Here is a 111,043-nt window from a genome sequence, read left to right on the forward strand (position 1 = left end):
GCGACGGCGATGGAGAAGGCGCGCGCGCATGACGGCCGCAGCGCCATCATCTTCGGGCCGGAACGCGCCGGGCTGGAGAACGATGACGTGGCCCGCGCCAATGCCATCGTGACCGTGCCGGTGAACCCCGATTTCCCCTCGCTGAACCTTGCCCAGGCCGTGTTGGTGATGGGTTACGAATGGGGACGCGAGCATCTGCCGCCCGAGCCCGCGCCGCAAGGGCGCCGTCCGGCGGGCGAAGTGCCGGCCGACCGCATCGAGATCGAGAAGCTGGGCGATCATTACGAGGAAAGGCTGGAAACCGCCGGCTTCTTCTTCCCCGAAACCAAGGCCCCGGCCATGCGCTTGAACCTGCGCAACATGTGGTCGCGGCTGAACCTGACCCGGGGCGATGTGCAGATCCTTCACGGGATGCTGCGCCAATTGACCCGCCGCTAGGCCCGTCCTAGGGTCCGCGCGACTATCCAAGGAGCCACGAGAATGGCCAAACGTCCCATCTTCGAAGAGGTCTCTGACCCCACAGCCGTCACAAGGCCGGTTGCCACCAAGGGCGTGATCGACGCCGCGCCGAAGGGTGCGCGCCGCGCCATCCGGGCCTGGCTGGTGGTGCTGTTCGTCATGGTCGCCGCGATGATCGCGCTTGGTGGTGCGACCCGGCTGACCGGCTCGGGCCTGTCGATCACCGAATGGGCGCCAGTCACCGGCACGCTGCCGCCGATGGACGAGGCCAAGTGGCAGGCGGAATTCGAGGCCTATCAGCAGATCCCGCAATTCACCGAGGTCAATCCCGACATGGATCTGGCCGGGTTCAAGCAGATCTACTGGTGGGAATGGTCGCACCGCTTCCTCGGCCGCGCCGTCGGGCTGGTCTGGGCGCTCGGCTTCCTGGTCTTCCTCGCCACGAAGCGCATCCCGACCGGCTGGACGCCGCGGCTTCTGGGCATCGGCGCGCTTGGCGGGCTGCAGGGCGCGATCGGCTGGTGGATGGTGCATTCGGGATTGCAGGAGGGGATGGTGCGCGTCGCCTCCTATCGGCTCGCCACGCATCTGGGTCTGGCCTTCGCCATCCTCGGGCTGATCGCCTGGTATGCGCTGCTGCTGACGCGCTCCGAGGCTGATCTGATGCGGGCGCGCCGCGCGGGCGAGGGCAAGCTCTTCTCCATGTCCACCGGTCTGATGCATCTGACCTTCCTGCAGATCCTGATCGGCGCACTGGTCGCGGGCATCGATGCGGGGCGGCAATATACCGGCTGGCCCACGATGGGCGGCGAGTGGATTCCGGCGGCGATCTGGGACGGGGCGCTTGGCTGGCGGAATTTCTTCGAGAACCCGGCGCTGGTGCAGTTCATCCACCGCATGACCGGCTATCTGCTGGCGATCTTTGCCGTGGTCGTCTGGCTGCGCGCCCGCCGCTCGCCCCATCCGGTGACGCGCGGGGCCTTCACCGTGATGATCGTCATGGTTGCGGTTCAGGTCGGATTGGGCATCATGAACGTGCTGAATGCCTCGCCGCTGCCCTTGGCGCTGGCGCACCAGATCGGCGCCATCGCCCTCTTCGCGCTGATCATCCGCGCCCGCTTCAACGCCCGCTATCCTTACGAAACCTCTGTCCGGGGAACCATCCGATGAGCGCCTTCGACGACCTTCTCGCCTTCCAGCGCCAGACCGAGGCCCTGTCTTCGGTGGCCGAACGCCTTGGCTGGGACCAGGAAACCGTCATGCCGCGCGGCGCGACCGAGCAGCGGGCCGAGGAAATGGGCGCGATGGAATCGGTGCTGCACGAACGCCGCACCGACCCGCGCATCGGCGAATGGCTGGAGGTCGCGGAACCCCGGACCGAGGCCGAGGCCCGCGCGGTCGAGCTGATCGCCCGCGACTTCACCCGCAAGAACCGCGTGCCTGCCCGGCTGGCATCCGAGATCGCCCGCGTCACCTCGCTGGCGCAGGGCATCTGGGCCGAGGCGCGCGCCAATGACGCGCCCGAGGAGTTCCTGCCGACGCTCGACAACGTTCTGATGCTGAAGCGCGAAGAGGCGGCGGCGCTGGCCGATGGCGGTGATCTTTACGACGCGCTCTTGGATGATTACGAACCCGGCGCGACCGGGGCAGGGGTGGCGGCGCTGTTCGACCAGATGCGCCCGCGACTGGTGTCGCTGCGCGAGGACATTCTGGGCGCCGACAATCCGCCCGCCGCACTGACCGGCCATTTCCCCCATGACACGCAGCTGCGCCTTGCCCGTGCCTGCGCCAGCGCCTTCGGCTATGACTGGTCGCGCGGGCGGATGGACATTGCCGTCCATCCCTTCAGCTCGGGCCGCTGGCAGGACAGTCGCATCACCACCCGCGTGGTCGAGACCGATCCGTTCAACTGCTTCTATTCGACCATCCACGAGGTCGGTCATTCGAGCTACGAGCTGGGCATCGACGAGGATTACGCCTTCACGCCGCTCGGCCGGGGCGTCTCGCTTGGCGTGCATGAAAGCCAGAGCCGCATCTATGAGAACCAGATGGGCCGCTCGCGCGCCTTCTCGGGCTGGCTGTTCGCGCGCATGCATGACGCCTTCGACGGGCTGAACGTGGCCAATGCGGACGAGTTCTATCGCACCGTCAACCGGGTGACGCCGGGCTATATCCGCACCGAATCCGACGAGGTGCAGTATAACCTTCACATCATGCTGCGCTTCGATCTCGAGCGTGACCTGATCGCCGGGCGGCTGGACGTGGCCGATCTGACCGAGGCCTGGAACGCGCGCTTCCTCAAGGATTTCGGCGTGGCGGTGGATCGCCCGGCCAATGGCGTGTTGCAGGATGTTCACTGGTCGGTGGGCCTTTTCGGCTATTTCCCGACCTATGCGCTTGGCAATGTCTATGCCGGCTGCCTGAACGCCGCCATGCGCGCGGCCGTGCCGGAACTGCCCGAGGCGCTGGCCCGTGGCGATGCGGCGCCCGGCGTCGAATGGCTGCGCGAGAACGTGCAGCGCCATGGCGGCCTCTTGCCGCCGCGCCGTCTGATCGAGGAAGCGACCGGCGGCGAGGTCGGGCCCGAGGCGCTGCTGGACTATCTCGAGGAGAAATTCGGGCGGATCTACGCCTTGTAAGCGCCGCCGGATATTTGGACGAGAAAGAAACCCGCGCGGATGCGATCATCCGGGCGGGTTTTGCTTTTCCGCTTGGGTTTCGGGAAACTCTGCTATCGTGGCCGGTGACGAACCGGGGAGGGGTCGATGCGGCGAGGGATTTGGGGTGTGGCAGTCTGCCTGCTGATCCCCGCTGGCATGGGTCTTGCGGATGATGCCGCGACCCTCGCGCAGCAATGCGTCACCTGCCACGGGGCAGAGGGCGAGGCGATCCCGCCCCTGGCCGGACTGCCCGAGGCCGATGTGACGGCGGCGCTCTTGGCCTATCGGGCGGGTGAACGGCCCGATGCGCTGATGCAGGTGGTGGCCAAGCGGCTCAGCGATGATGAGATCGCGGCGCTGGCAGCCTATTTTGAGGGCCTCGGTCCATGAGGGAAAGCATCTCCCTGAGCCGCCGGCAGTTGCTGGCCCTGTCCGGTGCGGCGCTGCTGCCCGCGCCGATGGTCATGGCGCAGGGGCGGCCGCGCGTGGTGGTCATCGGCGGCGGTGCGGGCGGGGCGACAGTGGCGCGCTATCTGGCGAAGGACAGCGGTGGCGCGATCGAGGTGGTGCTGGTCGAGCCGGCGCATCGCTATGACAGCTGCTTTTTCTCCAATATCGCGCTTGGCGGTTTCTGGGAGTTCTCGGCGCTGGGGCATGGCTATGACGGGCTGGCCGGGGTGCAACTGGTGCAGGACTGGGCGACCGGCGTCGACCGCGACGCGCGGCGGGTCGCGCTGGGGGGCGGCGGCAGCGTGAGCTATGACCGGCTGGTCATCGCGCCGGGGATCGATTTCGTCGAGGGTGCGGTGCCGGGCTGGGATGTGGCGAGCCAGCAGGCGATGCCCCATGCCTACAAGGGCGGCAGCCAGATCCGGGTGCTCAAAGCGCAGATCGAGGCCATGCGTGAGGGCGGCACTTTTGCCCTGATCGCCCCGCCCAATCCTTATCGCTGCCCGCCGGGGCCTTACGAGCGCGCGTCGATGGTGGCGCATCTTCTGACGCAATCGAACCCGACCGCAAAGATCCTGATCGTCGATCCCAAGGAGAGCTTTGCCAAGCAGGCGCTGTTCGAGGAGGGCTGGCAGAACCACTATCCCGGCATGATCACCCGCATCGGCCCGGATTTCGGTGCCGACACGGTCGAGGTGCGCCCCGAGACCATGGAGCTCGTCATCGACGGCGAGGTCGAGGCGGTGGATGTCTGCAACGTCATCCCGGCGCAGCAGGCGGGGATGATCGCGGCTCAGGCCGGGCTGACCGACGAGACGGGCTGGGCGCCGGTGCGGCCCGAGGATATGCGTTCGCGGCTGGATGAGGCTGTGACCGTGCTGGGCGATGCGGCGGCACAGGGCGACATGCCGAAATCGGCCTTCGCGGCGAACAGTCAGGCCAAGGTCGTGGCCCATGCGCTGCGCGCCGAACTGACCGGCGGCACCGCCCCCGCACCGCGCTATCTGAACACCTGCTGGTCGCTGATCGCCGCGCATGACGGGGTGCGCGTTGGCGCGACCTATGCCCCTGCCGAGGGCAAGATCACCGCGCTGGACAGCTTTGTCTCGCAGCCGGGCGAAAGCGCCGAGCGGCGGCGGCAGACATGGCTGGAAAGCGTCGACTGGTACCGGGCGATCTCGGCCGACATCTTCGGGTCATCTTCGAGCTAGCCGCGCTTCTGTGGCATCCCTGCCGACAGCCGTCGCAACATGGTTAACGCCATCTGGAAACCGCCCCTTGCCTCGTCTAGGCTGGCGGGAAGATTGACACTTTCGGCCGCCGTCCGCCGCCGATCCCGCAAGGAGAGCGCGCCATGGCGACAGAAGGTCTGGGTCCGATCATGGCGCCTGCGGTGGCGCTGCTGGGCGCCTCGGTGCTGGCGATCCCACTGTTCCGGCGCCTCGGGCTTGGTTCGGTTCTCGGCTATTTCGCCGCCGGCGTGGCGGTCGGACCCTTCGGCCTGAGGCTCTTCAGCGATCCCGAGGCGATGCTGCACGTGGCGGAACTGGGGGTCGTCCTGTTCCTCTTCATCATAGGGCTCGAGCTTCGACCGGCGCGGCTCTGGGCGATGCGGCAGCAGATCTTCGGGGTCGGGCTGTTGCAGGTGCTGGCCTGTATCGCGCTGCTGACCCTGACCGGCCACCTGGCCTTCGGCTATCCGCTGGTCGTGTCCTTCGTCGGTTCGGCCGGCTTCGTGCTGTCCTCGACCGCCGTCATCATGTCGGTGATGCAGGAACAGGGCGAAATCGCCACGCCCGAGGGGCAGAAATCGGTGGCGATCCTGCTGTTCGAGGATCTGCTGATCGTGCCCCTGCTGGCGATCATCGCGATCCTCGCCCCGGTGCAGAGCGAGGAGGGTGGCAATATCTGGGCCAGCATCGGCATCGGCCTGGCCGCCATCGCCTTCCTGCTGGCGGCGGGCCGCTGGCTGATGGACCCGATGTTCGCGCTTCTGGCCCGCGCCCGCTCGCGCGAGGCGATGAGCGCCGGGGCGCTGCTCGTGGTGCTGGGCGCGGCGCTGCTGATGGATCAGGCGGGGCTGTCGACCGCCATGGGCGCCTTCCTCGCCGGGGTGATGCTGTCGGGATCGGATTATCGCCACCAGATCGAGGCCGATATCGAACCCTTCCGGGGCATCCTGATGGGTCTCTTCTTCCTCTCGGTCGGCATGTCGTTGGATCTGGGCATCGTCGCCAGTCAGTGGCTTCTTGCGATCAGCCTTGTCATCGCGGCAATGGCCGTGAAGGCGGTCGGTGTCTATGTCATCGCCCGCATGACCGGCAGCAATTCCCGCGCCGCGATCCGGCGGATGGTGCTGTTCGCGCAGGGCGGCGAGTTCGCCTTTGTCCTCTACGGCGCTGCTGGCGGTGCCGGTATCCTGAGCGAGGAGACCGAGGCACTGTTTTCCGCCGTGGTCATCCTGTCGATGGCGCTGACCCCGGTGCTTCTGGTGGTGATGAACCGGCTGTTGCCCGCCGAGCGCGAGGATTTCGACGGCATCGAGGGGGCCGAGGACCTGCATGGCCGGGCGCTGATGATCGGCTTTGGCCGCTTTGGCCAGATGGCCAGCCAGGGCCTCTTGGCGCGCGGGCTGGACGTGTCGATCATCGACACCGATACCGAGATGATCCGCGCCGCCGAAAGCCTTGGCTTCAAGGTCTATTACGGCGATGGCGCGCGGCTCGACATCCTCCACGCCTCCGGTGCCGAGGAGGCCGAGCTGATCCTGGTCTGCGTCGATGACGCCGATGTCGCCAATCGCATCGTCGAGCTGGTGCAATCGGAATTCCCGCAGGCCAAATTGCTCGTGCGCGCCATCGACCGGCGTCACAGCATCCACCTGCGCGCCGAGGGGGTCGAGTTCGAGATCCGCGAAACGGTGGAATCGGCGCTGGCCATGGCGCGGGAATCGCTCTTGGAACTGGGCGTCGACGAATCCGAGGCGAATGACATCATCGAGGACCTGCGCGCCCGTGACCGCCGGCGCATGGCGATCCAGCTGTCCGAGGGGATGCTGGGCGGGCGCGACCTCTTGCATCGCAACATTGCTGACAGCTTCGCACCCACCGGCACCAACAGCAGCTAGGGCGCGAACCGTTACCGGCCCGCGCCCTGCCGGGGAGAACTCGTCTATTCCGCGGCCCGCGCCATCGGGTTGTTCGGATGCGTGGTCCAGTTGGCATAGTCACCGCGCGGCTGGCCGGTGCGCTTGTCGGTCTCGCCCGGCGCCAGCTCGCGCATGGTGATGCAATTCTCGACCGGGCAGACATCGAGGCAGAGGTTGCAAGCCACGCATTCCTCCTCGATCACCTCGAAGACCCGACCGGGCTTCATGGCGATGGCCTGATGGGACGTATCCTCGCAGGCGGCATAGCAGCGGCCGCACTTGATGCAGGCATCCTGATCGATCACCGCCTTGGTGACATAGTTCAGATTGAGCTGGTTCCAGTCGGTGACATTCGGCACGGCGCGGCCGATCAGGTCCGACAGTTCCATCTCGTGGCTGTCGAGATAATCGCGCAGACCCGAGATCATCTCTTGCACCACCTTGAAACCATAGGTCATGGCGGCGGTGCAGACCTGCACATTGCCGGCCCCCAGCGCCATGAACTCGGCCGCGTCGCGCCAGGTCGTCACCCCGCCGATGCCGCTGATCGGCAGGCCGCGCGTCTCGGCCGAGCGGGCGATCTCGGCCACCATGTTCAGTGCGATGGGCTTCACCGCCGGCCCACAATAGCCGCCATGCGCGCCCTTGCCGTCGATGGTCGGCTCGGGGGCGAACAGGTCCAGATCGACCGAGGTGATCGAGTTGATGGTATTGATCAGGCTGACCGCATCGGCCCCGCCGCGCTTGGCCGCCTCGGCAGGTTTCCTGACATCGGTGATATTGGGCGTCAGCTTCACGATGCAGGGCATCCGCGAATACTGCTTCACCCAACGTGTAACCATCTCGATATATTCCGGCACTTGACCGACCGCCGAACCCATGCCGCGCTCGCTCATGCCGTGGGGGCAGCCGAAATTCAGTTCCACCCCGTCGGCCTCGGTATCCTCGATCTGTTTCAGGATGGTGCGCCAGCTGTCCTCGTCGCAGGGCACCATCAGCGAGATGACCAGCGCCCGGTCGGGATAGTCGCGCTTGACCTGCTTGATCTCGCGCAGGTTCACCTCCAGCGGGCGGTCGGTGATCAACTCGATATTGTTGATGCCCAGCACCCGGCGGTCGGCGCCATAGACCACGCCATAGCGCGGGCCGTTGACGTTGACGACGGGCGGACCCTCGGCCCCGAGCGTCTTCCAGACAACACCGCCCCAGCCGGCCTGAAAGGCGCGGCGGACATTGTATTCCTTGTCCGTCGGCGGGGCCGAGGCCAGCCAGAAGGGGTTCGGGGATTTGATCCCGACGAAGTTCGAGCGCAGGTCAGCCATGGTCTCATTCCCTTCTGAGGTGACGTCAGGGTCACACTCGCTTCTTGGTCAGGTCTGCCGGGGTTTCGGACGCATCCAGCAGATGCAGCAGATGATCCCGTCGCAGCGCAAACTCGGTTGCAAAATCATGTTTCCGGGCGAAGTCCAGCGCCGCCCGGCTGGCCGCGCCGATACCGGCAGGATCGGTCGCACGCGCGGCGATCAGGTCGGCCAAGGCTGCGGTATCGGCCAGAGGAACCGTCCAGCCGGCAGTGGAGTCCGATGCCAGCCGCGACAGCATTGCATTGTCATAGCCCACGACCGGCAACCCGCAGCCGATCGCCTCGAGATAGGTGCAGGAGGGGTCGGATTGCCGATGACAGCTGAGAAACAGGTCGGCATCGCGGCGCGAGATCGGCACCAGCTCGGTCACGAAATCGACCGGGGCATGAAGCCGGACCCTGTCCGCCAGCTGATAAGTCTGGATATCGGCCCGGATCTGATCCTGAAGGCTGCCGGTGCCATAGATGTCGAGGGTGAAATTCACCCCTCGATCGTTCAGAGCCCGCGCAACCGGAACCAGATCCTGCGCGCCCTTCAGCGGTTCAAGACGCCCCGAGTTGATCAGCCGCAGCGGCCCTCCCGCCGTCAGCACCGCCGCCTTGCGGGCAAGCTCGCCCTGGTCCGCGAACATGGTGCCCTGCATCCGGTTGTCCAGATACATCACCGTATTGCCGTTCAGCGCGCGATAGGCGTCATAGGCGGGAAAACCGTTCACCTGAACGCCATCCGCCCGTCGCAGCGCCCGCCGCCGCCGGCGTTCCTGACCAAGCAGCCAGAGCGCGCTTTTCGCCTTTTGAACTGTCGATCTGTCGCGGTCCAGACCGAGGATCTGCAACCGGGTCCCCAGCGTGTATTCGATCACGAAGACGCATCTGGTCCGTTGCCCTGCAGTTCTGTCGGCCAGATCCAGATCAAGATGCAGATCGCCCGAGGCTTCAACGATATCACTGGCGTCAAGGATTTCCTGCGGCACGGCTTGCCCCTCGGCCAGCAGCGTCAGGTCGAAGGGCAGCTGCGCCGGATCATAGTTATCTCCAAAGGGAATGGCTGCGTCGCTTCCGCGCAAGACGCAGCCGACCTCGCCGGGCCAGTTCGCGCAGATATGCCGCATCCCCTCGACGAACTTGCCGTCCAGCCTGACCTCATGCGGCCCGACCCGGCTTGCCGGCGCAGGGGGAAGCATCAGCAGCCTTGGCATGATCCTGTCGCCCTCCGAGCGTCAGCTCTTCTCAACCCTTGTCCTCCATGATCTTCCCGGCGTGCCTTACGGGCCCGAGGCCTCCGCTGCGGTCCGAGTCATCAGCACCGCATGAATATCTTCTGCCGCGTCGCGGCCCTCGGCCACGGCAGTCACTGTAAGATCATCGCCGCCTGCCGCGCAATCGCCGCCGGCCCAGACCCCGGCGAGGCTGGTGCGTCCCGGCCCGGTGACGGCGATTTTGCCGCCGTCGAGCGCGATGCCGTCGGGCGCACCGTCCAGCCGCTGGCCAATGGCGCGGAACAGCTGGTCAGCCTTCAGGCGGAAATGCTCTGTCGTGTTCAGCGAACCGTCCGGCATGTCCTCGGTATAGGCGAACTCGACCTCGCGCACCGCGCCATTGCCATGCACCGCGATGGGCATGGCGTTGCAGAGGATGCGCACGCCGGAGGAGGTGGCGTGATGCTGTTCGTGATCGCTGGCGCCCATGCGTTCCTGCCCGCGACGATAGACGATGGTGACGTTCTCGGCGCCCAGCAGTTTCGATTGTACCGCCGCATCCACCGCCGTCATGCCGCCGCCGATCACCACCACGTCGCGTCCCACGGGCAGGGTTGCCAGATCTTCGGCCTGTCGCAGCTCGCGGATGAAATCCACCGCGTCGCGGACATGTTCGCGGTTCTCGCCGTCAGTGCGCAGCGCGTTCACGCCGCCGAGCCCCATGCCGAGGAAGACCGCGTCGAAGTCCGCCTGCAGCGCGGGCAGGGTGATCTGGTCCCCCAGCCGCTGTTCGTTGCGCAGCTCGATCCCGCCGATGGACAGAAGCCAGTCGACCTCGTCCTGCGCGAAACCGTCCACGGTCTTGTAGCTGGCGATGCCATATTCGTTCAGTCCGCCGGCCTTGGCGCGGGCCTCGAAGATCACCACGTCATGGCCCTTGGCCGCCAGCCGATGCGCCGCCGAGAGGCCCGCCGGACCGGCACCGACCACGGCGACCCGCTTGCCGGTGGGGGCGCCACGGGTGAAGGGGTGGGACTGGTCGATCATGCCATCGGTGGCAAAGCGTTGCAGCGCGCCGATCTCGACCGGCATCCCCTCGGCCTCCATCCGCACGCAGGCGCCTTCGCAGAGGTTTTCGGTCGGGCAGACGCGGGCGCACATGCCGCCAAGGATGTTCTGATGAAAGATCGTCAGCGCCGCCGCATCGGGCGTGCCGGTGGCGATCTGGCGGATGAACAGCGGAATGTCGATCGAGGTGGGGCAGGCCGTCACGCAGGGCGCGTCATGGCAGAAATAGCAGCGATCGGCGGCGACCCGCGCCTCGTGCGGGATCAGCGCCGGGGCGACATCGGCGAAATTATCGGCATAATCCGCCGGGGAGAGGCGGCCCGGCACGACGCCGGGGGTCAGCTTGGCTTGGGTCATTCAGGCATCCCATGGCTGGCTTGATCTTTTCAGGCTGCCACAGGTCAGATTTTTTATCAAATGGTAAAATACAGGGCCGCGCGGTGAAACATCCTTGCGCGTTGGTGCTGCCTAACCCGGCAGCACCAGCACCGCCGCCAGCCCGCCCAGATCCGAGCGTTCCAGCCGAAGCTCGCCCCCGTTCAGCGTCGCCAGATCGGCGACGATGGCAAGCCCGAGCCCGGTCCCCGGCGGGCCGCTTTCGTCCAGTCTTGCGCCGCGGATCAGGGCGCGGGGGGCGTCGGTTTCGGCCATGCCCGGACCGTCATCCTCGATGCGGATGGTGACGCCCGGCACCACCACGACCCGCAGCCGCCCGCGCCCCCATTTCACCGCATTCTCGGCCAGGTTGCCGATCATCTCTTCAAGGTCCTGCCGCTCGCCGGCAAAGCCCGCCTCGGGCGGGCAGATCACCTCCGCCTGCATGGCCTTGTCCTCCATCGGGCGGCGCAGGACCATCAGGATGTCGTCGATCACCGGGCCGACCGGGGTGTGCTGGCCCAGCATCCGGGGCTGGGCCGAGCGTGCGCGGCGCAGGTGCCAGCCGATCAGCCGGTCCATGCGGGTGATCAGCGTCTGGCCGGGATGATCGGCAGGCAAATCGTTTTGCAGCGCCGCCAGCGGGGTTTTCAGCGAATGTGCCAGGTTGCCCAGATGCTGGCGCGAGCGGGCCAGAAGGCTGGCATTCTGATCCAGCGCGGCATTGATCTCGGACACCAGCGGGTCAAGCTCGCTGACGCCGGGGCGGGGCAGGCGGTCCAGTTCGCCGGCGCGGACCCGGCGCAGATCATCGCCCAAGCGCCGCGTGCTGCCGAGCCCCGCAAAGACCTGCACGGATACGGCCACGGCCAACCCGAGGCCCAGGAGCGCCAGCGAGATCGCCAGCGGCCGGCGCACCTCGTTCAGGCTGTCCCAGACTTCGCGCGCGGGGGCGGTGACAATAAGCGTGATCTCGGCCTCGCTGCCCGGCACGGTGAATCGGTCGTTCAGCACCCTCAGCGGCTCGCCCTGCGGCCCGCGCCCGCGCCCGATGCGCGGCGGGCCGGGGCGATTGGCCGCTGGCGATGACAGGCTCGCCTCGAACAGCGAGGGTGACTTGGCGATCACCTTGCCCTCGGCGCTGATCTGCCAGTACCAGCCGGAAAGCGGCAGCGAGAAATTCGGATCGGCCGGCGGGTTGTCCAGCTCGATCCCGTCATCCTCGACCTCGACGCCGGCGATCAGCGTGTCGGCGATGGCGCGCATCTCGGCGTCATAGCGTTCGGTGACAAAGCGGTCCAGCACCGCGCCGATGCCCAGGAAGGCCGCCAGCAGCGCCGCGACGATCCAGACCGCCGCCAGAACCAGCATCCGGGCCCGGATCGAGCGGATCACAGCGCCGACCTGAGCACATAGCCCTCGCCTCGCCGGGTCTCGATCACGCCTTCGCCGACCTTCTTGCGCAGCCGCCCGATGACCACCTCGATCGATTTGAAATCCCGGTCGGCCTCGGCCTCGTAAAGATGGTCCGACAGTTCGGTGCGGCTGACGATGCGGTCCTGATGGTGGATGAGATAGGTCAGGATGCGGGTTTCAAACGCCGTCAGCTTCAGCGGCGAGCCGTCCAGCGTGATGACGCCAAGCTGCCCATCCAGCAGCAGCTTGCCGGCGCGGATCACCGGGCGGGCATGGCCGGCGGCGCGGCGGATCAGGGTCTGGGCGCGCAGCACCACCTCGTCCAGCCGGAAGGGTTTGACCGCGTAGTCATCGGCTCCGGCGCGAAAGCCCGCCACCTTGTCGGTCCAGTCGCCGCGCGCCGTCAGGATCAGCACCGGCATCCCGATCCCCTGGTCGCGCCAGCGGGTCAGCACCTCGATCCCCGGCAGGCCGGGCAGGCCCAGATCCAGCACCGCGACATCATAGGTCTCGGTCGCGCCCAGATATTCACCCTCGGCGCCGTCATGGGCCATGTCGGTGACGAAACCGGCATCCTGCAACGCGCGCGACAATTGCTCGGCCAGGGTCCGGTCGTCCTCGACGATCAGTGCTCTCATTTCTTCAATGCCTCGATCTGTCCCCTTCCTGCCACCTCGAGAAAGCGCCCGTCGCGCGCGTCCAGCCGGATCTTCAGCAGGTTGCGCGCCGGGGTCAGCAGGCGCAACTCCTCGACCAGTTCCACGCCCAGGCCGCGCTCATGCGCATTGGGTTGCGCCAGCCGCGCGGCGATCAGCCGGCCGTGATAGCGTTCGCCCACGAGCCGCATCGCCTCGTGCAGCGGCAGGGGGCTGAAATCCGTTTCGGTCAGCCTCTGGGCAAGGGCTGACGGGGCGGAGACCAGGAACAGGGCAAGAAGGAACGCGCGCATGGGGCCCTTGTGGCAGGTGAAAGCCAAACGAAACCCAAACGGGCGGTTGGCCTTTGGTTCGATCTCGTTGGGGTAGATGTGATTCGTCAACCGGGGGCAAGGTGTCCCCGGCGCTACCAGAAGAAGGTAAACATCATGAGCAGCATGTTCCGCAATTCCGCCGCGATCCTGGCCCTTGTCGCCGGGCTTGGCGGTGCCGCCTTTGCCCAGACCGCAACCCCGCCGGCCACCGAAACCGCGCCCGCCGCGCCCGAGGCGACCAGCCCTGCACCGGCCGCACCGGCTGCACCGGTCGAGATCACCGAAGACAACCTGCCCGACCTGCTGAAATCGCTGAACCTGCAGAATATCGACATCGATCGTGACCGCCGCTCGGTCGAGGTCGAGGGCAATCTGGCCGATGGCACCCAGATCGAGGCGAAGCTGGACCGGCAGGGTGAATTGCGCAAGATCGAGGCCGATGACGACGCGGCGCTGCCCGCCGCCGTGATCGAGGCGCTGATCCCCGAGGCTGTGCGCAATGCCGAGATCTATGGCCAGTTCGCCAGCATCAACGAGATCGGCCTGCCGCCCGCCGATGCGCCGATGAAGGGCGTGATGATCGAGGGTGCGGATGCCAATGGCGAGGAATTGCGCGCGCTTTTCGCCGAGGATGGCACGCTGACCCGCTTTGGTCGCGGCGATGACGATCGCGGGCCGCGCGGTGAGCGCCATGGCGAGCGTCACGGCAAGCGTGGCGACCATGGCCCGCGCGGCCATGACATGCGCGGCGGGCCGGATGGCGGACGCGATGGAGGTCCTGACCGCGCCGGCATGGGTGGCCAGCCGCCCGCACCGCTTGACGAGGCCGCTGTCAACACGGTGCTGACCGAGGCCGGCTATGCCGATCTCGGCGCCATCACCCGCGACGGCCCGCGCACACTGGTCGAGGCGGTGAATGCCGCCGGTGAAAACGTGACGGTGGAACTGAGCCCGCGTGGCGATGTGGTGCGCGAAACCGCGCGCTGATCGCCCCCGGTCAGACCGAACGGACGGCGCCCCTCGGGGCGCCGTTTCGCGTTCAGACGATGTAACGGTCGCGGCGGTGGTTGATGGCGATGACCATGTTCAGCACCAGCGCGCCCAGAAAGCTGTAGCCCACGGCCTGCCAGTCGACGAGGCACAGCGCCAGCGTGAAGAGCACGGCGTCAAAGATCAGCTGCGCCCATCCGGCACGGAAGCCGGTCGCATCCTGCAGATACAGCGCGACGATCCCGACCCCGCCCAGTGACGCCCCGTGGCGAAACAGCGCCAGGAGCCCGGTGCCGGTGATCGCGCCGACCAGCACAGCGCCGAAGACCGGGTTGATCGTCTCGAAGCTGATCCATCCCGGCATCACTGCGCTGAGTAGCGAGGTCAGCGCCACGGCCAGAAAGGTCTTCAGCGTGAAAACCGGCCCGAACCGCTTCCATCCGAGCCAGTAGAACGGGATGTTGATCAGAAAGAAGACCGGCGCGAAGGACCAGCCGGTCGCATAGGAAATCAGGATCGCCAGCCCGGCGGTCTGCCCGGTCACAAGGCCCAGATGGGTCAGGATGGTGACGCCAAGGGCGGCCATCATCGCGCCAAAGCTGATGCCCTGGGCGTCCTCGATCAGGCTGTGTCGGTGGGGTGCGTCGCTCATGCCGACCAGATGCCCAAAGGCCGGGGCAAAGGCAAGATCAGCCCGGTGCGGCGTGGCAATCCGCCGCAAAAACTATGCCCGGATTTCAGTCCTTTGCCGGGACCGGTTGCGATGCCCGCGCATCCCGGCTTTTCGCCACCTGTTTCCGCCGCTAGACATAAGCAAAACGTGAGCAAAACGTGAGGAGACAGGTATGAGCAGCATCGACATCAGCGGCAAGGGCACGGGCTTCCAGGCAAGCAGACGGGCGGTGGCCTTCGGACTTCTGGCCGCGGGGCTGGCCTCCTGCGGGCCGCGGATGCCCGGCGGCAGCACGGGGTCCTCGGGCGGCATGGCACCGCCGCCGCGACCGGTGCCGAATGCCGATTATGACCGCTGGGTCGCCGGCTTCCGGGGCCGCGCGCTGTCGCAGGGCATTTCGGCGGGCACCTTCGATAATGCCTTCGCGCAGGGTGGCGGCTATCTGCCCGACGTGATCGAGAAGGACCAGAACCAGACCGAGTTCACCCGCACGTTGCAGGATTACCTGGCCATTGCCGCCTCGGATGAACGGGTCAGCAAAGGCCGGGCGAACCTCGCCCGCTATGGCTCTGTGCTGAACGCCGTCGAGGCGCGTTACGGGGTCGAACCTGCAGTGGTGGTCGCCGTCTGGGGTCTGGAAAGCATGTATGGCGAGCGGCGCGGCAATATCCCGGTCATCGCCGCCTGCTCGACGCTGGCCTGGCATGGCCGCCGCGCCTCGTTCTTCGAACAGCAGCTGGTTGCGGCGCTGAAGATCCTGCAGAACGGCGATGTCGCCCCCGCCGGCATGACCGGCAGCTGGGCCGGCGCCATGGGGCATACCCAGTTCATCCCGACCTCCTACCTGCTTTACGCCGTCGATTTCACCGGCGATGGCCGGCGCGACATCTGGTCGAACGACCCGACCGACTCGCTGGCTTCGACCGCCGCCTATCTGCAACGCTCGGGCTGGCAGCGGGGCGTGCCCTGGGGCGTCGAGGTGCGGCTGCCCTCGGGCTTCTCGGGCCCGATGGGTCGCGGCTCGACCCGCAGCCCCTCGGCCTGGGCGGCGATGGGCGTGCGCAGCATGAGCGGCGGCACCGTGCCCGATTACGGCCCGGCCTCGATCATCACCCCGCAGGGGCGCGGCGGCCCGGCCTTCATGACCTTCCGCAACTTCACCGCCATCAGCCGCTACAACAACTCGGAAAACTACGTCATCGGCGTCGGCCACCTGTCCGACCGGTTGCGCGGTGGCGGGGCGATCCAGGGCAGCTTCCCGCCCGACAAGTACGGCCTGACCATCGATGACCGCAAGCGGATGCAGCAGCGGCTGACGGCCATGGGCTATGACACCAAGGGCAGCGACGGCGTCGTCGGCCCGGCCACGCGCGAGGCGATCTCGGCCTTCCAGGCGGCGCGCGGCATGGCGGTGACGGGCGAGCCCTCGGTGCAATTGCTGCAAATGCTGGGCTGACGCCGCCGAAGGTGATTTGCCGCATACGGGTGCGCGGGCCTATGCTTTCCCACGGGAAAGGAGGCCCGCCATGCTGTCGCGTCGAACCCTTGCATCGGCCCTGCTGCTGTCGCTTCTCGGCGTCCGCGCCGTCACTGCCCATCACGGCTGGCGCTGGACCAGCGGCGCCGATATCCGCCTGACCGGGCTGATCCGCTCGGCTCGGCTTGGCAATCCCCATGGCATTCTCGAGGTGGATGCCGAGGGCGAGATCTGGCAGGTCGAGATCGGCCAGCCCTGGCGCAATGAACAGGCCGGGCTGACGGATGCCGATTTTGCCCCCGGCCGCGAGGTGGCGATCGAGGGCGAGCCCTCGGCCGATCCCGCGCAGCGTCTGCTGAAAGCCGAGCGGCTGTGGTTCGAGGATGGCGTAAGCCACGATCTTTACCCCGAACGCAGCTAGGGCCGTGGAGGCGCTGGCCGAGATCCTTGCCGGAACCGGTCTGGCTGATTGGATGCGCAATGGCCGCTGGATCTATGCGGCGGTCAGCGGGCTGCATGTGCTTGGCATCGCGCTTTTGATTGGCGCCATCGCCAGCCTCGATCTGCGGCTGATCGGGCTCTGGCCGATGATCCCGGTCGAGCCGCTTGGCCGGGTGCTGGTTCCCGTGGCCATCACCGGGTTGGCGCTGGCGATGGGCGCCGGGGTGCTGTTGTTCCTCGCCGCGCCGGGGGATTACCTGCGGATGCGGCTGTTCCTGCTGAAACTGATGCTGATCGCGCTTGGCGCAGGGCACGCGCTCTGGTTCCATGCCGGCAAGGGGTTTGAGCGCCCGCCTGCGGCGCTGCGACGAGTCGGCCTGACCTCGCTGGTGATCTGGCTTGGCGTGTTGGCCTGCGGGCGGATGCTGGCCTTCGTCGACTGAGGCCGGCTTCTTCTTCACGAAAATATCCCGCCGGGGGTGTGGGGGCCGCGCAGGCCCCCACGCTTGACGCCTATTGCAGCGCCGCGTCAGTGATGGCGTGGGTCCAGGCCCCCTCGGGCGCCTTGGAGATCACCGGGTCCGAACCGCCCGACAGCAGGGTGTCCACGGTCCGCTGGTAATCCGCCTCGTCCAGCGCGCCGTTCGAGCCGGCGGTCAGCTTGGCCACCTCGGTCATCATCCGGGTCTGGTGCTCGATGGTCTGGGCGCCGGTCTCGTCGTTTTCCAGCACGATCTCGGCGGCTTCCTCGGGATTCTCCTCGGCATATTTCCAGCCCTTCATGCTGGCGCGCACGAAGCGGGTCAGCTTGTCCACCATCTCGGGATTGTCGAGGTTTTCCTGCAGCGTATAAAGCCCGTCCTCCAGCGTGGCGACGCCCTGATCCTCGTATTTGAACGTGACCAGGTCGGCCTCGGCAATGCCCGCATCCAGCACCTGGCCGTATTCGTTATAGGTCATGGTCGAGATGCAGGCGGCCTGCTTCTGCAACAGCGGATCGACGTTGAAACCCTGTTTCAGCACTGTCACCCCGTCCGGCCCTCCCTCGGTCGGCAGTTCCAGGTGGTTCATCCACGACAGGAACGGATATTCATTGCCGAAAAACCAGACGCCCAGGGTCTTGCCCTTGAAATCGGTCTTGGGATCGGTGATGCCGCTTTCCTTCAGGCAGGTGAGCATCATGCCCGAGCTTTTGAAAGGCTGGGCGATATTGACCAGCGGCAGGCCCTTCTCGCGCGCGGCCAGCGCGGCCGGCATCCATTCCACCGTCACATCGGCACCGCCCCCGGCCAGCACCTGCGTCGGCGCGATGTCGGGACCGCCCGGCTTGATGGTGACGTTCAGGTCCTCTTCCTCGTAGAACCCCTTGTCCTTGGCGACGTAATAACCCGCGAATTGCGCCTGCGTGACCCATTTCAGCTGCAGGGTCAGGTCATCGGCGGCATAGGCGCCCGTCGCCATCAGGGCGAAGGTGGCGGCACCGAGCATCAGTTTCTTCATGGCTTCCTCTCCTGTTGTTGCCGGTCGACCGGCTTATCTGCGCTGCGACGGGTGCCAGAAGGTCACCCGGCTTTCGATCAGCGACACGATTCCATAGAACAGCGAACCCGCGATTGCGGCCACAAGAATTTCGGCCCAGACCAGCGGCAGGTCCAATTGCCCCACCGCGGTCGAGATGCGAAAGCCCATGCCGCGGGTCGGGCTGCCGAAAAACTCGGCAACGATGGCACCGATCAGCGCCAGCGTGGTGGTGATCTTCAGCCCGTTGAACAGGAAGGGCATGGCGGCGGGCAGGCGCATCTTGAAAAGCGACTGCCAGTAACCCGCGCTCCATGTCGCCATCAGATCGCGCTGCAGCGCATCGGTGGCGGCAAGGCCCGCGACCATGTTCACGAGGATCGGGAAGAAGACCATGACCACGACGACAGCGGCCTTGGACTGCCAGTCGAAGCCGAACCACATGACCAGAATGGGCGCGATGCCGATGATCGGCAGGGCGGCGACGAAATTGCCGATGGGCAGAAGGCCCCGCTGCAGGAAGGGGCTGCGGTCGATGGCGATGGCGGTGACGATGGCGGCCAGCGCCCCCATCACCCAGCCCGACAGCGCGCCCTTCAGGATGGTCTGGACGAAATCGCCCCAGAGCAGCGGGATATTGCCGGCAAAGCTGGCCCAGATCTGGCTGGGCGCCGGCAAGATGACCGAGGGCACGGCATAGGCGCGCACGATCATTTCCCAGAGCACAAGCAGCGTTGCGCCGAAGATCAGCGGCACCAGAATCCGGGTGAGGCGGGTGTTCAGCCGCGCGAGGACGGCGTTGAGGCCCCAGGCCCCCAGCCAGACGGCAAGGATCGGCAGCGCGCTCATCGGGCCAGCCCCATGCGTTTCAGGGTGATCCGCTCGATCAGCCCGATCAGCACGACGAGACCGGCGGCAAGGGCGGCGGCCATGAACAGCGCCGACCAGATCTGCACCGTCTGCCCGTAATAGCTGCCTGACAGAAGCCGCGCGCCCAGACCCGAGGTCGCCCCGGCGGGCAATTCGCCGACAATGGTGCCGACCAGCGCGGCGGCGACCGCGACCTTCAGGCTGGCGAAGAGATATGGCATCGACGAGGGCAGTCGCAGCCGCCAGAAGCTTTGCGACCGCGAGGCATTCCACGATCGCATAAGGTCCAGCTGCATCGCATCGGGCTGCCTCAGCCCCGCGACCATGCCGACCAGCACCGGAAAGAAGCTGAGCCAGGCCGAGATGACCGCCTTGGGCAGAAGCCCGGTGACGCCGATGCTGGCCAGCACCACGATCACCATCGGCGCGATGGCGAGGATCGGCACCGTCTGGCTGGCCACGGCCCAGGGCATGACCGACTGGTCCATGGTCCGGTCATGCACGATGCCGACCGCCAGCAGTATGCCGGCGAGGCTGCCGATGGCAAAGCCCGCCATGGTGGCGCTGAGCGTGACCATGGCGTGATAGACCAGCGAGCGTTTCGAGGTGATGGCCTGGCCGAAGACCCCGTCCCACAGCCCCGCCGCCACCTGATGCGGCGCGGGCAGAACCGGGCGGTCCTGCGACAGCGTGTCGGCGATCAGCTGGCCGGTGGTCAGCTCGGTTCCGGCCCGCGCCGCCTGATCCTCGGCCCACTGCGCATTCATGCCGATGGCGGCGAGATACCAGATCAGGATGATGGCGGCGAGAACGGTCAGGACGGGCAGGGCGCGGGTCATGCGGCACCTGCCACAGGTGAGGCAGAGGGCGAGCGCCGGCCCGTGGGGTGGCGCTGCAACGGCACGCCTGCGCGCTTCATGGTGCCAAGCCCCTCGCGTCCCTGAACGCAGGACCAGCGGCACCACAGCGCCAGCCCGCCGGGACGGGCAGGCGCTCGCCCGGCGGGCTTCGCCTTTGCTCCGGGCGGGGGCGCGTAATCCAGCCGTGGGCACGTATCAGTCATAACTATGCCCCTCGCGCAGCCCCTCACGCACCTCGTGGGACAGCGCGATGAATTCGGGCGTGTCGCGGATCTCCAGCGGGCGCTCGGCCGGCAGGGTGCTTTCGATCACCTTGGTAATACGGCCCGGGCGCGGCGACATGACCACGATCCGGGTCGAGAGATAGACCGCCTCGGGGATGGAATGGGTCACGAAACCGATGGTCTTTTGGGTCTTTCTCCACAGCTCCAGCAGCGCCTCATTCAGCCGGTCACGGACGATCTCGTCCAGCGCGCCGAAGGGTTCGTCCATCAACAGGATGTCGGCGTCAAAGGCCAGCGCGCGCGCAATGCTGGCGCGCTGCTGCATCCCACCCGACAGCTGCCAGGGAAACTTGCCGCCAAAGCCCGCGAGATCGACGAGGTCCAGCACCCGGGCGATCCGCTCGGCCCGGTCCGCCTTGGAAAAGCCCATGATCTCAAGCGGCAGCGAGATATTGCCGGAAATCGTCCGCCATGGATAAAGCCCCGGTGCCTGAAACACATAGCCATAGGCGCGCGCCTTCCGCGCCTCGTCCGCCGGCATCCCGTTCACCGTCAGGCTGCCGCCGGTCGGGGTCTCCAGCGCGGCGATGGTGCGCAGGAAGGTGGTCTTGCCGCAGCCCGAAGGGCCGATGAAGCTGACGAAATCGCCGCGATTGATGGTCAGGTCCACGCCCTTCAGCGCATGGACCGGGCCATCGGCGGTCGGAAAGGTCAGGTCGACGCCCCGGGCGGTGATGACGGGATCGGCTCCGCTGCTCATGTGCTGGCCCTTGTCATGATGGCGGATGGTCCCGGTTGAGGTCGTCCCAAGTCGTGCTCCGATAGGTGATGAGGAAGTAGATGATGCTGATGATGCAGGGGATCAGCCCCAGCATCACCATGACGCCGATGGTCCGCGAGGTCGAGCCGCCGCCGATCCGGAGGGCGGCAGGCAGCATCATCGCGACACTGGCCAGCCCGCCCGAGAGGGTGGCCGAGGCGCGCGGTCCAAGCCCCATGCGGCGTAGAAGGGCGAAAACCCCGATCCAGCAGAGGGCGGCGAGCGGCAGGCCGATGACCGCCATGTAAAGCAGCGCCAGCCCGGCGCCGATGAGAAACGCGACCATGGAATAGCCGATGGTCTGGCTGGGGTCGCCGCTCTGCACATCCAGCGGCGAGAATATCATCACTGCCAGCAGGATGGGAAAGAGCGCCAGCAGGATCACCAGCCAGATCAAAGGCCTGCGGTCGATCCCGTGACGGCTGAGCCAATCCCTCACACCCCCGTTGCCGGGATGCCCGACCGCTGCACCGGCCTCGGCGCCGTCAGGTCCTTCCACGCGCTCAAGGCCCGGTTCACCGTCCCGCGCGGCTCGCGCGCCACGAATTCGCCGTGACCCTCGTGGCTGTCCACCTTGCCCTCGCGCACCGCCACGACCCCGCGCGTCAGCGTATAGCGCGGCAGGCCCTTGACCGTCTGGCCCTCGAAGACGTTGTAATCGATCGCGCTTTGCTGACTGCCCGCCGAGATGGTCTTTTCCGCCTCGGGATCCCAGACCACCAGATCGGCGTCGCTTCCCACCAGAACCGCGCCCTTCTTCGGATACATGTTCAGGATCTTGGCGATATTGGTCGAGGTGACGGCGACGAATTCGTTCGGCGTCAGCCGGCCGGTATTCACCCCATGCGTCCAGAGCATCGGCATCCGGTCCTCGAGGCCCCCGGTCCCGTTCGGAATCTTGGTGAAATCGCCCACCCCGGTGCGCTTCTGGTCGGTCGTGAAGGCGCAGTGATCGGTGGCCACCACCGAGAGCGAACCCGATTGCAGCCCGGCCCAGAGACTGTCCTGATGCAGCTTGTTGCGGAAGGGCGGCGACATGACGCGGCGCGCGGCATGGTCCCAATCGGGGTTGAAATACTCGCTTTCATCCAGCGTCAGGTGCTGGATCAGCGGCTCGCCCCAGACGCGTTTGCCCTGTGCCCGCGCCCGGCGGATCGCCTCGTGGCTGTCCTCGCAAGAGGTATGGACGACATAGAGCGGCACGCCCGCCATGTCGGCCACCATGATCGCGCGGTTGGTCGCCTCGCCCTCGACCTGCGGCGGGCGGCTGTATGCATGGGCCTCGGGGCCGGTATTGCCCTCGGCAAGAAGCCGCGCCGATAGTTCCGCCACGACATCGCCGTTCTCGGCATGAACCAGCGCGATGCCGCCCAGATCGCCCACCCGGCGGAAGCTGGCGAAGAGTTCGTCATCGTTCACCATCAGCGCGCCCTTGTAGGCCATGAAATGCTTGAAGCTGGTGATGCCCCGCTTGACCACCGCCTCCATCTCGTCAAAGACCTGCTGCCCCCACCAGGTGATCGCCATGTGATAGGAAAAATCGCAATGCGCGCGGCCAACCTTGTTGTCCCACATCTGCAAGGCATCAAGCAGCCCCTGACCGGGCGAGGGCAGGGCGAAATCGACCACCATGGTCGTCCCGCCCGCCAGCGCCGCGCGGGTGCCGCTTTCGAAATCATCGGCGGAATAGGTGCCCATGAAGGGCATTTCCAGATGGGTATGCGGATCGATCCCGCCCGGCATGATCAGGCAGCCGGTCGCGTCCAGTTGCTCATCGCCCGAGAGGTTTTCGCCGATGGCCGCGATCCTGCCGCCCTCGACCAGCACATCGGCCTTGTAGGTCAGATCGGCGGTGACGATGGTTCCGTTCTTGATGACAATGGTCATGTGGCCTCCTTTGCGCAGCGGCGCGTCAGGGCGGACAGTTCGTCGAACAGGACCGGGTCCACCTTGGTGAAATTGAAGCAGGTCTTGCCCTGCTGGCGCTTTTTCAGCGCAGGCGACAGCCCGTCCGCCAGTGACGGCAGGTGATAGAGCGGGGGCAGGTGATAGGACACGGCCCGCGCGCCGATCTTGACCATCCCGAACCATGCCGGCTCGCCGGTCTTCGGATCCGTCGCCGGTCCCTTGAGATCGATATGCCCCGGACCGTCGAGCGTGGCCGTCGCCCCCGGTGCTGCGGTCAGCATCAGCGCGCGAAGCTCGTCAAAGACCGGGGACAGGTCGGGCATCAGGGGGTTGCCGCCTTGGGTTTGAGGGTTGGGGCGGTGGTGGTGATGGGTCTGTTACGAATGACTGAAGTCATGACCATCCCTTTCATCTTGGCTCAAATATCCCGGGGGTCCGGGGGCAGCGCCCCCGGTTCACCGCACCACCTCCGCCACCTCGAGCACCGAATGCAGCAGCACATCCGCCCCCGCCGCTGCCCATTCCGGCGAAATTTCCTCGGCCTCGTTGTGGCTCAGCCCGTCCACGCAGGGGCACATGATCATCACCGTGGGCGCGACGCGGTTGATCCAGCAGGCGTCGTGGCCGGCGCCCGAGACGATATTCATATGCGAATAGCCCAGATGCTCGGCGGCGCCCCGCACCACCTTGACCAGATCGGGGTCGAAGGTCACGGGATCGAAATGGCCGACCGGCTCGATCTCGATGCCGAGGCCCAGATCGGCGGCGATCTGCGGCGCCTCGGCCTCCAGCCGGGCGCGCATGGCGGTCAGTTTCTCGAGATCGGGGGAACGGAAATCGATTGTGAAGACGGCCTTGCCGGGGATCACGTTGCGCGAATTCGGCCAGACATTGGCCTGACCGACCGCACCCACGGCATTCGGCTGGTGATCCATGGCGATGCGGTGCACCGCCTCGATGATCCGCGCCATGCCAAGGCCCGCGTTCACCCGCATGTTCATCGGCGTCGAGCCGGTATGCGCATCCTTGCCGGTCAGCGTGACCTGCAGCCACCAGAGGCCCTGGCCATGGGTGACGACTCCGATCTGTTTCTCCTCGGCTTCCAGAATTGGCCCCTGCTCGATGTGATATTCGAACATCGCGTGCATGGGTCGCCCGCCGACATCCTCGGTGCCACGCCAGCCGATGCGGTCCAGTTCCTCACCAAACCGCTTGCCCTCGGCATCCTGCCGGGAGTTGGCGTAATCCTCGTCATGGACCCCGGCATAGACGCCCGAGGCCAGCATCGCGGGCGCAAAGCGCGCGCCTTCCTCATTGGTCCAGTTCACCACCACGATGGGGCGGCGGGTGGTCAGGCCCAGATCGCGGATCGAGCGGATGACCTCGAGCCCCGACAGGACGCCCAGCACGCCGTCATATTTGCCGCCGGTGGGCTGGGTATCCAGGTGGCTGCCGATATAGACCGGATCGAGCGACGGGTCCGCGCCCTCGTGGCGCATGAACATGTTGCCCATGCGGTCGACGCCCATTGTCATGCCGGCATTCTCGCACCAGCGCTGGAACAGGCGGCGGCCCTCGCCATCGGCATCGGTCAGGGTCTGGCGGTTGTTGCCGCCGGCGATGCCCGGGCCGATCTTGGCCATCTCCATCAGGCTGTCCCACAGCCGGTCCGGGTCGACCTTCATATTCGCGGCCGGGGCCGTCTCGCTGGCGTCGCTCATGCGCGCTCCTTCCTGTCGGGCCGCCGGGTCTTGGTGCCGGGTCGGCGGATGGGGTTCAGTCGATGGCTTTCAGCACCTCGGCCAGCTTGCCGATCAGCTCGTCGATCTGTGCCTTCGAGATGATCAGCGGCGGCGACATGGCGATGGTGTCGCCGGTGACGCGGATCAGGATGCCGGCCTCGTAGGCCTTGAGGAAGGCGTCGAAGGCGCGCTTGCCGGGCTGGCCGTCGATGCCCTTCAGCTCGACCGCGCCGATCAGGCCCATGTTGCGGATGTCGATGACATGGGGCAGGTCCCTGAGCCCGTGCAGCGCCTCCTGCCAGTGCTGGTCCAGATCGGCGGCGCGGCTCAAGAGCCCCTCGTCGGCATAGGTGTCCAGCGTGGCGATGCCGGCGGCGCAGGCGACCGGGTTGCCGGAATAGGTATAGCCGTGGAAGAGCTCGATCACATGTTCCGGCCCGGTCATGAAGGCGTCATGGATCGCGCCCGAGGTCAGGACCGCGCCCATCGGGATGACGCCATTGGTCAGGCCCTTGGCGCAGGTGATCATGTCCGGCGTCACGCCGAAATGCTGGGCGGCGAAGGGGCTGCCCAAGCGGCCAAAGCCGGTGATCACCTCGTCGAAGATCAAGAGGATGCCGTGCTTGCGGGTGATCTCGCGCAGGCGCTCGAGATAGCCCTTGGGCGGCATCAGCACGCCGGTCGAGCCGGCCATCGGCTCGACGATCACCGCAGCGATGGTCTCGGCCCCGTGCAGCGCCACGATCCGCTCCAGATCATCGGCCAAGTTCGCGCCGTGCTCGGGCTGGCCCTTGGTAAAGACGTTCTCGGGCAGGTGGGTGTGGGGCAGGTGGTCGACACCCGCCAGAAGGCTGCCGAAGAAGCGACGGTTGTTGACGATGCCGCCGACCGAGATACCGCCAAAGCCGACACCATGATAACCGCGCTCGCGCCCGATCAGTCGCGTGCGCGTGCCATCACCCCGCGCGCGGTGATAGGCCAGCGCGATTTTCAGCGCCGTATCAACCGCTTCGGAACCGGAGTTGCAGTAGAATGCATGGTCGATCCCGTCCGGTGCGATATCGACCAGCCGGTTGGCCAGTTCGAAGGCAAGGGGATGACCCATCTGGAAGGCGGGCGCATAATCAAGTTCGGCCACCTGATTCTGCACGGCTTCGGTGATCTTCGGGCGGCAATGGCCGGCATTGCAGCACCACAGGCCCGCCGTGCCATCAAGGATCTCGCGGCCATCGGCGGCGGTGTAATGCATGTCCTTGGCCGAAACCAACATGCGCGGCGCTGCCTTGAATTGCCGGTTCGAGGTGAAGGGCATCCAGAACGCGCGCAGGTCGTTCGGGGCGGGTTTGCGGTCTAGTGCCATCGGTTCCTCGCAAATATTGACCAAGAGGTCAGGATCAGGCTAGCACGGGGCCATGGGCAGTCAAGCGCCATCCAGACCGATCCGGTTCGCTGTCGTTTATAGGGGGTTTCCGCGTCATGAGCGATGAGTCGCAGGCCCGACCGACCCGGATTCAGCAGAAGAACCGGGCGACGATCCTTGAAGGCGCGCTGACGGTATTTTCCTCACAGGGCTTTCGCGGCGCGACCATCGACCAGATCGCCGAAGAGGCCGGGCTGTCGAAGCCGAACGTGCTCTATTACTTCGCCAGCAAGGAAGAGATTTACCGCAACCTCTTGACCGGGTTGCTGGATATGTGGCTGGACCCGTTGCGCTCGATCAATCCCGAGGGCGATCCGCTCAGTGAAGTGCATCGCTATGTCGCCACCAAGCTGCAGATGTCGCGCGACTATCCACGAGAGAGCCGCCTCTTCGCCAACGAGGTGCTGCAGGGCGCGCCGCTCTTGACCGAGATCCTGGGCGGGCTTTTGCGCGAGATGGTGGATGAACAGGCGGCGGTGTTCCAGGGCTGGATGGATCAGGGCCGGCTGGCCCGGGTGGATCCGCATCACCTGATCTTCTCGATCTGGGCGCTGACCCAGCATTACGCCGATTTCGAGGCGCAGGTCCGTGCCGTGCTGGGGCCGGGCCACGACCCCTATGCCGAGGCCGGGGTGTTCCTTGACCGGCTCTACAGCAACCTGCTGACCGTCCATCCCGACGAACAGGGTTAATGCGACTTCACGATCCCTTGAATTTCCCCGGCAAACGGCGCATGACACCCGTCTGATTAACTTTTCGGGGCGCCCATGTCGGCCGAACCGCATCGCCAGGACAGGCTGACCGCCGCGCTGGTTCTGTCCTGCCTCGGTGTCGTCTATGGCGACATCGGCACCTCACCGCTTTACGCCCTTCGTGAATCGCTTATCCATGCTCACGAGGAGGGCATGGCCGAAACGGCGGTCATCGGCATCGTCTCGCTGCTGGTGTGGACGGTCGTGCTGATCGTGTCGGTGAAATACGTCCTTCTGATCCTGCGCGCCGACAACAATGGCGAGGGCGGCACGCTGTCGCTGGTCGCCAAGGCGCATGGCGCGATCGGCGGCAAGCCGAAATGGTGGCTTTACGGCACCGGCATCGTGGGCGTCTCGCTGTTCTTCGGCGATTCCATGATCACCCCGGCGATCTCGGTCCTGTCGGCAGTCGAGGGGCTGGAACTGGTTATTCCCGGCTTCGACCGCTGGGTGGTGCCGATCACGCTTGGCATCGTCATCACCCTCTTCGCGGTGCAGCGCAGCGGCACGGCGGCGGTGTCGCGGCTGTTCGGGCCGATCATGCTGGTCTGGTTCGCGACGCTGGCGATCCTCGGCCTCAGCCACATCATGGATGACGCGCGCATCATCCAGGCGCTGAACCCGCTGAACGCGCTGAATTTCCTGCTGAAAAACGGCTTTGGCGCGCTGCCGGTCCTGGGCTCGGTCTTTCTTGCCGTCACCGGGGCCGAGGCGCTTTACGCCGATATGGGCCATTTCGGTCGCAAGGCCATCCGCACCGCCTGGACCGCGCTGGTCTGGCCGGCGCTGACCCTGTCCTACCTGGGGCAGGGGGCGATGGTGCTGGCGCGGCCCGAGACCGCCGCCAACCCGTTCTTCCTGATGGCGCCAAGCTGGTTCACCCTGCCGCTGGTGCTGCTGGCGACGGTGGCCACGGTCATCGCCTCGCAGGCGGTGATCTCGGGCGCCTTCTCGGTCGCGGCGCAGGCAGTGCAACTGGGACTGCTGCCACGGCTGACGATCAACCACACCTCGGCCACCCATTCCGGCCAGATCTACCTGCCGCGCGTCAACACCATCCTGATGATCGGGGTGGTGGCGCTGGTCATCGGCTTTGGCTCCTCCGAGCGGCTGGCCAACGCATACGGCCTCGCGGTGACGGGCGACATGGTTATCACCTCGCTTCTGGCCATCGTGGTCTTCCGTTTCGCGTGGAAATGGAGCTGGCCGATGGTGGCCTTGATCATGACGCCGATCCTCGCGGTCGAGTTGGTCTTCCTCTCGGCGCAGGTGCTGAAATTCTTCGATGGCGGCTGGATCCCGCTGGTCTTTGCCGCGCTGACCGTGACCATGATGGTGGTCTGGATCCGCGGCAGCCAGGTGGTGCAGGCCAAGCTGTCGAACGAGGCCATCGCGCTGACCACGCTGGTCGAGCAGATGGAGAAATCGGAAAGCGTGACCCGGGTGCCGGGAACGGCGGTGTTCCTGACCGCCGATCCGATGATCGCGCCGGCGGCGCTGATGCACAATCTCAAGCACAACCGCGTCCTGCACGAACGCAATTACGTGCTGAAGGTCATCCCCGCGACCACGCCCCGGGTCGATCCCGAGTCGCGGGTGCAGATCGAGGAGGTTGGCCCGGGCTTCTGGCGGGTGGCCGTCCGATTTGGCTATATGGAACAGCCAGCTGTGGCCAAGGCCCTGGGCGAGGTGCGGCTGCCCGGGCACAAGTTCGACATCATGAAGACCAGTTATTTCTTGAACCATCGCAATTTGCGTGTGGGCAAGGCGAACCTGATGCCGCTCTGGGCCGCGCGGGTCTATGCCAGCCTCTTCCGCAGTTCCTCCGATCCGACCGAATTCTACCGCCTGCCCTCGAACCGGGTGATCGAGCTGGGCCAGCAGATCAACATCTAACGCTTCAGCAGCCCGGCGCCCTGGTAATAGGCCTCGGCGCCCGGATGCAGCGGGATGCTGATCCCGGCCAATGCGCTCTCGGCGCTGATCGCATGGGCGACGGGATGGCCGAGACGCAACATCCGCTGCGTATAGTCGTTCCACAGGACGCGGGTGATGTCATGGATCAGCGCCTCTGGCTGGTCCTCTGTGGTCAGCCACAGCGCGGCGACCGACAGGGTTTCGACCGGCTCGGCCTGCCCGGCATAGGTGCCGGCGGGGATGGTCTCGCGGCGGAAGAAGGGATGACGCGCGATCAGCCGGTCGGCCAGCGGACCGGCAATGGGCAAGAGCACCACATCGGTCTGGCTGGCCAGCGCGGTCAGGCCCGAGACGGGCCAGCCGCCGACCATGAAGAAGGCATCCAGCTCGCCCGCGCGCAGCTGCCGTGCGGCCTCGTCGGTGGAAAGCTCGCTCAGCTGCAACCGGGCATCGGGAATACCGGCGGCCTGCAGCACCAGTTGCGCGTCGATCCGCGTGCCCGAGCCGGCCTGGCTGATCGAGACGCGCTTGCCCGCAAGGTCGCTGATGCTGCCGATCCCGGAATCGGCGCGGGCAATGAGGTGGATCGCCTCGGGATAAAGCGCGGCGATGGCCCGCAGCTTGTCCGCCCGGTTCCTGCCCTGCCAGCCGGGGCCGCCCGATTGCGCCGCATGGGCGATGTCGGCCTGGACCATCGCCGATTCCAGCTTGCCGTCACGCAGCGCCTGGATGTTCTGGACCGATCCTTCCGAGGACAGCGCCGAAGCCAGCAGCCCCGGAACGCCGCAGGCCCCGCCCTCGTCGCAGCGCACCCCGCCCGGCGGGTTCGAGATCGCCGCCGCGATCACCCCGGCCACCGCGTAGTAGGTGCCCGAGGTCTCGCCGCTGCCGATGCGGAAGAAGCGCAGTTCCGGCTCGCCCGGATCGGCCCCTTGGGCCTGCGCCCGCGCGACCCCTGCGGGCAGAAGCGAGATCAGGCTGAGAAGGATGAGGACGAGTAGTCGCATCGGCTTTACGGCACAGGCGCTAGCTGCTGCGCCTGGGGTCCAGAACCTCGCCCAGGCCCGCGATCAGGCGGATGTTCTCGATCGCCTTGCCGACCAGATCGTCCGTATGGCCTTCGATCCAGTCGAGCACCGCCTGCCGCGTGGCCGAGATGATCGCCGAGGCGAGGATGGGCGCCAGCCGCGGGTCCTGTTCGATCAGGCGGCGGCGCAGCATCTGTTCCATCTGCGAATGCCGTTCGAGCAGCGCGGATTGTTGCAGCGCCGCAAGCTTGGCATCGGTATCGGCCAGCCGGATGATGGCGCTGACCATGTCGCGCTGCGCGGTGAAGCGCGACAGATGCGCCTGCATCAGCGCCGACAGGTCCTCGATCAGCGGCTTGGTGCCCTGCATGAAACTGTCCGAGGCATCGCGCGGATAGTCCTTGGGCGGGCCATAGATGGCCGCTTCCTTGTAGGGGTAATAGTTGAAGAAGGTGCGGGGGCTGACTCCGGCCTCGCGGGCAATTGCCTCGGTGGTCAGATTGATCATCCCATCTCGCAGCGCCAGTTTGATCGCGGCGGCTTGGATCCGGATCGCCGTCTCGCGACGACGCTTGCTGGGTCCAGTCATGTGATGGTGGTCCTGATTGGGATCTTGATCGCGCGAAACTGACCTCAAGCCGGAAAAGGCACAAGCGAATGTTACAGGCTCAGCACGAACTCGATCGGTTTTGCCGTCAGTCAGAGGGGCGGGCGGGTGCGCAGGGCGCTCGGAAATTCTTTTGCAATCATATCGTTACCTGATCCATTTGACAAGGCGGACCTGCGACCATTTGACCGTGTTGCCGGTGCAGTAGGCGGGCAGAACACCGGCTCACTGGGCCGGGTAGTCAGGCGAGGACGGCGTGGCGAAGGTCCGTCGGGCGATAAAACAGAAATGACCGGCCCTGCGAAAGGGCCAGCCCAGTCAGAACAGGATATCACGGCTTGTCAGGGCCGGGAAAGATGTGTCTCAGCCGCCCCAGGTGCGGATCGGGCCGCAATCCATGTGGACGAAGTTCGAGCGCGAGTACCGGCCGACGCCGCCGGCGCGGCAGGCCGCTGCTGCCTGGTACATCTGCCCGACCGAGCGCGATTTCAGCCGCAGGTCGGCGGCCTTGCCGACCATGTGCAGCGAGTTCCGCGCCACGCCGCTGGAGCGCGAGCGGAGCATCGCATTGGTCTTGGGCGAGCGATAGCCCGACAGCATCATGTAGGGTTCGTTGGTCTGCAGCATCCGGTGGCTCGCCGCCGCAATGTCGATGGTGCGCGGGTCGATGCCAACGGCCTCGCCGGTGCGCCAGTCGCGCATGAAAATGTTGATCTCGTTCAGCGCCTCGCGGATGTACTTGCCATCGACCCAGTAGACGGTGTCGAGGCTTTCGCCGGTACGTCCCGAGTACATGCGGATCCGGCGCATGTCGCCGGCCCCGCGCAGAAATCCGAAAGCGTTCGCCATTACCGGCGCAGCCGCAACGGTCGTCGCCGCGAAAACACCCAGAATCCCGCGACGGTTGATAAGGTTCATGGTCATGTCAGATCGCCTGTCCCGCTTCGTTTTTGTCGCTGCTTATGGTGCAGCACATCCGAGGTTATTCCCGAACTTGTTAACAATATGTCAAAGCCGCGTTGACTCAGGAACTGTTTAGTTCCGGATGCGGCGGCTTTTTGCGAGTATGCGCGAAAACTTGCCGATTGGGTTGGTTTTGAGGTAAATTTTAGAGGCTTGTTGCAGCTGGGTGACGGGTGGGTGGCGAAATTGCCGCGGGCCGGTCCCCGCGCTGGACCGGCGGCGTTGTCGGTGAGAAGACACAGGAAACGGCAGGCGAAGAACATGTTGTCAAGATTTAACGCTTTCGTGATCGCTTTCGGTCTGACGCTGTCGGCCCCGATGGCTGTTGTTTCCGGGGCACAGGCCCAGGGCATCGGTCAGACGGTCGGCGCGGCCACGGCCATCGCCCCGCGGCTGGAATTCAGCGCACCCGAGATGGATCTGGCCCGCGCCGTGGCCGCCTGGCCGGGTGTCGCGGCCTTCTATGGCGAGAACGGGCTGCGCCCGGTTTTCGGGGGAATCGAGGGGCAGGCGCGGCGCGATGCGGTCATCGCGGCCGTCGAATCGGCGCATCTCCATGGACTGCCGGCCGCTCGCTATGACCTGCCGGGGCTGCGCCGGGTCGATCCTGACAGCATCGCCGGCGAGGCGTTGTTTGCCCGGGTTGCGGCGCAGTACCTGCGCGACGTGATCAGCGGGGCGATCGATCCGGCCCGCGCCGATGCCCAGATCCACCGCACGATCAACCGGCCGAACGTGGCTGCGCTGCTGGACGAGCTGGTGAAAAGCCCTGATCCGAAGGGATTCATGCTGTCGCAAGGCCCGAAGGACCCGCGCTATCTGGCGCTGCAGGATGCGCTGGCGTCGCGCGCCGGGCTGATGGCCCCGCCGGGCGCACCGCTGGCGCCCCAGGGTCTCTGGCGCATAGGGATGCGCGATCCGGCGATTCCCGATCTGCGCGCCCGGCTGGCCAGCATCGGCTTCAACGCGGCACAGCCACTGGACCCCTCCGAATATGACGCGGCACTCTCGGATGCGGTGCTGCAGTTCCAGGAGGCCGCAGGACTGCCCGCCGATGGCGTGGCCGGCCCCATGACCATCAACCGCCTTAACGGTGGCCCGGACGGCCAGACCCGCGCGATCCTGGTGGCGATGGAGCGGATGCGCTGGATGAACGGGCATGACCTGAACGCCCGGCATGTCTGGGTAAACATCCCCGAATTCACCGCCCGCATCTATGATGGCGGGCAGCAGGTGTTCCAGACCCGCGTGGTGGTGGGCAAGACCGACAGCGACATGCGCACGCCGGAATTCTCGGACCAGATGGAATATGTCGTGGTCAATCCGCGCTGGAACGTCCCGCGCTCGATCACCGTCAAGGAATACCTGCCGCGGCTGCAGAAGAACCGCTATGCTGTGTCACATCTGGATATCGTCGACGGGCGCGGCAATGTCGTCTCGCGCGACAGCATCGATTTCGGCCGCTACACGGCCTCGAGCTTTCCCTACCGGATGCGGCAGAAACCCAGCGAGGACAATGCGCTGGGGCTGGTGAAATTCATCTTCCCGAACCCGTGGAACATCTATCTGCACGACACGCCCAGCAAGCACCTGTTCGGCGAATCGAGCCGCGCCTATTCGCATGGCTGCATCCGCATCGGTGATCCCTTCGACCTGGCCTATGCGCTTCTGTCGCAGCAGACCGACAACCCGCAGCGCATGTTCCAGCGCGCGCTGGACAGCGGCAACGAGCAATGGCTGGCGCTGAAGCCCAATTTGCCGGTGCACCTGGTCTATTTCACCGCCATGGCCGAACCCTCTGGCGAGATCCGCTTCTACCGCGACATTTATGGCCGTGACGCACGGGTCTGGGACGCGCTCGAGAAGGCCGGACTGGAACTGGCCGGTCAAAGCGATTAAGTCCGCCCCGAAAGGGGATTACGCATGGCATTGACGGTTGGAAAGCTGGCAGAGGCGCTGCAGGCGCGGGCCTGGGGCGACCTGACCCTGCCGGTCAGCGGCGCGGCCGAGCCGGGTGCGACGGGCAGCGGTGTCATCGCGCTGGCCATGGCCCCGAAATATGCCGCGAACCTGCGTGCGGGCGACATGGCGATCCTGGCCGAGGGCATGGACCCCGAGGCCTATGACCTCAGCGCCGCGATCTTCGCGCCGCGGCCGCGTCTGGTCATGGCCGGGCTGACCCGCGCCTTCGATCCCGGTCCCGATCTTGCGCCGGGCATCCACCCGACCGCGATCATCCACGAGACGGCCGTGATTGGTGAGGGTGCCGCAATCGGCCCCTTCGTCACCATCGGCCGCGATGTGCGGATCGGGCCGAAGGCCCGCATCGCCGAACATGTCAGCATCGGGCGCGGCACGGTGATCGGGGCCGAGGCGCTGATCCTGCCCGGCGCCCGCATCGCCCATGGCGTGATCGCCGGTGCCCGGCTGATCGTGCAGCCCGGCGCCATCATCGGCAGCGACGGCTTTTCCTTCGTCACCCCCGAGGAATCGGGCATCGAGGAGATGCGCCGCAACCTGGGCCAGATCGACGAGGCGAAACAGCAGCACTGGACCCGCATCCATTCGCTCGGTGGCGTCGAGATCGGCAATGATGTCGAGGTTGGCGCCAATTCGACCATCGACCGGGGCACCATCCGCGCCACGCGTATCGGCTCGGGCACCAAGCTGGATAATCTGGTCCATGTCGGGCATAACGTGGTGGTGGGCGAGGATTGCCTGCTCTGTGGCCAAGTCGGCATTGCCGGCAGTTCGCAACTGGGGGATCGGGTGGTTCTGGGGGGCCAATGCGGCGTTTCGGACAATATCCAGATCGGCAGCGATGTGATCGCCGGCGGTTCGACCAAGATCTTCAGCCGCGTGCCGGCGGGCCGCGTGATCCTGGGCAACCCGGCGGTCAAGATGGAGACCCAGCTGGAGATCCAGAAGGCCATGCGCCGCCTGCCACGCCTCGCGGAAAAGCTGGGCCAGCTTCAGGAAACCGTTACAAGACTGTTGGACAAGGGCTGAGACAGCCGATCGGAGAGCGCCATGACGAACGACACCCGCAGCCGCATCAGGTCCATCATCGCCGAACAGGCCATGCTGGAGCCCGATCAGGTCACAGACGCATCCACCCCGGGTGAACTGGGCATCGACAGCCTCGGGCTGGTCGAGACCATCTTCGCCATCGAGGAAGAATTCGACATCACCGTTCCCTTCAATGCGAACGAGCCCGAGAAATCGGATTTCGACATCACCAACATGGGCACCATCATCGCCGCCGTTGATCGTCTGATCTCGGAAAAGGCCGCATGAGTCCCAAGAAGGCCAAGGACGGCAAGGTGGGCACATTCGAACCGACCACCCGCGAGGGATTGCGACGGGTGGTCATCACCGGCGCGGGCACGATCAATGCGCTGGGGCATGACGTGGCCTCGACGCTGGCCGCCTTCCGCGAGGGACGCTCGGGCATCAGCCAGCTGGATTTCCGCGACGTGGACCGGCTGTCGATCCAGATCGGCGCGCAGGTGCATGACTGGAAGCCCGAGGATTACTTCAACCGCCAGCAGATCCTGCTTTACGACAAGTTCACCCAGTTCACGCTGCTGGCCGCCAAGCAGGCGGTGGCGCAGGCGGGGTTGAACTTCGCCGGCAAGCTGGGGCTGAATTCGGGCGTGGTGCTGGGCACCGCCGCCGGCGGCATGAACACCTGGGACGAGAATTACCGCACCGTCTATGAAGAGGGGAAGAACCGCGTTCATCCCTTCGTGGTGCCGAAGCTGATGAACAATGCCGCAGCCTCTCATGTCAGCATGGAATACGGGCTGCGCGGCCCGGCCTTTACCGTCGCCACCGCCTGCGCCAGTTCGAACCATGCCATGGGTCTGGCCTTCCAGATGGTGCGCTCGGGCGCGGCCAGGGTGATGCTGACCGGCGGGTCCGAGGCGATGCTGTGCTTTGGCGGGGTGAAGGCCTGGGAGGGTCTGCGCGTCATGTCCAAGGATGCCTGCCGCCCGTTCAGCGCCAACAGGAACGGCATGGTGCAGGGCGAGGGGGCCGGGGTCTTCGTCTTCGAGGATTACGAGAATGCCCGCGCGCGCGGGGCCGAGATCCTGGCCGAGGTGGTGGGTTTCGCCATGTCCTCGGATGCGCAGGATATCGTCATGCCCTCGGCGCAGGGGGCCGAGCGGGCGATCCGGGGCGCGATGCAGGATGCCGGGCTGAACCCCGAGGATATCGGCTATATCAACGCCCATGGCACCGGCACTGCGGCCAATGACAAGACCGAATGCGCTGCCGTCGCCCATGCCTTCGGCCATCACGCCGACCGGCTGATGATCTCGTCCACCAAGTCGATGCATGGCCACCTGATCGGCGGCACCGGTGCGGTCGAGATGCTGGCCTGCATCATGGCGCTGCGCGACGGGGTGATCGCACCGACCATCGGTTACGAGGAACCGGATCCGGAATGCGCGCTGGACGTGGTGCCGAACGTGGCCCGCGAGGCGCGGGTGGATGCGGTGCTGTCCAACGCCTTCGCCTTCGGCGGGCTGAACGCGGTGATTGCGCTGAGACGGGTCTAGCAGCGGTGATGACGCTGCCGCGCCCTCAGAACGCCTTCTTCAACTCGCGCGCGGCATAGTCGGCGAACATGCGGACCTTCGGGTCCTGCAACCGGCGATGCGGGGTCAGGCAGCCGAACTGCGCGGGCAGGGGGCGCGCGTCGGGCAGGATCTCGACCAGCCGGCCCTTGGCGATGTGGTCCGTGACCTCGTAGCCGGGGCGGTTGGCGATGCCCTCGCCGGCCAGCGCCCATGTGGTCAGCACATCGCCGTCATCGGTGTCGAACCGGCCCGAGACCATCATCTTGCGCGGCCCCTCGTCGGTCTGCAGCGTCCAGAAATATTCCGGGCTGCGCGGATAGCGGAGCAGCAGGCAATTGTGGTTCTTCAGGTCGTCCGGCCCCTTCGGCAGTCCCGAACGCTCGACATAATCTGGCGAGGCGACCAGGAGGCGCGGGCAATCCGCCACCTTTCGCCATTTCAGCGCCGAATCCTGTGGCTCGCCCAGAAAGAACGCCAGATCAATGCCATCCTCGACAATGTTCACGGACCGGTCGGACAGGCGCAGCTGCACATCGACGCCGGGATTGTCGCGGCAGAAGACCGGGATCAGCGGCGCGATCAACCGCCGCCCCAGCCCCAGGGGCGCGGTCAGCCGGATCACCCCCTGCGGCGTGCCGGAATAGCTGCCGATCACCGCCTCGGCCTCGTCCAGCGTCTCGATCACCCGCCGGGCGTTCTCGTAGAAGACCCGGCCGATCTCGGTCGGGGTCAGCTTGCGGGTGGTCCGGTTCAGCAATCGCACGCCGAAACGGTTCTCCAGATCCTTGATCCGGTTCGAGGCGACGGCGGGTGACAGCCTCAGGTCGCGCCCGCCCGAGGTGATCGAGCCCAGTTCAATGACGCGCACGAAGACGCGCAGGCTTTCCAGATAGGACATGGTGATGGCTCGTTTTCAACGGATCGTGTAAAGTCTTCAACGTCTCGGGCGATTTCGCAACGGCTATTTCCGGCCTAGGCTGAAATTGTTCACGCTGCGAGAGGATGCCATGACCGGCGATTTGCGCTTTCTTCTGAATGACCGCGAGGTCGCCCTGTCCGCCATCGGTGGATCGGACACGCTTCTGGATTTCCTGCGCATCGACCGCCGGATGACCGGCACCAAGGAAGGCTGCGCCGAGGGCGATTGCGGTGCCTGCACCGTGCTGGTCGGGCGGCTGACCGATCAGGGCCTGCGCTACGAGCCGGTGAATGCCTGCATCCGCTTCCTCGCATCGTGCCACGGCTGCCATGTGGTGACGGTCGAGCATCTGCGCGGCCCGGATGGTGGGCTGCACCCGATCCAGACCGCGATGATCGAGCATCACGGCAGCCAGTGCGGCTTCTGCACGCCCGGCTTCGTCATGGCGCTCTATGGGTTGTGGATGAGCAATCCGTCGGCCGATGCCATGGCCATCGAGACCGCGCTGCAGGGCAATCTCTGCCGCTGCACCGGCTATGAGCCGATCATCAAGGCGGCGCTGGCGGCGCAGGCGGCGGGCGGTCAGGCGATGGATGCGCTGGCGGTGGAACGCGAGGGGGTGGCGGCGAAACTCAGGGCGATGCCGCGCGAGCGGGTGGATGTCATGAAGGGTGCCGACCGGGCGATCATCCCCGCCGATACCGACGATCTGGCCGCGCTGCTCTTGGAGCACGAAAAGCCGACGCTGGTTGCCGGGGCGACCGATGTGGGCCTCTGGGTGACGAAACTCCTGCGCAACATCAGCCCGACCATCTTTATTGGACACCTGATGAAGGGCGTCGAAGTCACGGAAACGGAACTGAAAATCGGCGCTGGCGTCACCTATTCCGAAGCCGAACCGCTGATTGCCGAGCATCTGCCGGAACTCCTGGATTACTGGCAGCGCATTGCTGGCTGGCAGGTGCGCAACATGGGCACCATCGGCGGCAACATCGCCAACGGCTCGCCCATCGGGGACACGCCGCCGCTGCTGATCGCGCTCGGCGCGTGGATCGTGCTGCGCAAGGGTGCGGAACGGCGCGAGGTGGCGCTGCAGGATTACTTCATCGATTACGGCAAGCAGGACCGCGCGCCGGGCGAATTCGTCGAGACGGTCATCATCCCGCTGAACAGGGGCGCGAAGATCGCCGGCTACAAGATCAGCAAGCGCCGCGACAGCGACATTTCCTCGGTGGCGATGGGGCTTTGCCTGACGCTCGAGGGCGACAAGATCGCCACGGCCCGCATCGCCTATGGCGGCATGGCCGGCACGCCGAAACGCGCCGCAGGGGCCGAGGCCGCGCTGGTCGGGCAGGTCTTCGGCAAGGCAGCCTTCGAGGCCGCCGCCCGCGCCGTCCTGTCCGATTTCACGCCCTTGAGCGACATGCGCGCCAGCGCCGATTACCGCAGCGCCGTGGCCGCCAACTTGCTGCGCCGCTTCTGGCTGGAACAATCCGAACCGGACCTGCCGGTACGGCTCAACTATGCGGTGGGGGAATGACCATGAAGGACGAGATCGCCATCAAGGGCCTGGCCCACATGGATACCGCCCATGACAGCGCCGCCAAGCATGTCACTGGCCGGGCCGAATATACCGACGACCTGGCCGAGCCGCATGGCTTGCTGCACGCCTATCTGGGCCTCTCGAAATGCGCCCATGGCCGCATCACCGCGATGGATCTGGATGCTGTGCGCGCCGCCCCCGGCGTCATCGACGTGCTGACCGCCGCCGATCTGCCCGGCGTCAACGATGTCTCGCCCGCCGGCCATCACGACGATCCGGTCTTTGCCGAGCACGAGGTGAAGTTCTGGGGCCAGCCGGTCTTTGCCGTCATCGCCGAGACCCGCGATCAGGCCCGCCGCGCCGCCGCGCTGGCGAAGATCAGCTACGAGCCGCTGCTCCACGCGCTGGACCCGATGGGCGCCAAGGCCGCCGGCATGGATTACGTCACCGATCCCCTGACCCTGCGCCGGGGCGATGCCGCGCAGGGTCTTGCCGCCGCGCCGCGCCGCATCAAGGGCCGCTTCGGTATCGGCGGGCAGGATCACTTCTATCTCGAGGGCCAGATCGCCATGGCGGTGCCGGGCGAGGACGAGGATGTCACCATCAACGTCTCGACCCAGCACCCCAGCGAGGTGCAGCACATGGTCGCGCATGTGCTGGGGGTTCAAAGCCATTCCGTTGTCGTCAACGTGCGCCGCATGGGCGGCGGCTTCGGCGGCAAGGAAACCCAGATGAACCTCTTCGCCTGCGTCGCCGCCGTGGCCGCGAAGAAGTGGAACCGGGCCGTAAAAATCCGTCCCGACCGTGACGACGACATGTCCGCCACCGGCAAGCGCCACGATTTCGTGGTGGATTACGAGGTCGGCTTCGACGATCAGGGCCGCATCCTCGCTGTCGATGGCGACTGGTATGCGCGCTGCGGCTTCTCGGCCGACCTGTCCGGTCCGGTGACGGACCGCGCGCTGTTTCACGCCGACAATGCCTATTACTACCCTGATGTCCGCGTCAGCAGCCATCCGATGCGCACCAATACCGTCAGCAACACCGCTTTCCGCGGCTTCGGCGGCCCGCAGGGGGTGATCGTGGCCGAGCGGATGATCGAGGAAATCGCCTATGCCCTTGGCCGCGATCCCTTGGAGATCCGCAAGGCCAATCTCTACCAGAACGGCCAGCTTACCCCCTATCATCAGGAGGTGACGGACCAGATCCTGCCGCAGATGTTCGCCGAGCTCGAGGCCAGCAGCGATTACCACGCGCGGCGTCAGGCGGTGCTCGACTGGAACGATCGCGCAAGCCAGGGGGGCGGGGTGATCCGCAAGGGCATTGCCCTGACCCCGGTGAAATTCGGCATCAGTTTCACCGCCACCTGGTACAATCAGGCCGGCTCGCTGATCCATATCTATTCCGACGGCTCGATCGCGCTGAACCATGGCGGCACCGAGATGGGGCAGGGGTTGAACACCAAGGTCGCGCAGGTCGTGGCCGAGGCGTTCCAATGCGACCTGAGCCGGATCAAGATCACCAAGACCACGACCGAGAAGGTGCCGAACACCTCGGCCACGGCGGCCTCCTCGGGGACCGACCTGAACGGCATGGCGGCGCTGGACGCGGCCGAGCAGATCAAGACCCGGCTGGTCGATTTCGTCGCCGAACGCTGGCAGGCGCCGAAGGATCAGGTGCGCTTCGTTCCCGGCCATATCATGGCGGGCGAGACCGCCATCCCCTTCGACGAGGTGATCAAGGCCGCCTATATGGCGCGCATCCACCTGTCGGCGGCAGGCTTCTACAAGACGCCCAAGATCCACTGGGACCGCTCGACCGGGCGGGGCCGGCCCTTCTATTACTTCGCCTATGGCGCGGCGGTGGCCGAGGTCTCGGTCGATACGCTGACCGGCGAATACGTAATCGACCGCGCCGATGTGCTGCATGACGTGGGCCGCAGCCTGAACCCGATCATCGACAAGGGCCAGGTCGAGGGCGCCTTCGTGCAGGGCACCGGCTGGCTGACCTGCGAGGAACTCTGGTGGAGCGATAAGGGCGAGCTGAAGACCCATGCCCCCTCGACCTACAAGATCCCGCTGGCCTCGGACCGCCCGCGCGTCTTCAATGTCAAGCTGGCCGACTGGTCGGAAAACACCGAGCGCAGCATCAAACGGTCGAAGGCCGTGGGCGAGCCGCCCTTCATGCTGGGCATCTCGGTCTTCGAGGCGATCAACATGGCCGTGGCCTCGGTTGCAGATTACCGCGAACCGGCCCGCCTCGACGCCCCCGCCACGCCCGAACGGGTGTTGATGGGCATCCGGCGGCTGCAGGGATGATCCGGGTCCGGGTCATATCGGCACGCGGTTCAACCCCGCGCGAGGCCGGGGCCGAGATGTTCGTGGGTCCGGCCAGCGTCACCGGCACCATTGGCGGCGGGCAGCTGGAATACATGGCCATCGACCGCGCCCGGCAGATGCTGAAGAACGACGAGGCCGAGGCGCGGATGGACATCCCCCTTGGCCCCGAGATCGGCCAGTGCTGCGGCGGGCGGGTGATCCTGCAACTCGACCGGGGCGAACCCCGCGCGGAACGCCATCCCGAGGTGCTGATCTTCGGCGCGGGCCATGTCGGCCGGGCGCTGGCGCAGGCGCTGATGGCCCTGCCGCTGTCGCCAGTGCTGATCGACAGCCGGGCCGAGGAGCTGGCCATGGCCGCCCCCGGCATCCCGCACCGCCTGACCCCCTTGCCCGAGGCCGAGATCCGCAGCGCAAAACCCGGCAGCGCCGTCATCATCCTGACCCATGACCACGCGCTGGATTTCCTGCTGGCCGCCGAGGCGCTGGCCCGCCGCGATCTGCCCTATATCGGCATGATCGGCAGCGCGACGAAGCGCGCCCAGTTCCACCGCTTCGCCCGCGCGCGCGGCATCGACCCTACGCCTTTGGTCTGTCCGATCGGCGCCAATGATACCGGCGACAAGCGCCCCGCCGTCATCGCCGCCTTTGCCGCGACCGAGCTTCTGGTCGAACTGACTGCCTCATTTTCGGAAACACATTCATGCGACAGCTGATCCGGGGCCGCGTCCTCGATTTCCACGCCGACCCGGTCGAGACCGACGACAACCACCGCTATCTGGAAGACGGCGCGATCCTGGTCGAGGACGGGCTGATCCGCGCGGTGGGCGACTATGCCAGCCTGCGCGAACCGGGCCTGGCCGAGATCGACCACCGCCCGAACCTCATCCTGCCCGGTTTCATCGACCCGCATATCCATTTCCCGCAGGTGCAGGTGATCGCCAGCTGGGGCGCTCAGCTTCTGGACTGGCTGAACACCTACACCTTCCCCGAGGAGTCGCGCTTTGCCGATCCGGCCCATGCCACCGCGATGGCCGGGCGCTTCCTCGACCTCCTGACCGCGCATGGCACCACGAGCGCCGTGGCCTTCTGTTCGGTTCATCCCGAAAGCGCCGAGGCGCTGTTTGCGGCCTCCGAGGCGCGGAACATGGCGATGATCGCCGGCAAGGTGATGATGGACCGCAACGCCCTGCCGGCGGTGCAGGATACGCCGCAACAGGGCTATGACGACAGCAAGCGCCTGTTGGAGAAATGGCACGGGCGCGGGCGGGGGCGCTATGCCATCACCCCCCGCTTTGCCATCACCTCGAGCCCGGAACAGATGCACGCGGCGGGGACGCTGACGGCGGAACATCCCGATTGCCATGTGCAGACCCACATGTCCGAGAATCTGGACGAGATCGCGTTGACCAAGCAGCTTTACCCGACCGCCCGCGACTATCTGGATGTCTACGAGAAATACGGTCTGCTCAGCGAAAACCTGCTTCTGGGCCATTGCATCCACCTGGAACCGCGCGAGATCGCCCGCATGGCCGAGACCGGCAGCCGGGCGGTCTTCTGCCCGACCTCGAACCTGTTCCTTGGATCGGGCCTGTTCGACGAGGCGGGGCTGCGCGCCGCCGGCGTCACCAGCGGCATCGCCACCGATGTCGGCGGCGGCACCAGCTATTCCATGCTGCAGACCCTGAACGAGGGCTACAAGATCCTGCAGCTTCGGGGCCAGAAGTTGACCCCGCTGGCGGCGTTCCACTGGGCCACGCGCGGGAATGCCATCGCGCTGGGGATGGACGACGAGATCGGGACACTGGCCAAGGGCAGCGCCGCCGATCTGGTGGTGCTCAACAGCCGCGCCACCCCGGCGATGGAACTGCGGATGGAGCGGGCCGAGACGCTGGCGCAGGAGCTTTTCATCCTGCAGATCATGGGCGATGACCGGGCAGTGGCGCAAACCTATGTCGCGGGTCAGCCGATGAAGGGGTAACGCGGCACAAGCGCGCGGATCGCAAGGCATTGTTAACCAATCCCCGATAGAGCAGGCGGCGAAGCTTGGCCTCTCGACGCGATTGGGCTATGCCCGGTGGGTCACATTCCTTATCAGGTGATCGCGTGTTCTATCCCCTTGCCAGCACGACCTGGGACGATGCGGAATATGCCGCGCTCGACCGGGTCATTCACAGCGGCCGCTTCACCATGGGCGAAGAGGTTCGCGCCTATGAACAGGCCTTCGCGGATCATTTCGGCAAGCGTTACGGGGTGATGGCATCGTCGGGCTCGACCGCCAACCTCTTGGCGATCGCCTCGGCCTTCTGGCATCCCGATCTCGGCTGGAAACCCGGCGACGAGATCATCGTGCCCGCCGTCAGCTGGTCCACCACCTATTTCCCGGTGACACAGACCGGGCTGAAACTGCGCTTCGTCGATATCGATGCGGCGACGCTGAACATCGATCCCGATCTTGTCGCCGCCGCGATCACGCCCCGCACACGGGCGGTCTTCGCGGTGAACCTGCTCGGGAACCCGGTTCAGGCGGACCGGCTGCGGACGATCTGCGATCAGGCCGGCATCCTGCTGATCGAGGATAATTGCGAATCCATGGGGGCGAGCCTCAACGGCCAGATGGCCGGGGCCTTCGGCCATTTCGGCACCTTCAGTAGCTTCTTCTCGCATCACATCTGCACCATGGAAGGCGGCATGGTCATCACCGATGACCGCAGGCTCTACGACACCATGCTGTCGATGCGCGCCCATGGCTGGACCCGCGGCCTGCCCGCCGACACCCATTTGCCGGTCGATCCCGATCCCTTCGTGGCGCAGTTCCGCTTTGTCCTGCCGGGCTACAACCTGCGCCCGCTGGAGATGGAGGGCGCGCTTGGCCGGCCGCAGCTGGAGAAGCTGCCGGGCTTCGTCGCCGCGCGCCGGGCCAATGCGGCGATCTTCCAGGCGGCCTTCGCCGATCTCGATTTTCTCGACATCCAGCAGGAAACGGGGGAATCCTCGTGGTTCGGTTTCGCCATGCTGTTGAAGGGCCAACTGGCCGGGCGCCGCCGCGATCTGGTCGCGGCGCTGCAGGCGGCCGAGATCGAATGCCGCCCCATCGTCGCCGGCAATTTCCTGAACAACCCGGTGATCGACAAGCTGGACCACAGCATCGGCTCGGCCATCGTCGCGGCCGAACGGGTGGACCGGGACGGACTGTTCGTCGGCAATCACCACTATCCGATCCCGGCCCAGATCGCGCGCCTGCGCGAGGTGGTTCAGGGCGTCGCCGACCGTTTCTGAAAGGACCCAAAGCCATGACCAAACGCGCGCTGATCACCGGCGTCACCGGACAGGACGGGGCCTACCTGGCCGAACTGCTGCTGTCCAAGGGCTACGAGGTCCATGGCATCAAGCGCCGGTCCTCGAGCTTCAACACCGGGCGGATCGACCATCTGCAGATCGACCCTCATTCGGGCAGCCAGTTCCACCTGCATCACGGCGACATGACCGATTCGACCGCGATCATCAGCACCTTGCAGCAGGTCCAGCCCGACGAGATCTATAACCTCGCGGCGCAGAGCCATGTGAAGGTCAGCTTCGAGATGCCGGAATATACGGCGAACTCGGATGCGCTTGGCGCGCTGCGCATCCTCGAGGGCATCCGGCTCTTGGGTCTGGGCGAGAAGAGCCGCTTCTACCAGGCTTCGACCTCGGAACTCTACGGCAAGGTGCAGGAGGTGCCGCAAAGCGAGACGACGCCCTTCTATCCGCGCTCGCCCTACGGCGTTGCCAAGCTTTACGCCTACTGGATCACGGTGAACTACCGCGAGGCTTACGGCCTCTATGCCTGCAATGGCATCCTGTTCAACCACGAGAGCCCGATCCGGGGCGAGACCTTCGTGACCCGCAAGATCACCCGCGCGGTGGCGGCGATCAGCCTTGGCCTGCAGGATCGGCTCTATCTCGGCAATCTCGATGCGCAGCGAGACTGGGGCCATGCGCGGGATTATGTCGAGGGCATGTGGCGCATCCTGCAGCACGACACGCCCGAGGATTTCGTGCTGGCCACGGGCGAGATGCATTCGGTCCGCGAGTTCTGCGAACAGGCCTTTGCCGAGACCGGCGTGACGCTGGACTGGCGCGGCGAAGGGGTTGATGAAAAGGGCTTTGAGGCCGGCACCGACCGCTGCCTGATCGAGATCGACCCGGTCTATTTCCGCCCGACCGAGGTGGACCAGCTGCTCGGCAACCCGGCCAAGGCGCGCGAAAAACTGGGCTGGACGGCGACCACGCCCTTTGCCACGCTGGTCGCCGAGATGGTGGCCGAAGACAGGCGGCTGCTGGAAACCGAACGTCTGGCGCGCCGCGCCTATGGGATCGTCGAATGAGCAAGATCACCCCCGTCCTGCTGGCAGGCGGCAGCGGCACCAGATTGTGGCCGGCCTCGCGCAAGGCTTTCCCCAAGCAGTTCGCCCCGCTGATCGGGCCGGAATCGCTGTTTCAGGCCAGCGCAAGGCGACTGTCGGGGCCGGGCTACGGCGCACCGGTGGTGATGACCAATGCCGATTTCCGCTTCATCGTCGCCGAGCAGCTGGACCAGATCGGCATCAAGCACGATGCCATCGTGATCGAGCCTGAGGGCCGCAATACCGCCCCGGCGATCCTTGCCGCCGCCCTGCGGGTCGCCGAAACCGATCCACAGGCGCTGGTGCTGGTGGCGCCCTCGGACCATGTCATTCCCGACAGCGCGGCCTTCGCGGCGGCGGTCGAGGAGGGCGCGAAGGCGGCGCGTCAGGGGCGCATCGTCACCTTCGGCATCACCCCCACGCGGCCCGAAACCGGCTATGGCTATCTGCAGGTGGAGGGGCAGGGCGAGGGCGCGTTGCCGCTGCGCCGTTTTGTCGAGAAACCGCAGGCCCCGCAGGCCGAGGCGATGCTGGCCGAAGGGGGCTATCTGTGGAACGCCGGCATCTTCCTGTTCGCCGCGCAGACCATGATCGACGCCTTTGCCGCCCATGCCCCGGATTATCTGGAACCGGTTCAGGCCGCCGTGGATGGGGCGATCAATGATCTGGGCTTCCTGCGGCTGGCGCGTGGCCCGTGGCAAGGTCTGCGCGACGAGTCGATCGACTATGCCGTGCTGGAAAAGGCCGACAACCTCTCGGTCGTGGCCTATTCCGGCCATTGGTCCGATCTCGGGGGCTGGGATGCGGTCTGGCGTGAATTGCAGGACAAGAATCCGGCGCCGCGCGGCGCGGTGACGGATGCCCATTCCACCGCCATCGATTGCGACAACGTGCTGCTGAGGTCCGACAGTGCCGACATGCAGGTGGTGGGCATCGGCCTCAAGGATACCATGGTCGTCGCCACCTCGGACGCGGTGCTGGTGGCGCCGATGGACCGGGCGCAGGATGTCAAGCACGCGGTGGCGGCGCTGAAGGGGCAGGGGCGCAAGCAGGCCGTGGCCTTCCCCCGCGATCACCGGCCCTGGGGCTGGTTCGAGACGCTGGCGCTGGCCGACCGCTTTCAGGTCAAGCGCATCGTGGTCAAGCCCGGTGCGGCCCTGTCGCTGCAAAGCCATGTGCATCGGTCCGAGCATTGGATCGTGGTCAGCGGCACCGCCAAGGTGACGGTCGATGACACGGTGACGCTGGTGACGGAAAACCAGTCGATCTACGTGCCGCTTGGCGCGGTGCACCGGATGGAGAACCCCGGCAAGGTGCCGATGGTGCTGATCGAGGTGCAGACCGGCGTTTATCTGGGCGAGGATGACATCATCCGCTACGAGGATGTCTATGCCCGCCAGACGGGCGATTGATGCGCGTCCTGCTGACCGGCGGGTCGGGGATGCTGGGCCAGTCGCTGCGGCGGCTGGCACGCGAGATCGCCCCTGACCTGAGCCTGATCGCGCCCTCGCGCGCCGATCTGCCGCTGACCGATCGCGCCGCCGTGGCCCGCTGGTTTGCCGAGAACCCGGTCGATGCGGTCATCCATGCGGCGGCGCGGGTGGGCGGCATCCAGGCCAATATCGCCGATCCGGTGGGCTTCCTCTCCGAGAACCTGGTGATGAACGAGGCCGTCATCATGGGCGCGCACCAGGCGGGTGTCGGGCGGCTGGTATTCCTGGGATCGTCCTGCATGTATCCGCGCGACCACCGCCAGCCGCTGCTCGAGGAGGACGTGCTGGCCGCGCCGCTGGAGCCGACGAACGAGGGCTATGCGCTGTCGAAGATCACCGGCGCGCGGCTTTGCGATTATATCAGCCGGCAGGTGCCGGGCCGCGCCTATCGCACGCTGATCCCCTGCAACCTCTTCGGCACCGGCGATCACTTCGGCAGCGCCGCTTCGCATCTGATCGCGGCGATCATCACCAAGGTGGTGGACGCGCGCGATGCCGGCGCGGGCGAGGTGGAGATCTGGGGCACGGGCCGGGCGCGGCGCGAGTTTCTGGACGTGGACCACCTGTCCCGCTTCATCCTGACGCGCCTGCCTGACCTCGAGGCGCTGCCGGGGCTCTTGAACATCGGGGCCGGGCGGGACCATTCGGTCGATGATTATTACCGGATGGTGGCGGGTCTGGCCGGATGGCAGGGGCGGTTCGCCCATGACGAGACGAAGCCCGAGGGAATGATGGCAAAGCTGATGTCCTCGGCCAAGGCCGAGGCGATCGGCTATGTCCCGCCCGGCGACATCACCCCCGACCTCGCCCGCGCCATCGCCGCCTATGAGCGGCGAAAGGCCGGCTAGGGCGCTCAGCCCGCCTCGTTCAGCGCCGCGAAGCTCGTCCCGCCTTTCGCCATGCGTGCGAGCAATGGCGGCACGGTCCAGAATTGCGGGTCTTCCTTGGCATAATCCTCGATCCGCCGCACCAGTTCTGCCGCGCCGATGGTGTCTGCGTGGAACATCGGCCCGCCCAGATGGCGCGGGAAGCCATAGCCGAACAGGAAGACCGCATCGATATCGACGGGGCGGCGGGCGATGCCCTCCTCCAGCACCCGTGCGCCCTCGGCGATCATCGCGGTCAGATAGCGGTCTTGGACCTCCTGATCCGTCAGCGCGCGCGGCGTGACCTTCGCCTCGGCCCGGGCCGCGTCGATCAGCGCCGGCAGCTCGGGATTGGGCACCGGCGTCTCGCCCGCATGGTCGTAATAGCCGCGCCCGGTCTTTCGCCCAAGCCAGCCCTTGTCATAGAGCTTGTCGGCCAGCGTCGAATAGCGTTCATCTGCCGGGCGGGTCGCATCGTGGCGGCGGCGGCTGGCCCAGGCAATGTCGAGCCCGGCCAGGTCGCCCATCTCGAACGGCCCCATCGCCATGCCGAACGCGCGGATCGCGCGGTCGACCTGTTCTGGCGTCGCACCATCCAGCACGAGGTTCTCGGCCGCGCGGCGATAGGCCGAGAGGATGCGGTTGCCGATGAACCCGTCGCAGACCCCGGCGCGCACGCCGATCTTGCCCAAGCGTTTTGCCAGCGCAAAGCCGGTCGCCACCACATCGGGCGCGGTCTTGTCGGCGACCACGATCTCGAGAAGCCGCATGACATGGGCGGGCGAGAAGAAATGCAGCCCGATCACATCCTGCGGCCGGCTCGTGGCGGCGGCGATCTGGTTCAGGTCGAGGTAGGAGGTATTGGTCGCCAGCACCGCGCCGGGTTTGGCGATCCCGTCCAGCCGGGCGAAGATGGCGGTCTTCACCTCCATCTTCTCGAACACCGCCTCGACGATCAGGTCCGCACCCGCCAGCGCGTTCAGGTCCGAGGCGCCGGTCAGCGCGGCACGGGTGGCACGCACGCGATCCGCCGACAGCTTGCCGCGCTTCACCGCCCCGTCGAGATTGCGCCCGATGGTCGCCAGCCCGCGTTCCAGCGCATCCTCGGTCTGTTCGGCCAGCACCACCTGCAACCCGGCCAGCAGGCAGGCGGTGGCGATACCGCTGCCCATGGTGCCGCCGCCGATGACGCCGATCCGCTCGATCGGGCGGGGCTTGGCGTCCTGTTCGGGGAATTTCGCCACCGCGCGTTCGGCGAAGAAGGCATGGACCAGCGCGGCGCGTTGTGGATCCTCGAGCGATTCCATGAACAGTCGGCGTTCCTTGGCCTGACCCTCGGCAATGGGCAGAGTGCTTGCGGCGATGGCCTCGATGATCCGGCCCGGGGCGTGAAGCTGCGGCGAGGTCTTGGCGACGGTCTCGCGCGCCGCCTGCAGCACGGCGGGCAGCGGGGTGACGGTCAGCGGGTCGGTGCGGCGGGTGGCCAGCTTGCCCGAGGCAACGCGGCGTGCGGCGTGCAGGGCGACCATGCGCGGATCGGTCTGATCGGTGATCTCGTCCAGCAGCCCAAGGCTCAGCGCCTTCTCGGCCGGGATGGGTTTGCCCGACAGCGCCAGATGCAGCGCCGCCGCCATCCCCATCAAACGCGGTGCGCGCTGCGTGCCGCCGGCGCCGGGCAGAAGGCCCAGGTTGACCTCGGGCAGGCCCAGTTTCGCGCCGGGCAGGCCGATGCGCGCCTGGCAGGCCATGGCGATCTCGCAGCCGCCGCCAAGCGCCGTGCCCTGGATGACGGCGACGATGGGCACGCGGCTCTCGGCCAGCGCATCGCAGGTCTCGGGCAGGCTGGGGGGCACGAAGGGCTTGCCGAATTCGCGGATATCGGCGCCGGCGACGAAGGTGCGGCCGGCACAGTAAAGCGCGGCGGCGCGGATGCCCGGGTCGGCCTTCAGCGCCGCAACGGCCTTGACCAGCCCCTCGCGCACCGGCTGGCCCGCAGCGTTCACCGGCGGGTTGTCGATGCGGATCAGGGCGACCTCGCCCTCGCGTTCCAGCGTCACCGCTGCGCTCATCGCCTCCATACCCCTGAACCTCCTGCGTCTTGTTCGGGCGCAGGTTAGGCAGCGCGGCGGGAAATGGTCAAGGTTGCGGGCGGTTATTCTGCAGCATCGAGGCGCAGCGAGGCCAGAACCTGACGCTGGTGTTCGGGGAAGGGCACCGGGCGGCGGCTTTCGGGATCGACGCAGACCAGCACGAAACGCGCCTGCGCGCTTTCTTCGTCCTCGTCGGTGCGGAACAGGCCCAGTTCCAGCACCAGCGAACTGTTTCCCATCTGCGCCAGCCGCAGCCCGATGGTCACCGGGTCGGGATAGGCGATCTGGCGGAAATAGGCGCAGCCATTCTCGACCACCACGGCCAGCGGCTCGTCACCATCGGGGCGCAGCATCCCGCGCGGCAACATCCAGTTGTTCATCGCGCTGTCGAAGAGTTCCAGATAGGCGACGTTATAGACATGCCCGTACTGGTCATTATCGTTCCAGCGGGTCTGGATCGCCTCGAAGGCGGCATAATCGCGGCGCTGGCGCGGGACGGGGCGGCTGGTCATGCCGGGCCTCCTGCGCGGGTCGGGGCGTCGCCGGGCTGCTGCATCTGATCCAGCACGAACAGCCGAAGCGCCGTCGCCAGACCGACCTCGGGCGGGCGGGCATGGTCGATCGCGGCGATCAGCGCGGCGCGAGTTTCGCCCCGTGCCTTGGCTATGCGACCAAGCGCGCGCCAGAAGGCCTCTTCCAGCGAGACACTGGTGCGGTGGCCGTCGATGGTGACGGAGCGTTTGACCGGCGGGGAAAGCGGCGGCAGGTCAATCATCGTGCCGGGGCGGCTCGGGCGCCTCATCCTGCCGGTGCGCGTCCAGCACATGCCCGGCTCGGGCCGCTTCGGCCTGACGCGCCTCGCGCAGGGCCTTTGCCTCGCCGAATTTCGCGGCATTGGCATCGCCCGCCGCGCGCTTGTCGCTGCGGGCACGGGACTTGCGGACCTGTCGCAGGTTGATCACGGTGCTCATGGTCCGAAGCTACCGTCTTTGCAGAGCCGGGAAAAGCACAATGAAAAAGGCGCGCCACAAGCGGGACGCGCCTGTTGGTCTCTGCTGAAACGTCGATCAGTCCTCGGGGCCGACCATCAGTTCCGGGCGCACGACGCGATCGAAGGTCTCGCCATCGACGAAGCCCAGGTTGATCGCCTCTTCGCGCAAGGTGGTGCCGTTCTTGTGCGCGGTCTTGGCGACCTTGGTGGCGTTGTCATAGCCGATGGTCGGTGCCAGTGCCGTCACCAGCATCAGCGATTCCTTCATCAGCTTGTCGATGCGCGCGATATTGGCCTGCGTGCCGGCAACCATGTTGTCGGTGAAGGACCCCGCCGCATCGCCCAGAAGCTGCATCGACTGCAGCACGTTATAGGACATCATCGGGTTATAGACGTTCAGCTCGAAATGGCCCTGCGAACCGGCGATGGTGACGGCGGCGTCATTGCCCATGACATGGGCGCAGACCATGGTCAGCGCCTCGGCCTGGGTCGGGTTCACCTTGCCCGGCATGATCGAGGAACCGGGTTCGTTTTCCGGCAGGATCAGCTCGCCCAGACCCGAGCGCGGGCCGGAACCCAGGAGACGCAGGTCATTGGCGATCTTGAACAGCGAGGCGGCGATGGTCTTCAGCGCGCCCGAGAAGAACACCATGGCGTCATGGGCGGCCAGCGCCTCGAACTTGTTCGGGGCGGTGACGAAGGGCAGGCCGGTGATCGTGGCGATCTCGGCAGCGATGGCCGTGTCCCAGCCCTTCTTGGTGTTCAGCCCGGTGCCGACGGCGGTGCCGCCCTGCGCCAGTTCATAGATCTGCGGCAGCGCCAGCTTCACCCGCTCGATCCCCATGCGGACCTGATGGGCATAGCCGGAAAACTCCTGACCGAGGGTCAGCGGCGTCGCGTCCTGCGTGTGGGTGCGGCCGATCTTGATGATGTCCTTGAACTCGTCGCGCTTGGCCTCGAGCGCGGTGGCGAGCTTCTCGAGACCGGGGATCAGCACGTCGCGCGCCATCATGCCGATGGCCACATGCATGGCGGTCGGGAAGGTGTCGTTCGACGACTGCCCCATGTTCACATGGTCGTTCGGATGCACCGGCTTCTTCGAGCCGAGCGTGCCGCCAAGGATCTCGATGGCGCGGTTCGAGATGACCTCGTTCGCATTCATGTTCGACTGCGTGCCCGAGCCGGTCTGCCAGACCACCAGCGGGAAGTTGTCGTCGAACTTGCCCTCGAACACCTCGGTCGCGGCCTGTTCCATGGCGCCGGCCACGTCATCGGGCAGGTGGCCGGTCTTGTGGTTGATCCGCGCCGCCGCCAGCTTGATCGCGCCAAGCGCACGGATGATCGCGACCGGCTGGCGTTCCCAGCCAATCGGGAAGTTCATGATCGACCGCTGCGTCTGCGCGCCCCAGTATTTGCTGGCATCGACCTCCAGCGGTCCAAAGCTGTCGGTCTCGGTACGGGTCTTGGTCATGGCAGCGCCTCCATCACGATTTGCCGGGTTTCTAGACCCCGCAGCCGGGAATGGCAATCGGTATGCGATGGTATGCTGTGATAGGTTGACGGGCCGATCAGCCGTCTGACAGCCGCGCCAGTGCCTCGGCCAGCCGGGGAATCTCGGCCTCGGGCAAGGGCAGGATCGGGCGTTGCGGTGCGCTGTCGGCACATCCCAGCAGGCGTGCAGCGGCATGAACCACGCGGATGCTGCCGTATTCGCGGAAGAGATCCCAGAGCGGGGCGAAATCCGCATCGATCCGGGTGGCGGTGGCGGCATCCCCGGCCATGGCGGCGCGGGTGAGGCCCAGGAAGGACTGCGGCACGGTGCCACCTGCGACGCTGAAGAAGGCATCGCCACCTGCCAGAAGCGAGGGCAGGGCGCCCCAGTCGCCGCTATAGCCGATGGCGAAACCATCGGGCAGGGCGGCGCGCAGCCGGGCGATCTCGCCTGCGTAATCGCCGTCGGCGGGCAGGGGCATCTTCACCGCCTGAATGCCGGGCAGTTCGGCAAGTCGCGCCAGCAGCGGCAGCGAGAAGGTGAAATGCGTGGTCGAGGGGTTGTTGTAGATGCAGAGCGGCAGATCCGAGACCGCAGCGACAGCGGCGAAATGCTGGAACACTTCCTCTTCGGTCAGCGGGGTATAGCTGACCGGCGCCAAGAGCAGCCCATCCGCACCGGCATCCCGCGCGTGCTCCGCCAGCGCGACCGAGGCATCGGTCCGCAGGGCGCCAATGCCGACGATCACCGGCACGCGACCGGCGACATGGCGCAGGGCCAGATCAAGGATGCGCTGGCGTTCGGCCAGCGACAGATAGGCATAGCTGCCGGTGCTGCCCAGGAGGCCGATGGACGCGACCCCGGCCTCGATCAGCGGGTCCAGCACGCGGCCAAGCGCGGCTGCATCGATCCGACCGCTGGCATCGGCGGGGGTGATCGGAAAGGCCGACAGGCCGTGAAACAGCGACATGTGGTCCTCGTCTCGGATGCAGATATCGTCAGGCGAACCGGCGCAGGCGGCTATTTCCGCCACTTGTCGAGGCTGACCACCTCGCCGCCGCCCTTGGGCGCGTCGTCACCGGGGCCATCATCGTCGTCGTCGTAGTCTTCATCCTCGTCCTCGTCGTCATCGCCCTCCTGCGTCTCGAAGCGCAGGCCGAATTCGACCGAAGGATCGACAAAGGTGCGCAGCGCGTCGAAGGGGATGCGCAGCGGCTCGGGCGAGTTGCCGAAATTGAGGGTGATGGTAAAGCCATCCTCGTCAACGGTCAGGTTGTCGAACCAGTGCTGGATGACGATGGTCATCTCGTCGGGATAGCGGTCGCGCAGCCAGTCGGCCATCTCGACCCCCTCGTCGCGGGTGTCGAAGGTGATGAAGAAATGATGATCGCCCGGCAGCCCATTGTCACGCACGCCACGCAGGACTTCGGCGATCAGCCCCTGCATCGCGCGGTGCATCAAGTTGCCATAGTCGATCTGCATTCGCGTCATTGCGCCGTCCCTTGTCCCTGTTGGGGCCAGCATAGGCATCTGGATGGCGATGAAAAGAGGCGTCGCGCAACCCCGGCGGTTTATCGGCGAAGCGCTTGGAACGGTTGACGGATCGGCGGGACAGGCCGGCGCACGCGCCCATGACAGGGCGATCCAGCGTTTCGGGTGAAAGGGAAAGTGCAGGCTTCTGTTGCCAGGTGCCTGCGAACCCCGCCTTACGCGGCTAGGCGCAAGGGCTTAGTTTTCGGTAACTCGAACTGCTTACGCAGCCAGAGCGACCGGAGCACGGTTGTCGTTGGCAACTGTACATTTTGCACCGATAACGGTGGTGGCTCACCGGGACAAAGCATAACCCCTTTAGACGTTCGTCGATCCTATTTCGGCCCCTTGGTCCCCCAACGAGGGAATCTGGTGGAGCCGCCGGGTACCGCCCCCGGGTCCGATCCGCTTATTACGAGCGCGTTTATGTCCATAGTCCGGGTCGCCCCGGACAGGTTTAATATAGGGTCAGCCTTCAAAAGGGGCAAGGGCAGTCGGCAGGGCGCATCCTTGGCGCCTCGCTGACCCGGGATCGGACTTGTACGGCGAGAATTCAGTCAGAGCAGGTCCTGCAATCGATGTCACACGGACATCCCGGCCTCATGGATCGTTCTTGGCCCCCCCAATAGACCATAAGGCTGTGATTGCAGGACCCGCATCTGACCACCGCCACAAACTTCGGGCGACCCCTGATGAAAGTGCGGCGGATCCCGAGAGCGGGCTTGTCCGAATTGATGGCCTCGTGTCGAGCTGTTCGCGCAGAAAGATACCGGAAGCGGTGTTCGACCCGCTGCGCCCGGTCACGTCAACCTTCTGCTCTGACACCTCCTCATCAAGACACCCGGACAAACACAACAAAGGAAATCAAGTCAAATGTCGGTAGGTTCTTCGCCGAAATCGTGCAGCATCAAGCGATATGCCGAGACTAGCATCATATTGACGATTTCAGAAACGAATATTCAGGGACCCGTCCAAAGGTCGTAGGGCCGGAACTTTCTGTTGACAGACGGCAAAACGGGGGCCTCTCGGCCCCCGCTTCTCGTCACGCGCTCGGCAGGGGTCAGAACCCGGCCTTGATCTTCTCGAACTCGGCCAGCTGCTTCTCGCGCTGCGCCGGGTCGTTCGGGGTCTGCGCCAGGATCGGCGCGTCGATCGCCGACAGGCCCTCGGCCACGGCCGGATCGTCGGCGATGGTCTCCATGCCCTTCAGGTTGGTGTGGCCGTAGCCGATCGTGTCCAGCAAGCCACGGGCCGCCTCGGGTGCCAGCCAGGCATTGATGAAGTCATAGAGCTTGTCTTCCGAGCCCGGCCCGTCCTTCAGGTTCACGAAGCCGCAGAAGAAGGTGCTGGAGCCTTCCTTGGGCGCGCGCTGGAAGCCGACCTGGTAATTGTCCTCGCGCAGGTAGACGATGCCGTCATTCCACGACCATGCCACATCCACCGCGCCCGAGGCCATCAGCTGCGCCATCTCGGCCGGATCGGCCCAGTAGGCGGCGACGTTCTGATGGGCCTGACGCAGCCAGTCGGCGGCGGCCGCGAACTGCTCGTCGGTCACGTCGGTCCAGTCGGTGGTGCCGGTTGCCAGATAGGCCAGCGCCCAGGTGTCGTCGGCGCTGTCGGGCAGCGAGATGCGGCCCTGGTATTTCGGGTTGAGGAACACATCCAGCGAGGCCACGTCCTCGACCGGCACCTTTTCGGTGCTGTAGGCGATGGCAGTCGCGCCCCAGTCGGTCGGGATATACCACAGCCCCTGATCGTCCTTGTAGATCGGCGAATCGAGGAATTTCGGGTCCAGATCGGCCAGGGCCGGGATGCGCGATTCGTCCCAGGGCTCGATCAGCCCGGCATCGCGGTATTTCGACACCATCTGGCTGCAGGGATGGGCGGTATCCGCCTTGAAGCCCGATGCGAGCTTCTGGAACGCCTCGTCATCGTCACCATAGAAGGCAAAGGTCGGGCTGTCGCCGTTCTTGTCGATATAGCCCTGAAAGATCGACGGTTCCTCGAAACCCGCCCAGTCAAAGACGGTCAGTTCGGGATCGGCCGCAAATGCCGGGGCAGCCAGTGCGATGGCAGCCACCGTTGTGAAAAGACGCATGGGTCAAGACCTCCTGTTGATGGGGAAACGCTAGAGCGGGTCGGAAAATGACGCAAGCCGGGACAGGTTTCCGCAACGTCGCGTCAGGGTTGAACGATCCCTACCACCGCCCCGACGCCCCTCCGCCCGAGGATCGCCCGCCGCCGAAGCCGCCACCACGCCCGCCGCTGCTGCTGCGGCGGCTGATCGGCCGTCCCTCGCTGCGCGGGCTGGTCCAGTTGCAGCGCCGGCAGCGGGTCCAGATCACCTGGCTGGCGCGGCCGGTGCCGTCGGTGGGCTGGATGACCTCGGATTCCTGCACCAAGCCCGCGCCGCCGCAATTCGGGCAGGGTTGGCGGCCCAGCTGGAAGCGCTGCCAGGTCTTGCGCAGAATGTTGAACCCGATGAGGCCGAACACGCCGAAGAAGACCACCCGGGACAGCCAGTCCATCAGGTCGGGCTTGTCCACCGGGCCGTCGAAGCCCATCCCGGCGGCATGGGGGCGGGCGATGTCGGCAATGATCGCCAGCGTGCCGTCGCGGATACCGCCCGAGATTTCGCCTGCGCGGATCGCCGGCAGCAGGGTATTCTCGATGATGGCCTGCGCCGCGAGATCGGCGGCACCGGGATAGCCCGCACCCAGTTCAACCCGGGCCTCGCGGTCATCGCGGATCACAAGCAGCATGAAGCCGTCATTTCGCCCGGCCTCGCCCACGCCCCAATCGTTGAAGAGCCGCGTGGTGAAGGCTTCCAGACCGTCGGTCCCGCCATAGCGCGCCCGGTCGGTCAGGGTGACGACGGTGCCCTGTGATCCGGTCTCGCCTTGCAGCGCGATCAGTGCCTGATCGATGGTCTGCTTGTCCGCGTTCGTCAGCAGCCCGGCGAAGTCGTTGATCGTGGTCGCCGTCCAGTCGGGCAGTTCCTGCGCCGAAACGGGCAGGGCAAGGCACAGCCAGATCAGCGCGGCGCGGATCACCGGAGCAGCATCTCGGGTCCGCCGGCGATCTTGGGATCGACCCGGCCGATGGCCTTCGCATCCTTGCCGGCATAGTGGACCGCGTTCAGGATGGTCTGGATCGCGGCAATCCGCGCCCGACGCTTGTCGTCCGAGCGGATCACCGTCCAGGGCGCCACCGGCGAATGGGTCAGCGACAGCGTGTCGCGGATGGCATCGGTATAGGCGTCCCATTTCGCCAGCCCCTCGACATCGATCCAGCTGAGCTTCCATTGCTTCAGCGGGTCCTCGGCCCGGTCGACGAAGCGTTTCAATTGCTCGGCCCGGCCGACGTTCAGCCACAGCTTCACAAGGATCAGCCCGTCATCGACCAGCATCTTCTCGAACTCGGGCAATTGCCGGAAGAACTGTTCGCGTTGATGTTCGGTCGAGAAGCCGAAGACCTTCTCGACCACGCCGCGGTTGTACCAGCTGCGGTCGAAGAGGGCGATTTCCCCGCCGGCGGGCAGCTGATCGACATAGCGCTGGAAATACCATTGCGCGGCCTCGCGCTCGGTCGGTTTGGGCAGGGCGACGATGAAGGCCGAACGCGGGTTCAGGTTCTCGCGCACGCGCTCGATCGTGCCGCCCTTGCCGGCAGCGTCGCGCCCCTCGAACAGCACCACCAGCCGCTTCTTGGTCTCGATCACATCATGCATCATCCGGACGAGCTGCAGCTGCAACTGCTCCATCTGTGCGTCGTACTCCTTGCCCTTCATCTCTTCGGTGTAAGGATAGCCGGGATCGAGGATGTCGTCCTTGCCGGCCTTCTCGATCGCCTTGCGGATATCGGAGGGCGCGCCCTTCTTGAGAAACGTCAGAATGTCATCGACGAAGGGAATGTCCTGCTTTTTGGCCATCCTGCACCCCACTGGCTTTGCCGGCGGAGTATGCGGCGGCCTGACCTTGCGGGCAAGCACCTGTCAGCGGGGGCAGGGCGATCAGCTGCCGATCTTCGCCATGTCGTATTCGGTGGTCTGGTAGATCTCGTTGATCCAGTTGCCGTAAAGCAGATGCGCATGGCTGCGCCAGCGGTTCGAGGGTGTGCGCGCCGGGTCATCCTCGGGGTAATAGTTCAGCGGCACGTTGATCTCTTTGCCTGCGGCCGCGTCACGGTCGTACTCGTCCTTCAGCGTGGTGCTGTCATATTCCAGGTGATTGAAGATATAGACCGCGCGATGGCCCGGATCCTCGACCAGGCAGGGGCCGACCTCTTCGCTGGCCAGCAGAGTGGTCAGGGCCGGTCGGGCGTCGATCTGGTCCTGGTGCACCTCGGTCCAGCGGCTGACCGGCACCAGCACGTCATCGGAAAAGCCGCGCAGATAGGGGCTGGCGGGGGCAAGGTTGTGATGGCGGAAGCAGCCGAAGGCCTTGTGGTCCAACAGGTGCTTTTCCAGCCCGTGGAAGTGCCAGGCCATGGCCATGCCGCCCCAGCAGACGCCCATGGTCGAATGCACGTTGGTTTGCGTCCAGTCGAAAACCCGGCGAAGCTCGTCCCAATAGGTCACCTGCTCGAACGGCAGATGCTCGATCGGGGCGCCGGTGATGATCAGACCGTCGAATTTCTCGCCGCTGGCCGCGACCTCCGAGAAGGGGCGGTAGAAGCTTTCCATGTGATCGGCGGCGGTGTTGCGGCTTTCATGGTCCGACATGCGGATCAGCTGAAAGTCGATCTGCAGCGGCGTTGCGCCGATCAGCCGGGCGAACTGGTTCTCGGTCTGGATCTTCTTCGGCATCAGGTTCAAGAGCGCGATGCGGATCGGGCGAATGTCCTGCGTCGCGGCCCGGCCCGGCGACATGACCATCACGCCCTCATCCGAGAGGATGCGGAAGGCGGGAAGGTCGGGTTGCAGGGTGATGGGCATCAGGTCGTCTTTCGGTCGATGGCGGTTGCGATCAGGTCGGTGAAATCCTCGGGCGTGCGGACCTCCATCACCTCCTCGGCGGTGATGGTGACGCCGCGCCGGGCCATGGCCTCATAGCGCGGCTGGCGGTGCGCCAGCGCGCGGGCATAGGTCCAGCGGATGAAATCGTCGGGGTTCACCTGATCCTCGCGCAGACCCTTCTCGGCGCGATAGGCGACCCAGGCGCGCTCGAGGAACTCGGGCTGGTAATACATCGGCTTCGGCGCGCGGTCGAAACGGCGCACCAACTCGGCCGTGTGGGCATCGCTGCCCTTGATCCAGACCAGCAGCAACCCGTCTTCCAGCGCCGACAGCACAGGGTCGTCGGGATTGTCGGGATCGACCACCTCACAGATCGAGCCGCCGCTGTCGCAGACGAAATCATTGATCCCGTAGATGTCGCGGGCGCGGCTGACGAAGCGGCGGGTGTCCAGCAGCGAGGCGATCTCGGCCTCGCGGTGCTGGTTCTGGCGCAGGCAATATTCCTCGAAGGGCAACCCGCCACGGCTGGGGCTGCCGGGCTTGCCCAGGTAGGTCGAAAGCGGCGCGAGGTTTTCAAACGTGATGTTGGACGAGATGCAGACGCTGTCGGACAGCAGCAGCTCGCGCAGGAAGGGAACCTTCATCGCCTCGCGCTTGAAATTGTCCGAGATGTATTCGCCCATGTAGCGGGTGCCGATGCGGTAATCGACCGAGTAGTGAAACCAGTTCCCCCGGTCGCGCAGCATCGAGGCAAGGAAGGTCTTGCCCAGACCGGACATGCCGAACAGCACCACCCGCTTCTGCGTGGCGTCGCGCCATTGCTGTCCACTGGCATAGATCATGCGGCACCCCTTGCCCGGCCGGTTGCGGTTCTTGCCCGGGCATAGGTAATGCCCCCTGTCCCAAAGGAAAAGGCCCCGCCGGTGAGGGCGGGGCCGATCCAGTGCGCGCGGAAGCGCAGATCAGAAGGTGAAGCCGACCCGGACACCGACGCCGACGACATCGGCATCCCGGATCTGTGCCGCGGCGACCGCGGCTTCCGGGGTAGCATCGCCCAGCTTGGTGTAGTTGACGCCAGTGGTGATCTTCATATTGTCTTGGGTATAGATCGCAGCCAGGGTGACGCCCTTCTTGCCGTTGGTCGGCGCCAGCGGCGAGACCAGATCATTGCCGCTCTTCTCATATGTGAAGGCGGCGGTGCCCGACCAGTTCTCGTTGAACTTGCGACCGACGCCAAGGGTCAGCGTCGTGGTGTCTTCCAGCTCGACCAGGCCACTACCGCTGGCGGCGGTGAAGGCGCGCGGGTCGACCCGGAATTCGGACCAGTTCACCCAACGGATCGAGCCGAAGACCAGTGTGTCGGCCGCGACGCCGGTCTGGAATTCGAGGTTCCAACTGCGCGGGGTCTTGACCTTGGTGACCGAGGCGCCGGCCGGATCGATCGGTGCACCGCTGATGGTCTCGCGTGTGTCGAACTCGTGCTCGATCGGCGAGTTGTAGGTCAGCGAGACGCGGGCTGCGATCTCGGGCTTTTCCCAGCTGACGCCGGCGGTCCAGCCCCAGGCGGTATTGGTGTCCAGATCGGCATTGTAGCCGCTGAACGGGCCATAGCCCATCCCCATCAGCGTCACGTTGCCATCGGCGCGGCTGCCCCGAAGGCCGCCGTGAAAGCCGAAATTATTCTCCATGCGATAACGCAGAACGGCCGTGTAGGTGGTCGAGCTCACATCGACGGCGGTGCCACCGAGCATAACCGAGCCTTCGCCCGGAGCGCTCGGGGTCGGATAGAGAATGTCGGCACCGAAGGGCTGCTCGATAATCAGCGCGGCCGACAGGTTGTCGTTGAACTGGTGCTTATAGGCCAGACCCGCGAAATTGTAGTTGTCGGCAACATCGCCCAAGGACGAACCGCCATACTGGGCGAGATCCGAACCCGAAACATCCGGCGAGACGTGACCATAGGACAGTTCGACAAAGTTCTCGCCCGGTTCGAACAGCGCGCTCAGCGAATGGGGCGCACGCTCGATGCCGCCGGCCAGAACCGCGGTCGTGCCCAGCAGCAGAGCCGCGGCACTGGTCATCACTAATTTCATCTTCAAGAATTCCTCCCACATGGTCCGCAGACCCTCTGCCATAACGCTACCGTGACTCGGCCGTGAATCAACGTGGTTTGCCCAATGACGCCGCGTATTATCGGCTTGACCTCGCGGCATCGTGGCATTGGCGCAACGCATTCCCCAGCGTTAAGGATTTGTTAACCGGATTGCCGGCATTTGCAGGCGTTTCGTGCTGATTCTGCAGGGACCCGTCTGCAGCTTGGCGCACCCGTCGCGCGCGATGGGTGGCAGGTCACCCATGCAACCGCTGCATGGCGCCGCTGCGCGAATAGCATGGAACCGCTCTGGACAAAGCCTGCGCCGCGTGAAAGGGGAAACTGCCAAACGATCCCATGCAAAGGAGTCCCTCCCATGCAGATTCGTGAGGCTTTGACCTTCGATGATGTCCTTCTGGTTCCTGCCGCTTCCGGGGTCATGCCCTCGACGGCCGATGTGACCACCCGCGTCACCCGGTCGATCCGGATGAACATCCCGCTTCTGTCCAGCGCCATGGACACAGTGACCGAAAGCCGGATGGCCATCGCCATGGCCCAGGCCGGCGGCATCGGCGTGATCCACCGCAACCTGACCACCGAGCAGCAGGCCGACGAGGTCCGCCGGGTGAAGCGGTTCGAAAGCGGCATCGTCTATAACCCGATCACGCTGCGCGCCGACCAGACGGTGGGCGATGCCCGCGCGCTGCAGGCCCGCTATAACGTCACCGGCTTCCCGGTGGTGGACGAGACGGGCCGCGTCGTCGGCATCGTGACCAACCGCGACATGCGCTTTGCCAGCAGTGACCAGACCCCGGTCAAGGCGGTGATGACCAGCGACAACCTGGCGCTTTTGACCGAACCGGCGGATCGCCTGCAGGCCATCGACCTGATGAAACAGCGCCGGATCGAGAAGCTGTTGATCACCGACGGGCAGGGCAAGCTGACCGGTCTGCTGACGCTGAAGGACACCGAGCTTTCGGTGCTGAACCCCTTGGCCTGCAAGGACGAGCTGGGCCGGCTGCGCGTCGCCGCCGCCTCGACCGTCGGCAACGAGGGGTTCGAACGCAGCCAGGCGCTGATCGAGGCCGGCGTGGACATGGTGGTCATCGACACCGCCCACGGCCATTCGGATTCGGTCGCCATGGCGGTCGAGCGGGTGAAGAATTTCTCGAACCAGGTGCAGGTGGTCGCAGGAAACGTGGCCACCGCCGAGGCGACCCGCGCGCTGATCGATGCCGGCGCAGACGCGGTGAAGGTGGGCATTGGCCCGGGCTCGATCTGCACCACGCGGATCGTCGCCGGCGTCGGCGTGCCGCAGCTGACCGCGATCATGGATGCGGCCGGTGCAGCAGGGGAAACCCCGGTCATCGCCGATGGCGGCATCAAGTTCTCGGGCGATTTTGCCAAGGCCATCGCGGCGGGTGCCAGCTGCGCCATGGTCGGTTCTGCCATTGCCGGCACCGATGAAAGCCCCGGCGAGGTGATCCTGTACCAGGGCCGCAGCTTCAAATCCTATCGCGGCATGGGCAGCCTCGGCGCCATGGCCCGCGGCTCGGCCGACCGCTATTTCCAGAAGGACGCGGCCTCCGACAAGCTCGTCCCGGAAGGGATCGAGGGGCAGGTGCCCTATAAGGGGCCGGCCGCCACGGTGATCCACCAGCTGGTCGGGGGCCTGCGCGCCGCCATGGGCTATACCGGCAATGCCACGGTCGAGGAGATGCGCAACGGCTGCCAGTTCGTCCGCATCACCGGCGCGGGGCTGAAGGAAAGCCACGTCCATGACGTGCAGATCACCCGCGAGAGCCCGAATTACCGGTTGGGGTGATCGCCTCACGGATGCGCGCCGCCATAGGTTTCATTCAGTCTGTCATTGACCGGGGCAGCGGCATCGGCGGCCTGCGCCGTTCACGATCTGTCGTCTGCCGAGGCGGGTTTTGGAGCCGGCTTCGAGGCGCGGGCACGCAACGGCTTCAGCGTGGGGACCGCGCCATAGTCGCGCGACTGGCCGGAAAACACCGCAGCCGGTGCCGGATAGCTGACCGGACCCTTGGGGGTCTCGACTGTGATCCGGCGCAGATGCGGATGGGTTGAGAGCCGGGCCATGTCGCTGACCGAGGCCAGCGCGACATCGGCGGCCAGCAGGGCGGTGATCGCTTCGTCAGCGGTCAGCCGGGCGAAGCCGTGGGCTACGGCGGCATCGGTCTCGGCGCGATTGGTGACGCGGGCGACATTGGTGGCGAAGAGGGGGTCGGTGCCCAGTTCCGGCTTGCCCAGAAACACTTCCGCAAGCTTCCTCCATTCGCGGTCGCTTTGCACCGAGATCAGGATCGGATGGCCGTCCTTGGTGATGAAGGTGCCATAGGGCGCGATCGACGGGTGCGCCATGCCGATGCGTTGCGGCGACTTGCCGCCCTCGTGGTTCAGAAGCGGCACGGTCAGCCAGTCGGCCATCACGTCGAACATCGAGACCGAGATATTCGCCCCCTTGCCGGTGATGCCCCGCGCAATCAGCGCCTCGAGGATCGCCGCATGGGCCGTCGCGCCGGTGGCGATATCGACGATGGAGATGCCCACGCGGGCCGGTTCCTCCGGGCCGCCGGTGATCGAGCAGAGCCCCGATTCCGCCTGGATCAACAGGTCATAGGCCTTGCGGTCGGCCATCGGCCCATCCTCGCCATAGCCGGTGATCGAGCAGGTGATGAGGCGGGGATAGTCATGTTCCAGCCGCTCGAAGGTGAAGCCGAGCTTCGCCAGCGCCCCGCGTTTGAGGTTCTGGATCAAAACATCGGCGCCAGACAGAAGCCGAGCCAGTTCCGCCTTGCCCGCCTCGCTGGCCAGATCCAGCGTGACGCTGTCCTTGCCGCGATTGAGCCAGACGAAATAGCTCGACTGACCCTTGGCCACATCGTCATAGCCACGGGCGAAATCACCCTCGGGCCGTTCGATCTTGATCACCCGCGCGCCGGCATCGGCCAGACGTGACGAGGTGAAGGGGGCAGCCACGGCCTGCTCGATGGCGACGACCGTGAGGCCCGACAGGGGAAGCGCGCCCATCAGTAACTCTTCGGCAGGCCAAGGACATGCTGGCCGATGTAACCGAGGATCATGTTGGTCGAGATCGGCGCGACCTGATAAAGTCGCGTCTCGCGGAACTTGCGCTCGACATCATATTCATTGGCGAAACCGAAGCCGCCATGGAACTGGATGCAGGCATTCGCCGCATCCCAGCTGGATTTCGCGGCCAGATATTTCGCCATGTTGGCTTCCGCGCCGCAGGGCTGGTCGGCGTCGTAAAGGCGGCAGGCCTGCCAACGCATCAGGTTCGCCGCCTCGACCTCGATGAAGGCCTCGGCAATGGGGAATTGCACGCCCTGATTGGCACCGATGGGACGGCCGAAGACCACGCGCTCCTTGGCGTATTTCACCACCCGGTCGGTGAACCAGTAGCCATCGCCGATGCATTCGGCGGCAATCAGCACGCGCTCGGCATTGAGGCCCGAGAGCAGGTGTTTGAAGCCCTGGCCTTCGGTGCCGATCAGGTTTTCCCCCGGCACTTCGAGATTGTCGAAGAACAGCTCGTTGGTCTCGTGGTTCACCATGTTGGGGATCGGCTTCACCACCAGCTGCTCCTTGGCCTGCGCCTCTTTCGCATCGACGATGAAGATCGACATGCCGTCCGAGGGCTTCTTCACCTGATCAACGGGGGTGGTGCGCGCCAGCACGATCATCAGGTCGGAATGCTGCACCCGGCTGATCCAGACCTTCTGGCCGTTGATGACCCAATTGTCGCCCTTGCGGGTGGCGACGGTCTTGATCTTGGTCGTGTCCGAGCCGGTCGTGGGTTCCGTTACCGCCATCGACTGCAGGCGCAGATCGCCGGTGGCGATGCGCGGCAGATACTTGCGCTTCTGCTCCTCCGAGCCATGCTTGATCAGCGTGTTGATGACATACATCTGCCCGTGACAGGCGCCGGAATTGCCGCCCGAGCGGTTGATCTCCTCCATGATGACCGAGGCCTCGGTCAGCCCCAGCCCCGAGCCGCCATATTCTTCCGGGATCAGCGCGGCCATCCAGCCGGCGCGGGTCAGGGCCTCGACGAACTCTTCCGGATAGGCGCGTTCATGGTCGATGCGGCGGTGGTAGTCGTCGGGAAACTCTGCGCAAAGCGCCCGGACCGCGTCGCGGATGTCCTGATAGTTGTCGGTGCGTTGGTCATACATGGGGGACTCCGTTCGAGTTGGGGGCGGGTTGGGGTTCCACGCTCCGCCAGTGTCGCGGGTCCTAAGGAAAAAATCCATGGCTTGAGAATGACCGAAGTCGCCTGACGGATGGCCAACGCCGGCTTTTGCCTGCCAGAGACCAGCCCGTCGCGAATCGCTGCCGGACACATTGTCTTGCGGTTGAACGCGATGGCACGAATCCGGGGGCAACGACCGGCACAGCACTGGGGCCTTTCTTACCCCACGTCAAAGTTTCTGTCGCTCGCACGACGTGGCGTCGGGCAACTAGCAAAGAATCGTGAATTTCTGGCAAGAAAGTGTGAACCAATTGGTTCGAGGTGCGTTACACTTGAGGATGAGTGCATGTGTTCAGTTTTGGCAGTTTTTTGCCGAGCGTTAACCCTTCCTTAAGCAATTTTAGGGATAGCTAGGCGCAGAGACGTTCTTTTTTGTGGTGTGCAAGGCAAAGCTGCTGCACGCTGCGATGACTGGGGAAGGAACTGGAACTGATACCACTCTTGGGCATAGGTGTGGCCTTTGGTGCCATCGCGGCTTTTGCCGTCGTCTACCTGTTCGGTGCGGGTCTGTTCGCAGGTTTGCTGGCATATTCGCTCGGCGGCGCGGCTTGTACGCTCGTCGCAGCGTGGTTTCGCTTTCGCTGCGTCGAGCGCGGCGAAGCTGCCGACAAGTCCGTGGTAGACAAAAAGCTTGTGGCGGCCCAATAAGCATCGGGCCGCCGGATCAGGTCTTCGGCTCACCCGCGCCGCGTCAACGAGCGGATGGGAAGTGTCTCAGTAGCCCGTGCAGCGCAGCACGACCCCAAAGGTCCGTGCGATGATGCTGGCATCACCGGACAGGGACAGCGTGCGTGCATATTCCGCGTCGAAGGTGGCGCGTTCCGCAAAGCTGCTGTCATTGCGATCGGTGATCTGCCAGAGGCCGGTAACGCCCGGGCGCATGTGGTAGTAATCTGCGCCGGGATAGTGGACGGCCTGGTCGACCATCATTGGCCGCGGGCCAACGATGCTCATGTCACCGACGAGCACGTTCCACAGTTGTGGCAGTTCATCCAGCGAGGACTTGCGGATGAAACGCCCGAAGGACGTGATGCGGGGATCATGCTTCAGTTTCTGGCTGCGATCCCATTCTTCGCGGGCTGCGGGATTGGCATCCAGATAGTCGGCCAGCTGTTGGTCTGCGTTCCGGACCATGCTGCGGAACTTCCACATGCGGAAGCTGCGGCCGCTCTTGCCGAGACGCATCTGCGTGTAGAAGGGCGATCCGCCCTCCTTGGCGATCATGACCAGAACGACAAGCGCAATCGGCAAGACAAGCGGCAAGGCCAGCAGGACAATCAGGATGTCGATGGGTCGCTTCATGAACCGAGAATAGAACCCAGTGAAGGATTCGGTCGCGGCTACTTGGGTGGCTTCGGACATGTCCAAAGCCGAGATTGTATCAAGACCGTACTTCATTCGTAAAAACACTCGAGGGGGGGACAACACTTCTCAACTATACACCCGGCCCCCAAAGTTAGAACAGATTTTATGAAAATCTTCACGATCTGCAGGCGAGGCGCCTCCAAACCTATCCAAAACATCAGGTTGACGTTTCGGCAGCCTTAATGTGGAAGGGACTTGCATTCTCTGCAATCAACGTGAAGATGTGTTGCTGCATCCGCAAACATATTGGTTTAGATTAACACAACTATAGGTTGCGCAATTCTCCGCGAAGCGAAAAAGTGATTCTCCCCGAAAATCCTGAACCATTGGGTGAGTTTCAAACCGGAGCGTTTAGCGGCCTCGGGTCCATTCCGCCTCGCCCGGCTTCGCGCGCACGGCGAGTGCGACTGCAGCATAGGCGGCAAATCCTAGCGGATCGCGCAGCGCCAGCGCGGCAAGTTGCCGACGGCTTGGTCGGGTGTTGCCCTGCCTCGCCAGCAGTTCGGGATGCAACCCCGCAATCTCCTGCACGCCGCGATCCTGTCGGCGACGAACGCGCACCAGCCGGGCAAAACCCTCGGCCAGCGGCCAGCTGTACTCCGAGCCGACCCGCACGCGTTCCGCCTCGGCGAATTGCAGACGGACAAAGGTGTCGTCCGAGATCAGTTGCGGAAAGCGGCCCCAGCGCGCCCGGCCTGCCGCGTTCACCGCGAAGAGGCCGGCCCCAGTGACGTTACCGGTCATGAAGGGCAGGCGCGACCAGAAACGGCCATAGGCGCGCGACACCGCGCTGTCTGCCTGGGCAACAACCAGCCGCCCGCCGGCATAGCGCGGCGCCGCGTCGGCCAAAGCCTGCACCAAGGCGCCCAGCATGTTCGGATCCATCACGATATCGGCGTCCAGGTACAGGCGATCCGCATGGATCGCGTGATCGTCGCCGAGGTTCAGCGACGGGATCTTGCCGCCTTCGGCGCGCTCGATCACCTCGAGCGGCCAGCCGCGAGCGGTGAATGCGCCCTGCATGGCGCGCGCCTGCTCGGCGGTATCGTCACGACAGCCATTCGCCACCACGACAATCTGGACGGGTCCGTCATGATCCTGAGCCAGCACCGCCTTTAGGCAGCGGGTGATGTAGCCGGCTTCGTTGCTGGCCGGTATGATGACGCTCAATCCGTTCATTTGTACTCGATCAACCCGGCCTTGCGCCCCAAGAGGCGGCGCAGGTGGAATTCCGAGATGCCCATGGCCTCGGGAAACTTCGACAGCATCAGGAAAACGGCGCGCAGCCGGCCGTCACCATCGCTCCCCTCGCGCCGGGCCATACGCGCCACCTGCAACGGATAAACCAGCAGCGCCAGAAGCGCCCATGGCCCGATCAGCAGCGCCGCCATCAGGATCAGCGCGGGGATCACCAGCGCCCAAATCAGCGCGCGCCGGGTCTCGCGCCGCCAGAAGGGTTCGACGCCGCTGCGATGCAGCCAGCTGCCCTCGGCAAAGGCATGTCCCGCACGACGGGCGCGGCGCCACCATTGGCCGAAGCGGTGCATATCGGCGTCATGGAGGGTCATCGGCACGTCGAGCCGGCGAATGGTCATGCCGCTTTGGCGCAGGCGCAGGCACATCTCGGGTTCCTCGCCGGCAATCATGTCGTCGCGATAGCCGCCGATCGCCGCCAGCACCTCGATCCGCGCCATCATGTCACCGCCGACCGCCATGGCCGACCGGCGTATCCCATTCGGTATCGCAGAGCCGGTTGTAGATCGAGGCCTCGGGAAAACGTTCGCGCCGCCGCCCGGCGACGACGCCCAGTTGCGGATCGGCAGCCAGGGCGGCGCGGGCGGTATCGATCCAGGCCGGCTCGATCTGGCAATCTCCATCGACGAACTGCACCAAGCCTTCACCGTGACCCTGATCCAGCAGGTGTTGCAGCCCGGTATTGCGCGCCCGCGCGGCAGTGAAGGGAATGGAGGTATCCAGCTGCAGAACCTGCGCGCCGAGTCGGCTGGCTGCAGTGATGCTGCCATCGGTTGACCCCGAATCAACATAGACGATCGGGGCCGCTTGACCCTGCAGCGACGTCAGACAGGCGACCAGGCGCTCGCCCTCGTTGCGGCCGATCACGATTGCCGCAACCATGGCGGGTTTGTCAGCCTCGCGCAGGATGTCGAAGGCTTTATCGGCATTTGCAGTTGTGAACTTCATGTGCCAGACGTTAGCATGGGCTTCGGTGGGGCTGTATGGTTTTTCGCTTGCGCGTTTGGGAGAGTTTCGGATTTGATACAACGCCACCACACCGGCAACCATCTCGAGTCTGCACCGTCGAGCGCCGTCCCCCGCAGCCGCAAGGCGCTGAGCCGGGCAGAGCGCGAGGAGCTGGACGTCGCATCTCGCTTCTCGGTGCTGCGCACGAGGCTTTTGCAGGAAATGAACCGACAGCGCTGGCGCCGTCTTGGCGTCTGCCCGATCACCGATGGTGCCGGGGCGACCTATGTCGCTGCCAATCTGGCGCTTGCCGCCGCGCGCCTGCCAAATTCAGACGTCTTGCTGGTCGATCTGGCACTCGGCCATCCCTCGGTGGCGATGCAGATGGGCATTGCCGGCGATTTCCGCTTCATCAGCTACCTGCGCGGCGAGGATCTGCAGCCGGACGAGTTCGTGACCCGGATCGAAGGCGATGCCAATCTGCGTTGCTTCACCTCTGGGCGCGCCATCCCGGGCGGTGCCGAATTGCTGCAGGACGAGGTGACACGTGAGCGCATCGACCGGCTGGTGGCCGAGTCCGGATGCGATCTCGCGATTTTTGATCTGTCCCCGGTTCTTGGCACGGATGAAGGGCTGGCTGGCTTGCCGGTGATGGATGCCGTGCTGCTGGTCGCCGATGGCCGGGCCGGAAACGGCCAGCAAGTCACCGATTGCCAGCGCCTGCTGGCCGACATGCCGCCCCTTCTGGGCGTCGTGTTGAACAAGGCTGAGGATATGGGGTAACGCGATGGGTCCGATTCAATCCATTGGCGATCTCGCATCGCTGATCTGGAGGCGCCTGCCGCTGATCCTGACGATCCTCTTGGCCGGGCTGCTGCTGTCGCTTTACCTGGCGGTCACATCGCCTCCCGCCTACGAGGCGCGGACGGTCATCCAGGTCGATGCGCCGGTGATCTTTGACCCGGTCACTCGCTCGGCCCCACCGGCGTCGCTGCGCGTGCAGCAGATCGAACAGCGGCTGATGTCGCGCGAAAATCTGCTGCGGCTGATCAGTCAGTACGGTCTGTTCGACGGTGCCGAAAGGATGCCCGAGAGCGCCAAGCTCGAGGTCATGCGGACGCAGACCCGGATCGAAAGCGTCGCCTCTTCGGCCATTGGCCCCGACAATTCGATGAACCTTGCGGCGCTGGTCATCTCGGCCCGCGCCGGCACCGCACAGACTGCGGCCGCGGTGGCCAATGATCTGGCCAATGACGTGGTGACAAGCTATCGCCGCGACCGCGATGCGCGGATCAACGAATCCTCGGAGTTCCTGACGACCGAGCTGAAGCGGATCGAGACCGATCTGGACGTTCGAGATCGGGCCATCGCAGCCTATGCCTCGGAGAACGAGGACTCGCTGCCTGAGGCACGAGCCTTTCACCAGTCCGAACTCGTCAGCCTGTCGCAGCGGGAAACCCTGACCGAGCAGGCGCTGATGCAGCTGCGCCGCGATCGCCTTGCGCTCGAGCGGACCGAGATGAGCGATGAAAGCAGCAGCATCGTCCAGCAGCTGCGCGCGACCGAGGTCGCTCTGGCGCAGGCGCGCCGGACTCTGCCTTCGGGTCATCCGGAAATTCGCCGCCTGGAAGAAACCATCCGCGCGATCACCGAAGGCAGCAGCGACACCACCTCGGCGGGGCTGGGTCGGCAGCTCAGCATGATCGACGAACAGGTCGCGAATATGGAGCTGGATCTGGATGCGATTGTGGCCCGGCGCGGTGCGATCTCGAATGCGCAGAACCGCATGCCGCAAGTGGCACAGGTCTATGAGCAGATGCAGCGTTCGCGGCAGAACCTGAGCGACCAATATAACGAGATGTCCCGGCGACTGGCCGAGATCGACGCGCTGCGGCTCTTGGCCGACAATGACCAGACCGAGAACATGGTGATCCTCGAACCGGCGATTCCTCCCGAGTTTCCGGTCGCCTCGAACCGCAAGCGCAGCGCCATCCTGGGGACGTTTCTCAGCATTGCCGTGTCGGGTGGTCTGGCGCTGCTTCTGGACCTGATGAACCCGGTGCTGCGCAATGCGCGACAGTTCGAGGCCGTTACCGGCCTGCGCCCGCTGATCGCGCTCGGTTATCGACCGACGGCGCGCGACCGGACCTGGCTGACGATCAGGTTCGTCTATATCGGCTTCCTGCTGTTGGCCGCCTTGGTCGCAACCCTGTGGTTGATCGATCTGATGCCCGAATGGCTGGCTCGGATGCTGCCGCCCTCGGTGCGGGTCGGTGTCCCCAGCAGCTGAAACGGCCGACGAACGGGCAGCACAGGTGTAACCCGCCGGGTTCAGCCGACCTGCGTCAAGGCCCGGATCTGGTCGAGCCTCGGCAACAGGATCAGCGATAGCCCGATCGCCGCGATCAGGGCAAAGACCCCGTCATGCAGGGGATCCCAGGCCTTATGCCGCCGGGCCAGCAAGGCGACCGCCGGGTAGGAGAGGATATTGCCGACCGCCTGCCCGATCAGCGCGCCATAGAGGCCGGCGACATGCGAGCCGAACCAGAAGCAACTGAGAAACAACACGGCGCGGGCGGCGGTCAGATAGAAAAAGCCCCGGGAATCTCCGGCAGCCAGCGCCGGAAGATCATTCCCCAGCAGGATGATCTGCGGTACCACCACGCTCGCGATCAGCGTGATCATGATCCCGGATTCCCGATATCGATCATCGTAAAGCAGATCGACGATCCACGGGCCCAGAAAGGCGACGAGCAGGGTTGCGAACACGATCCCCCCCGTCAGGGCAAAGCGGATGCGGCGGACGCGGTCGAACTCGTCGCGACCGGCACTGGGCGGTGATTCCCGGTAAAGCGGAATCATGATCCGGGACACGATCGCTCCCCCCAGCATCAGGGGGAAGCTGGCGAGGAAGAAGCCGATATTGTAGAGGCCAAGCTGGGTCAGCGAGAGATAGCGGCCAAGGATCGCCTTGTCGCCCTGACCGATCAGAAAGCCCATGATCGTGCTTGGAAAGATCCATTTGCCAAAGCTGGTCAGCTCATGGACGGCCGCGCGATCCCAATGCAGGCGGTCATGATGGCCCGGGATCATCCACAGAATGATCAGGATGCGCACGATGCCGCCAATGGCCAGCATCACCACCATGGCCCAGACCGAGCCGGTGATCCATGCAAGGATGACCAGCATGACCGAGGTGATTACCTGCGACAGCAGATCGGCCTTGGTGACCTGACGCAGGGACATGTGCCGCTCGGCCGTCAGGACCCGCATCGGCGTCAGCCCATGGATGACCGTGCCGAAGCCCGCGACAAAGAGATAGGGCGCAAGCTCGGGGGCGTCATAAAAGCGGGCGAAGGGCACGGCCATGGCACAGCAGGCCAGCCACAGTGCCACGCCACGCATGATCTCGATGGTCCAGGCGGTGTTGAGGAAATCCGGGTCATCGCCGCGCGGACTGCGCAACACCGAGGGTCGGGTGCCGACATCGGAAAAGTTGTTCAGCCCCTGAATCAGCACCATGATCAGCGCCATGGTGCCGAAGGCGCTGGGGAACAGCAGCCGCGCGAGTGCCAGATTAACCACAAGGCGCAGGGCCTGCCCGCCACCAAAGCCGGCCAGGATCCACATGCCGCTGCGCAGGGCGCGCCACGACAGGCCCTCATCGTGATAAAGCCGGGAGGTCAGGCGTCGGATCATCTGGGCGGTCGGTCCTCGTGTAACGAAAGCAACTCGGTCACGGACCACTCTGATCAGAGGTCGTGCGGGATCGGCGGCGAATCCCCGGCGACAATGAAGGATGGCATGTAAACCCGAGGGTTTTCAATCATCCTTGCGTCCACCATAGGACCCGTCGCTTACGCCGTGCCAAGCGCCGTGACGATCGGGCCGAAATCGCTGGCCTTCAGGCTGGCGCCGCCGACCAGCGCGCCGTTCACATGAGCGATGGCAAAGATCTCGGCCGCATTGCCCGGTTTGACGCTGCCACCGTAGAGCAGGCTCATCTCGTCGCCATCGGCGAAACGCACGGCAAGGCGGTCGCGCATCAGCTGGTGAACCTCGGCGATCTGGTCGTTGGTGGGGGTGCGGCCGGTGCCGATGGCCCAGATCGGTTCATAGGCGATCACCGTATTGGCGGCAGTGGCCCCCTCGGGGATCGAGCCCGCCAGTTGCGCGGCGATCACGTCCAGAGTCTCGCCGGCGTCGCGCTGTGCCTCGCTTTCGCCGACGCAGATGATCGCCACCAGCCCGGCCCGATGCGCTGCTGCCGCCTTGGCCGCAACTTCGGCATCGGTCTCGCCATGATCGGTGCGGCGCTCGGAATGGCCGAGGATCACATGGCTCGCACCCGCATCCTTCAACTGCGCCGCCGAGATGTCGCCGGTATGCGCGCCGGAGGCGGCGGCATGGCAATCCTGTCCGCCGACGGAAATGTTGCCAGCAAGGCCCGAGACACGGGCGGCCATCGGATGGATAAGCACGGCGGGCGGGCAGATCAGCACATCGCAGCCCGGCGCGGCGACACCACGCGTCAGCGCGTCGATCTGATCCAGCGCGGCCAGATCGCCGTTCATCTTCCAGTTTCCGGCGGCAAGCTTACGCGGTGCCATGATTATCCCTCCTGCGATTTCTCGAGGACGGGATTAAGCTGCCCCCGCGCAAGGATCAAGGCGGGGCGCAACAAGGGGCTCAGGCGCCTTGCGCGCGCGCGCCTTCCAGCGGCTCGAAGCGGATGGATTCACCGCAGCCGCAGGTGTCGGTGACATTCGGGTTGCGGAACTTGAAGCCGGATTCCAACAGGCCGGTTTCGTAATCGATCACCGTCCCGAACAGGAACATCTGCGCCATCGGCGCGATCAGCACCCGCGCCTCGCCCTGTTCGACCACCTCGTCGGCCTTGTCGGCAGCCTGGGCTAGCTCCATCGTGTATTCCATCCCGGCGCAGCCGCCCTTTTTCAGGCCGATGCGCAGACCGACGGCCCGCTTGCCCGTCATCAGCCGGGCAATCTGCCGCTCGGCGGCGGGGGTGATGGTGACGGGGCTTTTCCCCGGAATTCCGAACATGGCTGGGCCTTTCGATCCTTTATGCCATAGATAAGGTCGCGGCCCGACCGGCTCAAGTGCCGGCGGCAGCGCCGCTTACATGAATCCCAGTTCCAGCCGGGCCTCGTCGGACATCATGTCCATGCCCCATTGCGGATCGAAGGTCATGGCGACATCGACCTGCTTCACCCCGGGCAGGGGTTCGATGGCATCGGCGACCCAGCCCGGCATCTCGCCGGCGACGGGACAGCCGGGGGCGGTCAGGGTCATGACCACGTTCACCGCGTTTTCGGCATCGATCTCGATTGTGTAGATCAGGCCCAGATCGAAGATGTTCACCGGGATCTCCGGGTCATAGACGGTCTTGCACGCCTCGACCACCTGCTCGTAGAGCGGATGCTCGGTCGTCGATGGCCGGATCAGCGGCGCGCCTTCCATCAGGGGCTCAGAGCTCATGTCATGTCCTCGGCAATTCCGACAGTTTATATAGGCCTCGATCGGCCTCGGGTCCAGAGGGCGAGGCGCCTCAAAGACAGCCGTGTTTTGCGCCCGCGTTGCGCCAGCCGAGCAAAGCCGGTAAGGACGCACGGTTGCAGATCCCGGACCCCGCCATGACCGACCGATTTTCCTTTGCCCTCAACGCCACCGATGGCCGCGCCCGCACCGGCACCATCCACACCCCGAGGGGCGAGGTGCGCACCCCGGCCTTCATGCCGGTGGGCACCGCCGCGACGGTCAAGGCGATGCTGCCCGAAAGCGTGCGCCAGACCGGGGCCGACATCCTGCTGGGCAACACCTATCACCTGATGCTGCGGCCGGGGGCCGAACGGATCGCAAGGCTGGGCGGGCTTCACCGGTTCATGAACTGGCAGCGCCCGATCCTGACCGATAGCGGCGGGTTCCAGGTGATGAGCCTTGCCGGCCTGCGCAAGCTGACCGAGGAGGGCGTGACCTTTTCCAGCCATGTCGACGGCTCGAAGCATTTCCTCTCGCCCGAGACCAGCATGGAGATCCAGCGCCTGCTGGGCAGCGATATCGTCATGGCCTTCGACGAATGCCCGGCCCTGCCGGCGGCGGAAGAGGATGTGGCGAAATCCATGCGCCTGTCGATGCGGTGGGCGCAGCGGTCACGCGACGCCTTCGGCGACCGTCCGGGCCATGCGCTCTTCGGGATCATGCAGGGCGGTGTTACTCGCGAATTGCGCGAGGAAAGTGCCGAGGCGCTGAAAGCCATCGGCTTCGAGGGTTATGCCATCGGCGGTCTTGCCGTGGGCGAGGGGCAGGAGGCGATGCTGGGTGTGCTCGACTATGCCCCCGGCCTCTTGCCCGAGGATCGGCCGCGCTACCTGATGGGGGTGGGCAAGCCCGATGACATCGTCGGCGCCGTCCAGCGCGGCATCGACATGATGGATTGCGTGCTGCCCTCGCGCTCGGGCCGCACCGGGCAGGCCTGGACCCGGCGCGGGCAGGTGAACATCAAGAACGCCCGCCATGCCGACGACCCGCGCCCGCTGGACGAGGCCTGCAGCTGCCCGGCCTGCACCGGCTACAGCCGCGCCTATCTGCACCATGTCTTCCGCTCGGGCGAGATGATCTCGGGCATGTTGTTGACCTGGCACAACCTGCATTATTATCAGGAATTGATGGCAGGGCTGCGCGAGGCGATCGCGGCGCAGCGTCTGGATGATTTCGTCGCGGAATTTCACGCGATGCGCGAAGGCGGCGATATTCCGCCGCTGTAACGGCAGTCTGCGCCGATGCTCGCGCTTTTCTTTTCACGGGCGACCGCCTAAGGATTTGCGATCCAGGCGGACGAACCGCCCCTTTTCAACTGTATGGGCCGCATGAGCGACAAGATCACCACCATAACCACGACCGAAGAGCTGGCCAAATTCTGCGAGGCCGCCAAGGCCGAGGCCTATGTCACGCTCGATACCGAATTCCTGCGCGAGCGGACCTATTATTCCAAGCTCTGCCTGATCCAGATGGCCCTGCCACCCGCCTCGACCGCCAAGATCGCGGGCGGGCAGGCGGTGCTGGTCGATCCGATGGTGAAGGGCCTGTCGCTGGAGCCGCTTTATGACCTCTTCCGCCACAAGGCGACGGTCAAGGTGTTCCACGCCGCGCGGCAGGATCTGGAGATCTTCTTCCACGATGCCGGCATCTTCCCCGAACCGCTGTTCGACACGCAGGTCGCGGCCATGGTCTGCGGCTTTGGCGAGCAGGTCGGCTACGAGACGCTGGTGCGCAAGATCGTCAAGGCCGATCTGGACAAGTCCTCGCGCTTCACCGACTGGTCGCGCCGGCCCCTGTCGGATGCGCAAAAGGCCTATGCGCTGGCCGATGTGACCCATCTGCGCCAAATCTACGAACACCTGGCGGCACAGCTGAGGAAATCCGGGCGCGAAAGCTGGCTGGCCGAGGAGATCGGCGTGCTGGAAGACCCCGAGACCTATATCACCCGGCCCGAGGATGCCTGGCAGCGGGTGCGCACGCGCTCGAACTCGCCGCGCTTCCTTGCCATCCTGCGCGAACTGGCCCGCTTCCGCGAGACCTATGCGCAGGAACGCGACGTGCCGCGCTCGCGGGTCTACAAGGACGATGCGATGATCGAGCTGGCCTCGACCAAGCCGGCGGACGAGGGCGATCTGGGCAAGTCGCGTCTGCTGCTGCGCGAGGCGCGGCGGGGCGAGATCGCGGCAGGTATCCTCGCGGCGGTGAAGGCCGGGCAGGAGGCGCGCGATCTGCCCGAGCCGGAAAAGACCGAGCCGGGCCGTCCGGGCAACCCGGCGCTGGCCGATCTGCTGCGGGTGCTGTTGAAGGCCAAGTCAGACGAGACCGGCGTTGCTTCGAAATTGATCGCCTCGGCCGCCGATCTCGACGCGATTGCCAGCGGCGCGCGCGACGTGCCGGCGCTGTCGGGCTGGCGGGCCGAGGTCTTTGGCGCCGATGCGCTGCGTCTGGCCGGGGGGCAGATCGCGCTTTCGGCCGAGGGCGGCATGGTGCGCGTCGTTCCGATCGGCTGAGCCATGACGGGCGGGATCGTGCTGGACAGGCTGCATGAGGCCGATGCGCCGTTGATCGCCGGGGCGCTGGCCGATCTCGACACGACGCAATGGCTGAGCAGCGTGCCCTTTCCCTATGGGCTGGCCGATGCACGGCGCTTCATTGCTGAGGCAGGGCCGGATGACCATGCGATCCGGGTGAATGGCGCGCTGGCCGGCGGTGTGCGCTCGGGCGGTGATCTGGGCTACTGGGTGCTGCCCGCCTTTCGCCGTCAGGGCGTGGCGCGGCGCGCCGCCGTGCTGGCATTGACCCGCAGTTTTGCGGCAGGACACCAGCAGGTGACGGCCAGCTATCTGCAGGGCAACACGGCCTCGGCCGCGGTGCTGGATGAGCTTGGTTTCGGCGACCCGCATCCGGGGACCGTCTATTCGGTCCGGCTGGGGCGGGACGTTCCGGCGACCCGCGTGACCCTGACCCGCGCCGCTTTCGCGGCCCGGCACGGCGTCTCGATCGAGACCGGGCGGCTCGTGATCAACCGGGCCGAACCCGCCGACCTGCCGGCGCTCTATGACATCGCCACCCGGCCCGATGTGGCGCAGATGCTGTTCATCTTCCGGCCGGGGATGAAGATGGCCGATTTTGCGCCGATCTTCCCGGCCGAATCTCTGGTGCCGCCCTATCGTCTGGCGATCCGTCATGCGGGCAGGGTCATCGGGTCCATCGGCATCGGTCGTCTGGACGGCAAGGACGCCCCGCCGATCTATTATTTCCTCTCGCCCGACAGCTGGGGTCAGGGCTTTGGCCGCGAGATCCTGCAGGCCTTTCTGGCCGAGATCGACGCCCGTTATGCCCCGCCGCACCTCGAGGCCGAGGTTTTTTCCGACAACCCGGCTTCGGCGCGGATGCTGGAAGGCGTCGGCTTTCAGCGGACGGGCGAGGTCATGCTGTGGTCGGCAGGGCGCGGCGGCAAGGCGCCGGGCTGGGCCTATCGGCGCGACCGGGGCTGAGCGGCGTCAGTCGTTGCGGATCACCACCCGGAAACGGGCGCGGCGATCCTCGGGCGACTCGGGCAGGGCGGTGGCAGGTGCCGAGGCGGTCGGTGCCGGGGCAGCAGGTGTTGCTGGCCTGGCAGGCGCCGCCGGGGTCGGCAGCCCGGTCCGGCGCCAGTCGGTCGGCGGCTCGGCAAAGCCCGGTGCCGAGGCCGAGGGGGCGAGGATCTCGGCCCCTTCGAAGATCGGCAGGATCCGTTCGCGCACGAGATCAAAGCGGCGCGGCACGCTGCCCGGCTCGCCCTCGCTGATCAGGCAGCCAAGGGCGCGGGTCACATCGCCCAGATCCGAGCGCAGCGGCATCAGCAGCATCCGCGCGGCCAGCGCCGGGCGGGCGTATTCCGCCTTGGCCACCAGCGTCAGCTCGGCCAGCTGCGGGGCGTGGAACACGGTTTCCAGCACGTCCGACAGCCGCCCCCGCGATCCGGGATTGAGGAAGGCGCAGAGCGGCATCCCCCGCACCTCCATCCCCATCAGGTCGATCAGGTGCCGACCGGCCAATCGGAAACGCGCCGCGCCCGGCGCCACCCGTTCGAGGATGAAGGCATAATCCAGCGCCCCGCGAATACCCTTGGGTTCGATTTCCGAGCGCAGCGGGATGGCGCGTCCCCGGCGCAGGCTCTGCCAATAGTCGCGCAGATCGGCGAGAATGCGCGCCGGGTTGTTCGCGTCGAACTCGGCCAGATGCAGCACCCTGCCGCCGGCCCCCGGTGGGAGATCCCCTGATTTCTGATTGTCATCGGGCAAAGGCTGATTCCCTGAAAAAGCGGGCGACAAACACAACAGTACCACAGCCAGAATAGCCGCTGTATCGGTCTCATCCGAGTCCTTTGTTAACAGATGGTTAACCAATCCGCTTCGGCAACGCGCCCGACCGTCGCGACAAGCCGCGGGGTTGACCGGGACCGGGGGCTTTGCCATCAGGGGCCAGCTTGAGGCGCCAGAGGATCGCATGGAACGAACCGGACTGCTGATCATCCTGTCCTCGCCTTCGGGCGCGGGCAAATCCACGCTGGCGCGGCGGCTGATGGACTGGGACGACAGCCTCAGCTTCTCGGTCTCGGCCACCACCCGATCGCCGCGCCCGGGCGAGGTGGACGGGCAGCATTACCATTTCACCAGCGCCGAGGAGTTCCGCGAGCTGGTCAGCACCGACCAGATGCTGGAACATGCCGAGGTCTTCGGCAATCTCTATGGCAGCCCGCGCGCGCCGGTCGAGGCGGCGATGCGGGCCGGGCGCGACACGCTGTTCGACGTGGACTGGCAGGGCGGGCAGCAGATCCGCGCCTCGGCCCTTGGCGGGCATGTCGTTTCGATTTTCGTCCTGCCGCCCTCGCTGCCGGAACTGGAACGGCGGCTGCGCACACGCGGGCAGGACAGCGACGAGGTGATCGCGGGCCGGATGGCGAAAAGCCGGGGCGAGATCAGCCATTGGGCCGAATATGACTATGTTCTGGTCAATGACGACCTGGACCGGACCGAGGCCGATCTGCGCGCCATCCTGTCGGCCGAACGCCTGCGCCGCAACCGCCGCGCCGGTCTGGGCAATTTCGTGAAGCAGTTGATGGAGGGGGACGAATGATCTGGGAACTGGACGGGATCGCACCCGAGCTGGACGGGGATGCCTGGGTCGCGCCGGACGCGCAACTGATGGGCCGCGTGGTGCTGGACGCCGGCGCCAGCGTCTGGTGGGGCGCGGTGCTGCGTGGCGACAACGAAGTGATCCGCGTGGGCACCGGCAGCAACGTGCAGGACCTCTGCGTCTTTCACACCGATCCGGGCTATCCGCTGACGATCGGCGCCAATTGTACCATCGGCCATCGGGCGATCCTGCATGGCTGCACCATCGGCGAGGGCGTGCTGGTCGGCATGGGCGCCACCATCCTCAACGGCGCCAAGATCGGCGCCGGCTCGCTGATCGGGGCGGGCGCGCTGATCGGCGAGGGCAAGGAGATCCCGCCGGGCTCGCTGGTCATGGGCGTGCCGGGCAAGATCGTGCGCCAGCTGGACGAGACGGCGCAGCAGGGCCTGCTCGAGTCAGCCGCGCGCTATCGCCGCAATGCCGCGCGCTTCCGGGCCGGGCTGAAACAGATCGGCTGATGCAGCAAAGCACCCGCCAGCTTGGCCAGATCGCCCAGTTTCTCGAGGCGGTGCCCTTGGCCATGCTGGCGGTGGATCGGCGGATGCGGGTCATTGCCGCCAATGCGGCGGCAGAGGCCATGTTCGGCCCCGACCTGACCGACCGGCCCTTCGTCACCGTGCTGCGCCACCCGGGCGTCATCCAGTCGCTCGACTGGGTGATCGATCCCATGGGCCATGCCGCCCCGCCGGTCGATCCGCAACTGCCCGCGCCGCCACCCGGCGGCCACGCGCTGCGCGCCAGTATCACTGCGAAGGGTCGGCAGATCCCCTGCGACATCACCACCAGCCCGCTGCCGCCGGCGATGGGCGAGGGCGCGTTGATCGCCTTGGCGGACGGGTCCGGCATCGAACAGGCCGACCAGATGCGCCGCGATTTCGTCGCCAATGTCAGCCATGAATTGCGCACGCCACTGACCGCGCTGATCGGCTTCATCGAGACGCTGCGCGGCCCCGCCCGCGACGATGCCGGCGCACGGGCGCGGTTTCTGGGGATCATGGAGGCCGAGGCCGGGCGGATGAACCGGCTTGTCGCCGATCTTCTGTCGCTGAGCCGGGTGGAATCGGACGAGCGCCGCCGCCCCTCGGGCAGGGTCGAACTGACCGGCCTGTTGCGCGGGGTGGTCGATACGCTGGCGCAGCGGGCCGAGGCCGCCGGGGTGACGATCGATCTGACCCTGCCGCCGGGCGAGGTGCGGGTGACGGGCGACGCCGACCAGCTGGTGCAGGTGTTCCAGAACCTGATCGAGAACGCGGTGAAATACGGCGGCAGCGGCGGCTGGGTCGGGGTCACGCTCGCCCATGTCGGCCATGAACCACGACTGCGCGGGCCGGGCTGGTCGGTCCTGATCGAGGATCGCGGCGACGGGATCGAGGCCCTGCACCTGCCGCGCCTGACCGAGCGCTTCTACCGCGTCGATGCCCATCGCTCGCGCGCCGAGGGTGGCACCGGGCTGGGCCTTGCCATCGTCAAGCACATCATCAACCGCCATCGCGGACAGTTGCGGATCGAAAGCGTGAAGGGCGAAGGCAGCCGCTTCACCGTGATCCTGCCCGATCGCGGCACCGGCGGCTGAGGCCGCATCCCACCCCACGCAATCGGCACTCGCGCCCCGGCGGCCATCGGCCTATAAGATTTCCGACCGATTGCCAGCGAGGATGCCATGACCGAACCGACCGATCTTTCCCCCTCTGACGCCGCCAAGCTGGCCGCCTCGCGCGCTGCCATCGCGCTGGTCGAGGATGGCATGAAACTGGGCCTCGGCACCGGCTCGACCGCTGTCATCATGGTGCGCGAACTGGCCGAGCGGGCCAAGGCCGAAGGCCTGACCCTGCGCTGCGCCGCGACCTCGCAGGCGACCGCCGATCTGGCGTCGAGTCTCGGGCTGACCATCGAACCGCTGGACCAGATCGGCTGGCTCGACCTGACCATCGACGGGGCCGACGAAGTGGACCCTGACCTGAACCTGATCAAGGGCGGCGGCGGGGCGCATCTGCGCGAGAAGATCGTCGCCCGCGCCAGCGACCGCATGGTGGTCATCGCCGACCCCGGCAAGGTGGTCGAGACGCTTGGCGCCTTTCACCTGCCGGTCGAGGTGATCGCCTTCGGCTGGCAGATCACCGAACGGCTGATCCGCGAGATGCTGGAGGCACAGGGTCTGGGCCAGCGCCCGATCCTCTTGCGCAAGCGCGACGGCCAGCCCTTCCTGACCGATGAGGGCAACCTGATCCTTGATCTGTCGCTCGAGGCGATCCCCGACCCGGCGCGGCTGGCGCGTGGCTTTGCCGATATTCCGGGCGTGGTCGAACATGGGCTGTTCCTCGGCATCTGCGATCTGGCGATCATCGGCAAGCCCGATGGCAGCGTGGTCGAACTGACCCGCGACGACGTATCCGACGAGATCGATCCCTTCTTTGCCGAGGAGGACGAGGCATGAGTTTCGACTATGATCTCTTCGTCATCGGCGGCGGCTCGGGCGGGGTGCGCGCCGCGCGCATTGCCGCCGGACAGCATGGCGCCCGCGTGGCCCTGGCCGAGGAAAGCCGCATGGGCGGCACATGCGTCATCCGCGGCTGTGTGCCGAAGAAGCTGATGGTCTTTGCCTCCTCCGCCCGCGGTCTGGCCGAAGAGGCGCATGGCTATGGCTGGCTAGAGGCTACGGCAGGGGCGTTCAGCTGGCCCGATTTCCACGGCAAGCTGAACCTTGAACTGGACCGGCTCGAGCGCGCCTATACCGCCGGGCTGGACCAGGCCGGGGTCGACATCTTCCTGCAGCGCGCCCGCGTCGCCGATGCCCATACGGTCGAACTGGCCGATGGCAGCCGCAAGAGCGCCAAGCATATCCTGATCGCCGCCGGTGGCCGTCCGCAGCGTCCCGATATTCCGGGGGCGGAGCTGGGGATGATCTCGGACGACGTTTTCCTGATGGACAGCCTGCCGCGCCGCGCCCTGATCATCGGCGGCGGTTTCATCGCCTGCGAGTTTGCCTGCATCCTGCAGGGTCTGGGGGTCGAGACCACGCTTAACTATCGCGGCAATGCGGTGCTGCGCGGTTTTGACGGCGAGACCCGCGAGCTGATGACCCGGCAGCTCGGCAGCAACGGCATCGACCTGCGCCTTGGCCTTTCGCCGACGCGGCTGGATCGTGAGGGTGATGGCCGCATCCGCGTCAGCTTCGACGATGACAGCCATGACGACTTCGACGCGGTGATCTTTGCCACCGGCCGCGCGCCCTATACCGGCGGGCTGGGGCTGGCCGAGGCCGGCGTGCGGCTGCAACCGAATGGTGCGGTCGAGGTCGATGACTGGTCGCAAACCTCGGTCCCCTCGATCTTTGCCGTGGGTGATGTGACGAACCGGGTGAACCTGACGCCCGTCGCCATCCGCGAAGGCCACAGCTTTGCCGATACCGTCTTCGGCGGCATCCCCCGCAAGATGGATCACAGCCTCGTCGCCCATGCCGTCTATACCCGCCCGCACGAGCTGGGCGGCGTCGGCATGACCGAGGACGAAGCGAAGAAGCGCGGCGGCGTGGATATCTATGCCACCACCTTCCGGCCGATGCGCTCGGCCTTTGCCGGCTCGCCGGCGCAGGTGATGATGAAGCTGATCGTCTGCAGCGAGACCGACCGGGTGCTGGGCTGCCACATCTTCGGCCCCGAGGCGGGCGAGATGATCCAGCTGGTCGCCATCCCGATCACCATGGGCGCGACCAAGGCCGATTTCGACGCCACCATCGCCGTGCACCCTACCATGGCCGAGGAACTGGTGACGATGCGCCAGCCGGCCCGGCGCCATCACCATGCCGAGGCGGCGGAGTAACCAGCCGGGGCGCGCGGGTGTCAGCCTAGAAGCTGATCTCGGCCCCGCGCTCGTCCAACTCCCAGGTCAGGCTGCGGCCCGAGGCGCGGACGGCCTCGGCCAGCAGCGCGAAATGCACCTTGGCCGAGGGCGGCTGCGGCAGGGCCGGGGCGCTGCCATCCAGCCAGGCCCACAGCTCGGGCTCGGGCTTCGTGCGATCGGCCTCGCCGACCAGCCGCCAGCCGGTGCCGCTGCGCACCACCAGCACCCGCCCGCCCCAGGGCATCGCGCTTTCAAGGCACATCAGCGCCAGCAGCAGCATCTGCACCTCGCGGCGCGGCTGGTCGCCCTCGCTGTCCAGCTCGATCTTCAGCCGCCCCTGCGCGCCCATGTCGCGGATCAGCCGCGCCAGTTCCGGGCCGGAAATCCGCTGTTCCTCGCCCGAGCGGCCGAAGGCCATGCGGAAGGTCTGGATGCGCGCCCGCGCCGCCTCGACCGCATCGGCCACCAGCTGCATCTCGGGACCCTGCGCCACCGCCAAAGGTGCGCCGCCCATCTGCATCAGCTCGACCCCGTTCGAGATGGCGCCAAGCGGCGAGACGAGATCGTGGCACAGCCGCGATCCCAGAAGAAGCGCGAGATCCAGCGGCTCGATCCGCGTTGAACTGTCGGTCATGGCATCCTAGTTTGGCTGAAAGGCAGGGGAGTGGTGATGAACGAGCTTCTGGAACCCGGCATGATCGTCCGCCACCCCGGCGCGCCCGACTGGGGCGACGGGCAGGTGCAGTCGCGCGTCGGCGACAGGATCACGGTGAATTTCGCCCATGCGGGCAAGCAGGTCATCGACGGTCGTCGGATCGCGCTGCAACTGGTGCGGCCCGACGGGGCCTGACGGTGAGATTCCATGTCCATGGTTCTGCAATCAATGCGCGATTTTCGCAAGGAAAACTCGACCCTTGGGCAGTGTCGCTTTGCCGCAGGGCTGCAGCGATGAGGGCGCTCTACGCTTGCAATGCTGGGTCCGCCCGCCTAGAGAACAGTCCCGAGCGCAGGAAAAGGCCCGACCCCTCGGCATGACCCCCGATACCAACTATTTCCAGATCCGCATCGCCACCAGCGAGCGTGACCTCAAGGCGGCGCAGCGCCTGCGCTATCGTGTCTTCGTCGAAGAGCTGGGCGGCGATGGCCCGCTGGTCGATCACGAGAACCGGCTGGAACGCGACGAGTTCGACCCGGTGGTCGATCACCTCTGCCTGATCGATTCGCGCCGCAGCGCCGAAGAGCTGGATCATGTGGTCGGCGTCTATCGCCTGCTGCCCGGCTCGCGCGCGGCCGAGTTCGGGCGGTTTTATTGCGACGCCGAATATGACCTGAGTGTTTTGCGCGACTGCGGCCGCAGCCTGCTGGAACTGGGCCGCTCCTGCGTCGATCCCGAATATCGCGGCGGCTCGGGCATGTTCCTCTTGTGGAACGCGCTGGCCGATTACGTGCTGGACCTGGACATCGAGGTGCTGTTCGGCGTTGCCAGCTTCCACGGCACCGATATCGACGTGCTGGCGCCCTCGCTTTCATGGTTGCACCAGAACCATCTGGCCCCGGCCGAGCTGCGGCCGACCGCGAAGCCCGCGGGCTATCAGGACATGGACCTGATCCCCGCCGAGCGCATCGACCGGCGCGAGGCGATGGTGAACATGCCGGCGCTGATCAAGGCCTATCTGCGGCTCGGCGGGCAGGTCGGGCAGGGCGCCTATCTCGACCGGGCCTTCAACACAACGGATGTGTTCCTGCTGATGGACACCGCCGCCATGTCCGACAAGCACCGCAAGTTCTACGAATCCCGCTGGCAGCAGCAGCAATGAGCGATCAGGGCCGGGGTCCTGCGACATGGCGCGACAACAGCGGCTATGCGCTTGGCCGCCCGCTGAGCCTGCGCGACTGGCTGCGCGTGGTCCGGCGCGGGGTGCCGGTCATCCTCGTGCTGGCGATCGGGGTGCTGCTGATCCTGCCCTTGCGCGCCGTCGAGCGGCTGTTCCACGGCCCCCGCCGCCCCTGGACCGGCCCGCATGTGCAGATGGTCTGCCGGCTGTGCCTGTTCTTCTTGGGCATCGGCTGGCGCCGCGTTGGCAAGCCCCTGCGCGGTCCCGGCGCGGTGGTCGCCAACCATTCCAGCTGGCTCGACATCTTCGTGCTGAACGCCGCCATGCCGGTCTTTTTCGTCAGCAAGGCCGAGGTCTCGGGCTGGCCGGGCATCAACATCCTGACCCGCGTGACCAATACCCATTTCGTCATCCGCGACCCCAAGCTCGCGCGCCAGCAGGCCCATGAATTCGCCGAGCGTGTCCGCGCCGGTCATCGCCTGCTGTTCTTCCCCGAGGGCACCTCGTCGGATGGCCGCCGGGTGCTGCCGTTCAAGCCGACGCTGTTCCAGGGATTCTTGGACCCGGAACTGCCGCTTGATCTGGCGATCCAGTCGATCACCGCCGATTACCACGCCCCGCGCGGCGAGGACGCGCGCTTCTATGGCTGGTGGGGAGATATGGACCTTGGCCCGCATCTGATGCATGTGCTGTCGGAGCGCCGTCAGGGCAGCGTGACGGTGACGCTGCATGCGCCGATCGCGGTGGCGGGCGAGACGCGGAAATCGCTGTCGGCCAAGGCCGAACAGGCCGTGCGTTCTGCGCTTGAAAATGATATGATTGTGCCTTGAGGCCGCTTCGCCAACACCATATATGGTATTCTCTTCTCAATAACCTACCAAGGATTGTCCCAGATGAGCCGCTTTGTCGCCCCGATTGCCGAACAAATCTGGGATATGAAATACCGGATGAAGGATGCCGAGGGGCAGCCGGTCGATGGCACGGTCGAGGACAGCTGGCGGCGGGTGGCGCGTGATCTGGCCTCGGTCGAGAAAAAGCCAGCCGAGTGGGAAGACCGCTTCTATGCCGCGCTCGAGGATTTCAAGTTCCTGCCGGCGGGGCGGATTCTGGCGGGTGCCGGCACCGGTCGCACGGTGACGCTGTTCAACTGTTTCGTCATGGGCACCATTCCCGACAGCATGGGCGGCATCTTCGACATGCTGAAGGAAGCGGCGCTGACCATGCAGCAGGGTGGCGGCATCGGCTATGACTTCTCGACCATCCGGCCGCGCGGAGCGGCGGTGCACGGGGTGGCGGCGGATGCCTCGGGTCCGCTGTCGTTCATGGATGTCTGGGACGCGATGTGCCGCACCATCATGTCGGCGGGCTCGCGCCGGGGCGCGATGATGGCGACGATGCGCTGTGACCATCCCGATATCGAGGCCTTCATCGAGGCCAAGCAGGACAGCGCCCGGCTGCGCATGTTCAACCTGTCGGTGCTGATCACCGATCCCTTCATGCAGGCGGTGAAGGACGGCAAGAGCTGGGACCTGCAATTCGAGGGCAAGGTCTATCGCACCGTCGATGCTCGCGACCTGTGGAACCGGATCATGCGCGCGACCTATGATTTCGCCGAGCCGGGCGTGATCTTCATCGACCGCATCAACCAGCAGAACAACCTGCATTACGCCGAGACCATCGCCGCCACCAATCCCTGTGGCGAGCAGCCCTTGCCGCCCTATGGCGCCTGCCTGCTGGGCTCGATCAACCTTGCGCGGCTGGTGACGGAGCCCTTCACCGCCAAGGCGCATCTGGACGAAAAGGCGCTGGACGATCTGGTCCGCACCGCCGTGCGGATGATGGACAACGTGGTTGACGCCAGCCGCTTCCCGCTGCCGCAGCAACTGGCCGAGGCGCAGGCCAAGCGCCGAATCGGGCTGGGCGTCACCGGGCTGGCCGATGCGCTTCTGATGCTGGGCCTGCGCTATGGCGCCAAGGACGCGGTGGAACAGACGCGCACATGGATGAAGGCCATCGCGCGCTCGGCCTATCTGGCGAGTGCCGATCTGGCGAAGGAAAAGGGCGCATTCCCGCTGTTTGACGCCGACGAATATCTGAAATCCGGCTTCATGCAGCGGATGGATGACGATGTGCGCGCGGCCATTGCCGAGCATGGTATCCGCAATGCGCTGCTGACGTCGATTGCGCCGACCGGGACGATCAGCCTCTATGCCGGCAATGTGTCCTCGGGGATCGAACCGGTCTTTGCCTATGCCTATACCCGCAAGGTGCTGCAGAAGGACGGCTCGCGCACCGAGGAAGAGGTGGTGGATTACGCCGTGCAGATGTGGCGCGACCTGAAAGGCGATGCGCCGCTGCCGGATTACTTCGCCAATGCGCAGACGCTGGCGCCCAAGGATCACGTCGCCATGCAGGCGGCGGCACAGGAATGGGTCGACAGTTCCATCTCGAAGACCATCAACTGCCCCGAGGATATTTCCTTCGAGGAATTCAAGGATGTCTATCTCTCGGCTTGGGACCTGGGCTGCAAGGGCTGCACCACCTATCGCCCGAATGACGTGACCGGCTCGGTCCTGTCGGTCAGCGAGACATCCGAGGCCGCGCCCGAGGCCGATCGCGGCGCCGATGTGGTCTATCTGACCGAGCCGCTGGACCGCCCGGCGGCGCTGGAAGGCTCGACCTACAAGCTGAAATGGCCGGGCAGCGAGCACGCGATCTACATCACCGTGAACGACATCGTGCAGGCCGGTCATCGCCGCCCCTTCGAGGTCTTCATCAACTCGAAGAACATGGAGCATTTCGCCTGGACCGTGGCGCTGACGCGGATGATCTCGGCGGTGTTCCGGCGTGGCGGCGATGTGTCCTTCGTGGTCGAGGAGCTGAAAGCCGTCTTCGATCCGCGCGGCGGTGCCTGGATGCAGGGGAAATACGTCCCCTCGATCCTCGCGGCCATTGGCGGCGTGATCGAGCGGCACATGATCTCGACCGGCTTCCTCGAGGGCGAGGGCATGGGGCTGAAGACCGATCCGCAGGCCGAGGTGATGGCCGTGGGCGAACGCCCGCGCGGCCCGGCCTGCCCGAGCTGCGGCCAATACGGGATGCGCATGGTCGAGGGCTGCATGACCTGCCCCAGCTGCGGCCATTCGAAATGCGGCTGAGGCGGGCGTCACGGTGACGCCTGCTGTCCTGCAAGGATGTCCGGGATGACCTGAGCCGTCATGCGGCGATGGAATGCACATCCGGACCTTGCCGAGATAACAGACTGCAAAGGGCCCTGGACCTCCGGCGGCCCTTTTTTTCTGCTCTCTCGGGCAGGTTGATCGGGTCCGGCCCCTTGGGGAAATCTCTGCCGGCCTGCAATTCCCCAGCGCCGATCATCCCCGCTGCGACTCCGTGTTGCCGCTGTCTCCAGCGCGGATTATCACGGACTTCCGACAGATGGAGAGCCCGCCGTGACCCAGACAACCGCCCAGATCGCCCGCGTCATCGCGCAAGAGATTGCTGCCAGCCCGGCGCAGGTCAGCGCGGCGGCGGCGCTCTTGGATGAAGGGGCGACCGTGCCCTTCGTCGCGCGTTATCGCAAGGAGGTGACCGGCGGGCTGGATGACACGCAACTGAGGACGCTGGCCGAGCGGCTGGCCTATCTGCGCGAGCTCGAGGCGCGGCGCGAGGCGATCCTGAAATCGATCCGCGAACAGGGCAAGCTGACCGATGATCTGGCGCGCGCCATCGCCCAGGCCGAGACCAAGGCGGGTCTGGAAGACATCTACCTGCCCTTCAAGCCCAAGCGCCGCACCAAGGCGATGATCGCGCGCGAGAACGGTCTGGAGCCGCTGCTGCGCGCGATCATGGACCAGCGGGCAACGGCACCGGAAACCCATGCCGAAGCCTACCTGACCGAGGCCGTTCTGACGGTAAAGGAGGCGCTGACCGGCGCGCGCGATATCCTGACCGAAGAGCTGTCGGAACGCGCCGACCTGCTGGGCCGGCTGCGTGACTTCATGCGGCGCGAGGCCTTCGTCGTCTCGAAGGTCATCGAGGGCAAGGAGGCCGCGGGGGCCAAGTTCGCCGATTACTTCGACCAGCGCGAGAAATGGGCCGAGATCCCCGCGCACCGGGCGCTGGCCATCCTGCGCGCCGCCAAGGAAGAGATCGTCACCATCGAGGTCGCGCCAGATGCCGAGACCGGTGTGCCGCAGGCCATCGCCATGATCGCGGCCTCGCTTGGCACCGCCGGCGATACGCCCGGCGATCGCTGGCTGCGCGCGGCGGCTGACTGGGCCTGGCGGGTCAAGTTCTCGCTGACGCTTTACATCGACCTTTTGGGCGAATTGCGCCAGCGTGCGCATGAGGCGGCGATCACCGTCTTTTCGCGCAACCTCAAGGACCTGCTGCTGGCGGCACCCGCCGGGGCCAAGGCGACGCTGGGGCTGGACCCGGGCATCCGGACCGGCGTGAAATGTGCGGTGGTGGACAAGACCGGCAAGCTTCTGGAAACCGCGACGATCTATCCCTTCCAGCCGCGCATGGATGTTCGCGGGGCCGAGGCCACGCTGATCCAGCTGATCGCGAAGCATGGTGTCGAACTGGTCGCCATCGGCAACGGCACCGCCAGCCGCGAGACCGAGAAACTGGTCGGCGACACGCTGCGGCTTCTGCCGCAGGGGGTAAAGGTGCCGACGCGGGTGGTCGTGTCCGAGGCCGGGGCCTCTGTCTATTCCGCCTCGGAACTGGCGGCCAGGGAATTCCCGGGTCTCGACGTCTCGCTGCGCGGTGCAGTCTCGATTGCCCGGCGCTTGCAGGACCCCCTGGCGGAACTGGTGAAGATCACCCCGCAATCGATCGGCGTCGGGCAATACCAGCATGATGTGGACCAGCGCAGCCTGTCGCGGGCGCTCGACGCGGTGGTCGAGGATGCGGTGAACGCGGTGGGGGTGGACCTGAACACCGCTTCGGCGCCGCTTCTGGCGCAGGTCGCGGGGCTGGGGCCGTCGCTGGCGGAATCGATCGTGCTTTACCGCGAGGAACATGGCTCGTTCCCCTCGCGCAAGACGCTGCTGAAGGTCTCGGGCCTTGGTCCGAAGGCCTTTGAGCAATGCGCCGGCTTCCTGCGTATCCGCGACGGGGTCGAGCCGCTGGACGCCTCCTCCGTCCATCCCGAGGCCTATGAGGTCGCGCGCCGGATCGTCTCGGCCTGTGGCCGCGACCTGCGCCAGATCGTCGGCACGGCGGGGGCGCTGAACGCGCTCAGGGCCGAGGATTTCGTCACAGGTTCCTTCGGCCTGCCCACCGTGCGCGACATCTTCCGCGAACTGGAAAAGCCGGGACGCGATCCCCGGCCCGAGTTCAAGACGGCGAAGTTCTCGGAAGGCGTCGAGGAGATCAAGGACCTGAAGCCCGGGATGCGGCTGGAAGGCACCGTCACCAATGTCGCGGCCTTCGGCGCCTTCGTCGATATCGGCGTGCATCAGGACGGGCTGGTGCATGTTAGCCAATTGGCCGACCGTTTCGTCAAGGACCCCCATGAGGTGGTCAAGGCGGGCGATGTCGTGCAGGTGCGCGTGACCGAGGTCGATATTGCCCGCAAGCGCATCGGGTTGACCATGCGCAAGGATGGCGGCGCGTCGCAGGAGAAGCCCGCCGACCGGGGGCAGCCATCGCGGCACGCAGGAAAACCCAAGGGTCCGGCACCGAAGGGCGCGAAACCGGATGCCCCCGGCGGGTTGGGCGCGGCGCTGCTTGAGGCGATGAAGAAGCGGTAAGCCTGCATCGCGCATTCTTGTTGCTGACCCGTCGCCGAATGTCGCTGTCGCCATCAGGGCCGCGGATGAAACCTAGGCCTTGCCCGGATAGCCCACGCCCTTCAGCGCCACGGCGATCTCGTCCAGCGTCGCCGGATCGTCGATGGTGGCGGGCAGCTTGAACTCTTCGCCATCGGCGATCTTGGCCATGGTGGCGCGCAGGATCTTGCCCGAGCGGGTCTTGGGCAGGCGGTCGACCACCACGGCGGTCTTGAATGCGGCGACCGGGCCGATCTGTTCGCGGACGCGGGCGACGACCTCCTTGACCACCTGCGCGTCGGGCGTCTCGACGCCTTTCTTGAGGCAGAGGAAGCCAAGCGGCATCTGTCCCTTCAGACTGTCGGCCACGCCGATCACCGCGCATTCGGCGACGGCGGGATGACCGGCCAGAACCTCCTCCATCGCCCCGGTCGAGAGGCGGTGGCCGGCGACGTTGATCACATCATCGGTGCGCGCCATGATGTAGAGATAGCCATCCTCATCGACATAGCCCGCATCGCCGGTTTCGTAATAGCCGGGGAAATGGTCGAGATAGGATTTGCGGAAGCGCCCTTCGGCATTCCACAGCGTCGGCAGGGTGCCGGGCGGCAAGGGCAGCTTCACCGCAATGGCGCCAAGCGTGCTCGCGGGCAGGGGATGGCCGGCCTCGTCGAGGATCTGCACGTCATAGCCAGGCATCGGATGGGTCGGGCTGCCCTTGCGGACCGGCAGAAGCTCGATCCCCAAGGGGTTCGCGGCGATGGCCCAGCCCGTTTCGGTCTGCCACCAGTGATCGATCACCGGCACCTTCAGGTGATCCTCGGCCCATTGGATCGTGTCCGGGTCCGCGCGCTCTCCGGCAAGGAACAGGGCTTGTAGCGAGGAAAGATCGTAATCGTCGATCAGCGCGCCATTAGGATCCTCGCGCTTCACCGCGCGGATGGCAGTGGGGGCGGTGAAGAAGCTTTTGACGCCATGGTCCTGAATCACCCGCCAGAAGGTGCCGGCATCGGGCGTGCCGACGGGCTTGCCCTCGAAGACGATGGTGGTGGCCCCGGCGATCAGCGGGGCATAGCAGATATAGCTGTGGCCGACGACCCAGCCCACATCCGAGGCCGCCCAGAACACGTCGCCCGCATCGATGCCATAGATGTTCTTCATCGACCAGTTCAGCGCCACCAGATGCCCGGCCGTGGCGCGGACCACGCCCTTGGGCTGGCCGGTCGTGCCGCTGGTATAGAGGATATAGGCCGGGTGATTGCCCGCGACCGGCACGCAATCGGCCGGGGTCGCGCCGTCCTGAAAGGCGGTCCAGTCGACATCGCGGCCGGGGGCCAGCATGGCCGCATGTTCGGGGCGCTGGAAGATGACGGTGAAATCGGGCTTGTGGGCGGCCTGCTCGATCGCCTTGTCGATCAGCGGCTTGTACTCGACCACTCGTCCCGGCTCGAGCCCGCAGGACGCGGCCAGAATGGCCTTGGGCTGGGCGTCGTCGATGCGCACGGCCAGCTCATGCGCGGCGAAGCCGCCGAAGACGACCGAATGGATCGCGCCGATGCGCGAACAGGCGAGCATGGCGACCAGCGCCTCGGGGATCATCGGCATGTAGATGATGACCCGGTCGCCCAGACCCACGCCCCGCGCCTTGAGCGCACCGGCCAGCCGCGCGGTCGCGTCCTGCAACTCGGCAAAGCTGACGCTCTGCTGCGTGCCGGTGATCGGGCTGTCATGGATGATCGCCGCCTGATCGCCGCGCCCGGCCTTCACATGGCGGTCAACCGCGTTCCAGCAGGTATTGACCGTCGCATCGGCGAACCATTCCCCTGCCGGTCCCTGGTCGAAATAGGCGCGGGTGGGCGCGCGGTCCCAGTCAATGGCGCGGGCCTGTTCCATCCAGAACGCCTCGGGGTCGGCCTTCCAGCCCTCGTAAACCTCGCGATAGCCCATGCCCGATCCTCCCTGACGCGCCGCTGCTTTGTAGCGCCCGGGTGGGTGGTCGCGCAACAACGCGGCTTACCGACCTTGGTCGCGGCGACAATGAGCCGCGGCGGGCGGATGGACATTTCGGGATGCTTGCGACAGTGTGCCTGTCCGGTTTGACAGCGAAGGGGATGATCATGGCGGAACAGAAGAAGGTGGCGCTGGTCACGGCGGGCGGTTCGGGCATGGGGGCGGCGGCAGCGCGCCGGCTGGCGGCGGACGGGTTTGCCGTCGGCATCCTGTCCTCCTCGGGCAAGGGCGAGGCGCTGGCGGCGGAACTGGGTGGTTTCGGCGTCACCGGCTCGAACCAGTCGAACGACGATCTGGCACGGCTGGTCGATGGCGCGATGGAGCGATGGGGCCGGATTGACGTCTTGGTGAACAGCGCCGGCCACGGGCCGCGCGCGCCGATCCTCGATCTGACCGACGAGGACTGGCATCGCGGAATGGAGGTCTATTTCCTCAATGCCGTGCGCCCTTCGCGGCTGGTCACGCCGCATTTGATCGCGGGCGGCGGCGGCGCGATCATCAACATCTCGACCTTCGCCGCCTTCGAGCCGGACCCGGTCTTCCCGACCTCGGGCGTGTTCCGCGCCGGGCTGGCGGCCTTCTGCAAGCTCTTCTCGGATCGCTATGCCGCCGAGAACGTGCGGATGAACAATGTCCTGCCGGGCTTCATCGACTCGCTGCCCGAGAAAGAGGAATTCCGCGCCCGTATCCCCATGGGCCGCTATGGCCGCGAAGCGGAAATCGCCGCCACCATCGCCTTCCTCGCCTCGGAGGGCGGCGCCTATATCACCGGGCAGAACCTGCGGGTGGATGGCGGGATCACCCGGTCGGTGTAGTTGCCTGCTATTCCCAAGGCGGAAATCGGCCGGGCCGGCAGGCACCAAGGATGATCTGCTCCCAGCTTTTCCCGGCAGCGCGCAGATCGTCGATGCCGGGGCCGTCGGGATTGCCATAGGTGGTGCGGGTGCGGGCCTCGATCCGCGCCCGCATCGCTTCGGGCGTCAGCGCCTTGAACCGCGCCGACAAAGTGAGGCGTTCGGCGTGAAGCAGGCGGGCGATGGCCTCGGGGTCCTTCCCCTCGGTCCGCAGCGCCTCGGCCCGATCAGTCAGCGCCCGGACCTGCGCCTCGTAATCGCGGCGCAGGGCGGGCAGGGCGGTTTCACCCTCAGCTGTAATGCGACACCGGCGTGCCGGCCAAGGCCGACATGTTCAACAGCCCGCGCGGGGTGATCGAGGGGGTGACGATATGGGCGCGGTTGCCCATGCCCATCAGGATCGGCCCTACCTCCAGCCCTCCGGCGCGCTGCTTCAGCACGTTGCGCACGCCCGAGGCGGCATCGCTGCCGGCGAAGATCAGCACATTGGCCGAACCTTCCAGCCGCGAATTGGGGAAGATGCGTTCGCGCAAGCCGGCATCCAGCGCCGAATCCACCTGCATCTCGCCGTCGAACATGAAATCGACCTCGTGACCCTCCAGAAGCGCCATCGCCTCGCGCATCTTCTGCCCGCCCGGGGTGTTCAGGTTGCCGAATTGCGAATGGCTGCACAGCGCGACACGCGGGGTCACGCCAAAGCGGCGGACATGGCGGGCGGCGCCGATGGCGGTTTCCATTACCTCCAAGGGTGAGGGGTCGTGATGCACCTGCGTATCGGCGATGAACAGCGGCCCGTCCTCGAGGATGATCATCGACAGCGCGCCGACCGGGTGCAGCCCGCCACGGGCGAGGATCTGGCTGACATATTGCAGGTGCCAGCTGTATTGCCCGAAGGTGCCGCAGATCAGGCTGTCGGCCTCGCCGCGATGCACCATGGTGGCGGCGATGGCGGTGGTGTTGGTGCGCATGATCGCCCGCGCGATGTCGGGCGAAACCCCGCGCCGCTCCATCAGCTGGTGATAGGTTTCCCAGTAGTCGCGATAGCGCGGATCGTTTTCCGGGTTCACGATCTGGAAATCCTTCTCGGGCCTGATCGGCAGACCGCAGCGCTCGGCCCGCATCTCGATCACCTCGGGACGGCCGATCAGGATCGGCACGTCATTGGTTTCCTCGATCATTGCATTGGCGGCGCGCAGCACCCGTTCGTCCTCGCCCTCGGCAAAGACGATATTGCGCGCGGCCAGTTCCGAGGCCTCGAAGACCGGGCGCATGATCAGTGCCGAACGGAAGACCGAGCCGTCGAGCTTGCGCTTGTAGGCGTCGATATCGGCCAGCGGCCGGGTGGCCACGCCCGTCTCCATCGCGGCGCGGGCCACGGCGGTCGAGACCACGCCGATCAGGCGCGGATCGAAAGGTTTCGGGATCAGGTATTCGGGACCGAAGGTCAGCGTCTCGCCGCGATAGGCGGCGGCAGCCTCGGCGGCCGTGGTGGTGCGGGCCAGCGCGGCGATGCCCTCGACGCAGGCGATCTCCATCTCGTCATTGATGGTGGTCGCGCCCACATCCAGCGCGCCCCGGAAGATGAAGGGGAAGCAGAGGACGTTGTTCACCTGGTTGGGAAAATCGCTGCGCCCGGTGGCGATGATCGCATCCGGGGCGACGGCGCGGGCATCGTCGGGCAGGATCTCGGGCGTCGGGTTCGCCAGGGCGAAGATGATCGGTGCCTTGGTCATGCGGGCGACCATCTCGGGCTTCAGCACGCCCGGACCCGAGAGGCCCAGGAACATGTCGGCCCCGTCGATCACTTCGCCAAGAGTCCTCAGATCGCTGGCCTGCGCAAACTCGGCCTTCTGCGGGTTCATGTCCTCGGCCCGGCCCTCGTAGACCAGCCCGTGGATGTCGCAGAGCCAGACATTCTGGCGCTTCACGCCCAGCTTCAGCAGCATGTTCAGGCAGGCGATGCCCGCCGCGCCGCCGCCGGTGGAGACGATCTTGATATCCTCGAACTTCTTGCCCGCGACCCGCAGCGCATTGGTCGCTGCCGCGCCGACGACGATGGCGGTGCCGTGCTGGTCATCGTGAAAGACCGGGATGTTCATCCGCTCGCGGCACAGCCGCTCGACGATGAAGCATTCGGGCGCCTTGATATCCTCGAGGTTGATGGCGCCGAACGTGGGTTCCAGCGCGCAGACGATCTCGGCCAGCTTTTCCGGGTCGGGTTCGTTCACCTCGATATCGAAGCAGTCGATATTGGCGAATTTCTTGAACAGGACCGCCTTGCCCTCCATCACCGGCTTCGAGGCCAGCGCGCCGATATTGCCAAGCCCCAGAACTGCCGATCCATTGCTGACCACGGCGACCAGGTTGCCCCGCGCGGTATAGCGCGCGGCATTGGCCGGGTCGGCCTTGATCTCCAGACAGGCTTCGGCCACGCCGGGGGAATAGGCGCGGGAAAGGTCGCGGCCATTGGCCAGCGGCTTCGTGGCGCGGACCTCGAGTTTGCCGGGACGCGGGAATTCGTGATAGTCGAGCGCCGATTGGCGGGCATTATCCTGTCTGCGGTCTTCCATCCCCCGTCCCCCCTTACCTGTGACTTGTCGTGCCGGGTCTGTTCGCTGCCGGGCACTTCAATCGAAGATTGACCCATGGTTAGCGCGATTCAAAGCCCGGGAACAAGCGGCCCCGGCTTGCATTGACCTCGCGCCCCGGCGAAACTGTGTTTGCAAAATCAGGAGAGTGCGCATGTCACTTGTCGAAGCGGCGCGCGAGGTGCGCGAACTGGCCTATGCGCCCTATTCCCAGTTCAAGGTCGGCGCGGCGATCCGTGGCGCCTCGGGCACCATCTATCGCGGCTGCAATGTCGAGAACGTCGCCTATCCCGAGGGCACCTGTGCCGAGGCAGGCGCCATTGCCGCCATGGTGGCGGCGGGCGAGACCCGGCTGGCCGAGGTCGCGGTCATCGCCGACAGCCCGTCCCCGGTGCCGCCCTGCGGCGGTTGCCGGCAGAAGCTGGCCGAGTTCGGCGCTAGCGATGTGCCGGTGACGCTGGCCACCACCGATGGCGCGATCCATCAGACGACCATCGGCGAGCTGCTGCCCGGCCGCTTTGACCTCTCGCATATGAGCCGCGCGGAATGAGCGATCCGCGCCCGGTCATTGCCGCGTTGCGTGACGGCAAGGGGCTGGATGCAGCCGGCGCGGCGCTGGTCGCCAACGGGCTGGCCGATGGCTCGGTCAGCGATGCGCAGGCGGCGGCCTTCGCCATGGCGGTGCTGCTGCGCGGGGCAGGTCCGGGTGGCAGGGCGCGGCTGACGCAGGCGATGCGGGATTCGGGGCATGTGATGGCCTGGGACCTGCCCGGTCCGGTGGTCGACAAGCATTCGACCGGCGGCATCGGCGATACGGTCAGCCTGATCCTCGCGCCGGTGCTGGCAGCCTCGGGGGCCTTCGTGCCGATGATCTCGGGCCGGGGGCTCGGTCATACCGGCGGCACGCTGGACAAGCTGGAGGCCATTCCGGGCTATCGCTGCGATGTCTCGGAGGCCGAGTTCCGCCGCGTGGTGGGCGAGGTCGGCTGTGCCATCGTCTCGGCCAGTGGCGAGATGGCCCCGGCGGACCGCCGGCTCTATGCCATCCGCGACGAATCCGGCACGGTGGAGAGCCTCGATCTCATCACCGCCTCGATCCTGTCGAAGAAGCTGGCGGCAGGGCTGCAGGGGCTGGTGATGGACGTGAAGCTGGGCTCGGGCGCCTTCTCGAAGACCGGCGAACAGGCCGAGGCACTGGCCCGCGCGCTGGTCGAAACCGGCGGCGAACTGGGCTGCCCGACCGTGGCGCTGATCACCGACATGGACCAGCCGCTGGCCGATGCTGCCGGCAATGCGCTGGAACTGCGCGCCGCGATCCGGGCGCTGAGGGGCGAGGCCGGGCGGCTGCTAGACCTGTCGCTGGCGCTGTCCGAGGCCTGTCTGAAGATCGTCGGGCTGGACCCGTCACTGGCGCGGCAGGTGCTGGCGAGCGGCGCCGCCGCCGAACGGTTCTCGCGCATGGTCGCGGCGCTTGGTGGGCCTTCGGACCTGCTCGACAATCCCGACAGGCATTTGCCGCCTGCGCCGGTCATCCATCCTGCCCCCGCGCCGCAGGCTGGCGCGGTTGCCGCCATCGAAACCGAGGCCTTGGGCCACGCAGTTGTCGCGCTTGGCGGCGGGCGGGTGCAGGCATCCGACCGGATCGACCCGCGCGTGGGCCTTGCCGAACTGGTCCGGATCGGGCAAGAGGTCGAACCCGGCCAGCCGCTGGCCATGGTCCATGCCGCCGACGAGGCGGCGGCGGATCGTGCCATTGCCGCCGTGCAGGCCGCTTACCATCTTGGCACCGCGCCTGCCCCCCGCCCGCTGATCCTGAAGGAAATCACCCCCGATGACTGACGCCCGTGCCTTCCTGATCGTCATGGACAGTGTTGGGATCGGCGGCGCGCCCGATGCCGACCGCTTCTTCAACGATGGCCGCCCCGACACCGGCGCCAATACGGTCGGCCATATCGCGCAGGCGCAGCCGCTTAACATGCCGCATCTCGACCGTCTGGGTCTGGGCGCGGCCGTCCGCCTTGCCTCGGGCCTCGAGGCACCGGGGCTTGGGGCCGAGCCGCAAGGCCTCTGGGGTGCGGCGACCGAGGTCTCGAACGGCAAGGACACGCCGTCGGGCCATTGGGAGATCGCCGGGGTGCCGGTGCCCTGGGACTGGCATTATTTCCCCGAGACCTTCCCCAGCTTCCCGCCCGAGGTGACGGCGCGGATCTGCGAACTGGCCGGGACCGACGGTATCCTCGGCAATTGCCACGGCTCCGGCACCGCCATCATCGAGGAGATGGGCGAGGAGCATCTGCGGACCGGCTGGCCGATCTGCTATACCTCGGCCGACAGCGTGCTGCAGATCGCCGCGCATGAAGAGGCCTTCGGGCTGGAGCGTCTGCTGGACCTTTGCCGCGACCTCGCGCCGATGCTGCACGAGATGCGCGTGGGCCGGGTCATCGCGCGGCCCTTCCTCGGCACGGCACGGGCGAATTTCAAGCGCACCCCCAACCGCCGCGATTTCGCCATCGCCCCGCCCTCGGACACCATTCTGGACATTGCGACGGCCGAGGGCCGCGTGACCCATGTCATCGGCAAGATCGGCGACATCTTCAGCCATCGCGGCATTACCCATCTGCACAAGGGCAAGTCCGACGCCGATCTGGCCGAGCATCTGATCCGCCTTGGCCGCGAGGCCGAGCCGGGCAGCCTGACCTTTGCCAATTTCGTCGAGTTCGACAGCAATTTCGGCCATCGCCGCGACATTCCCGGCTATGCCGCGCAACTGGAATGGTTCGATGGCGTGGCCGGGCGCTTCCTCGCCACGTTGCGCCCCGGCGATCTGGCCATCTTCACCGCCGACCATGGCAACGACCCGAGTTGGACCGGCACCGACCACACCCGCGAGCGGGTGCCTGTGCTGGGCTGGGGCCGGGGCGCGCAGCCGGTGGGGCAGGTGGCCTACAGCGATATCGGCGCCTCGCTGCTCGAGGTGCTGGAGCTTCCCATAACAACAAGAAAAGGCACAAGCTTCCTATGAAGGACGTGAAAAAGACCGAGCTGCACCTGCACCTGGAAGGCGCCGCGCAGCCGGCATTCATCCGTGGGATCGCCGCGGAAAAGGGCGTGAACCTGACCGGCGTATTCGACGAGCAGGGGCACTATGCCTACAAGGATTTCAACGAGTTCCTCAGCGTCTACGAGGCCGCGACCAGCGTGCTAAAGACGCCGCGCGACTATGCACGGTTGCTGCAATCGGTGCTGGAAGAATGCGCCGAACAGGGCGTCATCTATACCGAGTTGTTCGTCTCGCCGGAGTTCTGCGGCGGTGGCGACCTGACCGCATGGCGGGAATACCTGCACGCGATGAGCGAGACCGCCGAGGCAATGCGCAAACAGGGCATCGACAGCCGCGGCATCGTCACCCTGATCCGCCATTTCGGCGCCGATCGCGGCAAGAAGACCGCGATCTGTGCCGCCGAGACCGCCGGCGGCTGGATCACCGGCTTTGGCATGGGCGGGGCCGAGGCCATGGGGAAGGCCACCGATTTCGCCTGGAGCTATGACGCCGCGCGCGAGGCCGGGCTGGGCCTGACCTGCCATGCCGGTGAATGGGGCGGCCCGGCCAGCATCCGCAACGCGCTGGAGCTGGGCGTGACCCGGATCGGCCATGGAGTGCAGGCCATCGACGACCCGGCACTGATCGAGGAACTGGCCGAGCGTGGCGTGACCCTCGAGGTCTGCCCCGGCTCGAACGTGGCGCTGGGGGTCTACCCGGACTGGCCGTCGCACCCGATCGCCCGTTTGCGTGACAAGGGCGTCAAGGTGACTGTCTCGACCGACGATCCGCCCTTCTTCCACACCACCATGAGCCATGAATATGACCGGCTCGCCGATACCTTCCGCTGGGGCGAGGCCGAGTTCAACCAGATCAACCAATGTGCCGTCGATGCCGCCTTCTGCGACGCGGCCACCAAGGACCGCCTGAGGAGGGAATTCGCATGAGCCAGTCGTCCGGCACCCCGCATCTGACCGTCGTCACCCACCCGCTGATCCAGCACAAGCTGTCGATCATGCGCGACAAGACCACCTCGACCGCCAGCTTCCGCCGGCTTCTGCGCGAGATCAGCCTGCTCTTGGCCTATGAGGTCACGCGCGAGCTGGACCTGACGACCGAGCGGATCGAGACACCGCTTGGCCCGATGGACGCGCCCCGGCTGGAGGGGAAAAAGCTGGCGCTGATCTCGATCCTGCGTGCCGGCAACGGGCTGATGGACGGGATCCTGGAGCTGATCCCGGCGGCACGGGTGGGCTTTATCGGCCTTTATCGCGACCCCGAGACGCTGCAGCCGGTCAAGTATTACTCGAAGGTTCCGGCGCAGCTGGATGCCCGCATGACCATCGCCGTCGATCCAATGCTGGCCACCGGCAACAGCTCGGTCGCGGCGATCCAGATGCTGAAGGACGAGGGGGCAAAGAACATCCGCTTCCTCTGCCTTCTGGCCGCACCGGAAGGCGTGGCGCGGATGCGCGAGGCCCATCCCGACGTGCCGATCTTCACTGCCGCTCTGGACGAGAAGCTGGACGATCATGGCTATATCGTGCCGGGTCTCGGCGATGCCGGCGACCGCATGTTCGGCACGAAATAGGCCCGTCTTAACCCATGGTTAGCCCGCATGGCCTAGAAAGGGGCCATGTGGGTTGATTCGGTGTGGTGGTGATGCGGTTCTGGATTTTGGTGGTGCTGGTCTGGCCGGCGGCGTCTGCGGCGGAAACGCTGGGGCCACTGGAACAGCCGCCCGAGGATTTCACCGGCGCGCAATATATCGACAGCGCGGGCTGCGTCTATCTGCGGCAGGGATCGGTCTGGGCGCCGCGTCTGGACCGCGACGGCACGGTGATCTGTGGCTATCCGCCCTCGCTGCCGGGTTTGGCGGTAGACAATCAGGACGCGCCGGGCGAGGCGGCTCTGCGGCTTTCGATGACGCTCGCGCAGGGGCTTCGGGATGCCGATGTGCTGGCCGATCCGCCCGACCTGTTGAAACGAGACCAGGTTGAGACACCGCGCCCGCAATCCGGCCCGCTGGCCGATCTCGATGGCGCACTGCGAGGTGTTTCGGCGATGCGTGTGGCTGCGGCCGAGCAACCGGCGGGGCGGCAATCGCCGCTTTGCGATCTTCTGGGCTATGCGGCACCCGGCTCGGGTGAGGCAAAGACCGGGCAGGTCATGGGCTTCTGCGGCGGCGGAGCGCCGAGCCTGCAGCCTTGGGTAGCAGCAGATGCGGGGACAACTGAGGTCACGTCGCCGGAACCGGAAGCTGTTGCGGACACACGGACCACGGCTGCGCCCGCGAGGATTGCAGGGGATCAGCCGGGATCGAAGCAGCCTGCGACCGAGACTGAGGCGCAGCCCGGGGGCGGCGCGCGGGCGCCCAAGGACCATGCACCAAAAGCAGGCGTAACCGTGGCGGACGAGGGCGGAGCCGAGCTGATCCCGGCGGGGGCGCGCTATGTGCTGATCGGGCGTTTCCAGGTTCCGGCCGAGGCCGAGGCGGCGATGCTGCGGCTGGTCAGGCTCGGCTACCCGGTGGCGCGAGGGCGCAAGGCCGATGCGGAGGCCGGCGGGCGGCTGGTTCTGGTCGGTCCGTTCCGGGAACGGCAGGCGCTGGTTTCGGCGCTGAACCAGTTACGCCAAGGCGGCTATCCCAAGGCGGTGGTGCGGTAGAGGCGGATCAGCCGGCGCAGATCTGCTGCAGTGCCAGCCATTGCCGGTCGGTCAATAGCGCAGTGGGCGGGGATTGCAGGCGGAATGGATCGGCCTCGATCAGCCCCAGCACCGTTTCCCCGGTTGGGTCCAGCGAACGGGCATAGGGTTCGGCCGGCACGCCCTTTTCGGCCATCGCAGCCAGCAGCACCGCATCTTCGGGCCGGGGCAGAGGTTGGGACAGCCGCGCCTCGCCATAGCCGGTCAGCGCCCCGGCGGGCAGTTTTCCGGAGGTAAGCAACTGGATCGCTGCGCGCGGTCCGGCATGGTTCAGCGCCTCCTGCAGCACCGAACCGGGCGGGCTGGCCAGCGAGGCGGCCAGCAGATGACCGGCAACCGTCTCGGGACTGGAAGTCTCGGCCAGAAGATCGGTGCCGATGAGGTAGAGATCACCCGGCAGCCGCCGTGCCCCCCGCAGATCCGCGGGCAGCACCACGATCCGCGCCCCCGGCTCCAGAAAACGGGCGGCCAGATGTTGCAGCACCCCGTCGCCCGCAACCCGATGGCAGGCTGCCCCGGTCGAGCGGGCGATCTCGGCCTGCACCGCATCGCCGATCTGCGCCGCCTGCGCCGGCGGCGCGATGCGCCCGGCATAGCGCACCAAAGCGCCCGGCAGCCAGAAGACCAGCCCAACCACCATCGCCAGCGCCGCCGCCAGCATCAGCCCGCCGCGCAGCCGGCCCGGATGGGCGCGGCGCGATTCGATGGCGCGATGCACCCGCTCGATCGCGTCGATCATCAGCTCTTCGGTAATCTCCAGCTGCTCGTCGGGCGCATCCGCCGTGGGCGAATAGAGCGCGGGCAACTGTCCGGGATTGAGCCGCGTCACGGCGGGCAGCGACCAATGGGCAAGCGGCCTGTCCGAGCGGGGATCGGTCAGAATCAGCGTCGCATCGCCGACCGAGACGACGACCTCCTGCAGACGCTGATCCGGCCCGGCGCGCCAGGCGCCCGGGGATTCCAGCCGTATGAACTCGGTCAGCGCCGTCATGGATGCCTGCCTGCCTCGGGCGGAATGCGCTCATCCCGCCGCCTCTGCCTGACCATAGCCACCCCACAGGAACGGTCAATCGGCGCGGCAGGGAAACCGCGCCGCAGCCCGTTCATCTGGCAGCAGTCCAAGGTTCGGGCGAGGGCGATCACACCGCCTGTTCGGGAACGCTCATGCCCTTGTCGCGGGCCAGAACCCGCATCCGGTCCTGCAGCTTCTCGAAGGCGCGCACCTCGATCTGGCGGATCCGCTCGCGCGAGACATCGTAACGTGCGGACAGGTCTTCCAGCGTCATCGGCTCGTCGCGCAGGCGACGCTCCATCAGGATGTCCTTCTCGCGGTCGTTCAGCACATCCATCGCCTGGATCAGCATGTTGCGCCGCGTGTCGAGCTCATCGGCCTCGGCAAAGGCCTCGGCCTGGTTGGCATCCTCGTCTTCCAGCCAGTCCTGCCATTGCGCCGTGCTGTCGCCATCCGAGGAACCCACCTGCGCATTCAGCGAGGCATCGCCGCCCGACATGCGGCGGTTCATGTCGATCACTTCCTGCTCGGTGACGTTCAGGTCATGGGCGATCTGGGCGACGTTTTCGGGGCGCAGATCGCCCTCTTCCAGCGCGCCGATCTTGTTCTTGGCCTTGCGCAGGTTGAAGAACAGCTTCTTCTGCGCGCTGGTCGTGCCCATCTTCACCAGCGACCAGGAGCGCAGGATATATTCCTGGATCGAGGCGCGGATCCACCACATCGCATAGGTCGCAAGGCGGAAACCCTTCTCGGGGTCAAAGCGCTTGACCGCCTGCATCAGCCCGACATTGGCTTCCGAGATCACCTCGGCCTGCGGCAGGCCATAGCCGCGATAGCCCATGGCGATCTTCGCGGCCAGACGCAGGTGGCTCGTCACCATCTTATGGGCGGCCTCGCTGTCCTCGTGATCGGCCCAGGCCTTGGCCAGCATGTATTCTTCTTCCGGTTCCAGCAGAGGGAACTTGCGGATTTCCTGAAGATAGCGGTTCAGACCCTGTTCAGGACTGGGAGCGGGAAGACCGGTATAATTCGCCATGTCGATACACTTTCAGATCAGGACGGAAACGCTGCCTCGGCCCTCACGGTTCCGCGAGACGGGATCGTGGCGGGGCGGGCTGCGTCGCGCCGGGGCGCGGTCGTGGCGGGGAAAACCTTGCCGCAGGACGCGGGAGATGTAACCTAGGTAGCGGTAACGTTTCCGTCAAGAGGCCCCGCGTCACTGCGCCCTGCGTCACTTGGCGCGCAGCCGGGCCAGCAGATCGGCCATGTCCGGGGGCAGGGGGCTGTCGAACCCCAGCGCCTCGCCGGTGACGGGATGGTCAAAGCCCAGATGCGCCGCGTGCAGCGCCTGGCGCGGGAAGGCCGCGACGGCCGCGGCCGCCTCCCCCAGTGCCTTGGTCGATGCCTTGCGCGCGCCGCCATAGACCGGATCGCCGATCAGCCCCAGCCCGGCATGAGCCATATGCACGCGGATCTGGTGAGTGCGCCCGGTTTCCAGCCGGCATTCGACCAGCATGGCGACGGGCGGCGTGCCGAAGGCTTCCAGCAGACGCGCGCGCGTGACCGCGTGGCGGCCCTTGTCGAAATAGACCGCCTGCTTCTGCCGGTCGGTCGGGTGGCGGGCGAGGCGGGTGGTAATCTTCAACAGGCCCGGCTCCTCGAAGCCCACGCCCGGCACGCCGCGCAGGCGCGGATCGGCGGCATCGATCACCCCATGGGCCAGCGCCAGATAGCGGCGCTGCGCCGAATGCGCCTCGAATTGCGCGGCAAGGCCGTGATGGGCGCGGTCGGATTTCGCCACGACCAGAAGGCCCGAGGTATCCTTGTCGATCCGGTGGACGATGCCCGGCCGCTTTTCACCGCCGATGCCCGACAGCGTCTCGCCGCAATGCGCCAGCAGCGCATTGACCAGCGTGTCGCGGGGAGAGCCGGGGGCCGGGTGGACGACCATGCCGGCGGGCTTGTCGATGACGATCAGGTCTTCGTCCTCGTAGGGGATGACCAGCGGGATCGCCTGCGGCAGGGTCTCGACCGGCTCGGGGTCGGGGATGGTGATGCGGTACTCCTGCCCCTCTGCCACCCGCGCCTTGCCGTCGCGCACCACGCCCGCAGCTCCGCTGACCGCGCCATCGGCGATCAGCCGGGCAAGGCGCGAGCGCGACAGCGCCGCGGCCTCTGGCACTGCGGCGGCAAGGGCCTTATCAAGCCGGTCGGGCGGATTGGCCGGGATGGTCACAAGAAGGTCAGACATGGGTCAGGGCATCAGGGGTCAGGGCAATATGGATCAGGACGACAAGGACTGGAAGGCGGCGGCGGAGGCGGTGCCGGAACTGCGCTGGTTGAAGATGCTGGTCACTGGGCTTGCCGTGGTCATGGGGCTGGGGATCATCGCCATCGTGGTGCTGTTGTGGATGCGCCTCAGCCAGCCGATGCTGCCCGACCTGCCGGCCTCGATCAGCCTGCCCGAAGGCGCAACCGCCGAGGCCGTCACCTTCGCCCGCGATTTCATCGTCGTGGTCACGGATGCGGGCGAGGTGCTGCTCTACGACCGTTCAGGCGCGCTGAAGGACCAGATCACGCCCTGAGATCAGGCGTTCAGCTTTTTCTCGAGCTCGGCGATCCGGGTCTTCATCTCGGCATTCTCGGTGCGGGCCTTGATCGCCATGTCGCGCACCGCCTCGAATTCCTCGCGGGTGACGAAATCGCGGTCGGCGAGCCAGCGGTCGACCCAGCTTTTCATCGCGTTCTCGGCCTCGCTGCGCGCGCCCTGCGCCACGCCCATCGCATTGGTCATGAGCTTCGACATGTCGTCGAAGAAGCGGTTATTCGTGCTCATCGGGGCGTCCTTCCTGACTGAATTGTCATCCATATGGGCCAGAAGCGGGCGGGGTTCAATGTTGACAGCGCGGGTCTGGCCGCTAAGCCTTTCGAGCGAAACGTCACCCGCCGGAAGGTCCGAGGCCCCATGATCCCCTTTCCCGATATCAGCCCCGAGATCTTCACCCTCAATCTTGGCGGGCTGTCGCTGTCCTTGCGCTGGTATGCGCTGGCCTATCTGGCCGGGCTGGTCATCGGCTGGCGGCTGGTGGTCATGCTGATGCGCCGTCCCGCGCTCTGGGGTGGCACCGCGCCGATGCGGCCCGAACTGGTCGATGACCTGCTGACCTGGATCATCCTCGGCGTGATCGTCGGCGGGCGTCTGGGTTTCGTCCTCTTCTATGAACCGGCCTATTACCTCGCCAACCCGCTGGACATTCCCAAGGTCTGGCTTGGGGGCATGAGCTTTCACGGCGGTTTCGCCGGGGTGATCGTCGCGGCCTATTTGTATGCCCGCCGCCACGCTATTCCGCCACTGCGGCTGGCCGATGCCTTGGCCGTGGTGGCGCCGGTCGGGCTGTTCTTCGGCCGCATCGCCAATTTCATCAATGCCGAGCTCTGGGGCCGGCCCACCGACCTCCCCTGGGGTGTGATCTTCCCCGGCGATAGCTTCGCCCGCCATCCGAGCCAGCTTTACGAAGCCGGGCTGGAAGGGCTGGCCCTCGGCCTGATCCTCTGGGCGCTGGTGCGCGCGGGCGGGCTGATGCGTCCGGGGCTGGCCTTCGGGGTGTTCCTTCTGGGCTATGGCCTGTCGCGGATGTTCGTCGAGCTGTTCCGGGTGGCCGATGCGCAGTTCATCACCCCCGAGAACCCGCTTGGCCATGTCATCGGTGGGCCGGTCTGGGGGCTCAGCATGGGTCAGCTGTTGTCGCTGCCGATGGTGCTCATCGGCCTCTTCTTCATCCTGCGCGCCCGCAGGGCTTCCGCCCCGGCATGACGCCGCTGGCCGCGATCATCGCCCGGCAGATCCGTGCCAGCGGCCCGATCACGCTGGCCGAATACATGGAAACCTGCCTCTTGCATCCGGCGCACGGCTATTACGCCACGCGCGATCCCTTTGGCGCGGCGGGCGATTTCACCACCGCGCCCGAGATCAGCCAGATGTTCGGAGAGCTGTGCGGCCTCGCGCTGGCGCAGGCTTGGCTGGATCAGGGGTCGCCTTCGCCCTTCACGCTGGCCGAACCGGGGCCGGGGCGCGGCACGCTGATGGCGGACATGTTGCGCGCGATCCGGGTCGCGCCGGGCATGGGCGGGGCGGCTGAGCTTGCGCTGATCGAGGCCTCGCCGCATCTGCGCAGTGTCCAGCGCGAACGGTTGGGGCAAGTGCGGCATCTCGATACGGCCGAGGGTTTGCCGCAGAAGCCCTTGTTCCTGATGGCGAACGAATTTTTCGACGCTCTGGCGATCCGGCAGTTCCAGCGGGTCGAGACGGGCTGGGCCGAACGCGTCGTGGGGCTGGAGGGCGAGCACCTGACCCTCGGTCTCGCCCCGCCGGTCGATCTGCCGCGTGCGGGCGAATTGGGCGAGATCTACGAAATCTGCCCGCAGGCCCCTGCGATCATCGAGGCCATCGCCAGCCGCATCGCAATCCATGGCGGGGCGGCGATCATTGCCGATTACGGCGGCTGGAACGGCAGCGGCGACACGTTTCAGGCGCTGCGAAATCACGCCTTCGACGACCCGTTGGCCTATCCCGGCGAGGCCGATCTGACCGCGCATGTCGATTTCGCCCCGCTGGCGGCGGCGGCGATCCGGGCGGGTGCGGTGGCGTCGAAGCCGGTTCCTCAAGGCGACTGGCTCAGGGCCATGGGGATCGAGGCGCGGGCGGCGCGACTGGAAGCCGCAGGCGACAGGGGCGCGATGGCGGCGCTTCACCGCTTGACCCACGCGGACGAAATGGGTCACCTGTTCAAGATGCTGGCCATCTGGTCGCAGAACGCCCCTCCCGTTCCCGGTTTTGTCGCGCTGAAACCCGATGCAGACCATGCTTGAGATTTTGACCCACCCGCTGCTGGAGCCCGTCCGGCACGGCTTCTTCACGCGCAAGGGCGGGGCAAGCTCGGGCCTTTTCGCCGGGTTGAATTGCGGCCGCGGCTCGTCGGACCAGACCGAGGCGGTCGAGGTCAATCGCGCCCGCGTCGCCCATGCGATGGGCGTTGTGCCCGCCGATCTGGCCACCGTGCATCAGGTCCATTCGCCCGACGTGGTGGTGATCGACGAGGCGATGGCGCCCTCGGATTGCCAGCAGATCAGGGCCGATGCGCTGGTGACGGCGCGGCCCGGCATCGCGCTGGGGGTGCTGACCGCCGATTGCCAGCCGGTGCTGTTGGCCGACCCCGGGGCCGGGGTCATCGGCGCCGCCCATGCCGGCTGGAAGGGCGCGCTGAACGGGGTGCTCGAGGCGACGGTGGCGGCCATGCGCGCGGCGGGTGCGGAAAACATTCGCGCGGTCATTGGCCCGACGATCAGCCAGCGCGCCTATGAGGTCGGCCCGGATTTCATGGAAACCTTCACCGACGAGGACCCGGAGAACGCCCGCTTCTTCGCCGGTGGCCCGAACGGTCGCCCGATGTTCGACCTGCCCGGATATGGCCTCATGCGCCTGCGCGCGGCGGGGGTCGAGGCCGAATGGTCGCGCCATTGCACCTATTCCGACCCCGATCGCTTCTTCAGCTATCGCCGCACGACCCATGCCGGCGAGGTGGATTACGGACGGCTGATCTCGGCGATCGCGCTGTAGGGTGGGGTTCCACCCCACCATCTAACATCCCATCATGTCGACGGTTGGTTGGGTGAAACCCCACCCTACGCCTGCCCGTTGGCATCAAGGCCGCCCCATGACCCGCGCAGGGTTGCCCGCCACCATCTCGCCCGCTGCGACATCGCGCGTGACCACGCTGCCCGCGCCGATGATCGCGCCATCGCCGATGGTCACGCCGCCCAGGACGACCGCGCCGCCGCCGATCCAGACATCCTCGCCGATCAGGACCGGCAGCGCGACTTCCAGCCCCTGCGCCCGCAAGGCCCGGTCCTTGTGATGCTCGGCGCAATAGATCTGGACATTCGGCCCCAGCATCGAGCGCGACCCGATGCGAATGGGCGCGCAATCCAAGAGCGTCGCACCGGCATTCAGATAGACCGCATCGCCAAGGCTGATGTTGAAGCCATAGGTGCAATGGAACGGCGCCTCGAGGAACGCGCCCTCGCCGATGCCGGCAAAGAGTGCGCGCAGCTCGGGCGCCATCGCACCGCGCTGATCGGGTGGCAGGCTGTTATGGCTGTGAACCGCCCGACGCGCCTGCCAGCGCAGCGCGTCAAGTTCGTCATCGATGCAGCGATACCACTCGCCCGCGGCCATTTTCTGCCGCTCGCTGCGGCCTGTCGGTCCCGTCATCGGGGTTTGTCTCACCCCGCTTCGCGCACCCGTTCCTCGACCACTTCGAATGGCACGCCGGGCTCGTCCTTGGCGCAGCGGATGACCAGCGAGGTCTTGACGCTGGCGACGTTCGGGGCGGCGGTCAGGCTGTCGGTCAGGAAGCGCTGGAAGGTCGAGAGATCCGGCGAGACGCATTTCAGGATGAAGTCGATCTCGCCGTTCAACATGTGGCATTCGCGGACCAGCGGCCAGTCGCGGCACAGTGTCTCGAAGGCCGAAAGGTCACGCTCGGATTGCGAGGCCAGCCGCACCATGGCAAAGACCTGCACCTCGAATCCCAGCTCGCGCGGGTCGATATCGGCGTGATAGCCACGGATATAGCCCAGTTCCTCCAGCGCGCGGACGCGGCGCAGGCAGGGCGGGGCCGAGATGCCGACGCGGCGGGCCAGCTCGACATTGGTCATGCGGCCATCGGCCTGCAGCTCGGCCAGAATGTGACGGTCGATTTCGTCCAGCTTTGCCCCTGCCATGCTGCCCTCTTGTGTCTGAAGCTTGCCGGAAACTATCCTGCAGGGCCGACCTGCGCAATATTATTTCTCGATTTTCGGTGCATTGCGAACAGCGCCTCGGGACATTACCTAGGGCCAAAGCGAGATGAGGCGAGACATGTCCGAGACCACGCATACCCAGCTTTTGATCGTCGGCTCCGGTCCGGCGGGCTATACGGCGGCCGTCTATGGTGCGCGCGCGATGCTGAAGCCGCTCCTGATCCAGGGGATGCAGCCGGGCGGTCAGCTGACGATCACCACCGAGGTCGAGAACTGGCCCAGCCTGATCGAGATCCAGGGCCCCGAGCTGATGGTGAAGATGGAAGAGCACGCCCGCGCCATGGGTGCCGAGATCGTCACCGACATCGTCACGAAGCTCGACCTGTCGCAGCGGCCCTTCCGGGCGGAATGCGACAGTGGCAATGTGGTGACGGCGGATGCGGTGATCCTGGCGACGGGCGCGCAGGCGCGCTGGCTGGGTCTGCCCTCGGAAGAGAAGTTCAAGGGCTTCGGCGTCTCGGCCTGTGCCACCTGCGACGGCTTCTTCTATCGTGGCCGCGAGGTTCTGGTCATCGGCGGCGGCAATACCGCGGTCGAGGAGGCGCTGTTCCTGACCAAGTTCGCCTCGAAGGTGACGCTGGTCCATCGCCGCGACAGCCTGCGGGCCGAGAAGATCCTGCAGGAACGCCTGTTCAAGAACCCCAAGGTCGATGTGATCTGGGATCACGAGCTGTTGCAGGTGAAGGGCAGCGAAACCCCGCTTGGCGTGACCGGGGCGATCCTGCGCTCGACCAAGGACGGCTCGACCCGCGAAGTGGGCGGCGACGGCATCTTCATCGCCATCGGCCATGCCCCGGCCAGCGAATTGGTCAAGGACCAGCTGGAGCTGCACAATGGCGGCTATGTGAAGGTCGAGCCCGGTTCGACCCGCACCTCGATCCCCGGCGTCTTTGCTGCTGGCGACCTGACCGACCATATCTATCGTCAGGCCGTGACCAGCGCCGGCATGGGCTGCATGGCGGCCCTGGATGCCGAGGAGTTCCTGGCCGAGCACGGGCAGGCGGGTGCGCCCGATCCCACGGCCTCGGAGCTGCCCGAGCACGCCCCGGCCGAATGAGGTGAGTCGCGCCCAAGGGCGCGACTACGCCCGTCATTTCTCTCTATTTCCGGGCGATTCTTCGCTTGCGCGACCGGGTGCGGCGGCAACCGCCGGCTGAAACCGGCTGCGGACTTGTCTTTTTGGTCAGGATTTGCCTGCAGGGAATGCATTGCTTTTGGTCCAGCGCCCGGGCAGGCGCAATATCACTCCAGTAACGGTGCCAAGTCCCCCCACCAGGTTTTTCAAGAGTTTTCCGGGATCAAGGCTTCTGACGTT

At 66.1% G+C, this 111,043-nt stretch carries 107 protein-coding genes and 1 other RNA gene (1 of these 108 running past the window's edge); 53 read left to right on the forward strand and 55 right to left on the reverse strand.

Annotated features, from left to right (window positions below; all coding sequences use genetic code 11):
* From Q1A36_RS06785 to Q1A36_RS06810, 6 genes are all read left to right on the forward strand, one after another.
* Nucleotides 1-438: the 3' portion of an RNA methyltransferase gene (locus tag Q1A36_RS06785; RefSeq protein WP_299841319.1), read on the forward strand. It extends 291 nt beyond the left edge of the window; the window shows 438 of its 729 coding nt (coding positions 292-729); its start codon lies off the left edge, out of view; its stop codon occupies nt 436-438.
* A gap of 42 nt (nt 439-480) precedes the next feature.
* Nucleotides 481-1,629 (forward strand): heme A synthase, encoded by a 1,149-nt coding sequence (gene ctaA, locus Q1A36_RS06790; protein WP_299841321.1) that lies wholly within the window; start codon nt 481-483, stop codon nt 1,627-1,629.
* Nucleotides 1,626-3,098: a carboxypeptidase M32 gene (locus Q1A36_RS06795; RefSeq protein ID WP_299841323.1), complete on the forward strand. Its 1,473-nt coding sequence runs from the start codon at nt 1,626-1,628 to the stop codon at nt 3,096-3,098. The genes ctaA and Q1A36_RS06795 overlap by 4 nt, the downstream gene beginning before the upstream one ends.
* Before the next feature lie 147 nt (nt 3,099-3,245).
* Nucleotides 3,246-3,509 (forward strand): c-type cytochrome, encoded by a 264-nt coding sequence (locus Q1A36_RS06800; protein WP_299841325.1) that lies wholly within the window; start codon nt 3,246-3,248, stop codon nt 3,507-3,509.
* Entirely contained in the window at nt 3,506-4,780 is a 1,275-nt protein-coding gene (locus Q1A36_RS06805; protein ID WP_299841327.1) for an NAD(P)/FAD-dependent oxidoreductase, read from the forward strand. Before Q1A36_RS06800 ends, Q1A36_RS06805 begins: the two co-directional genes overlap by 4 nt.
* A 143-nt stretch (nt 4,781-4,923) precedes the next feature.
* Nucleotides 4,924-6,696 carry a monovalent cation:proton antiporter-2 (CPA2) family protein gene (locus tag Q1A36_RS06810; protein WP_299841329.1) on the forward strand — a complete coding sequence of 591 codons (1,773 nt, stop codon included), beginning with the start codon at nt 4,924-4,926 and terminating at the stop codon, nt 6,694-6,696.
* A gap of 44 nt (nt 6,697-6,740) precedes the next feature.
* On the opposite strand, the gene preA is transcribed toward Q1A36_RS06810, so the two are convergent.
* From preA to Q1A36_RS06840, 6 genes are all read right to left on the reverse strand, one after another.
* On the reverse strand, nt 6,741-8,039 hold the full coding sequence (gene preA, locus Q1A36_RS06815) for an NAD-dependent dihydropyrimidine dehydrogenase subunit PreA (protein WP_299841331.1): 1,299 nt from the start codon (nt 8,037-8,039) through the stop codon (nt 6,741-6,743).
* A gap of 31 nt (nt 8,040-8,070) precedes the next feature.
* Complete coding sequence (locus Q1A36_RS06820) at nt 8,071-9,279, reverse strand: glycosyltransferase (RefSeq protein ID WP_299841333.1); 1,209 nt, start codon at nt 9,277-9,279, stop codon at nt 8,071-8,073.
* Nucleotides 9,280-9,345: 66 nt separating this feature from the next.
* On the reverse strand, nt 9,346-10,704 hold the full coding sequence (locus tag Q1A36_RS06825) for an NAD(P)-dependent oxidoreductase (protein WP_299841335.1): 1,359 nt from the start codon (nt 10,702-10,704) through the stop codon (nt 9,346-9,348).
* Nucleotides 10,705-10,815: 111 nt separating this feature from the next.
* Nucleotides 10,816-12,117, reverse strand: a complete 1,302-nt coding sequence (locus Q1A36_RS06830) for a HAMP domain-containing sensor histidine kinase (RefSeq protein WP_299841337.1) — start codon at nt 12,115-12,117, stop codon at nt 10,816-10,818.
* Entirely contained in the window at nt 12,114-12,776 is a 663-nt protein-coding gene (locus Q1A36_RS06835; RefSeq protein WP_299841339.1) for a response regulator transcription factor, read from the reverse strand. The genes Q1A36_RS06830 and Q1A36_RS06835 overlap by 4 nt, the downstream gene beginning before the upstream one ends.
* Nucleotides 12,773-13,087 (reverse strand): Cys/Met metabolism pyridoxal-phosphate-dependent enzyme, encoded by a 315-nt coding sequence (locus tag Q1A36_RS06840; RefSeq protein ID WP_299841341.1) that lies wholly within the window; start codon nt 13,085-13,087, stop codon nt 12,773-12,775. Before Q1A36_RS06840 ends, Q1A36_RS06835 begins: the two co-directional genes overlap by 4 nt.
* A gap of 135 nt (nt 13,088-13,222) precedes the next feature.
* Here Q1A36_RS06840 and Q1A36_RS06845 point away from each other — a divergent pair, with 135 nt between their 5' ends.
* Complete coding sequence (locus Q1A36_RS06845; RefSeq protein ID WP_299841342.1) at nt 13,223-14,095, forward strand: hypothetical protein; 873 nt, start codon at nt 13,223-13,225, stop codon at nt 14,093-14,095.
* A 52-nt stretch (nt 14,096-14,147) separates the two neighbouring features.
* On the opposite strand, the gene Q1A36_RS06850 is transcribed toward Q1A36_RS06845, so the two are convergent.
* Nucleotides 14,148-14,750, reverse strand: coding sequence for a YitT family protein (locus tag Q1A36_RS06850; protein WP_299841343.1), 603 nt, complete (start codon nt 14,748-14,750; stop codon nt 14,148-14,150).
* A 193-nt stretch (nt 14,751-14,943) separates the two neighbouring features.
* Between Q1A36_RS06850 and Q1A36_RS06855 the strand changes: the two genes are divergently transcribed.
* The 3 genes from Q1A36_RS06855 to Q1A36_RS06865 all read left to right on the forward strand — a co-directional run bounded on the left by Q1A36_RS06855 (nt 14,944) and on the right by Q1A36_RS06865 (nt 17,132).
* The gene (locus Q1A36_RS06855; RefSeq protein WP_299841345.1) at nt 14,944-16,227 is read left to right on the forward strand and encodes a lytic murein transglycosylase; all 1,284 of its coding nucleotides are present in this window, start codon (nt 14,944-14,946) and stop codon (nt 16,225-16,227) included.
* Nucleotides 16,228-16,297: 70 nt separating this feature from the next.
* Nucleotides 16,298-16,669: a DUF6152 family protein gene (locus Q1A36_RS06860; RefSeq protein WP_299841347.1), complete on the forward strand. Its 372-nt coding sequence runs from the start codon at nt 16,298-16,300 to the stop codon at nt 16,667-16,669.
* Between the two features lie 4 nt (nt 16,670-16,673).
* Nucleotides 16,674-17,132 (forward strand): hypothetical protein, encoded by a 459-nt coding sequence (locus Q1A36_RS06865; RefSeq protein WP_299841349.1) that lies wholly within the window; start codon nt 16,674-16,676, stop codon nt 17,130-17,132.
* Between the two features lie 70 nt (nt 17,133-17,202).
* Here the strand turns inward: Q1A36_RS06865 and Q1A36_RS06870 are convergent, their stop codons facing one another.
* From Q1A36_RS06870 to Q1A36_RS06910, 9 genes are all read right to left on the reverse strand, one after another.
* On the reverse strand, nt 17,203-18,189 hold the full coding sequence (locus Q1A36_RS06870) for an ABC transporter substrate-binding protein (RefSeq protein ID WP_299841351.1): 987 nt from the start codon (nt 18,187-18,189) through the stop codon (nt 17,203-17,205).
* 33 nt (nt 18,190-18,222) lie between these two features.
* Nucleotides 18,223-19,056, reverse strand: coding sequence for an ABC transporter permease (locus Q1A36_RS06875; RefSeq protein ID WP_299841353.1), 834 nt, complete (start codon nt 19,054-19,056; stop codon nt 18,223-18,225).
* Complete coding sequence (locus Q1A36_RS06880) at nt 19,053-19,916, reverse strand: ABC transporter permease (protein WP_299841355.1); 864 nt, start codon at nt 19,914-19,916, stop codon at nt 19,053-19,055. Before Q1A36_RS06880 ends, Q1A36_RS06875 begins: the two co-directional genes overlap by 4 nt.
* Before the next feature lie 216 nt (nt 19,917-20,132).
* Complete coding sequence (locus Q1A36_RS06885; protein WP_299841357.1) at nt 20,133-20,921, reverse strand: ABC transporter ATP-binding protein; 789 nt, start codon at nt 20,919-20,921, stop codon at nt 20,133-20,135.
* Between the two features lie 13 nt (nt 20,922-20,934).
* The gene (locus Q1A36_RS06890) at nt 20,935-21,420 is read right to left on the reverse strand and encodes a hypothetical protein (protein ID WP_299841358.1); all 486 of its coding nucleotides are present in this window, start codon (nt 21,418-21,420) and stop codon (nt 20,935-20,937) included.
* The gene (gene hydA, locus Q1A36_RS06895) at nt 21,417-22,868 is read right to left on the reverse strand and encodes a dihydropyrimidinase (RefSeq protein ID WP_299841360.1); all 1,452 of its coding nucleotides are present in this window, start codon (nt 22,866-22,868) and stop codon (nt 21,417-21,419) included. The genes Q1A36_RS06890 and hydA overlap by 4 nt, the downstream gene beginning before the upstream one ends.
* Nucleotides 22,865-23,212: a hypothetical protein gene (locus Q1A36_RS06900; protein ID WP_299841362.1), complete on the reverse strand. Its 348-nt coding sequence runs from the start codon at nt 23,210-23,212 to the stop codon at nt 22,865-22,867. The genes hydA and Q1A36_RS06900 overlap by 4 nt, the downstream gene beginning before the upstream one ends.
* Nucleotides 23,213-23,344: 132 nt before the next feature.
* The gene (locus Q1A36_RS06905) at nt 23,345-24,610 is read right to left on the reverse strand and encodes a Zn-dependent hydrolase (protein WP_299841364.1); all 1,266 of its coding nucleotides are present in this window, start codon (nt 24,608-24,610) and stop codon (nt 23,345-23,347) included.
* Between the two features lie 55 nt (nt 24,611-24,665).
* Nucleotides 24,666-25,991: an aspartate aminotransferase family protein gene (locus Q1A36_RS06910; RefSeq protein WP_299841366.1), complete on the reverse strand. Its 1,326-nt coding sequence runs from the start codon at nt 25,989-25,991 to the stop codon at nt 24,666-24,668.
* A gap of 116 nt (nt 25,992-26,107) precedes the next feature.
* On the opposite strand from Q1A36_RS06910, the gene Q1A36_RS06915 reads away from it, so the two are divergent.
* A complete protein-coding gene (locus Q1A36_RS06915; RefSeq protein WP_299841368.1) occupies nt 26,108-26,743 on the forward strand; it encodes a TetR family transcriptional regulator C-terminal domain-containing protein in 636 nt (211 codons plus the stop codon).
* 75 nt (nt 26,744-26,818) lie between these two features.
* Nucleotides 26,819-28,699 (forward strand): potassium transporter Kup, encoded by a 1,881-nt coding sequence (locus Q1A36_RS06920; protein ID WP_299841370.1) that lies wholly within the window; start codon nt 26,819-26,821, stop codon nt 28,697-28,699.
* Here Q1A36_RS06920 and Q1A36_RS06925 read toward each other — a convergent pair.
* The 3 genes from Q1A36_RS06925 to Q1A36_RS06935 form a co-directional block, all read right to left on the reverse strand.
* A complete protein-coding gene (locus Q1A36_RS06925) occupies nt 28,696-29,727 on the reverse strand; it encodes a TAXI family TRAP transporter solute-binding subunit (RefSeq protein WP_299841372.1) in 1,032 nt (343 codons plus the stop codon). The genes Q1A36_RS06920 and Q1A36_RS06925 overlap by 4 nt on opposite strands.
* A 19-nt stretch (nt 29,728-29,746) precedes the next feature.
* A complete protein-coding gene (locus Q1A36_RS06930) occupies nt 29,747-30,337 on the reverse strand; it encodes a TetR/AcrR family transcriptional regulator (RefSeq protein WP_299841374.1) in 591 nt (196 codons plus the stop codon).
* Nucleotides 30,338-30,718: 381 nt separating this feature from the next.
* Entirely contained in the window at nt 30,719-31,279 is a 561-nt protein-coding gene (locus tag Q1A36_RS06935; protein WP_299841375.1) for a DUF882 domain-containing protein, read from the reverse strand.
* A 324-nt stretch (nt 31,280-31,603) separates the two neighbouring features.
* Here Q1A36_RS06935 and Q1A36_RS06940 point away from each other — a divergent pair, with 324 nt between their 5' ends.
* Genes Q1A36_RS06940 through Q1A36_RS06955 form a run of 4 tightly spaced genes read left to right on the forward strand, consistent with a single transcriptional unit; the run spans nt 31,604 to nt 35,883 of the window.
* Entirely contained in the window at nt 31,604-33,217 is a 1,614-nt protein-coding gene (locus Q1A36_RS06940) for a L,D-transpeptidase family protein (protein ID WP_299841377.1), read from the forward strand.
* A 24-nt stretch (nt 33,218-33,241) separates the two neighbouring features.
* Complete coding sequence (gene lpxD, locus Q1A36_RS06945; RefSeq protein ID WP_299841379.1) at nt 33,242-34,327, forward strand: UDP-3-O-(3-hydroxymyristoyl)glucosamine N-acyltransferase; 1,086 nt, start codon at nt 33,242-33,244, stop codon at nt 34,325-34,327.
* Between the two features lie 21 nt (nt 34,328-34,348).
* Nucleotides 34,349-34,615 carry a phosphopantetheine-binding protein gene (locus tag Q1A36_RS06950; protein ID WP_299841381.1) on the forward strand — a complete coding sequence of 89 codons (267 nt, stop codon included), beginning with the start codon at nt 34,349-34,351 and terminating at the stop codon, nt 34,613-34,615.
* 59 nt (nt 34,616-34,674) lie between these two features.
* Nucleotides 34,675-35,883 (forward strand): beta-ketoacyl-[acyl-carrier-protein] synthase family protein, encoded by a 1,209-nt coding sequence (locus tag Q1A36_RS06955; RefSeq protein ID WP_299841611.1) that lies wholly within the window; start codon nt 34,675-34,677, stop codon nt 35,881-35,883.
* Nucleotides 35,884-35,908: 25 nt separating this feature from the next.
* Here Q1A36_RS06955 and Q1A36_RS06960 read toward each other — a convergent pair whose 3' ends face one another.
* The gene (locus Q1A36_RS06960; RefSeq protein WP_299841382.1) at nt 35,909-36,802 is read right to left on the reverse strand and encodes a LysR family transcriptional regulator; all 894 of its coding nucleotides are present in this window, start codon (nt 36,800-36,802) and stop codon (nt 35,909-35,911) included.
* Nucleotides 36,803-36,911: 109 nt separating this feature from the next.
* On the opposite strand from Q1A36_RS06960, the gene xdhA reads away from it, so the two are divergent.
* The 8 genes from xdhA (at nt 36,912) to Q1A36_RS07000 (ending at nt 47,428) form a co-directional block, all read left to right on the forward strand.
* Nucleotides 36,912-38,363: a xanthine dehydrogenase small subunit gene (gene xdhA, locus Q1A36_RS06965; RefSeq protein WP_299841384.1), complete on the forward strand. Its 1,452-nt coding sequence runs from the start codon at nt 36,912-36,914 to the stop codon at nt 38,361-38,363.
* A 2-nt stretch (nt 38,364-38,365) separates the two neighbouring features.
* Complete coding sequence (xdhB, locus tag Q1A36_RS06970; RefSeq protein ID WP_299841613.1) at nt 38,366-40,684, forward strand: xanthine dehydrogenase molybdopterin binding subunit; 2,319 nt, start codon at nt 38,366-38,368, stop codon at nt 40,682-40,684.
* Nucleotides 40,681-41,418 carry a xanthine dehydrogenase accessory protein XdhC gene (xdhC, locus tag Q1A36_RS06975; RefSeq protein ID WP_299841386.1) on the forward strand — a complete coding sequence of 246 codons (738 nt, stop codon included), beginning with the start codon at nt 40,681-40,683 and terminating at the stop codon, nt 41,416-41,418. Before xdhB ends, xdhC begins: the two co-directional genes overlap by 4 nt.
* Complete coding sequence (gene guaD / locus Q1A36_RS06980) at nt 41,406-42,683, forward strand: guanine deaminase (RefSeq protein ID WP_299841388.1); 1,278 nt, start codon at nt 41,406-41,408, stop codon at nt 42,681-42,683. Before xdhC ends, guaD begins: the two co-directional genes overlap by 13 nt.
* 125 nt (nt 42,684-42,808) lie before the next feature.
* Complete coding sequence (locus tag Q1A36_RS06985) at nt 42,809-43,981, forward strand: DegT/DnrJ/EryC1/StrS family aminotransferase (RefSeq protein ID WP_299841389.1); 1,173 nt, start codon at nt 42,809-42,811, stop codon at nt 43,979-43,981.
* A 14-nt stretch (nt 43,982-43,995) separates the two neighbouring features.
* A complete protein-coding gene (gene gmd, locus Q1A36_RS06990; protein WP_299841391.1) occupies nt 43,996-45,069 on the forward strand; it encodes a GDP-mannose 4,6-dehydratase in 1,074 nt (357 codons plus the stop codon).
* On the forward strand, nt 45,066-46,499 hold the full coding sequence (locus Q1A36_RS06995; protein ID WP_299841393.1) for a mannose-1-phosphate guanylyltransferase/mannose-6-phosphate isomerase: 1,434 nt from the start codon (nt 45,066-45,068) through the stop codon (nt 46,497-46,499). Before gmd ends, Q1A36_RS06995 begins: the two co-directional genes overlap by 4 nt.
* On the forward strand, nt 46,499-47,428 hold the full coding sequence (locus Q1A36_RS07000; protein WP_299841395.1) for an NAD-dependent epimerase/dehydratase family protein: 930 nt from the start codon (nt 46,499-46,501) through the stop codon (nt 47,426-47,428). Before Q1A36_RS06995 ends, Q1A36_RS07000 begins: the two co-directional genes overlap by 1 nt.
* A 5-nt stretch (nt 47,429-47,433) precedes the next feature.
* Here Q1A36_RS07000 and Q1A36_RS07005 read toward each other — a convergent pair whose 3' ends face one another.
* The 14 genes from Q1A36_RS07005 to Q1A36_RS07070 all read right to left on the reverse strand — a co-directional run bounded on the left by Q1A36_RS07005 (nt 47,434) and on the right by Q1A36_RS07070 (nt 60,587).
* A complete protein-coding gene (locus Q1A36_RS07005) occupies nt 47,434-49,515 on the reverse strand; it encodes a 3-hydroxyacyl-CoA dehydrogenase NAD-binding domain-containing protein (protein WP_299841397.1) in 2,082 nt (693 codons plus the stop codon).
* Between the two features lie 83 nt (nt 49,516-49,598).
* Nucleotides 49,599-50,048, reverse strand: coding sequence for a thioesterase family protein (locus tag Q1A36_RS07010; RefSeq protein ID WP_299841399.1), 450 nt, complete (start codon nt 50,046-50,048; stop codon nt 49,599-49,601).
* Nucleotides 50,045-50,311 (reverse strand): ribbon-helix-helix domain-containing protein, encoded by a 267-nt coding sequence (locus tag Q1A36_RS07015; RefSeq protein WP_299841401.1) that lies wholly within the window; start codon nt 50,309-50,311, stop codon nt 50,045-50,047. Before Q1A36_RS07015 ends, Q1A36_RS07010 begins: the two co-directional genes overlap by 4 nt.
* A complete protein-coding gene (locus Q1A36_RS07020) occupies nt 50,304-50,507 on the reverse strand; it encodes a DUF4169 family protein (RefSeq protein ID WP_299841403.1) in 204 nt (67 codons plus the stop codon). The genes Q1A36_RS07015 and Q1A36_RS07020 overlap by 8 nt, the downstream gene beginning before the upstream one ends.
* A 96-nt stretch (nt 50,508-50,603) precedes the next feature.
* A complete protein-coding gene (gene fumC / locus Q1A36_RS07025; RefSeq protein WP_299841405.1) occupies nt 50,604-51,998 on the reverse strand; it encodes a class II fumarate hydratase in 1,395 nt (464 codons plus the stop codon).
* Between the two features lie 97 nt (nt 51,999-52,095).
* On the reverse strand, nt 52,096-52,989 hold the full coding sequence (locus Q1A36_RS07030; protein ID WP_299841407.1) for a dihydrodipicolinate synthase family protein: 894 nt from the start codon (nt 52,987-52,989) through the stop codon (nt 52,096-52,098).
* 50 nt (nt 52,990-53,039) lie between these two features.
* Nucleotides 53,040-53,510, reverse strand: coding sequence for a ClpXP protease specificity-enhancing factor SspB (locus tag Q1A36_RS07035; protein ID WP_299841409.1), 471 nt, complete (start codon nt 53,508-53,510; stop codon nt 53,040-53,042).
* A gap of 176 nt (nt 53,511-53,686) precedes the next feature.
* Nucleotides 53,687-54,041: a transfer-messenger RNA gene (ssrA, locus tag Q1A36_RS07040) on the reverse strand.
* Between the two features lie 568 nt (nt 54,042-54,609).
* Nucleotides 54,610-55,647 (reverse strand): ABC transporter substrate-binding protein, encoded by a 1,038-nt coding sequence (locus Q1A36_RS07045; protein WP_299841411.1) that lies wholly within the window; start codon nt 55,645-55,647, stop codon nt 54,610-54,612.
* Between the two features lie 100 nt (nt 55,648-55,747).
* The gene (locus Q1A36_RS07050; RefSeq protein WP_299841413.1) at nt 55,748-56,602 is read right to left on the reverse strand and encodes a YgcG family protein; all 855 of its coding nucleotides are present in this window, start codon (nt 56,600-56,602) and stop codon (nt 55,748-55,750) included.
* A complete protein-coding gene (gene ppk2 / locus Q1A36_RS07055) occupies nt 56,599-57,480 on the reverse strand; it encodes a polyphosphate kinase 2 (protein ID WP_299841415.1) in 882 nt (293 codons plus the stop codon). Before ppk2 ends, Q1A36_RS07050 begins: the two co-directional genes overlap by 4 nt.
* An 81-nt stretch (nt 57,481-57,561) precedes the next feature.
* A complete protein-coding gene (gene metA / locus Q1A36_RS07060; protein ID WP_299841417.1) occupies nt 57,562-58,485 on the reverse strand; it encodes a homoserine O-succinyltransferase in 924 nt (307 codons plus the stop codon).
* Complete coding sequence (locus Q1A36_RS07065; RefSeq protein WP_299841419.1) at nt 58,485-59,348, reverse strand: ATPase; 864 nt, start codon at nt 59,346-59,348, stop codon at nt 58,485-58,487. Before Q1A36_RS07065 ends, metA begins: the two co-directional genes overlap by 1 nt.
* Before the next feature lie 120 nt (nt 59,349-59,468).
* Nucleotides 59,469-60,587, reverse strand: a complete 1,119-nt coding sequence (locus Q1A36_RS07070) for an outer membrane protein transport protein (RefSeq protein WP_299841420.1) — start codon at nt 60,585-60,587, stop codon at nt 59,469-59,471.
* 387 nt (nt 60,588-60,974) lie between these two features.
* Between Q1A36_RS07070 and guaB the strand changes: the two genes are divergently transcribed.
* Nucleotides 60,975-62,423: an IMP dehydrogenase gene (guaB, locus tag Q1A36_RS07075; RefSeq protein WP_299841422.1), complete on the forward strand. Its 1,449-nt coding sequence runs from the start codon at nt 60,975-60,977 to the stop codon at nt 62,421-62,423.
* A gap of 80 nt (nt 62,424-62,503) precedes the next feature.
* Here guaB and Q1A36_RS07080 read toward each other — a convergent pair whose 3' ends face one another.
* A complete protein-coding gene (locus tag Q1A36_RS07080) occupies nt 62,504-63,652 on the reverse strand; it encodes a CaiB/BaiF CoA-transferase family protein (protein ID WP_299841424.1) in 1,149 nt (382 codons plus the stop codon).
* Nucleotides 63,652-64,818: an acyl-CoA dehydrogenase family protein gene (locus Q1A36_RS07085; protein WP_299841426.1), complete on the reverse strand. Its 1,167-nt coding sequence runs from the start codon at nt 64,816-64,818 to the stop codon at nt 63,652-63,654. Before Q1A36_RS07085 ends, Q1A36_RS07080 begins: the two co-directional genes overlap by 1 nt.
* A 530-nt stretch (nt 64,819-65,348) precedes the next feature.
* Between Q1A36_RS07085 and Q1A36_RS07090 the strand changes: the two genes are divergently transcribed.
* Nucleotides 65,349-65,543 (forward strand): hypothetical protein, encoded by a 195-nt coding sequence (locus tag Q1A36_RS07090; protein ID WP_299841428.1) that lies wholly within the window; start codon nt 65,349-65,351, stop codon nt 65,541-65,543.
* A gap of 66 nt (nt 65,544-65,609) precedes the next feature.
* Here the strand turns inward: Q1A36_RS07090 and Q1A36_RS07095 are convergent, their stop codons facing one another.
* From Q1A36_RS07095 to Q1A36_RS21455, 4 genes are all read right to left on the reverse strand, one after another.
* Complete coding sequence (locus Q1A36_RS07095) at nt 65,610-66,197, reverse strand: sugar transferase (RefSeq protein ID WP_299841430.1); 588 nt, start codon at nt 66,195-66,197, stop codon at nt 65,610-65,612.
* A 414-nt stretch (nt 66,198-66,611) separates the two neighbouring features.
* Entirely contained in the window at nt 66,612-67,439 is an 828-nt protein-coding gene (locus Q1A36_RS07100; protein WP_299841432.1) for a glycosyltransferase family 2 protein, read from the reverse strand.
* Nucleotides 67,436-67,975: a glycosyltransferase family 2 protein gene (locus Q1A36_RS21450; protein WP_366141551.1), complete on the reverse strand. Its 540-nt coding sequence runs from the start codon at nt 67,973-67,975 to the stop codon at nt 67,436-67,438. Before Q1A36_RS21450 ends, Q1A36_RS07100 begins: the two co-directional genes overlap by 4 nt.
* Complete coding sequence (locus Q1A36_RS21455; RefSeq protein WP_366141552.1) at nt 67,959-68,564, reverse strand: glycosyltransferase family A protein; 606 nt, start codon at nt 68,562-68,564, stop codon at nt 67,959-67,961. Before Q1A36_RS21455 ends, Q1A36_RS21450 begins: the two co-directional genes overlap by 17 nt.
* Nucleotides 68,565-68,684: 120 nt before the next feature.
* Here Q1A36_RS21455 and Q1A36_RS07110 point away from each other — a divergent pair, with 120 nt between their 5' ends.
* A complete protein-coding gene (locus Q1A36_RS07110) occupies nt 68,685-69,245 on the forward strand; it encodes a chromosome partitioning protein (protein ID WP_366141553.1) in 561 nt (186 codons plus the stop codon).
* 4 nt (nt 69,246-69,249) lie between these two features.
* Nucleotides 69,250-70,752, forward strand: coding sequence for a Wzz/FepE/Etk N-terminal domain-containing protein (locus tag Q1A36_RS07115; RefSeq protein WP_299841436.1), 1,503 nt, complete (start codon nt 69,250-69,252; stop codon nt 70,750-70,752).
* A 41-nt stretch (nt 70,753-70,793) separates the two neighbouring features.
* Here Q1A36_RS07115 and Q1A36_RS07120 read toward each other — a convergent pair whose 3' ends face one another.
* The 4 genes from Q1A36_RS07120 to Q1A36_RS07135 all read right to left on the reverse strand — a co-directional run bounded on the left by Q1A36_RS07120 (nt 70,794) and on the right by Q1A36_RS07135 (nt 73,961).
* Nucleotides 70,794-72,161, reverse strand: a complete 1,368-nt coding sequence (locus Q1A36_RS07120; protein WP_299841437.1) for an oligosaccharide flippase family protein — start codon at nt 72,159-72,161, stop codon at nt 70,794-70,796.
* Nucleotides 72,162-72,319: 158 nt separating this feature from the next.
* The gene (gene tpiA, locus Q1A36_RS07125; RefSeq protein ID WP_299841439.1) at nt 72,320-73,072 is read right to left on the reverse strand and encodes a triose-phosphate isomerase; all 753 of its coding nucleotides are present in this window, start codon (nt 73,070-73,072) and stop codon (nt 72,320-72,322) included.
* A 79-nt stretch (nt 73,073-73,151) separates the two neighbouring features.
* Nucleotides 73,152-73,526, reverse strand: a complete 375-nt coding sequence (locus Q1A36_RS07130) for an iron-sulfur cluster assembly accessory protein (RefSeq protein WP_299841441.1) — start codon at nt 73,524-73,526, stop codon at nt 73,152-73,154.
* Nucleotides 73,527-73,601: 75 nt separating this feature from the next.
* Nucleotides 73,602-73,961, reverse strand: a complete 360-nt coding sequence (locus tag Q1A36_RS07135) for an SUF system Fe-S cluster assembly protein (protein ID WP_101751862.1) — start codon at nt 73,959-73,961, stop codon at nt 73,602-73,604.
* Between the two features lie 155 nt (nt 73,962-74,116).
* On the opposite strand from Q1A36_RS07135, the gene tgt reads away from it, so the two are divergent.
* From tgt to Q1A36_RS07150, 3 genes are all read left to right on the forward strand, one after another.
* Entirely contained in the window at nt 74,117-75,247 is a 1,131-nt protein-coding gene (gene tgt / locus Q1A36_RS07140) for a tRNA guanosine(34) transglycosylase Tgt (protein WP_299841446.1), read from the forward strand.
* A gap of 114 nt (nt 75,248-75,361) precedes the next feature.
* Nucleotides 75,362-76,531 carry a ribonuclease D gene (gene rnd, locus Q1A36_RS07145; protein ID WP_299841614.1) on the forward strand — a complete coding sequence of 390 codons (1,170 nt, stop codon included), beginning with the start codon at nt 75,362-75,364 and terminating at the stop codon, nt 76,529-76,531.
* A gap of 3 nt (nt 76,532-76,534) precedes the next feature.
* Complete coding sequence (locus Q1A36_RS07150) at nt 76,535-77,518, forward strand: GNAT family N-acetyltransferase (RefSeq protein WP_299841448.1); 984 nt, start codon at nt 76,535-76,537, stop codon at nt 77,516-77,518.
* Nucleotides 77,519-77,524: 6 nt separating this feature from the next.
* Here Q1A36_RS07150 and Q1A36_RS07155 read toward each other — a convergent pair whose 3' ends face one another.
* Nucleotides 77,525-78,307, reverse strand: coding sequence for a PAS domain-containing protein (locus Q1A36_RS07155; RefSeq protein ID WP_299841449.1), 783 nt, complete (start codon nt 78,305-78,307; stop codon nt 77,525-77,527).
* A 205-nt stretch (nt 78,308-78,512) separates the two neighbouring features.
* On the opposite strand from Q1A36_RS07155, the gene gmk reads away from it, so the two are divergent.
* The 5 genes from gmk (at nt 78,513) to gorA (ending at nt 83,021) form a co-directional block, all read left to right on the forward strand.
* Nucleotides 78,513-79,142: a guanylate kinase gene (gmk, locus tag Q1A36_RS07160; RefSeq protein WP_299841451.1), complete on the forward strand. Its 630-nt coding sequence runs from the start codon at nt 78,513-78,515 to the stop codon at nt 79,140-79,142.
* Nucleotides 79,139-79,660 (forward strand): gamma carbonic anhydrase family protein, encoded by a 522-nt coding sequence (locus Q1A36_RS07165; RefSeq protein ID WP_299841453.1) that lies wholly within the window; start codon nt 79,139-79,141, stop codon nt 79,658-79,660. Before gmk ends, Q1A36_RS07165 begins: the two co-directional genes overlap by 4 nt.
* Nucleotides 79,660-80,775 (forward strand): ATP-binding protein, encoded by a 1,116-nt coding sequence (locus Q1A36_RS07170; RefSeq protein WP_299841455.1) that lies wholly within the window; start codon nt 79,660-79,662, stop codon nt 80,773-80,775. The genes Q1A36_RS07165 and Q1A36_RS07170 overlap by 1 nt, the downstream gene beginning before the upstream one ends.
* Nucleotides 80,776-80,862: 87 nt before the next feature.
* Complete coding sequence (gene rpiA / locus Q1A36_RS07175; RefSeq protein ID WP_299841457.1) at nt 80,863-81,636, forward strand: ribose-5-phosphate isomerase RpiA; 774 nt, start codon at nt 80,863-80,865, stop codon at nt 81,634-81,636.
* Nucleotides 81,633-83,021, forward strand: a complete 1,389-nt coding sequence (gene gorA, locus Q1A36_RS07180; RefSeq protein ID WP_299841459.1) for a glutathione-disulfide reductase — start codon at nt 81,633-81,635, stop codon at nt 83,019-83,021. Before rpiA ends, gorA begins: the two co-directional genes overlap by 4 nt.
* Nucleotides 83,022-83,046: 25 nt before the next feature.
* Here the strand turns inward: gorA and Q1A36_RS07185 are convergent, their stop codons facing one another.
* Nucleotides 83,047-83,676: a histidine phosphotransferase family protein gene (locus Q1A36_RS07185; protein WP_299841461.1), complete on the reverse strand. Its 630-nt coding sequence runs from the start codon at nt 83,674-83,676 to the stop codon at nt 83,047-83,049.
* A 36-nt stretch (nt 83,677-83,712) separates the two neighbouring features.
* Here Q1A36_RS07185 and Q1A36_RS07190 point away from each other — a divergent pair, with 36 nt between their 5' ends.
* The 5 genes from Q1A36_RS07190 (at nt 83,713) to Q1A36_RS07210 (ending at nt 90,639) form a co-directional block, all read left to right on the forward strand.
* Nucleotides 83,713-83,892: a DUF3553 domain-containing protein gene (locus Q1A36_RS07190; RefSeq protein WP_299841463.1), complete on the forward strand. Its 180-nt coding sequence runs from the start codon at nt 83,713-83,715 to the stop codon at nt 83,890-83,892.
* Between the two features lie 181 nt (nt 83,893-84,073).
* Nucleotides 84,074-84,859, forward strand: a complete 786-nt coding sequence (locus Q1A36_RS07195; protein ID WP_299841464.1) for a GNAT family N-acyltransferase — start codon at nt 84,074-84,076, stop codon at nt 84,857-84,859.
* Complete coding sequence (locus Q1A36_RS07200) at nt 84,856-85,707, forward strand: lysophospholipid acyltransferase family protein (RefSeq protein ID WP_299841466.1); 852 nt, start codon at nt 84,856-84,858, stop codon at nt 85,705-85,707. Before Q1A36_RS07195 ends, Q1A36_RS07200 begins: the two co-directional genes overlap by 4 nt.
* A 63-nt stretch (nt 85,708-85,770) precedes the next feature.
* Nucleotides 85,771-88,035, forward strand: a complete 2,265-nt coding sequence (locus Q1A36_RS07205; RefSeq protein WP_299841468.1) for an adenosylcobalamin-dependent ribonucleoside-diphosphate reductase — start codon at nt 85,771-85,773, stop codon at nt 88,033-88,035.
* A 294-nt stretch (nt 88,036-88,329) separates the two neighbouring features.
* Entirely contained in the window at nt 88,330-90,639 is a 2,310-nt protein-coding gene (locus Q1A36_RS07210; RefSeq protein ID WP_299841470.1) for a Tex family protein, read from the forward strand.
* Nucleotides 90,640-90,711: 72 nt separating this feature from the next.
* Here the strand turns inward: Q1A36_RS07210 and Q1A36_RS07215 are convergent, their stop codons facing one another.
* Nucleotides 90,712-92,604, reverse strand: coding sequence for a propionyl-CoA synthetase (locus Q1A36_RS07215; protein WP_299841472.1), 1,893 nt, complete (start codon nt 92,602-92,604; stop codon nt 90,712-90,714).
* A gap of 170 nt (nt 92,605-92,774) precedes the next feature.
* On the opposite strand from Q1A36_RS07215, the gene Q1A36_RS07220 reads away from it, so the two are divergent.
* Nucleotides 92,775-93,482, forward strand: a complete 708-nt coding sequence (locus Q1A36_RS07220; protein WP_299841474.1) for an SDR family oxidoreductase — start codon at nt 92,775-92,777, stop codon at nt 93,480-93,482.
* 7 nt (nt 93,483-93,489) lie between these two features.
* On the opposite strand, the gene Q1A36_RS07225 is transcribed toward Q1A36_RS07220, so the two are convergent.
* Together Q1A36_RS07225 and Q1A36_RS07230 are read right to left on the reverse strand one after the other, a co-directional pair.
* A complete protein-coding gene (locus Q1A36_RS07225; RefSeq protein ID WP_299841475.1) occupies nt 93,490-93,672 on the reverse strand; it encodes a hypothetical protein in 183 nt (60 codons plus the stop codon).
* Between the two features lie 139 nt (nt 93,673-93,811).
* Nucleotides 93,812-96,091: an NADP-dependent malic enzyme gene (locus tag Q1A36_RS07230; protein ID WP_299841477.1), complete on the reverse strand. Its 2,280-nt coding sequence runs from the start codon at nt 96,089-96,091 to the stop codon at nt 93,812-93,814.
* Nucleotides 96,092-96,263: 172 nt separating this feature from the next.
* Here Q1A36_RS07230 and Q1A36_RS07235 point away from each other — a divergent pair, with 172 nt between their 5' ends.
* The 6 genes from Q1A36_RS07235 to Q1A36_RS07260 all read left to right on the forward strand — a co-directional run bounded on the left by Q1A36_RS07235 (nt 96,264) and on the right by Q1A36_RS07260 (nt 101,816).
* Nucleotides 96,264-96,659, forward strand: a complete 396-nt coding sequence (locus Q1A36_RS07235; RefSeq protein ID WP_299841478.1) for a cytidine deaminase — start codon at nt 96,264-96,266, stop codon at nt 96,657-96,659.
* On the forward strand, nt 96,656-97,948 hold the full coding sequence (locus Q1A36_RS07240) for a thymidine phosphorylase (RefSeq protein ID WP_299841480.1): 1,293 nt from the start codon (nt 96,656-96,658) through the stop codon (nt 97,946-97,948). Before Q1A36_RS07235 ends, Q1A36_RS07240 begins: the two co-directional genes overlap by 4 nt.
* Nucleotides 97,941-99,131 (forward strand): phosphopentomutase, encoded by a 1,191-nt coding sequence (locus tag Q1A36_RS07245; protein WP_299841481.1) that lies wholly within the window; start codon nt 97,941-97,943, stop codon nt 99,129-99,131. Before Q1A36_RS07240 ends, Q1A36_RS07245 begins: the two co-directional genes overlap by 8 nt.
* Nucleotides 99,128-100,096: an adenosine deaminase gene (locus Q1A36_RS07250; RefSeq protein ID WP_299841483.1), complete on the forward strand. Its 969-nt coding sequence runs from the start codon at nt 99,128-99,130 to the stop codon at nt 100,094-100,096. Before Q1A36_RS07245 ends, Q1A36_RS07250 begins: the two co-directional genes overlap by 4 nt.
* Nucleotides 100,093-100,740 (forward strand): uracil phosphoribosyltransferase, encoded by a 648-nt coding sequence (upp, locus tag Q1A36_RS07255; RefSeq protein ID WP_299841485.1) that lies wholly within the window; start codon nt 100,093-100,095, stop codon nt 100,738-100,740. Before Q1A36_RS07250 ends, upp begins: the two co-directional genes overlap by 4 nt.
* A gap of 71 nt (nt 100,741-100,811) precedes the next feature.
* The gene (locus Q1A36_RS07260) at nt 100,812-101,816 is read left to right on the forward strand and encodes an SPOR domain-containing protein (RefSeq protein WP_299841487.1); all 1,005 of its coding nucleotides are present in this window, start codon (nt 100,812-100,814) and stop codon (nt 101,814-101,816) included.
* Between the two features lie 7 nt (nt 101,817-101,823).
* Here the strand turns inward: Q1A36_RS07260 and Q1A36_RS07265 are convergent, their stop codons facing one another.
* The 3 genes from Q1A36_RS07265 to Q1A36_RS07275 all read right to left on the reverse strand — a co-directional run bounded on the left by Q1A36_RS07265 (nt 101,824) and on the right by Q1A36_RS07275 (nt 105,118).
* Nucleotides 101,824-102,846: a hypothetical protein gene (locus tag Q1A36_RS07265; RefSeq protein WP_299841489.1), complete on the reverse strand. Its 1,023-nt coding sequence runs from the start codon at nt 102,844-102,846 to the stop codon at nt 101,824-101,826.
* Between the two features lie 148 nt (nt 102,847-102,994).
* The gene (gene rpoH / locus Q1A36_RS07270; protein WP_101751837.1) at nt 102,995-103,903 is read right to left on the reverse strand and encodes an RNA polymerase sigma factor RpoH; all 909 of its coding nucleotides are present in this window, start codon (nt 103,901-103,903) and stop codon (nt 102,995-102,997) included.
* Nucleotides 103,904-104,098: 195 nt separating this feature from the next.
* Nucleotides 104,099-105,118: an RluA family pseudouridine synthase gene (locus Q1A36_RS07275; protein WP_299841492.1), complete on the reverse strand. Its 1,020-nt coding sequence runs from the start codon at nt 105,116-105,118 to the stop codon at nt 104,099-104,101.
* Between Q1A36_RS07275 and Q1A36_RS07280 the strand changes: the two genes are divergently transcribed.
* The gene (locus tag Q1A36_RS07280) at nt 105,117-105,452 is read left to right on the forward strand and encodes a DUF6476 family protein (RefSeq protein WP_299841494.1); all 336 of its coding nucleotides are present in this window, start codon (nt 105,117-105,119) and stop codon (nt 105,450-105,452) included. The genes Q1A36_RS07275 and Q1A36_RS07280 overlap by 2 nt on opposite strands.
* Nucleotides 105,453-105,454: 2 nt before the next feature.
* Here the strand turns inward: Q1A36_RS07280 and Q1A36_RS07285 are convergent, their stop codons facing one another.
* A complete protein-coding gene (locus Q1A36_RS07285) occupies nt 105,455-105,703 on the reverse strand; it encodes an accessory factor UbiK family protein (protein WP_299841496.1) in 249 nt (82 codons plus the stop codon).
* A gap of 129 nt (nt 105,704-105,832) precedes the next feature.
* Between Q1A36_RS07285 and lgt the strand changes: the two genes are divergently transcribed.
* From lgt to pgeF, 3 genes are read left to right on the forward strand one after another with little or no spacing between them, the layout of a single operon-like run.
* A complete protein-coding gene (gene lgt / locus Q1A36_RS07290; RefSeq protein ID WP_299841498.1) occupies nt 105,833-106,681 on the forward strand; it encodes a prolipoprotein diacylglyceryl transferase in 849 nt (282 codons plus the stop codon).
* Nucleotides 106,678-107,736, forward strand: a complete 1,059-nt coding sequence (locus tag Q1A36_RS07295) for an SAM-dependent methyltransferase (RefSeq protein ID WP_299841500.1) — start codon at nt 106,678-106,680, stop codon at nt 107,734-107,736. The genes lgt and Q1A36_RS07295 overlap by 4 nt, the downstream gene beginning before the upstream one ends.
* Entirely contained in the window at nt 107,729-108,484 is a 756-nt protein-coding gene (pgeF, locus tag Q1A36_RS07300; RefSeq protein WP_299841502.1) for a peptidoglycan editing factor PgeF, read from the forward strand. Before Q1A36_RS07295 ends, pgeF begins: the two co-directional genes overlap by 8 nt.
* Nucleotides 108,485-108,568: 84 nt before the next feature.
* Here pgeF and Q1A36_RS07305 read toward each other — a convergent pair whose 3' ends face one another.
* Both Q1A36_RS07305 and Q1A36_RS07310 read right to left on the reverse strand, forming a co-directional pair.
* On the reverse strand, nt 108,569-109,102 hold the full coding sequence (locus tag Q1A36_RS07305) for a sugar O-acetyltransferase (protein WP_299841504.1): 534 nt from the start codon (nt 109,100-109,102) through the stop codon (nt 108,569-108,571).
* Nucleotides 109,103-109,149: 47 nt separating this feature from the next.
* The gene (locus tag Q1A36_RS07310) at nt 109,150-109,650 is read right to left on the reverse strand and encodes an Lrp/AsnC family transcriptional regulator (RefSeq protein ID WP_101751832.1); all 501 of its coding nucleotides are present in this window, start codon (nt 109,648-109,650) and stop codon (nt 109,150-109,152) included.
* Nucleotides 109,651-109,786: 136 nt separating this feature from the next.
* Here Q1A36_RS07310 and trxB point away from each other — a divergent pair, with 136 nt between their 5' ends.
* Complete coding sequence (gene trxB, locus Q1A36_RS07315) at nt 109,787-110,785, forward strand: thioredoxin-disulfide reductase (protein WP_299841507.1); 999 nt, start codon at nt 109,787-109,789, stop codon at nt 110,783-110,785.
* Nucleotides 110,786-111,043: the final 258 nt, after the last annotated feature.

This window comes from uncultured Paracoccus sp., assembly GCF_947487305.1.
In the GTDB taxonomy this organism is placed as follows: Bacteria; Pseudomonadota; Alphaproteobacteria; order Rhodobacterales; family Rhodobacteraceae; genus Paracoccus.

What these genes read in the sequence shown, in the direction of transcription:
- ctaA (WP_299841321.1), top strand. Translation starts at nt 481, where the DNA reads ATGGCCAAACGTCCCATCTTCGAAGAGGTCTCTGACCCCACAGCCGTC.
- Q1A36_RS06795 (WP_299841323.1), top strand. Translation starts at nt 1,626, where the DNA reads ATGAGCGCCTTCGACGACCTTCTCGCCTTCCAGCGCCAGACCGAGGCC.
- Q1A36_RS06805 (WP_299841327.1), top strand. Translation starts at nt 3,506, where the DNA reads ATGAGGGAAAGCATCTCCCTGAGCCGCCGGCAGTTGCTGGCCCTGTCC.
- Q1A36_RS06810 (WP_299841329.1), top strand. Translation starts at nt 4,924, where the DNA reads ATGGCGACAGAAGGTCTGGGTCCGATCATGGCGCCTGCGGTGGCGCTG.
- preA (WP_299841331.1), bottom strand. Translation starts at nt 8,039, where the DNA reads ATGGCTGACCTGCGCTCGAACTTCGTCGGGATCAAATCCCCGAACCCC.
- Q1A36_RS06820 (WP_299841333.1), bottom strand. Translation starts at nt 9,279, where the DNA reads ATGCCAAGGCTGCTGATGCTTCCCCCTGCGCCGGCAAGCCGGGTCGGG.
- Q1A36_RS06825 (WP_299841335.1), bottom strand. Translation starts at nt 10,704, where the DNA reads ATGACCCAAGCCAAGCTGACCCCCGGCGTCGTGCCGGGCCGCCTCTCC.
- Q1A36_RS06835 (WP_299841339.1), bottom strand. Translation starts at nt 12,776, where the DNA reads ATGAGAGCACTGATCGTCGAGGACGACCGGACCCTGGCCGAGCAATTG.
- Q1A36_RS06840 (WP_299841341.1), bottom strand. Translation starts at nt 13,087, where the DNA reads ATGCGCGCGTTCCTTCTTGCCCTGTTCCTGGTCTCCGCCCCGTCAGCC.
- Q1A36_RS06845 (WP_299841342.1), top strand. Translation starts at nt 13,223, where the DNA reads ATGAGCAGCATGTTCCGCAATTCCGCCGCGATCCTGGCCCTTGTCGCC.
- Q1A36_RS06850 (WP_299841343.1), bottom strand. Translation starts at nt 14,750, where the DNA reads ATGAGCGACGCACCCCACCGACACAGCCTGATCGAGGACGCCCAGGGC.
- Q1A36_RS06855 (WP_299841345.1), top strand. Translation starts at nt 14,944, where the DNA reads ATGAGCAGCATCGACATCAGCGGCAAGGGCACGGGCTTCCAGGCAAGC.
- Q1A36_RS06860 (WP_299841347.1), top strand. Translation starts at nt 16,298, where the DNA reads ATGCTGTCGCGTCGAACCCTTGCATCGGCCCTGCTGCTGTCGCTTCTC.
- Q1A36_RS06870 (WP_299841351.1), bottom strand. Translation starts at nt 18,189, where the DNA reads ATGAAGAAACTGATGCTCGGTGCCGCCACCTTCGCCCTGATGGCGACG.
- Q1A36_RS06875 (WP_299841353.1), bottom strand. Translation starts at nt 19,056, where the DNA reads ATGAGCGCGCTGCCGATCCTTGCCGTCTGGCTGGGGGCCTGGGGCCTC.
- Q1A36_RS06880 (WP_299841355.1), bottom strand. Translation starts at nt 19,916, where the DNA reads ATGACCCGCGCCCTGCCCGTCCTGACCGTTCTCGCCGCCATCATCCTG.
- Q1A36_RS06885 (WP_299841357.1), bottom strand. Translation starts at nt 20,921, where the DNA reads ATGAGCAGCGGAGCCGATCCCGTCATCACCGCCCGGGGCGTCGACCTG.
- hydA (WP_299841360.1), bottom strand. Translation starts at nt 22,868, where the DNA reads ATGACCATTGTCATCAAGAACGGAACCATCGTCACCGCCGATCTGACC.
- Q1A36_RS06900 (WP_299841362.1), bottom strand. Translation starts at nt 23,212, where the DNA reads ATGCCCGACCTGTCCCCGGTCTTTGACGAGCTTCGCGCGCTGATGCTG.
- Q1A36_RS06905 (WP_299841364.1), bottom strand. Translation starts at nt 24,610, where the DNA reads ATGAGCGACGCCAGCGAGACGGCCCCGGCCGCGAATATGAAGGTCGAC.
- Q1A36_RS06910 (WP_299841366.1), bottom strand. Translation starts at nt 25,991, where the DNA reads ATGGCACTAGACCGCAAACCCGCCCCGAACGACCTGCGCGCGTTCTGG.
- Q1A36_RS06915 (WP_299841368.1), top strand. Translation starts at nt 26,108, where the DNA reads ATGAGCGATGAGTCGCAGGCCCGACCGACCCGGATTCAGCAGAAGAAC.
- Q1A36_RS06920 (WP_299841370.1), top strand. Translation starts at nt 26,819, where the DNA reads ATGTCGGCCGAACCGCATCGCCAGGACAGGCTGACCGCCGCGCTGGTT.
- Q1A36_RS06925 (WP_299841372.1), bottom strand. Translation starts at nt 29,727, where the DNA reads ATGCGACTACTCGTCCTCATCCTTCTCAGCCTGATCTCGCTTCTGCCC.
- Q1A36_RS06930 (WP_299841374.1), bottom strand. Translation starts at nt 30,337, where the DNA reads ATGACTGGACCCAGCAAGCGTCGTCGCGAGACGGCGATCCGGATCCAA.
- Q1A36_RS06935 (WP_299841375.1), bottom strand. Translation starts at nt 31,279, where the DNA reads ATGACCATGAACCTTATCAACCGTCGCGGGATTCTGGGTGTTTTCGCG.
- lpxD (WP_299841379.1), top strand. Translation starts at nt 33,242, where the DNA reads ATGGCATTGACGGTTGGAAAGCTGGCAGAGGCGCTGCAGGCGCGGGCC.
- Q1A36_RS06950 (WP_299841381.1), top strand. Translation starts at nt 34,349, where the DNA reads ATGACGAACGACACCCGCAGCCGCATCAGGTCCATCATCGCCGAACAG.
- Q1A36_RS06960 (WP_299841382.1), bottom strand. Translation starts at nt 36,802, where the DNA reads ATGTCCTATCTGGAAAGCCTGCGCGTCTTCGTGCGCGTCATTGAACTG.
- xdhA (WP_299841384.1), top strand. Translation starts at nt 36,912, where the DNA reads ATGACCGGCGATTTGCGCTTTCTTCTGAATGACCGCGAGGTCGCCCTG.
- xdhB (WP_299841613.1), top strand. Translation starts at nt 38,366, where the DNA reads ATGAAGGACGAGATCGCCATCAAGGGCCTGGCCCACATGGATACCGCC.
- xdhC (WP_299841386.1), top strand. Translation starts at nt 40,681, where the DNA reads ATGATCCGGGTCCGGGTCATATCGGCACGCGGTTCAACCCCGCGCGAG.
- guaD (WP_299841388.1), top strand. Translation starts at nt 41,406, where the DNA reads ATGCGACAGCTGATCCGGGGCCGCGTCCTCGATTTCCACGCCGACCCG.
- gmd (WP_299841391.1), top strand. Translation starts at nt 43,996, where the DNA reads ATGACCAAACGCGCGCTGATCACCGGCGTCACCGGACAGGACGGGGCC.
- Q1A36_RS06995 (WP_299841393.1), top strand. Translation starts at nt 45,066, where the DNA reads ATGAGCAAGATCACCCCCGTCCTGCTGGCAGGCGGCAGCGGCACCAGA.
- Q1A36_RS07000 (WP_299841395.1), top strand. Translation starts at nt 46,499, where the DNA reads ATGCGCGTCCTGCTGACCGGCGGGTCGGGGATGCTGGGCCAGTCGCTG.
- Q1A36_RS07005 (WP_299841397.1), bottom strand. Translation starts at nt 49,515, where the DNA reads ATGAGCGCAGCGGTGACGCTGGAACGCGAGGGCGAGGTCGCCCTGATC.
- Q1A36_RS07010 (WP_299841399.1), bottom strand. Translation starts at nt 50,048, where the DNA reads ATGACCAGCCGCCCCGTCCCGCGCCAGCGCCGCGATTATGCCGCCTTC.
- Q1A36_RS07015 (WP_299841401.1), bottom strand. Translation starts at nt 50,311, where the DNA reads ATGATTGACCTGCCGCCGCTTTCCCCGCCGGTCAAACGCTCCGTCACC.
- Q1A36_RS07020 (WP_299841403.1), bottom strand. Translation starts at nt 50,507, where the DNA reads ATGAGCACCGTGATCAACCTGCGACAGGTCCGCAAGTCCCGTGCCCGC.
- fumC (WP_299841405.1), bottom strand. Translation starts at nt 51,998, where the DNA reads ATGACCAAGACCCGTACCGAGACCGACAGCTTTGGACCGCTGGAGGTC.
- Q1A36_RS07030 (WP_299841407.1), bottom strand. Translation starts at nt 52,989, where the DNA reads ATGTCGCTGTTTCACGGCCTGTCGGCCTTTCCGATCACCCCCGCCGAT.
- Q1A36_RS07035 (WP_299841409.1), bottom strand. Translation starts at nt 53,510, where the DNA reads ATGACGCGAATGCAGATCGACTATGGCAACTTGATGCACCGCGCGATG.
- Q1A36_RS07045 (WP_299841411.1), bottom strand. Translation starts at nt 55,647, where the DNA reads ATGCGTCTTTTCACAACGGTGGCTGCCATCGCACTGGCTGCCCCGGCA.
- ppk2 (WP_299841415.1), bottom strand. Translation starts at nt 57,480, where the DNA reads ATGGCCAAAAAGCAGGACATTCCCTTCGTCGATGACATTCTGACGTTT.
- metA (WP_299841417.1), bottom strand. Translation starts at nt 58,485, where the DNA reads ATGCCCATCACCCTGCAACCCGACCTTCCCGCCTTCCGCATCCTCTCG.
- Q1A36_RS07065 (WP_299841419.1), bottom strand. Translation starts at nt 59,348, where the DNA reads ATGATCTATGCCAGTGGACAGCAATGGCGCGACGCCACGCAGAAGCGG.
- Q1A36_RS07070 (WP_299841420.1), bottom strand. Translation starts at nt 60,587, where the DNA reads ATGACCAGTGCCGCGGCTCTGCTGCTGGGCACGACCGCGGTTCTGGCC.
- guaB (WP_299841422.1), top strand. Translation starts at nt 60,975, where the DNA reads ATGCAGATTCGTGAGGCTTTGACCTTCGATGATGTCCTTCTGGTTCCT.
- Q1A36_RS07080 (WP_299841424.1), bottom strand. Translation starts at nt 63,652, where the DNA reads ATGGGCGCGCTTCCCCTGTCGGGCCTCACGGTCGTCGCCATCGAGCAG.
- Q1A36_RS07085 (WP_299841426.1), bottom strand. Translation starts at nt 64,818, where the DNA reads ATGTATGACCAACGCACCGACAACTATCAGGACATCCGCGACGCGGTC.
- Q1A36_RS07095 (WP_299841430.1), bottom strand. Translation starts at nt 66,197, where the DNA reads ATGAAGCGACCCATCGACATCCTGATTGTCCTGCTGGCCTTGCCGCTT.
- Q1A36_RS07100 (WP_299841432.1), bottom strand. Translation starts at nt 67,439, where the DNA reads ATGAACGGATTGAGCGTCATCATACCGGCCAGCAACGAAGCCGGCTAC.
- Q1A36_RS21450 (WP_366141551.1), bottom strand. Translation starts at nt 67,975, where the DNA reads ATGGCGGTCGGCGGTGACATGATGGCGCGGATCGAGGTGCTGGCGGCG.
- Q1A36_RS21455 (WP_366141552.1), bottom strand. Translation starts at nt 68,564, where the DNA reads ATGGTTGCCGGTGTGGTGGCGTTGTATCAAATCCGAAACTCTCCCAAA.
- Q1A36_RS07110 (WP_366141553.1), top strand. Translation starts at nt 68,685, where the DNA reads ATGAACCGACAGCGCTGGCGCCGTCTTGGCGTCTGCCCGATCACCGAT.
- Q1A36_RS07115 (WP_299841436.1), top strand. Translation starts at nt 69,250, where the DNA reads ATGGGTCCGATTCAATCCATTGGCGATCTCGCATCGCTGATCTGGAGG.
- Q1A36_RS07120 (WP_299841437.1), bottom strand. Translation starts at nt 72,161, where the DNA reads ATGATCCGACGCCTGACCTCCCGGCTTTATCACGATGAGGGCCTGTCG.
- tpiA (WP_299841439.1), bottom strand. Translation starts at nt 73,072, where the DNA reads ATGGCACCGCGTAAGCTTGCCGCCGGAAACTGGAAGATGAACGGCGAT.
- Q1A36_RS07130 (WP_299841441.1), bottom strand. Translation starts at nt 73,526, where the DNA reads ATGTTCGGAATTCCGGGGAAAAGCCCCGTCACCATCACCCCCGCCGCC.
- Q1A36_RS07135 (WP_101751862.1), bottom strand. Translation starts at nt 73,961, where the DNA reads ATGAGCTCTGAGCCCCTGATGGAAGGCGCGCCGCTGATCCGGCCATCG.
- tgt (WP_299841446.1), top strand. Translation starts at nt 74,117, where the DNA reads ATGACCGACCGATTTTCCTTTGCCCTCAACGCCACCGATGGCCGCGCC.
- Q1A36_RS07150 (WP_299841448.1), top strand. Translation starts at nt 76,535, where the DNA reads ATGACGGGCGGGATCGTGCTGGACAGGCTGCATGAGGCCGATGCGCCG.
- gmk (WP_299841451.1), top strand. Translation starts at nt 78,513, where the DNA reads ATGGAACGAACCGGACTGCTGATCATCCTGTCCTCGCCTTCGGGCGCG.
- Q1A36_RS07165 (WP_299841453.1), top strand. Translation starts at nt 79,139, where the DNA reads ATGATCTGGGAACTGGACGGGATCGCACCCGAGCTGGACGGGGATGCC.
- Q1A36_RS07170 (WP_299841455.1), top strand. Translation starts at nt 79,660, where the DNA reads ATGCAGCAAAGCACCCGCCAGCTTGGCCAGATCGCCCAGTTTCTCGAG.
- rpiA (WP_299841457.1), top strand. Translation starts at nt 80,863, where the DNA reads ATGACCGAACCGACCGATCTTTCCCCCTCTGACGCCGCCAAGCTGGCC.
- gorA (WP_299841459.1), top strand. Translation starts at nt 81,633, where the DNA reads ATGAGTTTCGACTATGATCTCTTCGTCATCGGCGGCGGCTCGGGCGGG.
- Q1A36_RS07185 (WP_299841461.1), bottom strand. Translation starts at nt 83,676, where the DNA reads ATGACCGACAGTTCAACGCGGATCGAGCCGCTGGATCTCGCGCTTCTT.
- Q1A36_RS07190 (WP_299841463.1), top strand. Translation starts at nt 83,713, where the DNA reads ATGAACGAGCTTCTGGAACCCGGCATGATCGTCCGCCACCCCGGCGCG.
- Q1A36_RS07195 (WP_299841464.1), top strand. Translation starts at nt 84,074, where the DNA reads ATGACCCCCGATACCAACTATTTCCAGATCCGCATCGCCACCAGCGAG.
- Q1A36_RS07200 (WP_299841466.1), top strand. Translation starts at nt 84,856, where the DNA reads ATGAGCGATCAGGGCCGGGGTCCTGCGACATGGCGCGACAACAGCGGC.
- Q1A36_RS07205 (WP_299841468.1), top strand. Translation starts at nt 85,771, where the DNA reads ATGAGCCGCTTTGTCGCCCCGATTGCCGAACAAATCTGGGATATGAAA.
- Q1A36_RS07215 (WP_299841472.1), bottom strand. Translation starts at nt 92,604, where the DNA reads ATGGGCTATCGCGAGGTTTACGAGGGCTGGAAGGCCGACCCCGAGGCG.
- Q1A36_RS07220 (WP_299841474.1), top strand. Translation starts at nt 92,775, where the DNA reads ATGGCGGAACAGAAGAAGGTGGCGCTGGTCACGGCGGGCGGTTCGGGC.
- Q1A36_RS07230 (WP_299841477.1), bottom strand. Translation starts at nt 96,091, where the DNA reads ATGGAAGACCGCAGACAGGATAATGCCCGCCAATCGGCGCTCGACTAT.
- Q1A36_RS07235 (WP_299841478.1), top strand. Translation starts at nt 96,264, where the DNA reads ATGTCACTTGTCGAAGCGGCGCGCGAGGTGCGCGAACTGGCCTATGCG.
- Q1A36_RS07240 (WP_299841480.1), top strand. Translation starts at nt 96,656, where the DNA reads ATGAGCGATCCGCGCCCGGTCATTGCCGCGTTGCGTGACGGCAAGGGG.
- Q1A36_RS07245 (WP_299841481.1), top strand. Translation starts at nt 97,941, where the DNA reads ATGACTGACGCCCGTGCCTTCCTGATCGTCATGGACAGTGTTGGGATC.
- Q1A36_RS07250 (WP_299841483.1), top strand. Translation starts at nt 99,128, where the DNA reads ATGAAGGACGTGAAAAAGACCGAGCTGCACCTGCACCTGGAAGGCGCC.
- upp (WP_299841485.1), top strand. Translation starts at nt 100,093, where the DNA reads ATGAGCCAGTCGTCCGGCACCCCGCATCTGACCGTCGTCACCCACCCG.
- Q1A36_RS07260 (WP_299841487.1), top strand. Translation starts at nt 100,812, where the DNA reads ATGCGGTTCTGGATTTTGGTGGTGCTGGTCTGGCCGGCGGCGTCTGCG.
- Q1A36_RS07265 (WP_299841489.1), bottom strand. Translation starts at nt 102,846, where the DNA reads ATGACGGCGCTGACCGAGTTCATACGGCTGGAATCCCCGGGCGCCTGG.
- rpoH (WP_101751837.1), bottom strand. Translation starts at nt 103,903, where the DNA reads ATGGCGAATTATACCGGTCTTCCCGCTCCCAGTCCTGAACAGGGTCTG.
- Q1A36_RS07280 (WP_299841494.1), top strand. Translation starts at nt 105,117, where the DNA reads ATGGGTCAGGGCATCAGGGGTCAGGGCAATATGGATCAGGACGACAAG.
- Q1A36_RS07275 (WP_299841492.1), bottom strand. Translation starts at nt 105,118, where the DNA reads ATGTCTGACCTTCTTGTGACCATCCCGGCCAATCCGCCCGACCGGCTT.
- Q1A36_RS07285 (WP_299841496.1), bottom strand. Translation starts at nt 105,703, where the DNA reads ATGAGCACGAATAACCGCTTCTTCGACGACATGTCGAAGCTCATGACC.
- lgt (WP_299841498.1), top strand. Translation starts at nt 105,833, where the DNA reads ATGATCCCCTTTCCCGATATCAGCCCCGAGATCTTCACCCTCAATCTT.
- Q1A36_RS07295 (WP_299841500.1), top strand. Translation starts at nt 106,678, where the DNA reads ATGACGCCGCTGGCCGCGATCATCGCCCGGCAGATCCGTGCCAGCGGC.
- pgeF (WP_299841502.1), top strand. Translation starts at nt 107,729, where the DNA reads ATGCTTGAGATTTTGACCCACCCGCTGCTGGAGCCCGTCCGGCACGGC.
- Q1A36_RS07305 (WP_299841504.1), bottom strand. Translation starts at nt 109,102, where the DNA reads ATGGCCGCGGGCGAGTGGTATCGCTGCATCGATGACGAACTTGACGCG.
- Q1A36_RS07310 (WP_101751832.1), bottom strand. Translation starts at nt 109,650, where the DNA reads ATGGCAGGGGCAAAGCTGGACGAAATCGACCGTCACATTCTGGCCGAG.
- trxB (WP_299841507.1), top strand. Translation starts at nt 109,787, where the DNA reads ATGTCCGAGACCACGCATACCCAGCTTTTGATCGTCGGCTCCGGTCCG.